Origin of the sequence: Micromonospora sp. A200 (assembly GCF_029893845.1) — a bacterium.
GTDB classification, from domain to species: Bacteria; Actinomycetota; Actinomycetes; order Mycobacteriales; family Micromonosporaceae; genus Micromonospora; species Micromonospora purpureochromogenes.
The window spans coordinates 56,087-168,375 of record NZ_JARXXY010000003.1 but is presented as its reverse complement, the minus strand read 5'-3'; the positions used below and the strand labels follow the sequence as shown (position 1 = coordinate 168,375).

At 73.5% G+C, this 112,289-nt stretch carries 108 protein-coding genes, 2 pseudogenes and 1 riboswitch (2 of these 111 running past the window's edge); of the genes and pseudogenes, 38 read left to right on the top strand and 72 right to left on the bottom strand.

The window, feature by feature from the left end:
- The 3 genes from M2302_RS04430 to M2302_RS04420 form a co-directional block, all read right to left on the bottom strand.
- On the bottom strand, positions 1–832 hold the 5' portion of the coding sequence (locus M2302_RS04430) for a beta-ketoacyl-[acyl-carrier-protein] synthase family protein (RefSeq protein ID WP_280836697.1). Its footprint begins 434 nt before the window's first position; the window shows 832 of its 1,266 coding nt (coding positions 1–832); the start codon lies at positions 830–832; the stop codon falls past the left edge of the window.
- A gap of 193 nt (positions 833–1,025) precedes the next feature.
- A complete protein-coding gene (locus tag M2302_RS04425; RefSeq protein WP_280836696.1) occupies positions 1,026–1,676 on the bottom strand; it encodes a disulfide bond formation protein DsbA in 651 nt (216 codons plus the stop codon).
- A 354-nt stretch (positions 1,677–2,030) separates the two neighbouring features.
- Complete coding sequence (locus M2302_RS04420; protein WP_280836695.1) at positions 2,031–2,558, bottom strand: 2'-5' RNA ligase family protein; 528 nt, start codon at positions 2,556–2,558, stop codon at positions 2,031–2,033.
- Positions 2,559–2,617: 59 nt separating this feature from the next.
- Between M2302_RS04420 and M2302_RS04415 the strand changes: the two genes are divergently transcribed.
- Positions 2,618–3,040, top strand: a complete 423-nt coding sequence (locus tag M2302_RS04415) for a nucleoside deaminase (protein ID WP_280836694.1) — start codon at positions 2,618–2,620, stop codon at positions 3,038–3,040.
- On the opposite strand, the gene M2302_RS04410 is transcribed toward M2302_RS04415, so the two are convergent.
- Complete coding sequence (locus M2302_RS04410; protein WP_280836693.1) at positions 3,037–3,642, bottom strand: response regulator transcription factor; 606 nt, start codon at positions 3,640–3,642, stop codon at positions 3,037–3,039. The two genes, M2302_RS04415 and M2302_RS04410, sit on opposite strands and share 4 nt — an antisense overlap.
- On the bottom strand, positions 3,639–4,790 hold the full coding sequence (locus M2302_RS04405; RefSeq protein WP_280836692.1) for a histidine kinase: 1,152 nt from the start codon (positions 4,788–4,790) through the stop codon (positions 3,639–3,641). Before M2302_RS04405 ends, M2302_RS04410 begins: the two co-directional genes overlap by 4 nt.
- Positions 4,791–4,922: 132 nt before the next feature.
- Between M2302_RS04405 and M2302_RS04400 the strand changes: the two genes are divergently transcribed.
- Both M2302_RS04400 and M2302_RS04395 read left to right on the top strand, forming a co-directional pair.
- The gene (locus tag M2302_RS04400) at positions 4,923–5,759 is read left to right on the top strand and encodes a hypothetical protein (protein ID WP_280836691.1); all 837 of its coding nucleotides are present in this window, start codon (positions 4,923–4,925) and stop codon (positions 5,757–5,759) included.
- Between the two features lie 66 nt (positions 5,760–5,825).
- A pseudogene (locus tag M2302_RS04395) lies at positions 5,826–7,526 on the top strand (DEAD/DEAH box helicase); the annotation flags it as partial.
- A 188-nt stretch (positions 7,527–7,714) separates the two neighbouring features.
- Here M2302_RS04395 and lon read toward each other — a convergent pair.
- The 5 genes from lon to M2302_RS04370 form a co-directional block, all read right to left on the bottom strand.
- A complete protein-coding gene (gene lon, locus M2302_RS04390) occupies positions 7,715–10,045 on the bottom strand; it encodes an endopeptidase La (protein ID WP_280836690.1) in 2,331 nt (776 codons plus the stop codon).
- A gap of 38 nt (positions 10,046–10,083) precedes the next feature.
- Positions 10,084–10,326 (bottom strand): hypothetical protein, encoded by a 243-nt coding sequence (locus M2302_RS04385; protein ID WP_280836689.1) that lies wholly within the window; start codon positions 10,324–10,326, stop codon positions 10,084–10,086.
- A gap of 54 nt (positions 10,327–10,380) precedes the next feature.
- Positions 10,381–11,634 carry a putative manganese transporter gene (locus tag M2302_RS04380; protein WP_280836688.1) on the bottom strand — a complete coding sequence of 418 codons (1,254 nt, stop codon included), beginning with the start codon at positions 11,632–11,634 and terminating at the stop codon, positions 10,381–10,383.
- Between the two features lie 66 nt (positions 11,635–11,700).
- Positions 11,701–12,570, bottom strand: a complete 870-nt coding sequence (locus M2302_RS04375; RefSeq protein ID WP_280836687.1) for a manganese catalase family protein — start codon at positions 12,568–12,570, stop codon at positions 11,701–11,703.
- An 87-nt stretch (positions 12,571–12,657) separates the two neighbouring features.
- Positions 12,658–13,392 carry a HAMP domain-containing sensor histidine kinase gene (locus tag M2302_RS04370; RefSeq protein ID WP_280836686.1) on the bottom strand — a complete coding sequence of 245 codons (735 nt, stop codon included), beginning with the start codon at positions 13,390–13,392 and terminating at the stop codon, positions 12,658–12,660.
- A gap of 65 nt (positions 13,393–13,457) precedes the next feature.
- Here M2302_RS04370 and M2302_RS04365 point away from each other — a divergent pair, with 65 nt between their 5' ends.
- Both M2302_RS04365 and M2302_RS04360 read left to right on the top strand, forming a co-directional pair.
- Positions 13,458–14,096, top strand: coding sequence for a response regulator transcription factor (locus M2302_RS04365; protein WP_280836685.1), 639 nt, complete (start codon positions 13,458–13,460; stop codon positions 14,094–14,096).
- Between the two features lie 138 nt (positions 14,097–14,234).
- The gene (locus tag M2302_RS04360) at positions 14,235–14,582 is read left to right on the top strand and encodes an Lsr2 family protein (protein WP_280836684.1); all 348 of its coding nucleotides are present in this window, start codon (positions 14,235–14,237) and stop codon (positions 14,580–14,582) included.
- 129 nt (positions 14,583–14,711) lie between these two features.
- Here the strand turns inward: M2302_RS04360 and M2302_RS04355 are convergent, their stop codons facing one another.
- From M2302_RS04355 to M2302_RS04340, 4 genes are all read right to left on the bottom strand, one after another.
- Complete coding sequence (locus M2302_RS04355) at positions 14,712–15,236, bottom strand: DinB family protein (RefSeq protein WP_280836683.1); 525 nt, start codon at positions 15,234–15,236, stop codon at positions 14,712–14,714.
- A 201-nt stretch (positions 15,237–15,437) separates the two neighbouring features.
- Positions 15,438–16,739: a hypothetical protein gene (locus M2302_RS04350; protein ID WP_280836682.1), complete on the bottom strand. Its 1,302-nt coding sequence runs from the start codon at positions 16,737–16,739 to the stop codon at positions 15,438–15,440.
- Positions 16,740–17,069: 330 nt separating this feature from the next.
- Positions 17,070–17,948 carry a hypothetical protein gene (locus tag M2302_RS04345; protein ID WP_280836681.1) on the bottom strand — a complete coding sequence of 293 codons (879 nt, stop codon included), beginning with the start codon at positions 17,946–17,948 and terminating at the stop codon, positions 17,070–17,072.
- 220 nt (positions 17,949–18,168) lie between these two features.
- Positions 18,169–19,008 (bottom strand): phytanoyl-CoA dioxygenase family protein, encoded by an 840-nt coding sequence (locus M2302_RS04340; protein WP_280836680.1) that lies wholly within the window; start codon positions 19,006–19,008, stop codon positions 18,169–18,171.
- A 139-nt stretch (positions 19,009–19,147) separates the two neighbouring features.
- Between M2302_RS04340 and M2302_RS04335 the strand changes: the two genes are divergently transcribed.
- Positions 19,148–19,879: a helical backbone metal receptor gene (locus M2302_RS04335; protein ID WP_280836679.1), complete on the top strand. Its 732-nt coding sequence runs from the start codon at positions 19,148–19,150 to the stop codon at positions 19,877–19,879.
- Between the two features lie 29 nt (positions 19,880–19,908).
- Here the strand turns inward: M2302_RS04335 and M2302_RS04330 are convergent, their stop codons facing one another.
- The gene (locus M2302_RS04330; protein WP_280836678.1) at positions 19,909–20,607 is read right to left on the bottom strand and encodes a CBS domain-containing protein; all 699 of its coding nucleotides are present in this window, start codon (positions 20,605–20,607) and stop codon (positions 19,909–19,911) included.
- Positions 20,608–20,841: 234 nt separating this feature from the next.
- Between M2302_RS04330 and M2302_RS04325 the strand changes: the two genes are divergently transcribed.
- Together M2302_RS04325 and M2302_RS04320 are read left to right on the top strand one after the other, a co-directional pair.
- Entirely contained in the window at positions 20,842–21,393 is a 552-nt protein-coding gene (locus tag M2302_RS04325; RefSeq protein WP_280836676.1) for a DoxX family membrane protein, read from the top strand.
- Positions 21,394–21,569: 176 nt separating this feature from the next.
- Complete coding sequence (locus M2302_RS04320) at positions 21,570–21,947, top strand: FKBP-type peptidyl-prolyl cis-trans isomerase (RefSeq protein ID WP_280836822.1); 378 nt, start codon at positions 21,570–21,572, stop codon at positions 21,945–21,947.
- Between the two features lie 163 nt (positions 21,948–22,110).
- On the opposite strand, the gene M2302_RS04315 is transcribed toward M2302_RS04320, so the two are convergent.
- Positions 22,111–22,479, bottom strand: coding sequence for an STAS domain-containing protein (locus M2302_RS04315; RefSeq protein ID WP_280836675.1), 369 nt, complete (start codon positions 22,477–22,479; stop codon positions 22,111–22,113).
- 172 nt (positions 22,480–22,651) lie between these two features.
- On the opposite strand from M2302_RS04315, the gene M2302_RS04310 reads away from it, so the two are divergent.
- Positions 22,652–23,677 carry an SMP-30/gluconolactonase/LRE family protein gene (locus tag M2302_RS04310; RefSeq protein WP_280836674.1) on the top strand — a complete coding sequence of 342 codons (1,026 nt, stop codon included), beginning with the start codon at positions 22,652–22,654 and terminating at the stop codon, positions 23,675–23,677.
- Between the two features lie 276 nt (positions 23,678–23,953).
- Here M2302_RS04310 and M2302_RS04305 read toward each other — a convergent pair whose 3' ends face one another.
- The 5 genes from M2302_RS04305 to pdhA all read right to left on the bottom strand — a co-directional run bounded on the left by M2302_RS04305 (position 23,954) and on the right by pdhA (position 30,875).
- A complete protein-coding gene (locus tag M2302_RS04305) occupies positions 23,954–25,225 on the bottom strand; it encodes an Ig-like domain-containing protein (RefSeq protein WP_280836673.1) in 1,272 nt (423 codons plus the stop codon).
- Between the two features lie 196 nt (positions 25,226–25,421).
- Positions 25,422–27,101, bottom strand: coding sequence for a right-handed parallel beta-helix repeat-containing protein (locus M2302_RS04300; RefSeq protein WP_280836672.1), 1,680 nt, complete (start codon positions 27,099–27,101; stop codon positions 25,422–25,424).
- Between the two features lie 170 nt (positions 27,102–27,271).
- Positions 27,272–28,657: a dihydrolipoamide acetyltransferase family protein gene (locus M2302_RS04295; RefSeq protein ID WP_280836671.1), complete on the bottom strand. Its 1,386-nt coding sequence runs from the start codon at positions 28,655–28,657 to the stop codon at positions 27,272–27,274.
- Positions 28,654–29,670 (bottom strand): alpha-ketoacid dehydrogenase subunit beta, encoded by a 1,017-nt coding sequence (locus M2302_RS04290; RefSeq protein ID WP_280836670.1) that lies wholly within the window; start codon positions 29,668–29,670, stop codon positions 28,654–28,656. The genes M2302_RS04295 and M2302_RS04290 overlap by 4 nt, the downstream gene beginning before the upstream one ends.
- Complete coding sequence (pdhA, locus tag M2302_RS04285) at positions 29,670–30,875, bottom strand: pyruvate dehydrogenase (acetyl-transferring) E1 component subunit alpha (RefSeq protein WP_154938711.1); 1,206 nt, start codon at positions 30,873–30,875, stop codon at positions 29,670–29,672. The genes M2302_RS04290 and pdhA overlap by 1 nt, the downstream gene beginning before the upstream one ends.
- A 72-nt stretch (positions 30,876–30,947) precedes the next feature.
- On the opposite strand from pdhA, the gene M2302_RS04280 reads away from it, so the two are divergent.
- The gene (locus tag M2302_RS04280; RefSeq protein ID WP_280836669.1) at positions 30,948–31,454 is read left to right on the top strand and encodes an Lrp/AsnC family transcriptional regulator; all 507 of its coding nucleotides are present in this window, start codon (positions 30,948–30,950) and stop codon (positions 31,452–31,454) included.
- Positions 31,455–31,503: 49 nt separating this feature from the next.
- Here the strand turns inward: M2302_RS04280 and M2302_RS04275 are convergent, their stop codons facing one another.
- Positions 31,504–32,475, bottom strand: coding sequence for a DNA primase small subunit domain-containing protein (locus M2302_RS04275; protein ID WP_210775311.1), 972 nt, complete (start codon positions 32,473–32,475; stop codon positions 31,504–31,506).
- 124 nt (positions 32,476–32,599) lie between these two features.
- Here M2302_RS04275 and M2302_RS04270 point away from each other — a divergent pair, with 124 nt between their 5' ends.
- Complete coding sequence (locus M2302_RS04270) at positions 32,600–33,220, top strand: L-threonylcarbamoyladenylate synthase (protein ID WP_280836668.1); 621 nt, start codon at positions 32,600–32,602, stop codon at positions 33,218–33,220.
- A 118-nt stretch (positions 33,221–33,338) separates the two neighbouring features.
- Here M2302_RS04270 and M2302_RS04265 read toward each other — a convergent pair whose 3' ends face one another.
- Positions 33,339–33,884: a hypothetical protein gene (locus M2302_RS04265; protein ID WP_280836667.1), complete on the bottom strand. Its 546-nt coding sequence runs from the start codon at positions 33,882–33,884 to the stop codon at positions 33,339–33,341.
- Between the two features lie 583 nt (positions 33,885–34,467).
- Positions 34,468–34,707, bottom strand: coding sequence for a hypothetical protein (locus M2302_RS04260; RefSeq protein WP_280836666.1), 240 nt, complete (start codon positions 34,705–34,707; stop codon positions 34,468–34,470).
- Positions 34,708–34,843: 136 nt separating this feature from the next.
- On the opposite strand from M2302_RS04260, the gene M2302_RS04255 reads away from it, so the two are divergent.
- The 4 genes from M2302_RS04255 to M2302_RS04240 all read left to right on the top strand — a co-directional run bounded on the left by M2302_RS04255 (position 34,844) and on the right by M2302_RS04240 (position 38,676).
- The gene (locus M2302_RS04255) at positions 34,844–35,575 is read left to right on the top strand and encodes a histidine phosphatase family protein (RefSeq protein WP_280836665.1); all 732 of its coding nucleotides are present in this window, start codon (positions 34,844–34,846) and stop codon (positions 35,573–35,575) included.
- Positions 35,559–36,428 carry an NAD(P)H-hydrate dehydratase gene (locus tag M2302_RS04250; protein WP_280836664.1) on the top strand — a complete coding sequence of 290 codons (870 nt, stop codon included), beginning with the start codon at positions 35,559–35,561 and terminating at the stop codon, positions 36,426–36,428. The genes M2302_RS04255 and M2302_RS04250 overlap by 17 nt, the downstream gene beginning before the upstream one ends.
- A 145-nt stretch (positions 36,429–36,573) precedes the next feature.
- Positions 36,574–38,058: a S8 family serine peptidase gene (locus M2302_RS04245; protein WP_280836663.1), complete on the top strand. Its 1,485-nt coding sequence runs from the start codon at positions 36,574–36,576 to the stop codon at positions 38,056–38,058.
- A 117-nt stretch (positions 38,059–38,175) separates the two neighbouring features.
- Complete coding sequence (locus M2302_RS04240; RefSeq protein ID WP_179805259.1) at positions 38,176–38,676, top strand: hemerythrin domain-containing protein; 501 nt, start codon at positions 38,176–38,178, stop codon at positions 38,674–38,676.
- 48 nt (positions 38,677–38,724) lie between these two features.
- Here the strand turns inward: M2302_RS04240 and M2302_RS04235 are convergent, their stop codons facing one another.
- The gene (locus M2302_RS04235) at positions 38,725–39,594 is read right to left on the bottom strand and encodes a metallophosphoesterase (RefSeq protein WP_280836662.1); all 870 of its coding nucleotides are present in this window, start codon (positions 39,592–39,594) and stop codon (positions 38,725–38,727) included.
- Between the two features lie 54 nt (positions 39,595–39,648).
- Complete coding sequence (locus M2302_RS04230; RefSeq protein ID WP_280836661.1) at positions 39,649–39,798, bottom strand: hypothetical protein; 150 nt, start codon at positions 39,796–39,798, stop codon at positions 39,649–39,651.
- A gap of 95 nt (positions 39,799–39,893) precedes the next feature.
- A riboswitch (ZMP/ZTP riboswitch) is annotated at positions 39,894–39,983 on the top strand.
- A gap of 18 nt (positions 39,984–40,001) precedes the next feature.
- On the opposite strand from M2302_RS04230, the gene M2302_RS04225 reads away from it, so the two are divergent.
- Positions 40,002–41,438 (top strand): glycine hydroxymethyltransferase, encoded by a 1,437-nt coding sequence (locus M2302_RS04225; protein WP_280836660.1) that lies wholly within the window; start codon positions 40,002–40,004, stop codon positions 41,436–41,438.
- A 135-nt stretch (positions 41,439–41,573) separates the two neighbouring features.
- Here the strand turns inward: M2302_RS04225 and araB are convergent, their stop codons facing one another.
- The 7 genes from araB to M2302_RS04190 all read right to left on the bottom strand — a co-directional run bounded on the left by araB (position 41,574) and on the right by M2302_RS04190 (position 49,611).
- A complete protein-coding gene (gene araB / locus M2302_RS04220; protein ID WP_280836659.1) occupies positions 41,574–43,238 on the bottom strand; it encodes a ribulokinase in 1,665 nt (554 codons plus the stop codon).
- Between the two features lie 67 nt (positions 43,239–43,305).
- Positions 43,306–43,566: a hypothetical protein gene (locus M2302_RS04215; protein WP_210775324.1), complete on the bottom strand. Its 261-nt coding sequence runs from the start codon at positions 43,564–43,566 to the stop codon at positions 43,306–43,308.
- Between the two features lie 61 nt (positions 43,567–43,627).
- On the bottom strand, positions 43,628–44,947 hold the full coding sequence (locus M2302_RS04210) for a PLP-dependent aminotransferase family protein (protein ID WP_280836658.1): 1,320 nt from the start codon (positions 44,945–44,947) through the stop codon (positions 43,628–43,630).
- A gap of 3 nt (positions 44,948–44,950) precedes the next feature.
- On the bottom strand, positions 44,951–46,099 hold the full coding sequence (locus tag M2302_RS04205; RefSeq protein WP_280836656.1) for an alpha-hydroxy acid oxidase: 1,149 nt from the start codon (positions 46,097–46,099) through the stop codon (positions 44,951–44,953).
- Positions 46,092–47,039, bottom strand: coding sequence for an alpha/beta hydrolase (locus M2302_RS04200; protein ID WP_280836655.1), 948 nt, complete (start codon positions 47,037–47,039; stop codon positions 46,092–46,094). Before M2302_RS04200 ends, M2302_RS04205 begins: the two co-directional genes overlap by 8 nt.
- 8 nt (positions 47,040–47,047) lie before the next feature.
- The gene (locus tag M2302_RS04195) at positions 47,048–48,265 is read right to left on the bottom strand and encodes a cytochrome P450 (protein WP_280836654.1); all 1,218 of its coding nucleotides are present in this window, start codon (positions 48,263–48,265) and stop codon (positions 47,048–47,050) included.
- 62 nt (positions 48,266–48,327) lie between these two features.
- A complete protein-coding gene (locus tag M2302_RS04190; protein WP_280836820.1) occupies positions 48,328–49,611 on the bottom strand; it encodes an SGNH/GDSL hydrolase family protein in 1,284 nt (427 codons plus the stop codon).
- Between the two features lie 359 nt (positions 49,612–49,970).
- Between M2302_RS04190 and M2302_RS04185 the strand changes: the two genes are divergently transcribed.
- The 5 genes from M2302_RS04185 (at position 49,971) to M2302_RS04165 (ending at position 63,448) form a co-directional block, all read left to right on the top strand.
- Entirely contained in the window at positions 49,971–51,530 is a 1,560-nt protein-coding gene (locus M2302_RS04185) for an AMP-binding protein (RefSeq protein ID WP_280836653.1), read from the top strand.
- Positions 51,527–52,801 (top strand): MFS transporter, encoded by a 1,275-nt coding sequence (locus M2302_RS04180; protein WP_280836652.1) that lies wholly within the window; start codon positions 51,527–51,529, stop codon positions 52,799–52,801. The genes M2302_RS04185 and M2302_RS04180 overlap by 4 nt, the downstream gene beginning before the upstream one ends.
- Positions 52,802–52,919: 118 nt before the next feature.
- On the top strand, positions 52,920–62,282 hold the full coding sequence (locus M2302_RS04175) for a SpvB/TcaC N-terminal domain-containing protein (RefSeq protein ID WP_280836651.1): 9,363 nt from the start codon (positions 52,920–52,922) through the stop codon (positions 62,280–62,282).
- Between the two features lie 57 nt (positions 62,283–62,339).
- A complete protein-coding gene (locus M2302_RS04170) occupies positions 62,340–62,804 on the top strand; it encodes a hypothetical protein (protein ID WP_280836650.1) in 465 nt (154 codons plus the stop codon).
- Between the two features lie 170 nt (positions 62,805–62,974).
- Complete coding sequence (locus M2302_RS04165) at positions 62,975–63,448, top strand: hypothetical protein (protein ID WP_280836649.1); 474 nt, start codon at positions 62,975–62,977, stop codon at positions 63,446–63,448.
- A 1-nt stretch (position 63,449) separates the two neighbouring features.
- On the opposite strand, the gene M2302_RS04160 is transcribed toward M2302_RS04165, so the two are convergent.
- Positions 63,450–63,779, bottom strand: a complete 330-nt coding sequence (locus tag M2302_RS04160) for a hypothetical protein (RefSeq protein WP_280836648.1) — start codon at positions 63,777–63,779, stop codon at positions 63,450–63,452.
- Positions 63,780–63,822: 43 nt separating this feature from the next.
- On the bottom strand, positions 63,823–64,173 hold the full coding sequence (locus M2302_RS04155) for a hypothetical protein (protein WP_280836646.1): 351 nt from the start codon (positions 64,171–64,173) through the stop codon (positions 63,823–63,825).
- Between the two features lie 333 nt (positions 64,174–64,506).
- Here M2302_RS04155 and M2302_RS04150 point away from each other — a divergent pair, with 333 nt between their 5' ends.
- On the top strand, positions 64,507–65,127 hold the full coding sequence (locus tag M2302_RS04150; protein WP_280836645.1) for a YdeI/OmpD-associated family protein: 621 nt from the start codon (positions 64,507–64,509) through the stop codon (positions 65,125–65,127).
- Here M2302_RS04150 and M2302_RS04145 read toward each other — a convergent pair whose 3' ends face one another.
- The 5 genes from M2302_RS04145 to M2302_RS04125 form a co-directional block, all read right to left on the bottom strand.
- The gene (locus M2302_RS04145) at positions 65,128–65,628 is read right to left on the bottom strand and encodes a nitroreductase/quinone reductase family protein (RefSeq protein ID WP_280836644.1); all 501 of its coding nucleotides are present in this window, start codon (positions 65,626–65,628) and stop codon (positions 65,128–65,130) included.
- Positions 65,629–65,686: 58 nt separating this feature from the next.
- Positions 65,687–67,045: a transposase gene (locus tag M2302_RS04140; RefSeq protein ID WP_280836643.1), complete on the bottom strand. Its 1,359-nt coding sequence runs from the start codon at positions 67,043–67,045 to the stop codon at positions 65,687–65,689.
- Positions 67,046–67,414: 369 nt separating this feature from the next.
- Positions 67,415–68,173 (bottom strand): orotidine-5'-phosphate decarboxylase, encoded by a 759-nt coding sequence (gene pyrF, locus M2302_RS04135; RefSeq protein ID WP_280836642.1) that lies wholly within the window; start codon positions 68,171–68,173, stop codon positions 67,415–67,417.
- Positions 68,170–68,694: an orotate phosphoribosyltransferase gene (gene pyrE, locus M2302_RS04130; protein WP_280836641.1), complete on the bottom strand. Its 525-nt coding sequence runs from the start codon at positions 68,692–68,694 to the stop codon at positions 68,170–68,172. The genes pyrF and pyrE overlap by 4 nt, the downstream gene beginning before the upstream one ends.
- A gap of 82 nt (positions 68,695–68,776) precedes the next feature.
- Positions 68,777–69,367 carry a DinB family protein gene (locus M2302_RS04125; RefSeq protein ID WP_280836640.1) on the bottom strand — a complete coding sequence of 197 codons (591 nt, stop codon included), beginning with the start codon at positions 69,365–69,367 and terminating at the stop codon, positions 68,777–68,779.
- A gap of 183 nt (positions 69,368–69,550) precedes the next feature.
- Here M2302_RS04125 and M2302_RS04120 point away from each other — a divergent pair, with 183 nt between their 5' ends.
- Positions 69,551–69,985, top strand: a complete 435-nt coding sequence (locus M2302_RS04120; protein ID WP_280836639.1) for a VOC family protein — start codon at positions 69,551–69,553, stop codon at positions 69,983–69,985.
- Positions 69,986–70,105: 120 nt separating this feature from the next.
- On the opposite strand, the gene M2302_RS04115 is transcribed toward M2302_RS04120, so the two are convergent.
- The 4 genes from M2302_RS04115 to M2302_RS04100 all read right to left on the bottom strand — a co-directional run bounded on the left by M2302_RS04115 (position 70,106) and on the right by M2302_RS04100 (position 72,366).
- Complete coding sequence (locus M2302_RS04115) at positions 70,106–70,621, bottom strand: GNAT family N-acetyltransferase (protein ID WP_280836638.1); 516 nt, start codon at positions 70,619–70,621, stop codon at positions 70,106–70,108.
- 106 nt (positions 70,622–70,727) lie between these two features.
- Positions 70,728–71,195, bottom strand: coding sequence for an SAM-dependent methyltransferase (locus M2302_RS04110; RefSeq protein ID WP_280836637.1), 468 nt, complete (start codon positions 71,193–71,195; stop codon positions 70,728–70,730).
- Positions 71,196–71,281: 86 nt separating this feature from the next.
- Complete coding sequence (locus M2302_RS04105; RefSeq protein WP_280836636.1) at positions 71,282–71,809, bottom strand: hypothetical protein; 528 nt, start codon at positions 71,807–71,809, stop codon at positions 71,282–71,284.
- A 47-nt stretch (positions 71,810–71,856) separates the two neighbouring features.
- A complete protein-coding gene (locus M2302_RS04100) occupies positions 71,857–72,366 on the bottom strand; it encodes a dethiobiotin synthetase (RefSeq protein WP_280836635.1) in 510 nt (169 codons plus the stop codon).
- 101 nt (positions 72,367–72,467) lie between these two features.
- Here M2302_RS04100 and M2302_RS04095 point away from each other — a divergent pair, with 101 nt between their 5' ends.
- Positions 72,468–73,046 carry a hypothetical protein gene (locus M2302_RS04095; RefSeq protein WP_280836634.1) on the top strand — a complete coding sequence of 193 codons (579 nt, stop codon included), beginning with the start codon at positions 72,468–72,470 and terminating at the stop codon, positions 73,044–73,046.
- Between the two features lie 44 nt (positions 73,047–73,090).
- Here M2302_RS04095 and M2302_RS04090 read toward each other — a convergent pair whose 3' ends face one another.
- Positions 73,091–74,086, bottom strand: a complete 996-nt coding sequence (locus M2302_RS04090; protein ID WP_280836633.1) for a S1 family peptidase — start codon at positions 74,084–74,086, stop codon at positions 73,091–73,093.
- A 265-nt stretch (positions 74,087–74,351) separates the two neighbouring features.
- Here M2302_RS04090 and M2302_RS04085 point away from each other — a divergent pair, with 265 nt between their 5' ends.
- Positions 74,352–75,047 carry an SGNH/GDSL hydrolase family protein gene (locus M2302_RS04085; RefSeq protein ID WP_280836632.1) on the top strand — a complete coding sequence of 232 codons (696 nt, stop codon included), beginning with the start codon at positions 74,352–74,354 and terminating at the stop codon, positions 75,045–75,047.
- A 66-nt stretch (positions 75,048–75,113) separates the two neighbouring features.
- Here M2302_RS04085 and M2302_RS04080 read toward each other — a convergent pair whose 3' ends face one another.
- From M2302_RS04080 to M2302_RS04025, 12 genes are read right to left on the bottom strand one after another with little or no spacing between them, the layout of a single operon-like run.
- On the bottom strand, positions 75,114–76,472 hold the full coding sequence (locus tag M2302_RS04080) for a hypothetical protein (RefSeq protein ID WP_280836631.1): 1,359 nt from the start codon (positions 76,470–76,472) through the stop codon (positions 75,114–75,116).
- Positions 76,469–77,443 (bottom strand): transketolase C-terminal domain-containing protein, encoded by a 975-nt coding sequence (locus M2302_RS04075; RefSeq protein WP_280836630.1) that lies wholly within the window; start codon positions 77,441–77,443, stop codon positions 76,469–76,471. Before M2302_RS04075 ends, M2302_RS04080 begins: the two co-directional genes overlap by 4 nt.
- Positions 77,443–78,414 (bottom strand): thiamine pyrophosphate-dependent dehydrogenase E1 component subunit alpha, encoded by a 972-nt coding sequence (locus M2302_RS04070; protein ID WP_280836628.1) that lies wholly within the window; start codon positions 78,412–78,414, stop codon positions 77,443–77,445. Before M2302_RS04070 ends, M2302_RS04075 begins: the two co-directional genes overlap by 1 nt.
- Positions 78,411–79,208, bottom strand: a complete 798-nt coding sequence (locus tag M2302_RS04065; protein WP_280836627.1) for a DUF3050 domain-containing protein — start codon at positions 79,206–79,208, stop codon at positions 78,411–78,413. Before M2302_RS04065 ends, M2302_RS04070 begins: the two co-directional genes overlap by 4 nt.
- 1 nt (position 79,209) lies before the next feature.
- Positions 79,210–80,139, bottom strand: a complete 930-nt coding sequence (locus M2302_RS04060) for a phytanoyl-CoA dioxygenase family protein (protein WP_280836626.1) — start codon at positions 80,137–80,139, stop codon at positions 79,210–79,212.
- Positions 80,136–81,245 (bottom strand): 4-hydroxyphenylpyruvate dioxygenase, encoded by a 1,110-nt coding sequence (gene hppD, locus M2302_RS04055; protein WP_280836625.1) that lies wholly within the window; start codon positions 81,243–81,245, stop codon positions 80,136–80,138. Before hppD ends, M2302_RS04060 begins: the two co-directional genes overlap by 4 nt.
- Before the next feature lie 59 nt (positions 81,246–81,304).
- Complete coding sequence (locus M2302_RS04050; protein WP_280836624.1) at positions 81,305–82,558, bottom strand: beta-ketoacyl-[acyl-carrier-protein] synthase family protein; 1,254 nt, start codon at positions 82,556–82,558, stop codon at positions 81,305–81,307.
- Positions 82,555–84,174: a class I adenylate-forming enzyme family protein gene (locus M2302_RS04045; RefSeq protein ID WP_280836623.1), complete on the bottom strand. Its 1,620-nt coding sequence runs from the start codon at positions 84,172–84,174 to the stop codon at positions 82,555–82,557. The genes M2302_RS04050 and M2302_RS04045 overlap by 4 nt, the downstream gene beginning before the upstream one ends.
- Positions 84,171–84,671: a beta-ketoacyl synthase chain length factor gene (locus M2302_RS04040; protein WP_280836622.1), complete on the bottom strand. Its 501-nt coding sequence runs from the start codon at positions 84,669–84,671 to the stop codon at positions 84,171–84,173. The genes M2302_RS04045 and M2302_RS04040 overlap by 4 nt, the downstream gene beginning before the upstream one ends.
- On the bottom strand, positions 84,668–85,840 hold the full coding sequence (locus tag M2302_RS04035; RefSeq protein ID WP_280836621.1) for a beta-ketoacyl synthase N-terminal-like domain-containing protein: 1,173 nt from the start codon (positions 85,838–85,840) through the stop codon (positions 84,668–84,670). Before M2302_RS04035 ends, M2302_RS04040 begins: the two co-directional genes overlap by 4 nt.
- Entirely contained in the window at positions 85,833–86,078 is a 246-nt protein-coding gene (locus M2302_RS04030; protein WP_088961673.1) for a hypothetical protein, read from the bottom strand. Before M2302_RS04030 ends, M2302_RS04035 begins: the two co-directional genes overlap by 8 nt.
- The gene (locus M2302_RS04025) at positions 86,078–86,344 is read right to left on the bottom strand and encodes an acyl carrier protein (protein ID WP_154936435.1); all 267 of its coding nucleotides are present in this window, start codon (positions 86,342–86,344) and stop codon (positions 86,078–86,080) included. The genes M2302_RS04030 and M2302_RS04025 overlap by 1 nt, the downstream gene beginning before the upstream one ends.
- A 17-nt stretch (positions 86,345–86,361) precedes the next feature.
- On the opposite strand from M2302_RS04025, the gene M2302_RS04020 reads away from it, so the two are divergent.
- Positions 86,362–87,000 carry a 4'-phosphopantetheinyl transferase superfamily protein gene (locus M2302_RS04020; protein WP_280836620.1) on the top strand — a complete coding sequence of 213 codons (639 nt, stop codon included), beginning with the start codon at positions 86,362–86,364 and terminating at the stop codon, positions 86,998–87,000.
- A gap of 35 nt (positions 87,001–87,035) precedes the next feature.
- Here M2302_RS04020 and M2302_RS04015 read toward each other — a convergent pair whose 3' ends face one another.
- Positions 87,036–88,427, bottom strand: coding sequence for a class I adenylate-forming enzyme family protein (locus M2302_RS04015; RefSeq protein WP_280836619.1), 1,392 nt, complete (start codon positions 88,425–88,427; stop codon positions 87,036–87,038).
- A gap of 716 nt (positions 88,428–89,143) precedes the next feature.
- Here M2302_RS04015 and M2302_RS04010 point away from each other — a divergent pair.
- The 6 genes from M2302_RS04010 to M2302_RS03985 all read left to right on the top strand — a co-directional run bounded on the left by M2302_RS04010 (position 89,144) and on the right by M2302_RS03985 (position 92,734).
- Positions 89,144–89,851 carry a hypothetical protein gene (locus M2302_RS04010; protein ID WP_280836618.1) on the top strand — a complete coding sequence of 236 codons (708 nt, stop codon included), beginning with the start codon at positions 89,144–89,146 and terminating at the stop codon, positions 89,849–89,851.
- A 6-nt stretch (positions 89,852–89,857) separates the two neighbouring features.
- Entirely contained in the window at positions 89,858–90,427 is a 570-nt protein-coding gene (locus M2302_RS04005; RefSeq protein WP_280836617.1) for a MauE/DoxX family redox-associated membrane protein, read from the top strand.
- A complete protein-coding gene (locus M2302_RS04000) occupies positions 90,424–90,963 on the top strand; it encodes a hypothetical protein (protein WP_280836616.1) in 540 nt (179 codons plus the stop codon). Before M2302_RS04005 ends, M2302_RS04000 begins: the two co-directional genes overlap by 4 nt.
- Entirely contained in the window at positions 90,960–91,973 is a 1,014-nt protein-coding gene (locus M2302_RS03995; protein ID WP_280836615.1) for a peptidoglycan-binding protein, read from the top strand. Before M2302_RS04000 ends, M2302_RS03995 begins: the two co-directional genes overlap by 4 nt.
- Positions 91,970–92,149 (top strand): hypothetical protein, encoded by a 180-nt coding sequence (locus tag M2302_RS03990; RefSeq protein WP_280836614.1) that lies wholly within the window; start codon positions 91,970–91,972, stop codon positions 92,147–92,149. Before M2302_RS03995 ends, M2302_RS03990 begins: the two co-directional genes overlap by 4 nt.
- A gap of 114 nt (positions 92,150–92,263) precedes the next feature.
- Positions 92,264–92,734, top strand: coding sequence for a hypothetical protein (locus tag M2302_RS03985; protein ID WP_280836613.1), 471 nt, complete (start codon positions 92,264–92,266; stop codon positions 92,732–92,734).
- Between the two features lie 19 nt (positions 92,735–92,753).
- On the opposite strand, the gene M2302_RS03980 is transcribed toward M2302_RS03985, so the two are convergent.
- From M2302_RS03980 to M2302_RS03925, 12 genes and pseudogenes are all read right to left on the bottom strand, one after another.
- Complete coding sequence (locus tag M2302_RS03980; RefSeq protein WP_280836612.1) at positions 92,754–93,314, bottom strand: hypothetical protein; 561 nt, start codon at positions 93,312–93,314, stop codon at positions 92,754–92,756.
- A gap of 180 nt (positions 93,315–93,494) precedes the next feature.
- Entirely contained in the window at positions 93,495–94,559 is a 1,065-nt protein-coding gene (locus M2302_RS03975; protein WP_280836611.1) for a hypothetical protein, read from the bottom strand.
- Between the two features lie 133 nt (positions 94,560–94,692).
- Positions 94,693–95,319: a TetR/AcrR family transcriptional regulator gene (locus M2302_RS03970; protein ID WP_280836610.1), complete on the bottom strand. Its 627-nt coding sequence runs from the start codon at positions 95,317–95,319 to the stop codon at positions 94,693–94,695.
- Positions 95,320–95,404: 85 nt separating this feature from the next.
- Positions 95,405–95,725, bottom strand: coding sequence for a multidrug efflux SMR transporter (locus tag M2302_RS03965; RefSeq protein WP_154936427.1), 321 nt, complete (start codon positions 95,723–95,725; stop codon positions 95,405–95,407).
- A 98-nt stretch (positions 95,726–95,823) separates the two neighbouring features.
- Positions 95,824–97,074, bottom strand: coding sequence for a beta-ketoacyl synthase N-terminal-like domain-containing protein (locus tag M2302_RS03960; RefSeq protein WP_280836818.1), 1,251 nt, complete (start codon positions 97,072–97,074; stop codon positions 95,824–95,826).
- Between the two features lie 14 nt (positions 97,075–97,088).
- Positions 97,089–98,357 (bottom strand): beta-ketoacyl-[acyl-carrier-protein] synthase family protein, encoded by a 1,269-nt coding sequence (locus M2302_RS03955; RefSeq protein WP_280836609.1) that lies wholly within the window; start codon positions 98,355–98,357, stop codon positions 97,089–97,091.
- Positions 98,354–98,758, bottom strand: a complete 405-nt coding sequence (locus M2302_RS03950) for a cupin domain-containing protein (protein WP_280836608.1) — start codon at positions 98,756–98,758, stop codon at positions 98,354–98,356. The genes M2302_RS03955 and M2302_RS03950 overlap by 4 nt, the downstream gene beginning before the upstream one ends.
- Positions 98,751–99,461, bottom strand: a complete 711-nt coding sequence (locus tag M2302_RS03945) for an SRPBCC family protein (protein ID WP_280836607.1) — start codon at positions 99,459–99,461, stop codon at positions 98,751–98,753. The genes M2302_RS03950 and M2302_RS03945 overlap by 8 nt, the downstream gene beginning before the upstream one ends.
- A gap of 306 nt (positions 99,462–99,767) precedes the next feature.
- Positions 99,768–101,114: pseudogene (locus tag M2302_RS03940) on the bottom strand (acetyl-CoA carboxylase biotin carboxylase subunit); the annotation flags it as partial.
- Positions 101,115–101,124: 10 nt separating this feature from the next.
- On the bottom strand, positions 101,125–101,664 hold the full coding sequence (gene accB, locus M2302_RS03935; protein ID WP_280836606.1) for an acetyl-CoA carboxylase biotin carboxyl carrier protein: 540 nt from the start codon (positions 101,662–101,664) through the stop codon (positions 101,125–101,127).
- Positions 101,661–103,379 (bottom strand): acetyl-CoA carboxylase carboxyltransferase subunit alpha, encoded by a 1,719-nt coding sequence (locus M2302_RS03930; RefSeq protein ID WP_280836605.1) that lies wholly within the window; start codon positions 103,377–103,379, stop codon positions 101,661–101,663. Before M2302_RS03930 ends, accB begins: the two co-directional genes overlap by 4 nt.
- Entirely contained in the window at positions 103,376–103,717 is a 342-nt protein-coding gene (locus M2302_RS03925; RefSeq protein WP_280836604.1) for a TcmI family type II polyketide cyclase, read from the bottom strand. Before M2302_RS03925 ends, M2302_RS03930 begins: the two co-directional genes overlap by 4 nt.
- 424 nt (positions 103,718–104,141) lie before the next feature.
- On the opposite strand from M2302_RS03925, the gene M2302_RS03920 reads away from it, so the two are divergent.
- From M2302_RS03920 to M2302_RS33060, 3 genes are all read left to right on the top strand, one after another.
- Entirely contained in the window at positions 104,142–104,927 is a 786-nt protein-coding gene (locus M2302_RS03920; RefSeq protein WP_280836817.1) for a BTAD domain-containing putative transcriptional regulator, read from the top strand.
- 120 nt (positions 104,928–105,047) lie between these two features.
- The gene (locus M2302_RS03915; protein ID WP_154936420.1) at positions 105,048–105,395 is read left to right on the top strand and encodes a TcmI family type II polyketide cyclase; all 348 of its coding nucleotides are present in this window, start codon (positions 105,048–105,050) and stop codon (positions 105,393–105,395) included.
- A gap of 242 nt (positions 105,396–105,637) precedes the next feature.
- Positions 105,638–106,606 carry a hypothetical protein gene (locus M2302_RS33060; RefSeq protein ID WP_348529400.1) on the top strand — a complete coding sequence of 323 codons (969 nt, stop codon included), beginning with the start codon at positions 105,638–105,640 and terminating at the stop codon, positions 106,604–106,606.
- Positions 106,607–106,671: 65 nt separating this feature from the next.
- On the opposite strand, the gene M2302_RS03905 is transcribed toward M2302_RS33060, so the two are convergent.
- Positions 106,672–107,589 carry an aminoglycoside phosphotransferase family protein gene (locus tag M2302_RS03905; protein WP_280836603.1) on the bottom strand — a complete coding sequence of 306 codons (918 nt, stop codon included), beginning with the start codon at positions 107,587–107,589 and terminating at the stop codon, positions 106,672–106,674.
- A 151-nt stretch (positions 107,590–107,740) separates the two neighbouring features.
- Here M2302_RS03905 and M2302_RS03900 point away from each other — a divergent pair, with 151 nt between their 5' ends.
- The 3 genes from M2302_RS03900 (at position 107,741) to M2302_RS03890 (ending at position 110,396) form a co-directional block, all read left to right on the top strand.
- Positions 107,741–108,946, top strand: a complete 1,206-nt coding sequence (locus M2302_RS03900; RefSeq protein ID WP_280836602.1) for a low temperature requirement protein A — start codon at positions 107,741–107,743, stop codon at positions 108,944–108,946.
- A gap of 103 nt (positions 108,947–109,049) precedes the next feature.
- The gene (locus M2302_RS03895; protein WP_210777819.1) at positions 109,050–109,256 is read left to right on the top strand and encodes a hypothetical protein; all 207 of its coding nucleotides are present in this window, start codon (positions 109,050–109,052) and stop codon (positions 109,254–109,256) included.
- A gap of 180 nt (positions 109,257–109,436) precedes the next feature.
- Positions 109,437–110,396: a TIGR03557 family F420-dependent LLM class oxidoreductase gene (locus tag M2302_RS03890; RefSeq protein ID WP_280836601.1), complete on the top strand. Its 960-nt coding sequence runs from the start codon at positions 109,437–109,439 to the stop codon at positions 110,394–110,396.
- 24 nt (positions 110,397–110,420) lie between these two features.
- Here the strand turns inward: M2302_RS03890 and M2302_RS03885 are convergent, their stop codons facing one another.
- On the bottom strand, positions 110,421–112,289 hold the 3' portion of the coding sequence (locus M2302_RS03885; RefSeq protein ID WP_280836600.1) for an amino acid transporter. The gene runs 231 nt beyond the window's last position; the window shows 1,869 of its 2,100 coding nt (coding positions 232–2,100); its start codon lies off the right edge, out of view; its stop codon occupies positions 110,421–110,423.

Here is a 112,289-nt window from a genome sequence, read left to right as displayed (position 1 = left end):
GCCCCGTCATGTGGTACGCGTTGCACCGGGTGGCGTACCCGGAGACCTCGGCGTAGACGTGCGCGCCGCGGCGGCGGGCGCTCGTGTACTCCTCGAGCACGAACATCGCCGACCCCTCAGCGAGGACGAACCCGTTGCGAGAGCCGTCGAAGGGCCGGGACGCGTGCTCCGGGTCGTCGTTGCGGGAGGTGGTGGCCTTGATGGCGTCGAAGCAGGCCGCCACGATCGGCGTGACCGGCGCGTCCGAGGCGCCGGCCAGCATCACGTCGGCGCTGCCCTCCCGGATCAACTGGACGGCGTGGCCCACCGAGTCCAGGCCGGAGGTGCAGCCGTTGGAGATCATCGCCACCGGCCCCTCGGCCGCCACCGTCCAGGCCACCTCCGCCGGCATGACGCTGGGAATCAGGTAGTCGAACATGTGCGGCGAGACGTAGTCGGCGTCGACCTCCCACCGCCGTCCGCTGTCGGAGAGCACCAGGTACTCCCGCTCCAGGCTGGTGGCCGCGGCGACCGCGCTGCCCAGGCTCACGCCGACCCGGTGCGGGTCCAGCGCGCCGAAGTCCAGGCCGCTGTCGGCGACCGCCTCCCGGGCGCAGACCACGGCGAACTGCGACGCCCGGTCCATCCGCCGGACCTCACGGGGCGTCAGCCCCTCCCGGGCCGGGTCGAAGTCGGCCTCCCCGGCGACCTGGGACCGGTACGGCGACGGGTCGAAGAAGGAGATCCGCCGGGTCGCCGTCCGGCCCGCGGTCAACAGGTCCCAGAATTCCTTGGTGCCGTTGCCACCGGGGGCGCGTACGCCTATCCCGGTGATGACGACGCGCCGCGTCACCGGACACCGTCCGGGCACGTGCAGGCCCTCGAACTCAACATCGCAGTACGTCCCTCACTGCCGGTCGACTACTACCGCGTCCGTGTTCAGCCGCGATGACGAGGGACAGCGTGCGTGGGCGTACTTGAGGCCGGCTTGAAGATCGATGGGGGTCGGGGCGCCGGGCGGCGATGGCCCGGCGCCCCACCCGGGGTCAGTCGAAGGACGGGCCGAGGTCGCGGCTGCGCTTGAGCTCGTAGAAGCCGGACGTGCCGGCGACGAGGAGCACCCCGTCCCAGAGGCGACCGGCCGCCTCGCCGCGCGGCGCCGGCGTGACCACCGGGCCGAAGAACGCCACGGTCTCCCCGGCCACCGGGCCCGGGGCGTGGATGACCGGGGTGCCGACGTCCGTGCCGACCGGCTTCATCCCGGCGTCGTGGCTGGCGCGGACCGCGTCGTCGTGCGTGGTGCTCTCCGCCGCGGCGGCGAGGGCCGGGTCGAGGCCGGCGTCGGCCAGCGCCGCCCGGTTGAGCGCGTCGCCGAGCGGCTGCCCGCCCGGGTGGATCCGGGTGCCGAAGGCGGTGTAGAGGTCGCGGAGCACGCCCTGTCCGTGGGCCTGGGCGGCGCCGACGCAGATCCGCACCGGCCCCCAGGAGCGGCGGCGCAGTTCGAAGTACTCGTCGGGTCGGTCCCGGTACGGCTCGGGCACGTCGTCGTTGCCCTCGTTGAGCACCGCGAGGCTCATCACGTTGAACCGGACGTCGACCGGGCGGACCCGCTCCACCTCCAGCAGCCAGCGGGAGGTCACCCACGCCCAGGGGCAGACCGGGTCGAACCACATGTCCACGGTTCCGCGGTCGTTCATGCTGATCCTTCCTGCACCGTCGCGGGCCCTTCGGCCCGTCCCTGTGGTGATCCTCCCCCGCCGGGTCGATCGGGCCGGACCCTCGCGGACCGCACGGTGGGTGACGTGGATCACCACGGTCGGTCATCGGCGACCGCGGGCCCGGCCCGCCGTCCGCCCTGTCGCCGAGGGGTACGCGCACTGGCCGAGGGGCCTCCCGTCGGTCGGCGGTCGGTCGCCCGATGTCGGCTCAGCGCACCGTGCGGGCCGTCCGTCCACGGCGAAGCCGGCCGGGTCGGTGGGGTTGTCGAACGGGTGGCAGCGGCCGCCGCCGACGGGTCCAGGCCAGTGGGAGCGCCGGGGGCAACCACGGCGTCAGTTTGCCGGAGAGACCCTTCCCAGCGGGCTGACCGTCCGGGTGTCGCCGTCGTAGCTGCGGGCGGCCACGAACTCCCCCGCCGGCCGGTCGACGCAGGCCAGGGCCCGGGCCAGCCGCCGGTCGTTGTCGCGGAAGCGCAGCGCGAGACTCAGGTGGGGGATCCACCGCCCCGGGGCGTGCCACGGGTTCTGCCCGTCGGCGCCGGCGAGCACGTCCCAGACGGCGGCGTGCAGGGCGGTCAGCTCGGAGGTGGGGCGGACCAGCCAGACCAGCGGGGCGCTGCCGTCGAGCACCTCGACCCGGTCGAGGCGGACCGGCAGGGGCAGCGCGGCGTCGAAGAGGTCGGCGAGGCGTTCGGCGGCGCCGGGCGGGAACGCGTCCACCGAGGCGATGGTCAGGTGCGGCCGGTTGCTGGGGTGGGTGTTGCGGGCCAGGCTGGGCAGTCCGGCGGCGGCGAGCCGGTCCCAGGCGGCACGCACCGTAGCCTCCAGCGGTGGGGAGCAGAGCAGTTCGACCGTACGCACGCCCGCCAGGCTAGTGGGCGTGTGATCACCCGTCGCCGGGGAAACGGGGTGGGGTGGGCGTGCTGACGGAGACCGACGAACGACACCTGCGCCGCGCGATCGAGCTGGCCGGGACGGCCCGGGCGGCCGGGGACGGCCCGTTCGGGTCGCTAGTGGTTGCCGCCGACGGGCGGGTGCTGGCCGAGGAGGTCAACACCGAGCGGACCGACGACGACATCACCGCGCACCCGGAGCTGAAGCTGGCCCGCTGGGCGGCCCGGCGGCTGGCCGCCGACGAGGCGGGCCGCGCCACCATGTACACCAGCTGCCAGCCGTGCGGGATGTGCGCCACCGCCATCGACCGCTCCGGCCTGGGCCGGGTGGTCTACGCGCTCAGCGCCGAGCAGCTGGCCGGGCTGCGACCGGCGGACGCGGCGCCGCCGGTGGCGTACGCCGGGCCGGCGCTGTTCGACGAGGCGCGGGCGGCGGTCGAGGCGGCCTAGAGCCAGCCGGCCTCGCGGGCGATCCGCACCGCCTCGGCCCGGTCCGCCGCGCCGAGCTTCTGCACGCTCGCGGACAGGTGGTTGCGGACCGTCCCGGCGGCCAGCCCGGTACGCCGGGCGATCACCGCGACCGGGGCGCCGTACTCGGCCAGCCGCAGCGTCTCCAGCTCCCGTGGGGTCAGCGGGCAGGGCGGCAGGGTGAGCGCGTCGGCGGCCAGCGTTGGGTCGACGTACCGGGAGCCGGCGTGGACCCGGCGGATCACGTCGGCGAGCGCGCCGCCCGGGGCACCCTTGGGCAGGAAGCCGCGGGCCCCGGCGGTGAGCGCCTGCCGCAGGTGGCCGGGGCGGCCGTGGCCGGTGAGGATCACCACCGCGCACGAGGGCAGGGCGCGGCCCAGTTCCGCCGCGAGCTCGATCCCGCCCGGCGCCGGCATCTCCAGGTCGACCACGGCGACGTCCGGCCGGTGCGCCCGCGCCGCGTCGAGCGCGCCACGCCCGTCGGCGGCCTGCGCCACCACCTCGAGGTCGTCCTCCAGGCCGAGCAGGGCGGCGAGGGCCTGCCGGATCAGCTCCTCGTCGTCGGCGAGCAGGACCCGGATCACGCGGTCACCGGCACGGTCACCCGGAGGGTGAAGACGCCGCCCGCCCGGTCGGTACGCAGCCCGCCGCCGACCGCCGCCAGCCGCTCGGTCAGGCCGCGCAGCCCGTGGCTGTGCCGGTCCGGCCCGGCGTCCGCGCCGATTCCGTCGTTGCGCACCGTCATTGTGGCCACGTCGCCCTCCCGGGTGATCTCGATCCGGCACCAACCGGCCCGGCTGTGCCGCAGCACGTTGGTGCCCGCCTCGCGCAGCACCGCGGCCAGCTCGGCGGCGGCGCCCGCCGGCAGGTCGGCCGGCGGCGGCACGACGTCGCACCGCACCCCGCAGGAGCGCAGCACCTCGGCCACCGCGGCGAGCTGTTCGGCGAGGTCGACCGTCCGGTAGCCGCGCACCGCCGCGCGGACCCGGTGCAGCGCCGTGCCGGCGAGCCGCTGTACCTCGGCGGCCTCCCGGCCGGCGCGGCCGGCGTCGACCGGGGCGAGTCGGGCGGCCAGTTCGGCCTTGAGCGCGATGACCGTCAGGTCGTGCCCGAGCAGGTCGTGCACGTCCCGGGCGAAACGCAGCCGCTCCTCGGCGGCGGCGAGCCGGGCCCGGGCCGCCTGCCCCTGCCGGGCCTCGACGAGCAGGTCCCAGAACCAGACCTGCACCCGGTTGACGGCGGCGGTCCCGCCGCCGACCAGGCCGGTGACGAGCAGCGTGGTGCCGAGCGCGCCGCCGGTCCAGGCGGCCACGCCGATCGCGACCGCCACGGTGGACGCGGCGGCGGCCAGCGCGGCGGCCGGCCGCAGCAGCAGCGGCGTCATGCCGATCAGCGAGGCGCCGAGCCAGGCCCAGGTCGGCCAGGCGCCGGCCGCCACCGGGCCGACCAGCGGCACGCTGAGCGCCGCGACGACGGCGAACGCGACCTCGGACCGGCGGCGCCGCCGCTGGTGCAGCCAGGGGGTGACCGCCGCGTGCAGCACCGCGCCCTGCGCGAGGGCGAACGCGACCACGCCCACCGCGCCGCACGCCAGGCGGACCGGGTCGGGCTCGCGGGCCAGGCCGATCCCGGGTAGCAGCAGGCTGGTCCAGAGGCTGGTGGCCAGCGACCCGAGGGTCACGACGCGGGCCCGGCGCAGCCGCCGGTCCGTCACCGCCGCGCCGACTGTCATGTCCGCCGATCCTAGGGCCGGCAGGTCCCGACGACCCCCCTGCGACGTCACGGTTCGGCCGTGCACTCCACACGGTTCTCCCGTGAAGGTCACGCCTGTCGCCCGAGCGCCGGTCGGCGGCAGGGTCGAGGCATGTCCGAGACACTCGCCGTACCCTCGTCCCCGCCGACCCCCACGGACCGCTCCGGCCGCCGCCTGCTGCGGCACCTGGTCGAGATGACCGTCGCCATGGTGGTCGGGATGCTCCTGCTCGGTCCGCTCTGGCGGACGGCCGGCGCGGCGCTGGGCCTCGCCGGCACGCTGGCCCGGCCCGAGGTCGCCGCCCTGGTGATGGCCACCGACATGTCGATCGGGATGGCCGCGTGGATGTGGCACCGGGGCCACCCGGCGCGCGCCACCGCCGAGATGGTCGCCGCCATGTACCTGCCGTTCCTGCTGCTGCTGGTGCCCTTCGCCGCCGGGCTGGTCGGCGCGGACGCGCTGATGCTCGGCGGGCACCTGCTCATGGTCCCGGCGATGCTGCTGGTGGCGGTGCGGCACCGCCACGAGCACCCGGCGCCGGGGCCCCGGCACCCGGTGGTCGCCGCGCTGGTGCGCCGCTGGCCGACCTGGCTGGCGCTGCTGATGACGGTCGACAACTGGGTCTCCCCCACGGTGCCGCCGCCGGTGCTGCTGCTCGTGCTGCCGGCCGGCTACCTGCTGATCGGCACCGCCCGCCGGCAGTGGCGCATCCGCGGCACGCTGCCGGTGCAGCTCGCCGGCCTGGCCGGCTGGACCGCGCTGGCCGGGCTCGCGGCGGTCGCGGACGACGGCCCGGCGCGCTGGCTGGTGGCCGCCGGCTGGCTCGGGCACGCCGCCTGGGACGTCGCGCACCACCGGGCCGGGCGGGTGGTGCCGCGCGGGTACGCCGAGTGGTGCGCCGTCCTCGACACCGTCGTCGGGGTCACCGTGGTGCTGACCATCCTCTGAGTGGCTTGCACGACGGTTGTGCCGGTCGCCGGAGCGGACCGGGGCCGGTGATGAAAAGCTTTGCCCATGAGTTCCGCACCCGCACCGACCGACCCGACCAACCCGGACAGCACCGACGAGGCGACCGCCTTCGCGGATCTCGGGCTGCGCGCCGAACTGCTCGGCGCGCTCTCGGCCCTCGGCTACGAGGAGCCGACCCCGATCCAGCGGGAGGCGATCCCGCCGCTGCTGGCCGGTCAGGACCTGCTCGGTCAGGCGGCGACCGGCACCGGCAAGACGGCCGCGTTCGCGCTGCCGCTGCTGCAGCGGATGCCGGACGGGCGCGGCGGCGGCGACCCGGTGTCGCTGGTGCTGGTGCCCACCCGGGAGCTGGCGGTGCAGGTGTCGGAGGCGTTCCACCGCTACGGCAAGGACCTGGGCACCCGGGTGCTGCCGATCTACGGCGGCCAGCCGATCGGCCGGCAGCTGCGGGCGCTGGACGCCGGCGTGGACGTGGTGGTGGCCACCCCGGGCCGGGCCCTGGACCACATCGCCCGGGGCACCCTGCGCCTGGGTGAGCTGGCCACGGTGGTGCTGGACGAGGCGGACGAGATGCTCGACATGGGCTTCGCCGAGGACATCGAGGCGATCCTGGAGCACGCCCCGGCGCAGCGGCAGACGGTGCTCTTCTCGGCCACCATGCCGTCCCGGATCGACGGGATGGCCCGCCAGCACCTGACCGACCCGGTACGCATCCAGATCGGCCGGGAGACGCCGGTCGCCGGCGAGGCGCCCCGGGTGCGGCAGAGCGCGTACATCGTCGCCCGGGGGCACAAGCCGGCCGCGCTGGGCCGGGTGCTCGACGTGGAGTCCCCCACCGCGGCGATCGTCTTCTGCCGCAGTCGCGAGGAGGTGGACCGGCTCACCGAGACGATGAACGGCCGGGGCTACCGGGCCGAGGCGCTGCACGGCGGGATGAGCCAGGAGCAGCGCGACCGGGTGATGGGTCGACTGCGGTCGAGCACCGCCGACCTGCTGGTCGCCACGGACGTGGCCGCCCGGGGCCTGGACGTGGAGCAGCTCACCCACGTGGTCAACTACGACGTGCCGTCGGCGCCGGAGTCGTACGTGCACCGGATCGGCCGGGTGGGCCGGGCCGGGCGGGAGGGCGTGGCGATCACCCTCGCCGAGCCGCGCGAGCACCGGATGCTCAAGACCATCGAGCGGGTCACCGGGCAGCGGATCACCATCGACAAGATCCCGACGGTGGCCGACCTGCGCACCCGCCGCCTGGAGCTGACCCAGGCCGCGCTGCGCGAGTCGCTGCTCGAGGACGACCTGGACCCGTTCCGGGTGATCGTCGAGACGCTCAGCGACGAGTTCGACCTGATGGAGGTCGCGCTGGCGGCGGTGAAGCTGGCGCACGAGGCGGCCGGGCCGACCAGCGAGGACGAGGAGGAGATCCCGCAGGTCGCGGTCCGGGCCCCGCGCGAGGGCCGGCCGGAGACCGGGGGCCGGGGTGAGCGGCGCGGCGGCGCCCGGCCGCGCACCGGCGGCACCACGCAGGTCTTCATCGGGCTGGGCCGGCGCGCCGGCGTCCGGCCGCAGGACCTGGTGGGGGCGATCACCGGGGAGACCGGGCTGAACGGTCGGGACATCGGTTCGATCGAGATCGCGGACCGGTTCTCGCTGGTGGAGATCCCGGTCGGCGTCGCCGACGACGTGATCGCGGGCCTGCGCGGCAGCACCATCAAGGGCCGCAAGGCCACCGTACGGCGGGATCGGGACGGCGGCGAGGGCGGCGGCGAGGGCCGCTTCGACGGCGGTGACCGGCGCGAGCGCCGCGACTTCGGCGGCGAGCGCCGCGAGCGGGACTTCGGCGGCGAGCGCCGCCGCGACCGGCACTGAGGTACGCCGAGGCCCCCGGTCGGTCGGACCGGGGGCCTCGTCGTGTCCCGCCGCCTCGGCGGCGCCGGTCAGGCGGCCGCGAGCGCCGGACCGGTGAGGGTGTCGGCGTCGGCCGGGCGCAGCGCCAGGGCGAGCACGTCGGCGACGTCGGCGAGGGTGTGCACGGTCAGCGCCTCGCGGACCTCGGCGGGCAGGTCGTCCAGGTCCGGCTCGTTGCGGGCCGGGATGATCACCTCGGTCAGGCCGGCCCGGTGGGCGGCGAGCAGCTTCTGCTTCACGCCGCCGATGGGCAGCACCCGGCCGGAGAGGGTCACCTCGCCGGTCATCCCGAACTCGGGCCGCACCGGCCGGCCGGTCACCAGGGACGCCAGCGCGGTGACCATGGTGATGCCGGCGCTGGGGCCGTCCTTGGGCACCGCGCCCGCCGGCACGTGCAGGTGGATCCGTCGCCCGGCGAGGGCGTTCGGGTCCAGCCCGTACCGGCGGCCGTTGGAGCGCAGGTACGACCAGGCGATGTGCGCGGACTCCTTCATCACGTCGCCGAGCTGGCCGGTGAGGGTCAGCCCCGGCTCGCCCTCCATGCTGGTCGCCTCGATGAAGAGCACGTCACCGCCGGCGCCGGTGACCGCCAGGCCGGTGGCCACGCCGGGCACCGCCGTGCGCTCGGCCGACTCCGGGGTGAACTTCGGCCGGCCCAGGTAGCGGGCCAGGTTGCCGGTGTCCACCCGGACCGGGGCCGGGTCGCCTGCCAGCTCGACGGCGACCTTGCGCAGGATCTTCGCCAGGGCGCGTTCGAGCTGCCGTACGCCGGCCTCGCGGGTGTGCTCCCCGGCGATCCGGGCGACCGCCTCGTCGGCCACGGTGACCTCGTCGGCGGTCAGGCCGGCCCGCTCCCGCTGCCGGGGCAGCAGGTGGTCCCGGGCGATGGCCACCTTCTCGTCCTCGGTGTAGCCGTCCAGGGTGACCAGCTCCATCCGGTCCAGCAGCGGGCCGGGGATGGTCTCCACCACGTTGGCGGTGGCCAGGAAGAGCACGTCGGACAGATCGAGGTCGACCTCCAGGTAGTGGTCCCGGAAGGTGTGGTTCTGCGCCGGGTCGAGCACCTCCAGCAGCGCGGCGGCGGGGTCGCCCGCGTAGCCGGCGGCCAGCTTGTCGACCTCGTCGAGGAGCACGACCGGGTTCATCGAGCCGGCCTCCCGCAGCGCGCGGACGATCCGGCCGGGCAGCGCGCCGACGTAGGTGCGCCGGTGACCGCGGATCTCGGCCTCGTCGCGGACGCCGCCGAGCGACACCCGGACGAAGTTGCGCCCGAGCGCCCGGGCGATCGACTCGCCGAGGCTGGTCTTGCCGACGCCGGGCGGGCCGGCGAGGGCGAGGACCGCGCCGGAGCCGCGACCGCCGACCACGCCGAGGTTGCGCTCGGCCCGCCGGTTGCGCACCGCCAGGTATTCCAGGATGCGGTCCTTCACGTCGGCCAGGCCGGCGTGGTCGGCGTCGAGCACGGCGCGGGCCGCGGCCAGGTCGGTGTTGTCCTGGGTACGCGTGGTCCACGGCATCTCCAGCACCGTGTCCAGCCAGGTACGGATCCAGCCCGCCTCCGGAGAGGCGTCACTGGCCCGCTCCAGCTTGCCGACCTCGCGCAGCGCCGCCTCGCGTACCTTCTCGGGCAGCTCGGCGGTCTCGACCCGGGCCCGGTAGTCGGCGGAGCCGTCGGGCTCGTCCTCGCCCAGCTCCTTGCGAATGGCGGCGAGCTGCTGGCGGAGCAGGAACTCCCGCTGGGACTTCTCCAGCCCCTCGCGGACGTCGCTGTTGATCCGCTCGGTGACCTCCTGCTCGGCGAGGTGGTCCTTCACCCAGCCGACGAGCAGTTCCAGCCGGGCGACGACGTCCGGGGCGGCGAGCAGTTCGGTCTTCTGCGCCAGGGTGAGCCAGGGCGCGTAGCCGGCCGCGTCGGCCAGCTCGGAGACGTCGGTCATCCGCTCCATGGCGTCGATGACCTGCCAGGCGCCGCGCTGCTGGAGGACCGAGGTCATCAGCGCGCGGTACTCGCGGGCGAGTTCCCGGGCCCGGCCGGCCGGGGCGGGTTCGTCGAGTGTGGTCGCCTCGACCCAGAGGGCGGCGCCGGGTCCGGGCACGCCGGATCCGATCCGGGCCCGGGCGAGGCCGCGGATCACGGCGGCGGGCTCGCCGTCGGGCAGCCGGCCCACCTTCTCGATGGTGGCGATCGTGCCGACGGAGCCGTACTCGCCGTCGATGCGGGGCACGGCGAGGAGCTGCTTGTCGCCGGTGGCGCGGGCCGCGTCGACCGCGGCCTGGGTGGTCGGGTCGAGGGTCACCGGGATGACCATGCCGGGCAGCAGGACGGCGTCGGTCAGCGGAAGTACCGGAAGAGTTGCCATCGAACACCTGCTATCGCGTTGAGTTGAGCGTGTCAGGCTCAAGTCACAAAGCGTTCCCCTTGTTCCTGGGTGTGACCCAGGCCACCCCGCCGGGCGGGGCGGGACGGGAGCAGGTCGCGGGGCCGCCCACCGGCGACGGCGACGGCCACCGGCACGGCGAGGCCGGTCAGCGCCAGCGCGGCGACAGTCGGGGTGGGCAGGCCGGACAGCAGCGCGACGACGGTCAGGCCGAGGAGGACGGCGAGCTTGCGCCGGGCCGCGCGGACGGAGCGGGGTGACACGGTTGCCTCCTTCGTACGGCTGGTCGGGGCGGGTCGGCGCCCGCCCCGACCGGGTCAGAGCAGGACGAGCAGGGCGGCACCGACCGCCGCCGCGGGGATGGTGGTGATCACGGTGGCCAACGCCGCCGAGTGCCGGCGCAGCGCGGCCAGCGGGATCAGCGCGTCCCCGTCCTGGCTGATCGCGTTCGCCACCAGGGTCGGCAGCGGCAGCCCGCCGCTGACGTAGAGCCCGGTGAAGACGATCTGGACGGCACATCCGGGGATCAGCCCGATGGCCGCGCCGACGAGCACGCCGAGCAGGCCGGTCAGCGCCAGTTGCGAACCGTCGAACCCGGTGACGGTGGTGACCACCTGCCAGCCGAGGTAAGCCACGGCAACCCAGACGGTGACGAAGGACGCCTCGTGCGCGCTGTGCCGCAACGTCTCGCGCAGCGACTGCGGGTACGCCGTCTCCAGGCTGTCGTCGGCCAGCCGCCCCCGGCCGGCGGCGAAGATCAGCACCGCGACCAGCGTGCCGAGCACCCCCAGCGCCAGGTACGGGTCGACCCCGCCGAGCGCACTGGTCAGCACGGTGGGGTCGACCATCTGGAACACCACCGGCACCGACACCGCGAACGCCGGTGTGGTCAGCCCCCAGAACGCGGTGGCCGCGTCGGGCCGGCGCCGCCCGTCGAGCAGCCCGGCCCGCCCGGCGACCGTGCCGCGGGATCGCGGACCGGCGGAGCCGCCCGGGCCCACCGGCTGAGCCGGAACCGCGTCGACCGGCTCGACCAGGGCCGAACCGACCGAACCGACCGGGGCGGCCCTGGTGGCCGCGGCCACCACGGCCCGGCCGACCACGGCGGGGACGGCGCCGGTGGTCGGCGTCCCGACGGCCGCGACCACGGCCGGGATGCCGGGGCGGGCGCGCCGCCGGGCCGGGTCGATGCCGAGCGCGTCGACGACGTACCCGGTGACCAGCCCCACCGCGAAGAGCAACATGTGGATCTTGGAGGCGAAGAGCGGATTCCAGGCCAGCACCACCCAGGACGAGTCCCCCATGGTGGCGGCCAGCGCGGCCACCACCGTGCCGAAGGAGACCTTGCCCCGGGCGTAGAGCGGCATCAGCACGATCGCGCCGCCGCAGCCGGGGCTGACCCCGAGCAGCGCGCCGACCAGCGGGCCGAGCCGGGGGCGGTGGGTCAGCCCGTCGGTGATCCGGTCCCCGTACCGCCAGCGCAGCCAGCCGAAGAGCGCCACCATGACGGCGACGTACACACCCACCTGCATGAAGGCGTCCGCCAACGGACGCACGACGAGTTCGGTCACAGCGCACCTCCTGTGCGTACGGGTGCCGCCGGGCCGTCCACGCGGGGACGGCCCGGAGCGGCGACCTCAGGTGAGCTTGCTCTTGACCTTGGTGGCAATGCCGCCGGCGACGCCCGGGTTGGTGCCGTACAGGCGCGGGTCGCCCGGCGCCAGCACCGGCTCGGGGGCGTGGGCCCGCGGGCTGTGGTCGTAGCGGAACTCGCCCTTGCCGTCGGGCGTCGGCCCGGAGGCCCACCGCCCCTCGGCGGCGTCGTTGCCCGGCGAGAAGTCCAGGTAGGCGTAGCTGAACTGTTCGGTGAACTCCTTGGAGTCGGGGAAGGCGTCCGGGACCGGCATCTCCTCCAGCCCGTCCTCCTTGAGCTGCTCGATCGCCGCCATCCACATGTTCTGGTGCATGGTGTCCCGGGCCAGCAGGAAGCGCAGCATCTGCTTGACGCCCGGGTCGTCGGTCATGTGGAACAGCCGGGAGACCTGGAGCCGGCCCTGCGCCTCGGCGGTGACGTTGAGCTGGAAGTCCGCCATCAGGTTGCCGCTGGCGGTGATGAAGGCCGCGTTCCACGGCACGCCGTTGCTGTCCGTCGGCAGGGCGCCACCGCCGCCGTGGATGAAGTGCGCCGGGTTCGACCCGCCGTAGATCGCCCCGACCATCGGGTTGTCGGCGGCCGCCTCCTGCAACGACAGGGGTGCGTTCTCCAGCAGCCGGGTGATCATCGTGGCGATCATCTCGACGTGGCCCATCTCCTCGGTGCCCACGTCCAACAGCAGGTCCTTGTACTTGCCGGGCAGCCGGCAGTTCCAGCCCTGGTAGAGGTACTGGTTGGCGACCGTCATCTCGCCCCACTTGCCGCCCAGGATCTCCTGGAGCCGGCGGGCGAACGCGGCGTCGGGGCCGTCCGGCTTGGCCTCGAACTGCAGGTCCTTGATGTGGCTGAACATTATTTTCCTCCTCGGTGCGGTCGGGGTGACACCGAGCGGGGTTCCCGCCGCGCCGACCCGTCGGGGCCATCCGGCGGCCCCGGGGGGTCAACCCGGTCGGCGGCCGTCCCGGGGCAGCAGCACCTCCACCGCCACCCCGCGCGGACGCCGCCGGTGCGCCCGCACCGACCCGCCGTCGGCGGCGACCAGCTGGCGCGTGATCCACAGGCCGAGTCCGTGCATCCCGCCGCCGGGGGTGGGCCGGCGCAGCGCGTCGGCGAGACCGTCGGTCGACCGGCCCTGGTCGGTGACGAGGATGCTCAGCCCGGCCGGGCGCACCGCGGCGTAGAGCCCGACCTCCCCGTCGGCCGGTCCGTGCCGCAGCGCGTTCTGCACCAGGTTCACCAGCACCTGGCGGGTCCGTCGCGCCGGCACCGGACATCCGCCGGCCCGGCGGGTGACCCGGGTACGCAGCCGGTGCGGCGGGACGAGCGCGGCCACCACGGGCAGGAGATCGGCCAGCGGCGCGTCCGGCTCCCGGCGAACGGCCGGGGCCAACGCGCCTCCGCCGGCGGTGACCGCGCGCAGCAATCCGTCGAGGTGGGCGGCCTGTTGGCGGGCCAACTCGCTGATCGCCCGGCGTTCCTCGGCGGCCAGCCGCCCGGTGTCCTCGGCGAGCGCCCGGGTGAGCGAGGCCAGCGAGCTGACCGGGGTGCGCAGCTCGTGACAGAGCACCCGCAGCACCAGCCCCGGGTCGGCGGGTTCGCCGAACGATTCCCCCTGGTCGGGGTCGGCGGGCCGGCCCCGCCGCACCAGCGTCCTGTTCCCGTGTCGCGCACGCATCCGCCCAACTCCCTCTTATCCCCACAAATCCGCATGATCCGTACCCGTTCGGGAAGGAAACACGCATGCTCGACGCCCCCATCCGGCTGGTCGTCGTGGACGACCATCCGCTCTTCGTCCGCGGCCTGGAGCTGCTGCTGCCCGCCAGCACCGACGGACGCGCCCGGGTCGTCGACTCCACCGGCGACGCCTCCGCCGCCGCCTCGCTGGTCGGTCGCACCCTGCCCGACCTCGCCCTGGTCGACCTGCACATGCCGCCACCCGGCGGGATCCGCGCGATCGCCGCCATCCGCCGCACCACCCCACGGGTACGGGTGGTAGCGATGTCCGGCGGGGACGACCCGGCGCCCGCGCTGGAGGCGCTGCGCGCCGGGGCGGAGGGGTTCCTGCCCAAGAGCAGCGAGCCGGAGGAACTGCTCCCTCCGATCCTGGCCGTCCTCGACGGCTGGGCGGTGCTGCCCGGTCCCCTGCTGCGTGGCCTGCTCCGGCCGGCCCGCAGCAGCTCGGTCGACTTGGACTCCGAGGAGCGGCGGCTGCTGCGGTCCATCGCGGCCGGTCGCAGCACCGTGGAGATCGCCGAGCAGTTGCACGTCTCGGAGCGGACGGTGAAACGGATGACCGCCGCGCTGCTGCGCAAGCTGCGGGTGTCCAACCGCGCGGAGGCCGCCGCGCTGGCCGGACACGCCGGACTGCTCACCGACTGACGCCGCCCGCCATTGGCCGCGCGGATTTTCCACGATTGGCGCGACTCGTCAAATGAAAGCGACGCATATTGTTGCGGATTAGCCGGCCGATACGTCAAACTCTTGACCACACCCCGCCCGACACAGGGAGCAATGGCGATGGCAAGGAAAGTAATCACTGTTCTGAGCGACGACCTGGACGGCGGAAAGGCCGACCGGACCGTCGAGTTCAGCCTGGATGGGGTGGCGTACACCATCGACCTCTCCGACGAGAACGCGGGGGTGCTGCGCAAGGCGCTCGACCCGTACATCAGCGCTGGCAGGCGAATGGGGCGGGGCAACGTGGAGGCCGGCCGCCCGGTCCGCCGCCCGGCTCGCGCCGCGGTCTCGGGAATGGACCGCGAGCAGAACCGTGCCATCCGGGAATGGGCCGCCAAGAACGGCTACGAGATTTCCGAGCGCGGCCGCATCCCGGTCAACGTCGTGGAGGCGTGGAAGAACCGCTGACCCGCATCGCCGGGGCATCACGATCCGCCGCGTAGGGGTCACGTTGAGAAATCAGCGTGACCCCTACGCTTTTCGCCGCGTTCACAATTTCCACCCGGTGGCGCTCCCCCGTCGGTGCGCGACGCCCGGTCACTCGCCGGTGACCCCGTCGAGCAACTGTCGGGCCACGTCGAGCTGACCCAGGTGCCGGGCGTACTCCTGGAGCAGGTGGAACAGGATCCGGCCCAGCGACGGCGCGTCCGCGGCGGCGTGGAACCGGCCGCCGAGCGCGGCCCGCCGCGACAGCGGCACCCTGGCGACGATCCGGCGGGTGTGCGCCACCTCCGCCCGGTACGCCCGCCACACCTGCTCCGTCGACAGGGCGTCCACCCGCCACTCGGCGTCGTCCTCGCCCGGCGGGCACGGGGCGACCTGCTCCGCGGCGAAGCCCCACCGGATCCAGCGCCGCTCCACCCAGCCCAGGTGCCGCACCAGCCCGAGCGGCGCCCAGCCGAGCCCGTCGACGGGACCGCGCAGCTGCTCCTCCGAGAGGCCGGCGGTCTTGCGGGCCAGCGCCTCCCGGTACCAGTCGAGATAGCCGACCAGCAGCTCCCGAGGGTCGTCGACGTGGTTGCCCGGGCCGTCGAGCAGGACCGGGAAACGGGTGTCCGGCATCCACCGACCCTACGGCCGGGCCGCGCCCCTCGCCACGGTCACTGTCGGCCGGTGGACGGGGCCGCCGGCAACATGGCCGCCGGCCCGGCCCGGCGACGCCGATACACCGCGCTACGCGCTTCGGCTGCGGCGCTGGTCCGGGGATACGACGCGGGCCGCCCGGATCTCTCCGGACGGCCCGCGACGGTGTCGTAGGACGGGTCAGTCGACCTCGATCCGCACCACGTCGAAGGCGGGGGTCTGGTTGGCCCGCTCCATCATCGGCACCCGGTGCGAGCCGTCACCGGCCCAGACCGCGCACTGCGCCGTGCCCGACTGCGGCAGGCCCGGGATCTGGATGGTCACCTCGTCGGCCTGGCCACCGCCGCGACCGTCCTCGGTGGCGACGAAGAACGCCGGCACGTCCTGCGGGTTCGACGGCGCCTCATTGGTGCTCTGCAGCATCCGGCAGGCGGTGTGGAAGTGACCGCGAGTCAGCCCCTGGTCGTTGAGGACGGAGCTCTCCAGGTAGTAGCCGCCCTGGCCGGCGGCGAGGAACCGGTCGCGGATCAAGTTCCGGGTGGAGACCTGCAGCGCGAACGGCTGGTTGCGCTGCACCTGCTCCGGGAACTCGGTGATCAGCAGGGACGGGTTGTTGGCGGCGGCGCCGACCTCACCGAAGGCCGTGCTGACGCATCGGTTGCCGTTCTGGAAACCGTCGTGCGGCTGGAGGTCGCTGTTGGTGCAGTCCTTGGCCAGCACGCCGAGATTGTTTCCGCCGTTGTTGTTTCCGCCGCCGTTCTGTCCGCCGTTCTGGCCGCCGTTCTGACCACCATTGGTCGGGGCGGCGGTCGGGGCGCCGGTCTGACCGCCGTTCTGGCCGCCATTGGCGCCGCCATTGTTGTTGTTCGCGGCGACGGTGCATTTCGCGAGCTGGTCCAGGCCCTGCGGGCGCGGACCCACCCGGTCGATGGCGGTGGTGATCCGGTTCAACGTCGCGCGCCGCTTGTCCTCCAGCGGACGCAGGATGGCGTTGTTGATGAAGGTCTGCCCGTTGCGGCCCTCGGCGGCCAGCCGCCGGTCGGCCTCGGCGATCTGGGTCTGCAACAGCGCGAGGTTCCGGTCGACCTCGGCCCGGGCGCGGTCCGGGACCCGGGGAAGCTTGCCGGCGACGTCCGGGCAGACCACACCGGAGGCGACGGTGTTCACCGGCGCGTTGCCGTCCTTGACGGCCTGGCACTCGGCGACGGACATCTGGCCGTCACCCCAGTGGTTGCGCACCCAGCGCCCGTTCTGCCACGTCTGTGTGGTGCTGCCGCGACCGCTCGGCGAGGTGGCGCCGGGACTCGGCGCCACGCAGGCGGACGAGACGTTGCGGGTCGTCGTCCGACGGTTCTCGTTGGCCGACGAGATCTGGGTCACCGCGGCGATACCGCCGAAGACCGCGAGCGCGCCGACCGCCGCCAGCAGCCGCTTGCTCCGCGCGTTACCGGATGACCGGCGCGCCCCTGTGGACCTGCGCATCGAATTGCTCTCCTTCTCGATCCGGTACCTGACTCGTGACCCCGTCGGGCGAAGGGAATTCGGGGTGGGACGCCCGTCGGGATCACTGCGACGTTCCGGTCGCGCGTCGATGGCCGACGATGCCCTTTCCGCACCGTCCGCCGCGTCGGGTGGCGCGGCTGGGAAGAACTGTGTCCATTCCCGCTTAGGTACGGAGCGCCGCGGGCGATGGTTCAACGCGGATCGAGGAATTCGGCACGGGACGGTGACGACGGCCCGATCGGGGTTTTGCGAAAGACGCGGAGTCACCGCGCGGCGACGCTGCGGTCGGATGGACGCTGCGGTCGGATGTCAGTCGACGCAGAGGTGGTCGAAGGCGAAGCCGCCGACCAGTTCGTCCCGGCGGGCGCGCAGCCCCCGGATCTCCCGCCGCAGCTCGGTTCGGTCCACCAGCGGCGGTTCGTCGGTCTCCAGCGCCCGCAGCCGCTCTCCGACCGCGACGGTGGCCAGATCCTCGGCCAGCCGGGCGGCGTCCACCCCGCACCAGAAGCGGTGCGCGCGGAGGGTCACCCGCTCGACCAGGCAGCGACCGGGCCGCACCTCGACCCAGCTCCAGCCCTCGGCCGCCCCGTCCCGCCACCGCACGTGCAGCCCGCGCACGATGGGGTCGGCCAGCCGCCGGGACACGTACGCGTCGACGGCGGCGGCACGGGTCAGCGCCCCGAGGTCGTTGACCGGGCCGGTGCGGCCGTCGGGCAGCCGACCGACGATGTCGCGGAAGGCCACCACGCTGTCGTACCCGTCGCCGTCCTGGCCGGCGGACGGGCCGGCGTACGCGCGGGCGTCGATGACGTACCCGACGATCCGCGGGCCGTGGGCGGCGGACCGCAACGTCGGCGACTCGATCCGCAGCACGGGCAGGTCGACCGCGGCGCAGACGGCGTCGCGCATCCGCTCGGCGCGCTGCCGGGCCGAGCCGGGCGGCGCCGGCGCGCCGAGCACGACGGCCAAGAGCGGCCGACCGGTGTCGGCGGCGCAGACCACGTGGTCGAACTCCTCGCGGGTCGCCGAACTCCACTGGTGCCCGGTGATGCCCTCCGGGCGCCGGGTCACCAGGTCACCGAGCCGGCGACCGGCGTGCACCACCTGACCGGCCCGGGCCGGCAGCGCGGCATCGTCGAGCGGCAGCGGCCGCAGCCGGGAACCGTCGTCGGTGGCGGTACGCGTCATGGTGGTGCCGGATCCTCACGTGGTCGGTCGACCGGCCGAGTCTAGGGCGTCGATCCTGCTCGTCGCCTCGCCGGTGCGGTCGGATCCGGGTCCCCGCCCCGTCGGGTGCGCGGACCGACCGGCTTCTCCAGGCGGGTGGGCCGCCCGGGAGGGTGTCCCGGTGGCCGGGCGGCGGCGCCGGTCGGCCGGGCCGGTCGCCGCCCCGGTCGGCGCCGGCGGCTCAGGCGGCCCCCATCACCAGGCCCTCGATGGTGTGCTTCTGCCGGATCGGGGTGAGCCGCTCCACCACCGGGCACGGCAGGTGGGCGCGGGCCAGCTCGGGCAGCCCGTCCCGGTACTCCCGGGTGACCGCCATGTCGTGCCGCTCGGCGTTGCCGGCGCCGGGGGCGTCCACGCCGAGCACCAGCACCGGCCGGGCCAGCGTCGAGACGTTCGGGGTGCCCCGGTGCACGGTCAGCGCCGAGCGGGCCGAGATGTCGCCGCGCCGCGGGTACTTGCGCACCGCGCGCTGCGCGTAGCGGGGGTACCGCTCCTTCGGCGGGAACATCCCGTGGTCGAAGTCGGCGCCGTCGTCCCACTGGGTGCCGGGGGCGATCTCGAACGGGCCCATCTCCTCGACCGTGTCCACGGTGGTCAGGTTGAACGCGAGCGAGGTGAGTCGCCGTTGGCGTCGGGTCTCCTCGGGCATCGGGAAGTCCCGGTGCCAGGGCTGCATGACGGCCCCCGGGAACGGGATGTCGAAGCCGAGCTCGACGATCTCGTAGTCGGGGCCGAGCACCGCGCGGCAGACCGCCACCACCCAGGGGTGGGTGACCAGGTCGGCGAAGCCGCGCAGCTGTTCGGGGTGGATCTCGACGTACCAGCGGTCCGGGCCGCGGCCCACCGCGCCGTCCGGACGGGAGCGGGCCTCCCGGAAGGCCGCGTCGATGTCCTCGCCGACCTGGTCGACCCAGTCGACGGCGAACGCGCCCCGGCAGGCGGTGATGCCGTCGCGGTAGAGGTCGCCGAGCGCCTCCACCGGGATCTCGTCCTGGACGGTCGGGGTGGGGTGGGCGGTCATCGATCCTCCTCGGGGTGCCGGACGACCCGAGTATTACAACGTTGTAGAAGAGCGGCAAGGGGGCCGGGCGGACGGGACCGACGACCGCGGGGACGATGGGTCGGACCGGCGCGGCCCGTGCCGGGGAGGGAGGTACGCCGTGCGGGTGGTCTCGCTGGTGCCGTCGCTGACCGAGGCGGTGGCGGTGACCGTGCCGGAGGTGCTGGTCGGCGCGACCGACTGGTGCACGCACCCCGCCGGGCTCGACGTGGCGCGGGTGGGCGGCAGCAAGTACCCGGACCTGGACCGGGTGCTCGCCCTGCGCCCGGACCTGGTGCTGCTCAACGTGGAGGAGAACCGGCGCGCCGACGCCGACGCGCTGGTCGCGGCCGGGGTGCCGGTCCGGGTCACCTACCCGCGTACCGTGCCGCAGGCGCTGACCGAGCTGGCCGACCTGCTCGCCGCGCTCGACGTGACCGCCGAACCGGACTGGCTCGCCGCCGCCCGCCGCGCCTGGGCCGCCCCGGCCACGCCGCCGCTGGTGCCGCGCCGGGCCGTCGTACCGGTGTGGCGCCGGCCCTGGGTGGTGCTCGGCGGCGACACCTTCGCCGGGGACGTGCTGCGCCGGCTCGGGGTGGCGAACCTGTACGCCGACGACGCCGAGCGGTACCCGCGCCCGGACCTCGACGCGCTGCGCGCCCGGGAAGCCGACCTGGTCGTGCTCCCCGACGAGCCGTACGCGTTCACCGCCGCCGACGGCCCGGAGGCGTTCCCCGGCACGCCCTGCGCGCTGGTCTCCGGCCGCCACCTCACCTGGTACGGCCCGTCGCTGGCGGAGGCGCCCGGGCTGCTGGCCGCCCAGCTCGCCGACCCGGTGACCCACCCGGCCTAGACCCGGGCGGAGCCCCCGGGGGCGGCGGTTCAGGCGACCGGGGTGACCCGGCCCGGGGGCAGCTCGACCAGGACGGTGTCGTCCACGTCGTACCCGATCGTGTCGACCACCCGGACCACGCCGCTGACCTGCCCGGCGAGCCGGACCGCGAGGTCGGCGGCGCTGCGCCGGTCGAGCCGGCCGTCCAGGGTCACCTCACCGTCGCGGACCCGCACGGTGACCAGCCCGTCCCGCACGGCGAGCACCCGCCGCAGCACCTCCTGCACCACGTCCGCGCGGATCTCCGCGTCGCTGCGCAGGTGCACCCGGAGCAGGTCGCCGCGGGTCACGATGCCGACCAGGCGGCCGAGGTCGTCGAGCACGGGCAGCCGCTTGACGACCTCCCGGTCCATCAGCCGGGCCGCGGCCGGCAACGGCGACTCCGGGTACGTGGTGACCGCCGGCGCGGTCATCAACTCCTTCGCCACCAGCGCGCCGGCCTTCTCCCGCGCCACCCGCCGGCGCCGGCCCTCGAAGACCCGGCGCTCGTCCGGGTTGCCCGCCCGCTCCACCTTGTGCAGCAGGTCGGCCTCGGACACCACGCCCAGCACCCGCCGGAACCCGTCCACCACCGGCACCGCGCTGATCCCCCGCCGGATCAGCACGTCCACGATGTCGCGGTACGGGGTCTCCTCCCCCACCGTCGCGACGTCCCGGGTCATCACGTCGCCCACCTGCCACGTCCTCATCACGACCTCCTCGGCTGGCCTGCATCCGCACGGTATGGCGGCGCCGACCAGCGGAGGCAGAGGCGGTGGACCGGGTCGGACGGGGGCCGAAGGTCCCGCCGGCGGGGCCGCGTTCGGGGTCCAAGGTCCCGGTCCGGGACGGCCCGACCGGCCCTGCCGGCGACCGCCGCGCGGCGGTGCAATGAATGTGCCACCGGAAAGCGCGGTGCCAGGCAGAGAAGGGACGTGGACACCATGACCGCGACGATCGAGCGGAACACCACCGCCACCACCATCGCTCCGGCGGCCGAGACCCCCCGTGAGCGCGCCGCCCGGTTCGTCTGGGCCGGCACCCGGATCGCGCTCGGCTGGATCTTCCTCTGGGCGTTCCTGGACAAGGCCTTCGGCCTCGGCCACGAGACCGAGGCGAAGAACGCCTGGATCAACGGCGGCAGCCCGACCAAGGGGTTCCTCACCTTCGGCGCGGCCGGCCCGTTCCAGGGCATCTACCAGGACATCGCCGGCGCGACCTGGGCCGACTGGCTGTTCATGGCCGGTCTCGCCGGGATCGGCGTGGCGCTGCTGCTCGGCATCGGGATGCGACTGGCCGCCACGACCGGCGCGCTGCTGATGGTGCTCATGTGGACCGCCGTCCTGCCTCCCGAGAACAACCTCTTCATGGACGACCACCTGATCTACGCCGCGGTGCTCGCCGGTCTGGCCCTCGTCGGCGCGGGCAACACCCTCGGCCTCGGTCGGGTCTGGGCGAACCTCCCCGTCGTCCGGAAGTACGGCTGGCTGAAGTGACCGCACCGACCCGCAGGGGGCGCCACCGACCGGTGGCGCCCCCTCCGGCGTTTCCGGGCCGCCGCCGCACACGGCGCGCCGTCGGCGGGACTGCCGGGAATCGGTGGGTCGCGATCCGGCAGGATCGGAACTGACCGGACGATCGAGCCAGAACGGCAGGAGATCAGCAGATGAACATGCCCCAGGCAGCAAAGCCCGAGATCGGCCCGATCGAGGGCGCGCCCCCGGCCGACCTCGTCATCGAGGACATCACCGTGGGCGACGGCCCGGAGGCCCAGCCCGGCCAGCTCGCCAACGTCCACTACGTCGGCGTGTCCCACTCCACCGGGCGCGAGTTCGACGCGTCCTGGAACCGGGGCGAGGCGTTCGAGTTCCCGCTCGGCGGCGGCCAGGTCATCGCCGGCTGGGACCAGGGCGTGGTGGGCATGAAGGTCGGCGGCCGTCGCCGGCTGACCATCCCGCCGCACCTGGGCTACGGCAGCCGTGGCGCCGGCGGCGTCATCAAGCCGAACGAGACGCTGGTCTTCGTCGTCGACCTGCTCGGCGTCCGCTGACCGGAGGCGGGGTCGTCGGCGCCGCGCCGGCGGCCCCGCGCCAACGGCTGCGGGTCGGTGCCGTGTTGGCGGCCCCGCGCCATCAGGGTGCACGGTCGGTGCCGCGCCGGCGGCCCCGCGCCATCGGGGTGCACGGTCGGTGCCGCGCCGGCGACGGCGCGTCTCAGGCGCAGGCGACCAGCTCGCCGCGGGGACAGGGCGGAGTGGGCAGGGTCTGCACGACGGGGACGACCCGGTGCAGGCCGGTGGCCCGCAGCACCCGGGCGACCACCGGATCCGGGTCGGCCAGCACGAGTTCTCCGCCCCGGGCCCGCACCCGCAGGTGCGCGGCGACCAGCGCGCGGACCCCGGCGGCGGAGAGCAGCCGGACACCGGAGAGGTCGACCCGCAGCACCGGCCGCGCCGGCGCGGCCCACAGCGCGGCACGCAGCACACCGACCGAGGCGACGTCGACCTCGCCGACCACTCGCACCCCGACCACGTCGTCACCCACGCTGAGCTGCACGTGGAGCCGGTCACCCCGCTGTCCCATACGGACGAATCTAGCCCCGACCACCGACATTTCCGCCGTCCGACGGACCGAATCCGGGTACGCCCAGGGTCGCCCCCGGGGGAGTCCCCGATCCGTCTCAGGGACGATGCGCCGCCGGCGCGACACGCCCGGCGGGGGGACGGGACCGGGATCGGCGGGTGACAATGACCCGATGGTCGTCCCGCGCCAGCGCCCCCGCCCGCCCCGCCTGATCCGACCCGTCCGCGAGCCGGCCACCGTCCCGCCCCCGCTGACCGGGGTGTGGGCGGCCACCGACCGGCGGCTCGACGCGGTCGAGCTGCTGTCCCTGCCGCCGGGCGCGCACGGGCCGGAGGACGTGCTGGTGGACCCGGACGGGCGGGTGGTCAGCGGCGACGAGGACGGCCGGCTCTGGTGGTGGCCCGCCGACGCGCCCGCCGGCACCGCGCCCCGGCTGCTCGCCGAGACCGGCGGGCGACCGCTCGGCATCGAGCTGGACCCGCGCGACGGCAGCCTGGTGGTCTGCGACGCGTACCGGGGGTTGCTGCGGGTCACCGCCGACGGCGCGGTGCGCGAGCTGACCGGCACCGCGTCGCCGGTGCACCTGGCCGACAACGCCACGGTGGCCCGCGACGGCACGGTCTACTTCACCGACTCCTCCGACCGCTACCCGCTCTCGCACTGGAAGCACGACCTGCTGGAACACCGCCCCAATGGGCGGGTGCTGGCGTACGACCCGCGCTCGGGGCGCACCGAGGTGGTGACCGACGGGCTCTACTTCCCCAACGGGATCGCGCTGACCCCCGACGAGTCGGCGCTGATGCTGGTGGAGACCAGCACCCACCGGCTGGTGCGGGTGGCCCTGCCCGACGGGGCGGTCACCGTCCTCACCGACCTGCCGGCATACCCGGACAATCTCACGGCGGTCGGCGACGGGACGTACTGGATCGCGTTGCCCAGCCCCCGGCTGCCGGTCGTCGAGCGGCTGCTGCCGCACCCCCGGCTGCGCCAGCTGGTGGCGCTGCTGCCCGACGCGGTACGACCGCAGCCGCAGAAGTACGGGCTGGTCGCCCTCGTCGACGGCGAGGGGACGGTGCTGCGCACGCTGCACGGCCCCGCCGGCGCCTACTGGATGATCACCGGGGTCCGGCAGCACGGCGACCGGCTCTGGCTGGGCAGCCTGATCGGCACCGCCATCGCCCGCGTCGACCTCACCTGACGTCGCCTCACCCGGCCCGATCGTCGCCGGCCGTGCCGCCGCACACGGGAGCTCGGAAACGCTACGGATCTGATGACCTCGACGACTCACGGGCGCATCGGTGAGTCGATGACGACATCAGATCCGTAGCGTCTCTCGGGAGCCCTTCGGGGAGGCCGTCCGAGCTGCCGGGTGCCCACCTCGATCGGGCACCGGCCCCGAGCCTGCCCGGGCCGACGCACGACCGGCCCGCCGCGGAGCGGGCCGGTCGTACCCCGGTCGTTCCTCCCGCTGGTCTCAGCCGCCGCTGGCGGACGGCGCGGGTGCGGGCGACGATCCCCCCGCCACCGCCCCCGGGTGCCCCGGGCTCAGGGTGGGCGCTGGCTTCAGGCCGGGCGGCACGGGCAGCGCGCTGCCCTTGGCGAACTCGTCCCAGCTGACGTTCCAGGCGGTGAAGCCGTTGCCCTGGTCCAACTGCACCTCGGTGCCCTTGATGGTCACCAGGTCGCCGACCTTGGTGATGCCCATCAGCCAGTCCGCCGCCGTCACCGACACGTTGGTGCAGCCGTGCGAGACGTTGATGTTGCCCTGATCCCCCTCCGACCACGGCGCGGCGTGGATGAACTCGCCGCCCCAGGTGAGCCGCTGGGCGTCCTCCACGTCGACCACATAAGGGTCGGCCGAACCCCGGGTGTCGAACGTGGTGAAGTCGTGCTTCTCCATGATCACCATCTTGCCGCTCGAGGTCGGGGTGCTCGGTTTGCCCATACTCACCGGGATCTTGCGGACCAGCTTGCCGTCCTGGAGGACCGACATCTGCTTGGTGGCGTTGTCGATCTCGAGGGCCACCTGCCGGCCGATCTTCGAGGTGGACCGGCGGTCGTCGTCACCGATGAACTCCTTGCCGATCGGGAGTCCCGCCAGTCCCGACCGCACGCTGATCTTCGTGCCGGGCTTCCAGAAATCCGGCGCCCGGTATTCGACCTGCTTGCCGTCCCCCATCCATGACCAGGTACCCGGCTGCGGCGGGTCGGTCTTCACGAACAATCGCCGTTGCACGGCCGCCCGGGCCTCTTTGGGAATTGGCGGATCAAATGCGACGGTCACCGGCATCGCGGTGCCGTACGTCTGATTTCCGGCGAAATACAACGTGCTCCTTATCGCCTGTCTGGTCGATTTGGGCGACGTGGTGAAGGTCGTCCGCCCGACGGCGATCTTCCCCTTCTTCCCGGTGGCGGTCACCTCCGCGGTGTAGGTCCGGCCGTTCTCCAGCGGGGTGCTCGGCACCCAGCTCGACCCGTCCTCGCGCGGCTCCCCCGCGACCTGCTTCCCCTTGTCGTCGGTGAGCTTGACGCCGGTGACCTTCCCGTGGCTCACGCTCGTCCCGACCTCCGCGCTGACCGGGACGTCCTTCGCCCGGTCGGCGGGGGTCACCGTGACCGCGGGGTCCGCGGCCCTGCCCGGCGCCGAGCCGGTGGCGTCCTTCCGGTCCGCCGTGCATCCGCCGAGGATCAACGGTGTGGCTGCGATGGTCACCGCCAATAGCGTCAGTCGCCGCCTCACATCCATATTCAGCCCCCCGTTTCCATTTCCCTTGGCCACATTCTGTACGGCGCTTCTCGGGCCGCGGCGCACTTTCGCGGGAAATGCTCGGAAACGGCTGGGCTTTTGGACGCCGATGTGCTCGGCCGCGAATTCGCGGCCCGGCCGTCCCGGAACAGGAAGCCTGGGTGGTCCGTGTCCCCGGCGTACCGACTCGGGTCGTTCAGTCCCAGTCCTGGTCGCCGTGGTTGCGGTCCCACCGACCGCCGACCGGCGGGGTGTCCAACCGGGTGGCGCTCCCGGCGTTGCCGGCGAGGTCGTTGTCCTCGACCCGGCAGGCCACGCAACTGCCCCGCTCGGTGATCCACAGCCCGTGGGTCTGGGTGCTCGGGTCGTGGTTGTCCCAGACGCGGTTGCCCCGGATCGTCGCCGAGTCGAAGGCCGCGTTGATGGTGATCCCGGCCCGGGTACCCGGCGCCGCGGGCAGCTCGTACGCCGCACCGGGCAGCGGGGTGTCACCACTCCAGGCGCTGTAGGCGTCCGGACGTACCGGGGCGAGGGTGAGTTCGGAGGCGGTGTTGGCGGCCACCACGGCCACCCGCTCGCCCACCCGCAGCACCTTGCCCCGGTGCCCGTCCGACGGCCAGTTCGCCGAGCGGTCCACCAGCGCCTTGTCGCTGTACCGGACCGTCTCGCCGCCCCCGGCGCAGGCGCCGCCGCACTGCCGCCCGTTGTTGCGGATCCGGTTGTTGAGCAGCACCGAGTCGGTCATCGGGCGGTCGACCCGGATCCCGTCCAGGCCGTTGCCCCAGAACTCGTTGCTCTCGATGACCACGTCCATCGCCGGGTCCTGGTAGCCCCGGCCCAGGTTGTGCTCGTGGTAGCCGTACGCGCCGTTGCCGCTGATCCGGTTGCCCCGCACGGTGTACGGGCCGGGGGTGTTGCCCATGCTGATTCCGTCGCGGACGTTGCCGTCGATCACGCAGTCGGTCAGCAGCCCACCCCGGCCGGCCACCCCCGAGGTGCCGTTGGCCGAGACGTCGAAGCCCGCCTCCAGGTTGCCGGTCATCGTGCAGCCGGTGACGATCAGCCCGTCGGCGCCCCAGTCGGAGATGCCGAACCGGTTGCCCTGGCTGTGGCAGCCGACGATCCGGTAGCCGCGCGGCGGCGGCCAGTAGTCCTTCTGCAACTCCAGGAAGATGCCGTTGGTGCCGTTGCCCAGCGCGGTGCAGTTGGCGATGGTGAGCCGCTCGACGGTGCCCCAACCGCCGATGCCGATGCCGATGCCGGCCCCGCCCATCTCCTCGCCGTTGTCCAGCCGGCCGCAGCCGACCACCACCACGCCGTCGATGATGCCGTCCTGGAGGAAGTCGCAGCCGAGCCCGCTCGCCGCGGTGTGGTGGATGTAGAGGTTGCGGAACACCCCGCGCACCACGTACTGCAGGCCCAGCCCCTTGGCCAGATAGTTGTACTCGGCCATGGCCACGCCGGAGCCGTCGATCTCGAAGTCGGCGAAGGTGCAGTCGGCGATGTGCCGGTCCCGGTCCGCGCCGTGCTGCAGGCTGGTCCAGAAGGCCAGCGGCGTCGGGTCCGCCCGGTTGCCCTCGTTGCTGAGCAGGAACCGGGTCGCCGCCGACCCGGCCCCGATCAGCGAGACCCCGCTGCGCCACACCGTGCCGGCGTCGCGGATCGAGTAGATCCCCGGCGGGCAGTAGATCACCCGGGCCCGCCCGTCAGCGGCGTACCCGTCGCCGAGCCGGTCCACCAGGGCGGCGAGCGCCGGCTGGTCGTTGGTCACCCCGTCGCCGGTCAGCCCGTACTCGTGCGCGTCGCACCACAACGGCGCACCGGCGACGGACGGGCGCCGGTCCCGCACGGTGGCGGGCAGACCCTGGTACGGCACGGGTGCTCCTCTCGGCGGTCCGGTCGTTCCCCGGCCGCCGATTTCCCGACCCACCGACCGGAAAACGCCGTGCCCACGCCCCCCGCCGCCCGTACAGATGGGCGGACGAAGCGGACACCACGCCGTCCGGCGGCGGAGCCGGCCAGCGCGGCCGGCTCCGCCCGTACCGCTCAGACGTTGGCGACCAGCAGCGCCGGCTGCTCGACGCAGTCGGCGACGTGCCGCAGGAAGCCGCCCGCCACGCCACCGTCACAGACCCGGTGGTCGAAGGTGAGGCTGAGCTGGGTCACCTTGCGCACCGCGAGCTGTCCGTCGACCACCCAGGGCTTGTCCACGATCCGGCCCACCCCGAGCAGCGCCGCCTCCGGGTGGTTGATGATCGGCGTCGAGCCGTCCACGCCGAACACCCCGTAGTTGTTGAGGGTGAAGGTGCCGCCGGTCAGCCGGGCCGGCGGCAGCGTGCCGGCCCGGGCCGCGGCGGTGGTCTCCGCCAGCGCGGCGGCCAGCTCCCGGGTGGTGAGCCGCTGGGCGTCGCGCAGCACCGGGACGACCAGGCCCCGGTCGGTCTGCGCGGCGATGCCCAGGTGCACCCCGGCCGACTGGACGATCCGCTGCCCCTCGGTGTCGACGTGCGCGTTGAGCTGCGGGAACCGCCGCAGCCCGCTGAGGCAGATCCGGGCCAGCAGGGCCAGGATGCTCACCGGCGCGTCCGGGGTGGCGGCGTTGATGGCCGCCCGGGTCTCCAGCAGCCCGGTGGCGTCCACGTCCACCCAGATGGTCACCTCGGGGATCTCCCGCCGGCTGCGGGAGAGCTTGTCGGCGATCACCTTGCGGATGCCGGTGAGCGGGATGACCACGTCCTGCCCCTCGGCCGGGGCGAGCCCGACGTGCGCGGCGGGCTGCTCCGGCACCGCCGCGAGCCGGCTGGCCGGCGCGGCGGCGGCCGCCTCCACGTCGGCGCGGCGGATCACGCCGCCGGTGCCGGTGCCGCGCACCGCGGCCAGGTCCACCCCGCGTTCCCTGGCCAGCCGCCGCACGATCGGCGAGATGACCAGCGCCGCCGTCGGCGTCCGCCCGGCCGCGAGGTCGGTCGGTGCCGTGGCCGGCTCCGGCGTGTCCTTCCCCTCGGGGGCGTCGGTCGCGCCGGCGGTGGGCTCGGGGGCCAGCGCCAACCGGGGACGGCGCCGACGCCGGCCGGCGCCGGCGTGCCCGGTGCCGTACCCGATCAGCACGTTGCCGGAGCCGGCCCGCTCCTCCTCGCGGTAGGTGGCGTGCCCGGCGGGCTCGCCGCCGCCGTCGCCGTCGAGCGGCGCGATGGTGATCAGGGGTTGGCCGACCGGACGCACCTCACCCGCCGCGCCGTGCAGGGCGACCACCCGGCCGGCGTACGGGCAGGGCACGTCGACGACCGCCTTGGCGGTCTCCACCTCGACCACGCTCTGGTCCACCGTGACCACGTCGCCCACGGCGACCCGCCACTCCACGATCTCGGCCTCGCTCAGCCCCTCGCCCAGGTCGGGCAGGAGGAAGACCTGCGTCCGCTCCACCGTGGTCACGCCGCACTCCCCTGGGGCAGCCAGCGCGGGTCGGGCTGGTCGTCCCACTGGAGGCGGGCCACCGTGTCCAGCACCCGGTCCACCGAGGGCAGGTGGGTGTGCTCCAGCATCGGCGCCGGGTACGGGATGTCCAGCCCGGACACCCGCAGCACCGGGGCGTGCAGGGCGTGGAAACAGCGCTCCTGCACCCGGGCGGCGATCTCCGCGCCGATCCCGGCGAAGCCCTGCGCCTCCTGGATCACCACGCAGCGGCCGGTCCGGCGGACCGAGGCGGCGATCGTCTCGTCGTCGAACGGCACGATGGTGCGCACGTCGACGACCTCCAGGTCCCAGCCCTCCTCGCGGGCGGCCTCGGCGGCCTCCAGCGCGACCGGCACCGCCGGGCCGTACGCGACCAGGGTGGCGTCGGTGCCGGGCCGGCGCACGACCGCCCGGCCGAACGGCGCGGTGGTCGCGGGCAGTTCCGCCTCGGCGCTGGAGAAGTAGAGCTTCTTGGGCTCCATGAACACGACCGGGTCGGGGTCGTCGATCGCCTGGCGCAGCAGCGAGTACGCGTCCTCGACGGTGGCCGGGGTGACCACCTTCAGACCCGGGGTGTGCGCGTAGTACGCCTCGGACGAGTCGCAGTGGTGCTCCACCCCGCCGATGCCGCCGGCGTAGGGCACCCGGATCACGATCGGCACGCTCAGCGCGCCACGGGTGCGGTTGCGCAGCTTCGCCACGTGCGAGGCGATCTGCTCGAAGGCCGGGTACGCGAACGCGTCGAACTGCATCTCCACCACCGGGCGCAGCCCGGACATGGCCAGCCCGACGGCGAAGCCGACGATGCCGGCCTCGGCCAGCGGGGTGTCGAAGCAGCGCTTGTCGCCGAAGCGGGCCTGGAGCCCGTCGGTGATCCGGAAGACGCCGCCGAGCTGCCCGACGTCCTCGCCGAAGACGACCACCCGGTCGTCGTCGAGCATCGCGTCGGCGAGCGCGGCGTTGAGCGCCTTCGCCATGGTCATGGTGGCCATCAGGCGTCCCCCTCCTCGTCGCGGGCGGCGGCCAGCTCGGCGCGGACCTGCTCGCGCTGCTCGACCAGCTGCGGGGTCGGCTCGGCGTAGACGTGGTCGAAGAGGCTGAGCGGGTCGACCGTGGGCTGGGCGTTCATCCGGTCGCGCAGGTCGGCGGCGTACGCCTCGGCCTCCTCGGCGATCGCGGCCACCGCCGCGTCGTCGAGCGCGCCCCGGTTGCGCAGGTACGTCTCCAGCCGGGCCACCGGGTCGCGGTCGCGCCAGGCCTCGACCTCGTCGGCGTCGCGGTAGCGGGTGGCGTCGTCGGCGTTGGTGTGCGGCTCCATCCGGTAGGTGTGCGCCTCGACCAGGAACGGCCCGTGACCGGCCCGGGCGTGCGCCACCGCGCGGGTGAGCACCGCCAGCACCGCCACCGGGTCGTTGCCGTCGACCTGCTCGCTGGGCACGCCGTAGCCGACACCCTTGTACGCCAGGCTCGGCGCGGCGGTCTGCCGGGACAGCGGCACGCTGATCGCGTACTTGTTGTTCTGCACGAAGTAGACGACCGGGGCCTTGAACACGGCGGCGAAGTTGACCCCCTCGTGGAAGTCGCCCTCGCTGGTCGCGCCGTCGCCGATGAAGGCCAGCGCCACGGTGTCCCGGCCCTGGTACGACTCGCCGTAGGCCAGCCCGGCCGCGTGCACGCACTGGGTCGCCAGCGGGGTGCACTGCGGCGCGGTGTGCACCCGCGTCGGGTCGTACCCGCAGTGCCAGTCGCCGCGCAGCAGGGTGAGCACCTCGACCGGGTCGATGCCCCGGCTGACCAGCGCCATCGACTCGCGGTAGGTGGGGAAGACCCAGTCGGTGTCACGCACGGCGAGGGTCGCCCCGACCTGGCAGGCCTCCTGGCCGCGCGAGGACGGGTAGACGGCGAGCCGGCCCTGCTTCGTCAGGGCGGTGGCCTGGGTGTCGAAGCGGCGACCGACCACCATCCGGCGGTACATCTCGCGCAGCGCCTCGACGGGCGGCTCGGGGTAGTCGGCGCGGGACGGCAGCGGCGTGCCGTCCGGGTCGAGCAGTCGGACCGGCTCGGCCTGCGGGAGCAGGCCGGCGGACGGGTCGGGCGCGGCCGGGGTGGCCGGCCGGCGGGTGCGCGGGGATGCCCTGCGGACCGCCTGGGGTGTGGTCGTCACGGCGGGGACCTCCTGGACGTGTGGTGGCCTTATGCTCCTGCTGTCGGATGATTGACTCAAGATGCGCGGTGAACGTGGGATGAATGGCGTGCCGAGGGGGCTGATGTGAGCCAGGAGACCAGTCCGGAGGCGGGCCTGCCCGGTGGAACGGGACGTTCGGCCGGTCCGCTGGACGAGGTGGACCGGCGCATCCTCGACGAGCTGGTCCGCGACGGCCGGCTCTCCGTCCGTACGCTGGCCGAACGCGTGCACGTCTCCCGCACCAACGCGTACGCCCGGGTGGAGCGGTTGCTGCGCGACGGGGTGATCACCGGGTTCCGGGCGCAGGTGGCGCCCGAGCCGGCCGGGCTGGGCACCTCGGCGTACATCGCCCTGACGATCGAGCAGAACACCTGGCGGGAGGTGTCGGCGGAGCTGGCCCGGGTGCGCTACGTCGAGCACGTGGCGCTGCTCAGCGGCGAACACGACGTGCTCGCGCTGGTCCGCGCGCCGGACAACGCCACCCTGCGCGACGTGGTGCTGGAGCGGGTGCAGGGCATCGCCGGGGTGCTGTCCACCCGCAGCTGGCTGGTCTTCGAGGAGTTCACCGGCGCCCAGAGCCCCTGGCAGTGACCCCTCAGCGCCCCGGGCAGTGCCCCTCAGCGCCCCGGGCATTGACCCGTCAGCGCTCCGGCGGGGCCGCCAGCCCCTCCCGGTCGGCCAGCTCCAGCAGCGGCTCCAGCGAGAAGCGCCGCTCGTCCAGGCCGGCGTGCGGGTCGCCGCGCCCGGCGAACCGGGCAGGCATGCTCACCACGTCGAAGTCCTCGGGCCGGGCGTCGTCCAGCTCCGACCAGTCCAGCGGCGCGGAGACCAGCGCCGCCGGCGTCGGCCGGATCGAGTACGCCGAGGTCATGGTGTGGTCGCGGGCCATCTGGTTGTAGTCGACGAAGACCGGCCGGTCCCGCTGCTCGCGCCACCAGGTGGTGGTGACCAGGTCGGGGCGGCGGCGTTGCATCTCCTGGCCCAGCGCCAGCACCGCGCGCCGGCACTCGCCGAAGCTCCACCTCGGCTCGATCGACAGGTAGACGTGCAGGCCCCGACCGCCGGTGGTCTTCGGGTAACCCACCAGACCCAGCTCGTCGAGGAAGGCACGGACCTCGTGCGCCACCGGCACCACCTGGTCGAAGCCGACGCCGGGCATCGGGTCGAGGTCGATGCGGAGCTGGTCGGGGCGTTCCACGTCCGCCGCCGAGACCGGCCAGGGGTGAAACCGCAGCGTCCCCAGGTTGGCCGCCCAGATGACCACGGCCAGCTCGCTCGGCGCGACCTCGTCGGCCGTCCGCCCACTGGGGAAGGTGATGTGCGCGGTGCGGACCCAGTCGGGCGCGCCGGCCGGCAGCCGCTTCTGGTAAAAGGCGTCGCCGCGGTTGTCCTGCCGGGTGGCGATCTTCGCGCCCTCGAAGACACCGCGCGGCCAGCGTTCCAGCATGGTCGGCCGGTCCCGCAGCGCGCGCAGGATGCCGTCGCCGACGGCGAGGAAGTAGCGCACCACGTCCAGCTTGGTCAGCCCTCGCTCCGGGAAGTAGGGCTTGTCCGGGCTGGAGACCCGGACCACCCGCTCCCCGACCCGGATCTCCTCCGCCGCCGTCGCCACGCTCACACCGTAACGGCAGCGGCCGACTCCCGCGCCCGGCTCACCGGCACCGCCGGCCGAGCCGGACGGCATGCGATGGCGGCCGGCCGTTCCGGGGGTCGCAGCCCCCGCCTAGGCTGCCGCCATGGCGACGTACCTCGACGTGCACCCGGACAACCCGCAACCACGGACGATCAGCCGGGTGGTGGACATCGTCCGCGGCAACGGACTGATCGCCTACCCGACGGACTCGTGCTTCGCGCTCGGCTGCCAGCTGGGCAACCGGGAGGGCATCGACCGCATCCGGGACATCCGCCAGCTCGACAGCCGGCACCACTTCACCCTGGTGTGCCGGGACTTCGCGCAGCTCGGCCAGTTCGTCCAGATCAACAACGCCCTGTTCCGGTCGCTGAAGGCGGCGACCCCGGGCAGCTACACCTTCATCCTGCCGGCGACGAAGGAGGTGCCGCGCCGGTTGCTGCACCCGAAGAAGAAGACCGTCGGGGTCCGCATCCCCGATCACGTCGTGGCGCAGGCGTTGCTGGCCGAGCTGGGCGAGCCGCTGGTGTCGAGCACCCTGCTGATGCCCGGCGACACCGAACCGATGACGCAGGGCTGGGAGATCAAGGAGCGGCTCGACCACGTGGTCGACGCGGTGATCGACTCCGGCGAGTGCGGCACCCTGCCCACGACGGTGATCGACTTCTCGGAGGGCGAAGCGGAGATCCTCCGCCGGGGCGCCGGCGACCCGTCCCGCTTCGAGTAGCCCGTCGCGCGCCACTCGGTTTGCGGCGTGTGGCGGTGTCCGGGACTCGGAATACCGCGACTCGCCGCAAACGGTGCCAGGCGCGCCCGGTATCCGCGGTGCGGCGTCCGGCGGGGGCTCAGGGCGTCTCGTCGTCCAACGACGGCAGCGGCAGCAGCTCGGCGGTGCTGCCGGCGCCCCGCTCGGAGTGCGCGGGTGGAGGCAGGTCGGCGCCCGGTGCCCGGCTGTGCAGCCGGCCCGCCCCGGCCGGCCCGGCGCGGCGGGAGACCTCGCAGGTCACCTGATGAATCGGCGCGGGCGCGGTGCCGAACCGCCCCGGTCCCCAGCGCACCCAGATCGCGACGCGGCCGGCCGCCGCCTCCGCCGCCAGCTTGTCCCAGGTACGACGCCGGTCCGTGTGGTCGACCTCGATGACCACGGGCGGCCCGTCCGGCCGGGCACACGCGACGTCGAGTACCGACTGCTGACGGGACAGTGGCGGCGGTAGGGGCAGCACGCTCGGCGCCCGACGGTAGACCCGCCAGCCCTGGTCACCCGCCCAGGCGACCACGGATTCGATGATCCGCGCGGTCACCGCGTCCGTGGTCAGGTCGACGAAGGTGAGCCGGGCGAGCTCGCGCCCGAGCGACGCCGCCAGCCGTTCGCCGTCCGTCACGCCGTCCATGGGCGCAGGGTAGCGGCTCGCCGGGCCTCCGCCGTGACCGGCGGCGCGGCCGGTCGTCCCGCCGGCCGCGGACCGCCGCGTCGGACGAAGAAGCGGGGCAGCGCGAATCGCAAGAAGGCCGTCATCAAGGTCGCCCGCGCGCATCAAAGGGTGGCCGACACGCGGCGGGACTGGCAGCACAAGCTCTCGACACGGATCATCCGCGACGACCAAGCGGTATTCGTGGAGGACCTGTGCGTCGCCGGTCTCGGCCGGACCCGACTGGCAAAATCCGTGCACGACGCCAGCTGGGCGTCAATTCACGGCGATGTTGAAGTACAAGGCCACCCGGTACGGGCGCACCTTCGCAAGAATCGACCGGTTCGCCCTCACGTCGCGGACATGTGCGACGTGCGGCCGAATCGATGGTCCGAAACCGCTGTCTGTCCGCTCGTGGGTCTGCCCCTGTGGCGCCGTCCACGACCGGGACGTCAACGCGGCAGTCAACATCCTCGCCCTGGACGATGGGCACAACTAGTTCGCCCGGTGGCTGCCGGGACCGGACGCGACGAGAATGCCGCGTCCGGCCCCGGCAGCGCGGGTGTCAGCGCCCTTCCTGCTGCAAGCGCTGCATGAGCATCTGCTTGGCCTGGTCACCCGCCTTGCGGTTGTTCTCCTGAATCTTGGTGAACCAGGTGACCAGTTCCGAATCGCCCCGCTGCTGCGCGTCCGCGATGTAGGTGTCCATCCGGTAGATGTTGTCCAGCGACATCTGCAGGACGTGGATCAGGTCGTAGTTCTTGTCCCGTACCGGGCTCTTCTGCTCCTTGACCGCGGTCGCCATGGCGTACCTCCCCTGTCTCGACTTCCGAACGCGCCAGCGCTTACCCGGCCTCGGTCCGTTCACGCCGCAGGCCCGCCGGGAGCTGCGCGCCGGCCGGAACGGTTACCGGGCGGCCCGCTCGGGTACGGGGGGCCGCATGGCGGAACTGGCAGCCCTCTGGATCGTCCGGCACGGCGAGAGCACGGCGAACGTCGCCGCGGCGGCCGCGGAGACGTCCGGCGCCGAGCTGATCGACCTGACCCACCGGGACGCCGACGTGCCGCTGTCGGACACCGGCGAGGAGCAGGCCCGGGCCACCGCCCGCTGGCTCGCCGGCCTGCCGGCCGAACGCCGGCCCGACGTGGCGGTGGTCTCGCCGTACCTGCGGGCGGTGCGCACGGCCGAGCTGGCGCTGGCCGGCACGGGCATCCCGGCCAGCCTGGACGAGCGGCTGCGCGACCGGGAACTGGGCATCCTCGACGGCCTGACCGGGCACGGCGTGCAGCGCCGCTTCCCCGAGGAGGCCGCCCGCCGCCGCCGGCTCGGCAAGTTCTACTACCGCCCGCCGGGCGGCGAGTCCTGGACCGACCTGGCACTGCGGCTGCGGGCGCTCCTGGCCGACCTGCGCCGCGACCACGAGGGACAGCGGGTGCTGCTGTTCGGCCACGACGCGCTGGTTTTCATGCTCCGCTACCTGGTGGACGGACTGACCGAGGCGGAGCTGATGGCGCTCACCCGGGAACACGTGATCGCCAACTGCTCGGTGACCGGCTGGTCGGCCGACCCCGAGGGCCGCCTCGTCCTGGACGCCTTCAACGACGTGACGCACCTGCGCCGGCAGGGCGCCCGACCGACCAGGGAGGACGAGGTCCATGCCGAACCGGTCTGAGACGCGGGTGATCACCCCGGCGCTGCTGCGCGACTGGGCGCTGCCGGTGCCCACCGGCGGCAAGGAGCACCGGGGCACCGTGCTGGTGGTCGGGGGTTCCCGCTTCACCCCCGGCGCGGTGCTGCTGGCCGGCGTGGCCGCGCTGCGCGCCGGCGCCGGGGTGCTCCAGCTGGCCGCCGCCGAGTCGACCGCCGCCGCGCTGAGCATCCAGGTGCCGGAGGCGCTGGTGATCGGCCTGCCGGAGACCGGGGATGGGGCGGTCGCCGGCGATCCGGGCGACCGGCTCGGCGAGCTGGTCGGGCAGGCGGACGTGGTGGCGGTCGGTCCCGGCCTCAACGACATCGACGAGACCCGGGCGTTGCTGCGCCTGGTCCTGGACGCCGCCGCGCCGGAGACGCCGCTGGTGCTGGACGCGTACGCGCTCGGCGCGCTCAGCCACCAGCCGGACCTGCTGGTCGGCGCGGGCCGGCCGGTGGTGCTCACCCCCAACGTGACCGAGGCGCGGCACCTGCTGGGCCGCGAGCCCGGCCACGACCTGGACGCCGAAGCGCGCGAGCTGGCCCGCCGGTACGACGCGGTGGTCTCGCTCTACGGCCACATCGCCACCCCGGCCGGCGAGTGCTGGCGGGAGGAGAGCGGCGACGCGGGCCTGGGCACCTCGGGCAGCGGCGACGTCCGCTCCGGGCTGCTGGCCGGGCTGCTGTCCCGGGGGGCGACGCCGGCGCAGGGCGCCTGCTGGGCCGCCTGGGCGCACGCGGTCAGCGGCCAGCGGCTGGTCCCCCGGTTCGGGCGGATCGGTTTCCTCGCCCGGGAGCTGCTGGACGAGATTCCGCACACCCTGGCCACCGTATGACGGTCAGCGACCGACCGAACGGATGTGTGTAACGATACACCCCGCTCCTACGCTGTTGGTTCGGAAGCGGGCACCCCGCCCCCTTCCCGCCGGCCGCTCCCCACCAGGGAGCGCACCCGGCTGGAGACAGCCCCTGGGAGTCTGTGTGAAGAACCTTCGTCGCAAGACACTGGCTGCCGCGTCCGCCGTGACCCTCGGTGTCGGCCTCGCCGTCACCGGCGGGCTGGCCCCGGCGACGGCCGCCGGCCCGGACACCACGTTCCTGGTCCTGGCCCCGCAGGGCGCCACCACCGGGAAGGCGGCGGCCCGGGTGGCCGCGGCCAAGGGCACCGTGGTGGCCACGTACGACCAGATCGGCGTGCTCGTCGTCCGCTCGACCAACCCCGACTTCGCCACCGACGTGGCGGGTGCGGGCGTCGAGTCGGTCGCGTCCACCGCCGGCCTGGGCACCGCGCTCGAAGAGAGCGAGACCGTCGAGGTCTCCGCGGCGGAGGCGGCGAACATCACCGCCGACCCGACCAAGGAGCCCCTCTACGGTCAGCAGTGGGACATGCCGATGATCGACCTCCCGCAGGCCCACGCCGTCAACGCCGGCAACTCCGGCGTGGTGGTGGGCGTGCTGGACAGCGGCATCTCCAGCAGCCACCCCGACCTGGCCACCCAGATCGCCAAGGACAAGAGCACGTCCTGCCTCGGCGGCACGGTGGACACGGCCGAGGCGGCCTGGAACCCGACGACCTCCGACCACGGCACCCACGTGGCCGGCACCATCGGCGCCGCCGTCAACGGCGTCGGCGTGGCCGGCATCGCGCCGGGCGTGAAGCTCGCCGCGGTGAAGGTGGTCAACGACGACGGCTACATCTTCCCGGAGGCCGCGGTCTGCGGGTTCATGTGGGCCGCCGAGCACGGCATGGAGCTGACCAACAACAGCTACTACATCGACCCGTGGGAGCTGAACTGCCGCAACGACGCACGCCAGCGTCCGGTGTGGCAGGCGGTCCAGCGGGCCATCCGTTACTCGCAGAGCAAGGGCGTGCTGAACGTGGCGTCCGCGGGTAACTCCAACTACGACCTCGCGCACAAGCTCGACGACTTCGGCAGCCCGAACAACGGGACGCCGGAGGAGCGCGAGAACCTCACCAACGCCTGCCTCGACCTGCCGGCCGAGGTGCCGGGCGTGGTGACCGTCTCGGCGGTCGGCCCGACCGGGGCGAAGAGCTACTACTCCTCGTACGGCCAGGGTGTCATCGACGTGACGGCGCCGGGTGGCGACACCCGCTTCCGCACGCAGGGCGTCCGCTCCACGCTGACCGACGGAATTCTGTCGACCACCTTCAACACGGCGACGAAGACCAACGGCTATGGCTACAAGCAGGGCACCTCGATGTCCGGCCCGCACGCCGCCGGCGTCGCGGCGCTGGCGGCGTCGGCGCACCCGGGCATGAGCCCGGGCCAGCTGGCCTCGCTCCTGGAGCGTACGGCCGTGGCGCAGTCCTGCCCGGACGGCGTCTACAACCCGGTTCCGCTGATCCCGACCGGCCCGCACGCCTACGACGCGAGCTGCTCCGGCGGCGAGCGCAACGGCTTCTACGGCGCCGGCATGGTCAACGCGTACAACGCGGTGAAGTAGCAGCAGCACGGCACGACCAGTGATGGGGCCCGGCGCAACACGCCGGGCCCCATCCGTTTTCGCAGCTCACCCTCGGGGTACCGGGGCAGACGTCAGTCGAGACAAGGAGGTCTGCCGGTGTCCACCGATGCCATCGTCCTGCTCAAAGAGGACCACAAGGAGATGCGCCGACTCTTCAAGGAGTTCCAGAAGGCCGAGGAGGGCCCGGCCAGCAAGCGCCAGCAGCTGGTGAACCAGATCCTCGAAGCCCTGACGGTGCACACCTACCTGGAGAACGAGGTGATGTACCCGGAGGTCCGCAAGCTCCTGCCCGACCTCGAGGACGACATCCTCGAGTCGTACGAGGAGCACCACGTCGCCGACCTGCTCTGCGCGGAGCTGGCCGCGATGGACGCCTCCGACGAGCGCTTCGTCGCCAAGACCACGGTGCTGATCGAGAACGTCGAGCACCACGTCGAGGAGGAGGAGCAGGAGTGGTTCCCGAAGGTGCGCGAGGCCCTCGGCCGCAACCAGCTCCAGGAGATCGGTGAGCGGATGATCGCGATGCGCAAGGACGCGCCGCGTACCCCCACCGCCCCCAAGGCGATCAAGAAGGCCGTCGACGCGGTGACCGCCTGAGCGCTACCCCCGCACGGGGCCCGGCCGTCGGCCGGGCCCCGGCGCGCGTCACCAGGCGGTCGGCGGCACGCCGTCCGGCGCCGGCAGGATCTGCCGCACCCGCCCCGGGGGTACGCCCCGGCGCCGCCACTCCCGGGGGTAGCCCACCGAGACCTCCTCGAAGCGGACCCCGTCGTGCCACGTGGTCCGGGGAATGTGCAGGTGCCCGTAGACCACGGCGGCGGCGTCGAAGCGGCGGTGCCAGTCGGCGGTGGCCTCGGTGCCGCACCACTGGGCGAAGATCGGGTAGCGCAGCACCCGGGTCGGTTCCCGCACCAGCGGCCAGTGGTTGACCAGCACGGTCGGCAGGGCCGGATCGCGGTCGGCGAGGCGGCGGGCGGTCTCGGCCACCCGGGCCGCGCACCACTCGTGGCGACTCGGGTACGGGTCGGGGTGCAGCAGGAACTCGTCGGTGCAGACGATCCCCGTCCGGTACGCCTCGGCCAGGGCCGCCTCCCGGGTGTCGAAACCCTCCGGCCGCCAGCTGTAGTCGTAGAGCAGGAACAGCGGCGCCACCAGCACCGGCCCGCCCGGCCCCCGCCATACCGGGTACGGGTCCTCCGGCGTGAGCACGCCCAGCTCCCGGCACCGTCGCACCAGGTGCTGGTAGCGGGCCACGCCCCGCAGGGTGACCGGGTCGCCCCGCGGGGTCCAGAGCTCGTGGTTGCCGGGCGCCCACACCACCGTGTCGAACCGCTCGGCCAGCAGGCCCAGCGCCCACTCGACGTCGGCGGCGGTGTCGCCCACGTCCCCGGCGACGATCAGCCAGTCGTGGGGCGAGGACGGGCGCAACGCCTCGACCAGCGCCCGGTTCTCCGCGTACCCGACGTGCAGGTCGCTGATGGCGACCAGGCTGCCGCCGGCGTCCTCGGATGGCATCCGCCGATCGTACGCAGAGCACGCCGCGGCCGTGGGGGCCGCGCGACGGCGGGCTCAGTCGGCCGAGCCCGGCTCGGCCATCTTCCGGTGCTGCTCGGACTTGAGCCGGTCCGGGGTGAACCGGGCCGCGGCCGCCTGCACCTTGTTCTTCAGCGAGCCGGCGACGACCTTCTCCTCTCGTCCGCGGACCGCGCGTGCCGGCACGGCCCCACCGGAGTGCTGTGCCCACCACCGGGCCGCCCAACCACCGGCGTCCCGGCGAGGTCGGGCGGGCCCCGCCCCGGCGACCCGGTAGGATCGGCGCGGGCCGTGACTGGCGCGTGGGGATGGAGCACCATCGGGAAGCGGTCCCGTCATGAGGACGCACGCCGAGCGCCTGGGCCTTCCGCACGTCTGTAGGAGGTCGCATGTCGCTGAACGCCGAATCCACCGCATTCCGCAGCGCGCTCGAGGTGATCCGCGCCGTCGAGCCCCGGGTGGCCGACGCCATCGGCGCCGAGCTGGCCGACCAGCGCGAGTCGCTCAAGCTCATCGCCAGCGAGAACTACGCCTCCCCGGCCACCCTGCTGGCCATGGGCAACTGGTTCAGCGACAAGTACGCCGAGGGCACCGTCGGCCGCCGCTTCTACGCCGGCTGCCAGAACGTGGACACCGTCGAGGCGCTCGCCGCCGAGCACGCCCGGGAGCTGTTCGGCGCCGCGCACGCGTACGTGCAGCCGCACTCCGGCATCGACGCCAACCTGGTGGCGTTCTGGGCGATCCTGGCCGACCGGGTGGAGTCCCCGGCGCTGAAGAAGGCCCAGGTACGCCAGGTCAACGACCTCACCGAGGCGGACTGGTTCGCGCTGCGCCGGGAGCTGGGCAACCAGCGGATGCTCGGCATGTCGCTGGACGCCGGCGGCCACCTCACCCACGGCTTCCGGCCGAACATCTCCGGCAAGATGTTCGACCAGCGCAGCTACGGCACCGACCCGGCCACCGGCCTGATCGACTACGACCGGGTGGCCGAGGCGGCCCGGGAGTTCAAGCCGCTGATCCTGGTCGCCGGCTACTCGGCGTACCCGCGGAAGGTGAACTTCCGGATCATGCGGGAGATCGCCGACTCGGTCGGCGCCACCTTCATGGTCGACATGGCGCACTTCGCCGGCCTGGTCGCGGGCAAGGTCTTCACCGGCGACTTCGACCCGGTGCCGCACGCGCACATCGTCACCACCACCACCCACAAGTCGCTGCGCGGCCCGCGCGGCGGCATGGTGCTCTGCGGTCCGGAGCTGGCCGACCAGGTGGACCGGGGCTGCCCGATGGTGCTCGGCGGTCCGCTGCCGCACGTGATGGGGGCCAAGGCCGTCGCCCTGGCCGAGGCCCGCCGCCCCGACTTCGCCGACTACGCCCAGCGCATCGTCGACAACGCCCAGGCGCTCGCCGAGGGCCTGGTGCGCCGGGGTACGAAGCTGGTCACCGGCGGCACCGACAACCACCTGGTGCTGCTCGACGTCTCCGGCTACGGCCTGACCGGCCGGCAGGCCGAGCAGGCGCTGCTGGACTCGGGCATCGTCACCAACCGCAACGCGGTCCCGCAGGACCCGAACGGCGCCTGGTACACCTCGGGCATCCGGATCGGCACCCCGGCGCTGACCACCCGGGGCCTCGGCGTCGCCGAGATGGACGCCACCGCCGAGCTGATCCACACCGTGCTCAGCCAGACGCAGGCCGGCAGCAACCCCGACGGCACCCCGTCGAAGGCCAAGTACGTCCTCGACCCGGCGCTGGCCGACAAGATCAGCAAGCAGGCCACCGAGCTGCTGACCGGCTTCCCCCTCTACCCCGCCGTCGACCTGGGCTGACCCCACCCGCACCCCCGACGCCCCGCCCGGCCCCGCCCGGCGGGGCGTCGCCGTCCCTCCCCCTCCCCTCCCCGCCCCCGATGATCAAGAAGTTTCGGTCACGGGAATGCGCTCTCCCCGACGCAAACCTCTTGATCACCAAGGCCGTCCGGTGGGGTGGGCGCGGTTGCGGAGGGCGCGGAGGCGGTGCAGGACGTCGGTGCCGCCCCGGCCGAAGTGGTCGTGCAGGGCCCGGTACTCGGCGTACAGCTCGTCGTAGGCGGCGGCGCGGGCCGGGTCCGGGTGGAACGTCTCGCGGTGCGGCGCACCCATCGCCTCCGACGCGGTCGACACGTCCGGGTACGCCCCGCCGGCCACCGCCGCGTGGATGGCCGCGCCCAGCGCCGCCGGCTGCGCGGCGTCCAGCACGTGCAGCGGCCGGCCGAGCACGTCGGCGTAGATCCGCAGCAGCAGTCGGTTGGCGGTGAGGCCACCGGCGGCGGTCAGCTCGCGCACCGGCACCCCGGCGGCGGTGAACGCCTCGACCACGGTCCGCGCCCCGAAGGCGGTCGCCTCCAGCAGCGCCCGCCAGATCTCCTCCGGCCGGGTGGCCAGGGTCAGCCCGACCAGCACGCCGCTCAGCTCGTGGTCCATCAGCACCGAGCGGTTGCCGCTGTGCCAGTCCAGCGCGAGCAGCCCGTGCCCGCCGACCGGCTGCTCGGCGGCGAGCGAGTCCAGCAGCTCGTACGGGCTGACGCCGCGCCGCCGCGCCTGTTCGGCGTACGACGCGGGCAGCGCCCGGTCGACGTACCAGGCGAAGATGTCGCCCACCCCGCTCTGCCCGGCCTCGTACCCCCAACTGCCGGCGCTCACCCCGCCGTCGACCACCCCGCACACGCCGGGCACCTCGTGGCAGTCGTCCGCGTTCATGATCAGGCAGGTGGAGGTGCCCAGCACCGCGAGCATCCGCCCGGGCGCGACGCAGCGGGCGGCCGCCGCGGTGACGTGCGCGTCGATGGCGCCGACCGCCACCGGCGTTCCCTCCGGCAGGCCGGTCCAGCCGGCCGCCTCGGCGGTGATCGTCCCCGCCCGGGCGCCCAGCGCGGCCAGCGGCCCGTCGACCTTGGCCAGCAGCCCGGGCAGCGCCGGGTGCAGCGCGGCGAGGAACTCCGGGGCCGGCTCGCGGCCGTCCTGGCGCAGCCCCTTGAAGCCGGCGGCGGAGACGTTGCGGGTTTCCCGCCCGCAGAGCCGCCACACGATCCAGTCGGCGGCCTCGATCCAGCGTTCCGCGGCGTCGAAGACCTCCGGGTCGGCCTCCAGCAGCTCCAGCGCCTTGGCCAGCTGCCACTCGGCCGAGACCCGGCCGCCGTAGCGGCCCAGCCAGGTCTCGCCGCGTTCGCGGGCGACGGCGTTGATCCGGTCGGCCTGGGACTGGGCGGCGTGGTGCTTCCACAACTTGGGCCAGGCGTGCGGCCGGTCCCGCAGTCCGGGCAGCGTGCAGAGCGGGGTGCCGTCGGCGAGCGTCGGCAGCACGGTGCAGGAGGTGGCGTCCACGCCGACGCCGACCACGTCGCGCGGGTCGACCCCGGCGGCGGCCAGCGCGGCGGGCACCGCGATCCGCAGCACCGCCAGGTGATCGGTCGGGTCCTGCAGGGCCCAGTCCGGGGGCAGCGGCGGGCCGTCGGGCAGCCGGTCGGTGAGCACGCCGTGCCGGTACGGGTGCACCGCGCTGCCCAGCTCGGCGCCGTCGTCGACGGCGACCACCACCGCCCGGCCGGACAGCGTGCCGAAGTCCACGCCGACGGCGTACCGCTGCCTCACCCTCGCCCTCCCGTCCCCACCGGCGGATCCTCCCGCGCCGGAAGGCCACGCTAGCAACCGGACGGGATCAGGCGATCGGACGCTTCAGGTGGTAGCGGTGCACCTCGGTGCTGCCCTGCACGTTGTTCACGTCCTCGACGGCGGAGACCAGCTCCCAGCCGTCCCGGCCGGCGCGGTTGAGGTGCGCGATCGCGGTGTCGCCGTACGCCGTGATGTCGGTGCGCGACCCGTCCGGGCCGTACCAGACGAACGAGACGTGGAAATTGCGTCCCTGCCCCTGGTAGCGGCGGACCAGCAGGGCATACTCCCAAGCGACCATGGCGTCCATTATGGCCGTTCGATGGGTAGCCGACGGCCACCGGGGGTGGCGGATCGGCGACGGTGCGATGTCATCCGGTGGGCAGCGGCGCGCGGTCGAGTTCGTCGGCGACCAGCGCGGCGAGCCGGTCCAGGCCGAGATCGATCTGGTCCGGGGTGACCGCGCTGACCGACAGGCGCAGCGCGTTGACCGGCGCGGCGCCGTCGTAGAAGTGCGCCATCGGGGTCCACAGCACCCCGTAGCGCTCCGCCGAGCGGCGCAGCAGCGCGTCGTCGACCGGGAACGGCACGGTGACCACCGCGAAGAACCCGCCGGCCGGCGCGTTCCAGCGCACCGGCGAGGGGGCCGGGAACCGTCGGGCCAGGCCGGCGAGCAGGTGGCGCAGGTTGCGGGCGTACGCCGCCCGTTGGCGCAGGTTGGCGGTGACCAGCGAGCAGTCGTGTTCCAGCAGCGCCCCACCGATGATCGCCTGGGCCAGCGGCGAGGTGTTCACGGTGACCATGCTCTTGATCTTGGCGAGCTGGTCGGCGAGGAGCCCGACGGCGCCGTCGCGGCCGGCGACCCGCTGGTCGGCGACCACGTACCCGACCCGCGCGCCGGGCAGCACCGTCTTGGCGAACGAGCCGAGGTAGACCACCCGACGCCGGGTGTCCAGTGCCTTGAGGGTGGGCAGCCGGCCCTGCTCGCCGGCCGGGAAGAGGCCGTACGGGTTGTCCTCGATCAGCAGCAGCTCCTCCTCGGCGGCCAGGTCGAGCAGGCGCCGCCGATCCTCCAGGCTGACGCTGGCGCCGGAGGGGTTGGCGAAGTCCGGCATCACGTAGCAGGCCCGGGGCCGCAGTCCCTCGGCGCGGGCCCGGCGCACCTGGTCGCGCAGGTCGGCCAGGTCCACGCCGGCCGGGCCGCCGGCCACCGGCCGCACCGGCAGGTCCAGCAGGCGGGCCGCGCCGGTCAGCCCGACGTACGTCGGGGCCACCGCGAGGAGCACGTCCCGGGGTCCGGCGCGCAGCGCGCGCAGCACCAGGAACATCGCCTCCTGGCAGCCCACGGTGACGACGACCGCCTCGGGGTCGACGTGGATGCCCTCGTCGACGGCGAGGTTGCGGGTGACCAACTGGTGGACGACGCCCTTGGTCCGGCCGTACTGGAACAAGGTGCGCCGCGCCTGCTCGGGGCGTTGCCCGAGGTCCTCGACGAGGTGCCGGCGGAACCGGTCCAGCCAGCGGCGCGGCGCGTCGTCGTCGAAGAACTCCTCGCACGGGCGGCCGGCGGCCAGCGACACCGCGTCCGGCCAGTGCTGGGCCACCTCGTTGAGGAAGTTCATCGAGTTCAACGCCGGGTCGTCGACGGCCGGGTGCAACGAGGCGAGGTCCAGGTCCACTGGTTCGTCCACGGCTCAACCTCCGGTCAGGGTACGCAGCTCGCGGGCCGCCGCCGGGTCGGCGCAGCCGGCGAGGGTGAGCGCGTCGCGCAGTTCGGTGGCGAGCAGCGCCAGCGCCGTCTCCGCGCCGGCCCGCCCGCCGGCCGCGAGGGCCCAGAGCATCGGCCGGCCCAGCAGCACCCCGGTCGCGCCGAGGGCGAGCGCGCGCAGCACGTCGGTGCCGCTGCGGATGCCGCTGTCCAGCAGCACCTCGGCGCGACCGTCGACGGCGGCGACCACCTCGGGCAACACGGTGGCGGTGGCGGGGGCGCCGTCGAGCTGCCGGCCGCCGTGGTTGGAGACCACCACGGCGTCCGCGCCGACCTGCACCGCCCGCACCGCGTCGCGCGGGTCGAGGACGCCCTTGACCAGCAGGGGCAGCGGGGTACGGTCCCGCAGCCAGTCGAGGTCGGCCCAGGTCAGCGCGGGGGCGAAGACCGCGCCGGTGTGCGCGGCGATCGCCGACACCCCGGGCGTGCCGGTGTGGGCGAGGTCGTCCCGGCCGCCGGGCAGGTTCGCCGCGGTGACGTCCGGCGGCAGCGCGAAGCCGTTGCGCACGTCGCGCCGCCGGCGGCCGAGCACCGGCACGTCGACGGTCACCATCAGCGCGGCGCAGCCGGCGGCGTGGGCGCGGTCCAGCAGGTCGGCGACCAGCCCCCGGTCGCGCAGCCAGTACAGCTGGAACCAGACCGGCCCGTCGCCGGCAGCGGTCACCTCCTCGATCGTGGTGCTGCTCAACGTGCTGAGCACGTAGGGCACCCCGGCCGCGCCGGCCGCCGCCGCCAGCGCCGACTCGCCGTCGGGGTGCAGCAGCCGCTGGTACGCCATCGGCGCGACCGCCACCGGCATCGCCTGCTCCCGGCCCAGCAGCATCGCCGCCGTGCGGGGATCGTCCACCCCGGTGAGCATCCGGGGCAGCACGGCGACCCGGTCGAGGGCGGCCCGGTTGGCAGCGAGGGTGGTTTCGGCGCCGCTGCCGCCGTCGACGTAGTCCCAGACACCCGGCGGCACCGCCGCCCGGGCCAGCTCGGCGAAGTCCCCCAGGCAGACCGGCGGCCGGTCGTCGGTGGGGCCGGTCGGGGCGGGCCGGGGCGCCGGCAGGTCGGAGCGCACCGGGTCAGCCATCGGCTGGCCCGGCCAGGGCGAAGCGGTCCCGCAGGAACGCGGCGGCCTCGTCCTGCGCCCGCCGGCCGGCGTCGAAGACGCCGGGCATCGCGAAGAACCCGTGGATCATCCCGGGATACCGGCTGAGCGTGACCGGCACGCCCGCCGCGCGCAGCCGCTCGGCGTACCGCTCCCCCTCCTCGCGCAGCGGGTCGTACTCGGCGGTGACGACCAGAGCCGGCGGAAGGCCGGCGAGGTCGGCAGCGAGCAGCGGGGAGGCGAGCGGGTCCGCCGCGTCGGCCGGGTCGGGCAGGTAGTGCCGCCGGTACCAGTCGACGGAGTGCCGGTTGAACAGCAGCGGGTCCTCGTCGCCCGCCGGGGCGCGGTCGGCCCGCTGGTCGGTGTTCGGATAGACCAGCAGCTGCCCGGCGAGCCGGGGGCCGGTGGCGCGGGCCAGCAGGGTCACCGCCGCCGCCAGGTTCCCGCCGGCGCTGTCGCCGCCGACCACGAGGCGTTCCGGGTCCGCCCCGAACTCCTCGGCGTGGACGGCGATCCACGCGGTCGCGGCGTGGCAGTCGTGCACCGCGGCGGGGAACGGATGCTCGGGGGCGAGCCGGTAGCCGACCGTGACGACCTGGCCGCCGGAGGCGTTGGCCAGCCGGCGGCAGATGCCGTCGGCGGTGTCCACGCTGCCCAGCGTCCAGCCGCCGCCGAAGAAGTACAGCAGGGTGGGCAGCGGGCCGGCGCCGGCCGGCCGGTACAGCCGTACCGGAAGGTCGCCGGCCGGGCCGGGAACGTGGGTGTCGCGTACCTCGTGGACCGGCTCGACGTCGCCGCCGCCGGCGCGGATCGCGGCGAGGTCGGCGGCGCGGGCCTCGGCGAGGGTCTGGGTGTAGAGCGGCGGCGTGCCGGCCGCGGCCCGCGCGGCCCGGTACGCCACCACCTGGGGGTCGAGGGGCATGTCGTCTCCTATCCGCCGGTCGAGACGAAGAGCTTGTCGATGCCGCGCAGGAAGAGGCTCCCGCTGTAGGTCGGGGTCCGGGTGACCGTCAGCCGCGGGAAGCGGGCCAGCAGCCGGGGCAGGGCGAGCCGCCCCTCCAGCCGGGACACCGCGGCGCCGAGGCAGAAGTGCGGGCCGACGCCGAAGGCGAGCGAGGGCGGCCCGTCCCGGCGCGGGTCGAACCGGTCGGGGTCGGGGAAGCGGGCCGGGTCGCGGTTGGCGCCGGCGATCATCAGCAGGACGTTCTCGTCCCGCGCGACGGGCACGCCGCCGAGTTCGGTGTCGTGGGGCGCGGCCCGGGCCAGGAAGTGCACCGGGCACTCCAGCCGCAGCACCTCGTCCACGCAGCCCCGGGCGAGCGCGTCGTCACCGGGCAGCGCCGCGACGACGTCCGGGTTGGCCAGCAGCAACGGCAGGCCGTTGCTGAACAGGTAGACGGTGGTGACGAAGCTGGCGTTGAAGAGCACGATCAGGTTGCCGATCAGCTCCTCCTCGCTGAGCGCGACGTCGCCGGAGTCCACCGCCTCGACCAGTCCGCTGATCAGGTCGTCGCCGGGCCGCGCGCGGCGGTGCGCGATCAGCTCCCGGTAGTAGTCGCGCAGTTCCTCGGCGGCCTGGTTGGCCAGGGCGAGGCGCTGCGGGGTCTTGCCGGCCACGTCCAGGAACTCGTCGATCCGGTCGACCCGCTGCCGGTACCAGGACAGGTCGGACTCGGGCAGGCCGATGAACTCGGCCATCACCAGCGCCGGCGCGGGGTACGCGAAGTCGGCCACGAAGTCCGTCTCGGTGCCGTCGGCGCCCGCCTCGGCCATCCGGTCCAGCAGCGTGTCGACGACCCGGACGATCACCGGTTCCAGGGCGCCCAGCCGGCGCGGGGTGAAGGTCTTGGCGAAGACCGCGCGCATCCGGGTGTGGTCCGGCGGGTTGACGAACATCATCGAGGACTGGAGGGTGCGCAGGATCTCCTGCTCCTGCCAGCCGGGCGGGGCCTGCTTGTACCACTGCGGGTCGCGCAGCACCTGGGAGACCAGGTCGTAGCCGACGGCGACGGTGGTGATCGTGCTGTGTTCGGCGCGGGTCGGCACGGTGCTGACCGGTCCGTGCCCGTGCAGCGCCGCGTACCACGGATAGGGGTTCTGCCGGCCCTGCTCGCTGTAGAGGCCGGTCAGGATCTCGTCGACGTCCACGGTGGTGCTTCCTCCCCAGGATGGACGGTGGGGCGGCGGGTCACCCCGCCGCCCCACCGGTGTCACAGTCCGAGCAGTCGTAGTGGTACGGCGTCCGCCATCGCCTGGTTGCCGGCGTCGTTCGGGTGGATGTGGTCACCCGAGTCGTACGCGGGCAGCAGTCGGCTCGGCTGCGCCGGGTCGCGGAGCACCGCGTCGAAGTCGAGCACCCCGTCGAACTCGTGGGCGCCCGCGCCGCGCAGCCAACTGTTGACCGCCTGCCGGGTGGCGTCCTTCTCGGGCGTCCACACCCCCGGGTTTCCGTGCCCCTCGTACGGGGTGAGGGTGGCCGCCAGACTGCGCAGGCCGCGCGCCCTGACCTGCTGGTTGACCTGACGCAACGCGGCGATGATCTGCTCCGCGGAGTCGCCGGACATCCAGATGTCGTTGATGCCCAGGTGGGTGACGACGGTCTTCACCCCGGTCTGCGGAAAGACGTCCTCGTTGAGCCGGGCCAGGGCGTTCGGGCCCAGCTCGTTATAGCCGGGGAAGCCACCGGCGCCCGGCTCCGGGCCCTCGTGGTTGAGCCGGTTGCCGGCGAGGCTGAGATTGAGCACGCCGGGGGTGCGCACCTCGGGCCGGGCGTCGACGAGCCGGTCGGCGAGCAGGTCGGGCCAGCGCTTGTTGGCGTTGACCGTGCTGCCGTTGCCGTCGCCGATGGAGTCGCCGAGGACGACGATCGAGCCCGGGGTGTGCCGGCGCTCGACGTCCAGCCCGGAGAGGAACATCCAGCAGCAGTTCGGCCGGATGGTGAAGCCGGCGCCGTCGGCCGCGGTGGTCAGGTCGGTGGCGCCGATGAAGTTGGTGACCTTGGACTGGCCGTGGAAGGTGACCGGCCCGGTGAGCACCGGGAAGTGCAGGGTGACGACGAGGTCCTCCTGCTCCCGCACGGCGAAGTCGAGCGGGTCGCTGAGCAGCTCGGCGCCCTTGTTGATGGTGGCCGAGGTGGCTCCGCCGAAGGTCAGCTCGCGCAGGGTGGCCGCGTCGATGTCGGACCGGTCGTCGGGGGTGCCGGTGTTCGGCCGGGCGACGGTCGCGTGGCCGACCTTGACGGCCTGGTCGCCGTAGAGGTTGGTCAGTCGCACGCGCAGCCGGTCGCCGCCGACGCTGGTGTGCACGATCATCCGGATGCTCTGGTTGTTGAGGCCGGTGTTGGTCAGGCCGACGGTGTTGCCGCGGGTGACCGCCGCGGCCCAGCTGCCCGCCCACTCGACCCGCCCGTGCCGGGCGGTGTCGGTGTCGGACGGGCCGGCGCTGGCCACCACCGCCGGGGTGGCCACGACCAGCAGGGTGGCCGCGGACGCTATGACGTGCCATCTCTTCGGGGTCGACATGGAACCTCCATCGTTGGCAGCCCGGAGTCGGCGTCCATGATCGGCACCGCCCGGACGATGGTCCAGAAACCTAGCCGCTGGCGCTGACGGGCGTCAATCAACCCGATCGACGTGATCAAATGTCCGGCGGGAGGCGCCGGACACCGTTCGGCTCTGTCCGGTCAGGACGTCCCGCCCCTAGGCTCGTAACCCGGCGGCGGTGCGGTCGCCATGCCGCGCACCCGTCGCGTCCCGGGCTCTGACCTGCCCGGATGCCATTGTCTGCCGGTCGCCGCGACGCGTCCCACCGGGCAGGTCGCGCCGGCCGCCACGCATCGACTGGGGGCTGTGCGATGACCGATCGACCGACCAGCTACGTGCACCATGCGTTGGAGTTGTTCGCCGGTTTCGGCGACCGCGAGGCGCTGGTCGGCGACGGCCGGCGGCTCAGCTACACCGAGGTCGCCGACGAGGTACGCGGGCTGGCCGGCGCGCTCGCCGCGCACGGCGTACGGCCCGGCGCGGCGGTGCTGGTGATGCTCGGCAACGCGGTCGAGGGGCCGCTGCTCCAGCTCGCGCTGCACCTGCTGGGCTGCCGGACGTTGTGGATCGCCCCGGTCACCTCGCGCCGGGAGATCGACGAGTTCGTCCGGCTGGCCCGTCCCGACGTCTTCGTGCACGACGCCCGGGCCACCGACGTCCTCGGCGCGGAGATCGCCGCCTCGCTGCCCCGGGTGTCGGTGCTGCGCCTCGGCGCCGAGCTCACCCCCGACGCCCCGGTCGAGCTGCCCGACGCCCCACCCGCCCCGGAGTCGTTCCTGCAGACCAGCGGCACCACCGGCACGCCCAAGCTGGTGCACCACCGGGAGAGCTTCTATCGGCAGATCCTCGCCCTGGCCGCCGACTTCCGGGCCGCCGGGTTCCCGCTGCTGCGGCACCTGTCGCACTCGCCGATGTGGCTGGCCAGCGGGCAGATCACCACGCTGTTCAACCTCTTCACCGGCGGCGTGCTCTTCCTGCGCCAGCAGTGGGACCCGGTGGCGTTCATCGGCACCGTGGAGCAGGAGGGGATCAACTCCACCTTCGTCACCCCGCCGATGCTCTACCAGGTGCTCGACCACCCGGCCCTGGACGGCGCCGACTTCTCCGCCATGTTCATGTTCAACGTGGGCGCCGGGCCCGCCGCGCCGGCCCGGCTGCGGCAGGCGATCGCGCGCTTCGGCCCGGTCCTGCGCATCGTGTACGGCCTCAGCGAGGCCGTCGTGATCACCGCGCTGCCCGGCCTGACCGAGGACCCGGCCCACCCGGAGCGGCTGCGCTCCTGCGGGAAGCCGTACGGGGACGTGGCGATCGAGATCCGCGACGCCGACGGGCGGGTGCTGCCCCCGGGCGCCGACGGCGAGGTGTGGGTGCGCACCAACCTCAGCTTCGCCGGCTACCACGGCCAGCCGGAGCTGACCGCCGAGACGCTGGTCGACGGCTGGGTTCGGACCCGCGACATCGGCCACCTCGACGACGAGGGTTACCTCTACCTGGTCGACCGGCTGCAGGACCGGATCCTCACCCGGCAGCGCAGCTGGCCGATCTACTCCCGCCCGATCGAGGACGTCCTCGCCGGGCACCCCGAGGTACGCGCCGCCGCGGTGATCGGCGTACCCGACCCGGTCGCCGGCGAGCTGCCCCACGCGTACGTGGTGCGCGCGCCGCGGGCCACGGTGACCGGCGACGAGCTGATCGCGCTGGTGACCGCCGAGCTGAGCGAGACCTGGGCGCCCGGCGGGGTGGAGTTCCTCGACGCGCTGCCGCTCAACCGCTCGGCCAAGGTGGACAAGTTGGCCCTGCGGGCCCGGCACGCCGCCGCGCACCCACCGGCGCCGGAGGCCACCGGAGCGGGGATCGGCAGCCCGGCGTGAAGCCGCGGCGGGAGCTGACCGTCCTGGTCGCCGCCGACCTGATCTCCAACCTGGGCAGCCGGATCTCGGTGGTGGCGATCCCCTGGCTGGTGCTGGAGACCACCGGCAGCCCGACGAAGATGGGCCTCGTCGCGGCGGCGGAGACCTTGCCGTACATGCTCTCCAGCGCGCTGGCCACGCCCTGGGCCGACCGGTTCGGGGTGCGCCGTACCTCGATCGTCGCGGACGCCGCGAGCGCGGTGGCGATGGCCGTGGTGGCGCTGGCGCCCTGGCTGGGGTTCGGCACGCTGGTCGCGCTGGTCGCGGTCGCCGGCGGGCTACGCGGCATCGGCGACCGGGTCAAGCACGTGATGTTCCGTCCGGCGGCGCAGCGCGCCGGGGTGCCGCTCATCCGGCTCACCTCGGCCTATGACGGCCTGGTGCGCGGGGTGACGCTCTTCGGCGCGGTGCTCGGCGGGCTGCTCATCGCCTGGGTCGGGGTGACGTGGGCGATCTGGATCGACGCGGCGACCTTCGCGGTCTGCGCGCTGCTGATCGGCGTCCTGGTGCACCCGCCGGCACCCACCGAGCCGGCGCCGCGGGAGCGCTACCTGCGGGCGCTGCGCGGCGGCTTCCGCTACCTGCGCACCGACCGGATGCTGCTGACGATGCTGGTGGTGGTCTCCGCGCTGAACATGTTCGCCAACGCCAGCGTGGCGGTCTACATCCCGCTCTGGGTGGCCGAGGTGTTCGGCGACCCGGCCGGCTTCGGCCTGGTGCTGGGGGTCTTCGCCGGCGGCGCGCTGCTGGGCAACGTGCTCTTCACCGCCGCCGGGCCGCGGCTGCCCCGGCAGCTGACGTTCGCGGTGGGCGCGGCGGCCAGCGGTACGCCCCGGCTGCTGGCGCTGGCGGTCAGCGACGAGCTGGCGGTGGTCCTCGCCGTGACGTTCCTGTCCGGGATGGCGATCGCGACGGTGAACCCGCTGCTCGGCGCGGCGCTCTACGAGCGGGTGCCGGAGGGGTTGCAGACCCGGGTGATCGGCATCGCCGGCTCGCTGGCCTTCCTGGGCCTGCCGGTCGGCGCGCTGCTGGGCGGCTGGACGGCGGCGGCGCTGGGGCTGATCCCGGCGCTGTGGGTGATGTCGGCGGCCTGCCTGGTGCTGACGGTGGCCCCGCTGCTGGTCGGCGGGCTGCGGCCGGGGGCCCGGGAACCTCGGCCGGCGGTGCCGCGCGGAGCCGGATCCGGGGCGGGCGTGCCGGCGAGGGAAGCCGCAGCGCCTCACGCTGAGTAGACGTTACATCTACTATCCGACAGTTTAAATACTGCGATGGCCAATGTCGCCCGGCGCTGAGACCTGTCGATACTGCGTGAGCCCTCGTCCCACGTGTGCCGCCGAAGGGGTCTCGACCATGTGGCATCCTCCCCTCCCCGGGTTCCGCCTCCACGCTCTGACGAGCCGATGGACCAGGCTGCTGGCCGTCCTCGCGGTGCTCGCCCTCGTCACCTCCGGACTGTCCGCCTCGGTGGCGCGCCCCAGACCGGACCGCACCAGCACCCAGTCGGCGACCACGCCCGGCCCGGCCTGCGGCGAGAGCGCCGGCACCGCGGCGGTGACCAACGTGGCGGCGACCCTGCCGGACTACCAGCAGGTGGTCGCGCCCGGGATCGCCGCCACCGTCTCGTACGGCGGGGCGAAGCTGGCCATCGGGCCGAAGGCGGTCCGGATGCCGACCGGGATCGGCGTCACCGTCCTGCCGAAGGGGCTGACCCCGAAGCTGGACAGCGGCATGACCAACGTGACGGGCAAGACGAAGGGGGGTGGCTACCGCTTCACCCCGCACCCGCAGCAGTTCGCCGCCTCGATCCAGGTCACGCTGCCGTACGACCCGGCGCTGCTCACCGAGGAGTTCACCGCGCAGGACATCTACACGTACTTCTTCGACGACGTGCAGACCTGCTGGCAGGTCCTGGAGCGGGTGTCGGTGGACGAGGTCAACCACACCGTCACCTCGCTGACCGACCACTTCACCGACATGATCAACGCGACGGTGACGGTGCCGGAGCACCCGGAGGGCGTGCAGTTCAACCCCAACCAGATCAAGGGCATCCAGGCCGCCGACCCCGGCTCCGGGATCAACCTGATCGCCCCGCCGTCGGCGAACAACCAGGGCGAGAACCGCCTGGCGTACCCGATCCAGGTGCCGCCGGGCCGGCAGGGCCTGACCCCGCAGCTCGGGCTCTCCTACAGCTCCTCCTCCGGCAACGGCTGGACCGGCGTGGGCTGGGACCTCTCGGTGCCCAGCATCTCGGTGGACACCCGGTGGGGCGTGCCCCGGTACGCCGGCGCGACCGAGACCGAGACGTACCTGCTCAACGGCGAACAGCTGACCCCGGTGGCGCACCGGGGCGCGCCGGTGGCCCGCAGCGCCGAGAAGGTCTTCCACACCCGGATCGAGGGCAGCTTCGCGCGGATCGTCCGGCACGGCACGAGCCCGAAGAACTACACCTGGGAGGTCACCGACAAGAACGGCATCCACTGGCACTACGGCGCGGTGGCGGGTGCCGACGGGCCGGCCACCGACGCCAGCCTGGCCGACGACGCGGGCAACGTCTTCCTCTGGTCGGTCCGCGAGGTGCGCGACCCGCGCGGCAACTTCATGCGCTACCACTACGCCAAGGTGGACGACACCGGCCTGGCCGGCGGCAGCGTGCCCGGCCGCAACCTCTACGTCGACAAGATCACCTACACCGGCCAGGGCACCAGCGAGGGCCGGTACGCGGTCAGCTTCGACCGGGACCGCGAGCGGGGCGAGGCGCTGCGCGTCGACACCTCCATCGACGCCCGGGGCGGCTTCAAGCGGGTCACCGCGGACCTGCTCCGCGAGGTGAAGGTCACCCTCGACGACAGCCTGATCCGCCGCTACGAGTTCACCTACAAGCGGGGCGCGTTCGCCAAGACGCTGCTCGACGCGGTGATCCAGTACGACGCCGACGGCCACGAGTTCAACCGGCACCGGTTCAGCTACCACGACGACATCCGCGACTCCGCCGGGCAGTACCAGGCGTTCCGGGCGCAGCCGTGGACCTCGCCGGGTGACGGGCTCAGCAGCGCGGCGCTGAACCTCACCCCGGAGCAGGCCGGCAACGCCAGCGCGCTGAACGCCAACACCAACACCAGCGGTGGCGGCCACCTGTACGTCGGCGTGGGCAGCTCGCCGAGCAAGTCCGGCTCGGTCGGGGTGAAGGTCGGCTTCAGCCACGGCAGCGACAAGGGGCTGCTGGCGCTGGTGGACGTCGACGGCGACTCGCTGCCCGACAAGGTCTTCCGCGACGGCGGGTCGGTGAAGTACCGCAAGAACCTCTCCGGCCCGACCGGTGAGGCGACGTTCGCCGCCCAGGCGCAGCCGCTGAACCTGCCGGGGATCATGGGCGAGTCCAGCAACACCCTGACCCTGGGCGTCGAGGGCTACCTCGGCGCGGCGGCCGCCCAGCTCGACTACGTCAACTCGTTCGCCACCACCGAGCAGTACTTCAGTGACGTCAACGGCGACGGCATCCAGGACCTGGTCAACGGCGCCAGCGTGCTGTTCGGCCGGGTGGGCGCCAACGGCGTCCCGGTCTACGGGGTCAGCGGCGACACCCCCGTCCCGATCGGCCAGGGCGAGGTCGACGCGACCGGCCTGTTCGACTCTTTCAACGCCGACCGGGATCGGCTGACCGACTCGTTCCCGCTGCTGGACAGCGTCCGCCGCTGGGTGGCGCCGTACGACGGCACGGTGAAGGTCGAGGGCGCGGTGCAGCTGTCCCCCGGCACCGCCGCCGCCCGCGCCGAGTCGCGTACCGCCGACGGGGTCCGGGTCGCCGTGCAGAAGGAGGGCACCGAACTCTGGTCGGCCCGGATCGAGGCCGACGACGATGGCGCGAAGACGCCGACCGGCGTGGACGCGGTCACCGTGTCACGCGGCGACCGGCTCTACTTCCGGGTCGGCTCGGCCGCCGACGGCGGACTGGACGAGGTGACCTGGGACCCGAAGGTCAGCTATGTCGGCGTGGGCGACCCGCTGGACGTCAACGGCCTGCCGTCGTACCGCTTCCAGGCCTCGCGCGACTTCACCCTGGGCGGCCGGGCCGCCACGGTGAAGGTGCCGCTGACCGGCACCATGCACCTCTCCGGCGACCTGGTGAAGGCCGGCGCCACCTCCGACGACGTGACCGTGCTGATCACCCGCAACGGCACGCCGGTGCTGGAGCAGACGCTGGCCGCCGGCACCACCGGCAGCGTGCCGGTGAACCTGGACCTGGACGTCCAGCAGGGACAGACGCTGCAGTGGCGGATCCGGGTCGACTCCCCGGTCGACGTGGACGAGCTGACCTGGACGCCGCGGGCCTACTACACCGCCGCGCCGGGGGTCGACCGGCTCACCGACGCCAACGGCAAGCCGTTCATCGACGTGCACCCGCCGTACACCCTCGACCTGTACCCGGTCGACGGGCTGACCGCGCCGCAGTCGGCGTACACCGTCACCAGCGGCGGGACGCTGAGCGTGGAGCCGACGTTGAGCTTCGCCTTCGGCGCCGAGCACCCCACCGCCCGGGTGGCGTTCACCGTCAAGCGCCGCGGCGAGCTGGTGGCCAAGCGGTACTTCCAGGTCACCAACGGGGTGCTGACCTCGCCGGGGGCCTTCGACATCACCGCCGACACCGGCGACGAGCTGTGGTTCGACTTCAGCACCACCGACCCGAAGCTGCGCGCGTTCCTCACCGGCCAGGCGGTCACCGTGGGCGGGTCGAGCGCGCCGAGCGCCTTCCACAGCGCCGCCGAGGAGGGCGCGTTCGCGCAGCCGTACCGGGGTTGGGGCGCGGTCGGCTACAACGGCAACAAGGACCGGGCGACCCAGCCGATCGCCCAGGACGACCTGGTGGTCGACGAGCACTACGGCGACCAGCTGCCGGACAGCGTCGACCCGCAGGCGCAGAAGGACGACTTCGCCGCCGACCCCCGGGTCGACCCGCCGAAGGTCACCCCGTTCACCCCGTCGCCCCAGGACGGTCGGTGGGGCGCCGGTGAGCACTCCTGGATCGCCCGGAGCAGCGTCAGCAGCTCCCGGCTGGGCGTGGACTCGATCAACCTGCCCCGGCCGCAGGACTTCGCCGGGGCGACCGCGGTGCCCCGGCTGTCCCGGTCACAGCAGGTGTCGCTGACCGGCAGCGTCGGCGGCGGCATAGGGTCGATCGGTGGCAGCCTGGCCACCGGCGACAGCACCGGGCAGGTCGACTTCCTCGACCTCAACGGCGACCAGTTCCCCGACGTGGTCGGGGCCGGCGCGGTGCAGTACACCGACCCGGACGGCGCGCTCGGCGACACCCGGGGCACGCTGCCCGACGGGGCGGTGCGGCGCAGCACCAACGTCTCCGGCAACGCCAGCGCCGGCAGCGCGGCCCGGACCATCTCCACCGGCCGCGGGTACGACAGCCCGCCCGGCACCTCCGCGGCCACCAGCGCCCAGTCCGGCAACGACATGCCGCCGCTGGGCGTGGGCGGCAGCTTCGGCGGCACCCGCTCCGACGGCGCGTTCGACCTGCTCGACGTCAACGGCGACAGCCTGCCCGACCGGGTGTACGAGAACGGCAAGGTCGCGCTCAACCTCGGGTACGCCTTCGCCGCCGCCGAGCAGTGGCGCAACCCCGCCGGCCTGAACAAGGGCAGCGGCACCAACGCCGGGCTGAACATCGGCTTCAACACCGACTTCTACGGCTTCGCCGGTGGCGCCTCGTTCAGCCAGGGCCGGTCCTCCTCGGCCGGCACGCTCGCCGACATGAACGGCGACGGCCTGCTGGACCAGGTCCTCTCCGGCAGCCCGATCCGGGTCGGCTTCAACACCGGCAACGGGTTCGAGCCGCCGGTGCCGTTCCACGGCAGCCTGACCGACGTCAACGGCGACCGCAACGCCAAGCTGGGCGGCGGCGTCTACTTCACCTTCGGCATCTGCTTCACCGTGGTCTGCGTCGTGATCAACCCGGGCGCGGACATCGCCACCGGCGCCAGCCGTACCGAGCAGGCGCTGCGGGACATCAACGGTGACGGGTACGCCGACCACCTCTCCTCCACCCGGGACAACCAGCTCGTGGTGGCCGAGAACCGGACCGGCCGGACCAACCTGCTCGCCTCCGTCGACCGTCCGTTGGGCGGCCGGATGGAGTTCGACTACACCCGCGACGGCAACACCTACGGCCAGCCGCAGTCGCGCTGGGTGCTGGCGAAGGTCTCGGTGAACGACGGCCGGCCCGGTGACGGCCAGGACGTGCAGCTGGTCACCTACGACTACGACGGCGGCGTCTACGACCGGCGGGAGCGGGAGTTCCGCGGCTACGGCACGGTGGTGGAGAAGCACCGCGACCACGCCAACGGCGACGCCGTGGGCCGCAGCGTCACCCGCACCTTCCGCACCGACAGCTTCTACACCAAGGGGCTGCTGGAGCAGGAGCTCACCGCCGACGGCGCCGGCAGGCCGTACCAGGAGACGGTGCAGACCTACACCGCCCGCAACGTCTCGTCGCCGGGCTCCCCGGCCGACCTGACCAGCACCACCGCGACGCTGTTCCCGCAGAACTCCCGCACCGACGTGAAGTACCACGAGGGGGCGGCCAGCCCGGGCAAGACCACCTACGTCACCCGGGAGTACGACGACGTCGGCAACCTGACCCGGCAGTTCGACGCCGCCGACGCGGGCGCCGCCGACGACCTCGACGCGCGAATCGTCTACACCTCGCAGGACCCGGCCTGCCAGGCGGCGTACCTGATCGGCATGCCGAAGCAGATCGACGTACGCGGCGACGGCACGCTGATGCGGCACCGCGAGTCGACGATCAACTGCACCACCGGCGATCTCACCCAGGTGCGGGTCGCCCTCGCCGACGGCACCACGGCCACCACCGACCTGGAGTACTTCGGCGACGGCAACCTGAAGTCGGTGACCGGCCCGGCCAACCAGGCCGGCCAGCGGTACCGGCTGGACTACACCTACGACGACGTGGTCGACACCCACGTCGAGTCGATCAGCGACAGCTTCGGCTACCGGTCGACGGCCACCCACAACCTGAAGTTCGGCCTGGTGGAGACCACCACCGACTTCAACAACCAGCAGATCCGCAACACCTACGACGCGGTCGGGCGGCTCGACCAGGTCTCCGGGCCGTACGAGATCCCGGAGAACCGGTTCACCATCGACTTCGAGTACCACCCGGAGGCGGCGTACCCGTACGCGGTCACCCGGCACGTGGACCGCGAGGCCGACGGCGGCGTCCGCGACGACACCATCGACACGATCACCTTCGTCGACGGCCTGAACCGCACCACTCAGACCAAGAAGGACGCCGCGGTGCCGGCCACCCCGGACGGCGCGCCTGAGGACGTGATGGTGGTCTCCGGGCGGGTGACGTACGACTTCCTGGGCCGGGCGGTGAAGAGCTGGTACCCGGTGACCGAGCCCAAGGGCGCCGGCAACCTCACCTTCAACCCGGCGTACGACCCGGTCACCCCGACCGAGGTGCGCTACGACGTGCTGGACCGGACCACCCGCACCACCTTCCCGGACGGCACCGCCACCACGATGGAGTACGGCTTCGGCCCGGACCGGGACGGGGTGACCCAGTTCGAGACGGTGGTCACCGACGCCAACGGCAAGTCCAAGCGCACCTACACCGACGCCCGGCAGATCACCACGGCGGTCAAGGAGTTCAACCCGGCCGGCGGCCAGCCGGTCATCTGGACCAGCTACCGCTACAACCCGATCGGTGAGCTGGTCGCCGCGACCGACGACAAGGGCAACGTCACCCGCTCGACGTACGACAACTTCGGCCGGCGTACGTCGCTGACCAGCCCGGACTCGGGCACCGTCACCTCCACCTTCGACCTGGCCAACAACCTGGTCCGCAAGGTCACCAGCAAGCTGGCGGCGGTGTCGAAGGCGATCGAGTACGACTACGACTTCACCCGGCTCAAGGCGATCCGGTACCCGGTCTTCCCGGCGAACAACGTCAGCTACACCTACGGGGCTCCGGGCGCGCCGGAGAACGCGGCCAACCGGATCACCGACGTGGTCGACGGCGCCGGCAAGGTCAACCGCCGGTACGGACCGCTCGGCGAGCTGATCAAGGAGACCCGCACCACCCCGGCCCAGGGCAGCCACATCCAGACCTTCACCACCGAGTACCGGTACGACTCGTTCAACCGGATGCTCTCGATGACCTGGCCGGACGGGGAGAAGCTCTCCTACCACTACAACAGCGGCGGCCAGGTCGACTCGGCCCGGGGCGTCAAGGGCGAGTTCAGCTACGACTACCTGAAGCGGCTGGACTACGACAAGTTCGAGCAGCGGATCCTGCTGGACACCGGCAACGGCACCCGCACCCGCTACTCGTACAACACCGAGGACCGGCGGCTGAGCAACATCCAGGCCAAGCTCTCCAACGGCTACGTGTTCCACAACCTGGACTACAGCTACGACAACGTCGGCAACATCATGTCCATCGCCAACGACACGGTGGCCCCCAGCGGCCCCGAGGTCGGCATGCAGGTCGGCGGCCCGAGCAAGCAGAGCTACACCTACGACGACCTCTACCAGCTCACCCACGCGGAGGGCACCTACCAGCCGCGTACCCCGCAGACCGACCGCTACCGGGTCGACCTGAAGTACGACAGCCTGCACAACATCACCAGCAAGAGCCAGACCCACGAGCTGGTCAGCAACGGCAACACGATCGTCGACGGCAAGCTCAGCTACAACCACGGGTACGCCTACGGCAGCGCGAAGCCGCACGCGCCGACCAGCATCGGCATCTACACCTTCCAGTACGACGAGAACGGCAACCAGATCAGCCGGGAGCAGCAGCCCCGGCCGCGCCGGCAGATGATCTGGGACGAGGAGAACCGCCTCGCCTGCAGCCACGAGAACGTGCAGAGCAAGACGCTGCCGCAGACCCCGGCGTCCTGCGACAACGCCGGCGGCACCCCGAACAGCGCCCGCTACCACTACGACGACCAGGGCAGCCGGGTGGTCAAGGACGGGGCGCAGTTCCACATCTACCCGAACCAGAACTACTCCACCCGGGGCAACCAGGAGTTCAAGCACGTCTACATCGGCCAGGACAAGCTGATCACCAAGCTGGTCGAGCCGGACTTCCGCCGCGAGGACCGGCAGTACTACTCGCACAGCGACCACCTCGGGTCGACCGGGTTCGTCACCGACGACCAGGGCGGCATGAGCGAGCACCTGCAGTACTTCCCCGGTGGCGAGACCTGGGTCAGCGAGCACTCCTCGCAGCCGGTGCCGCACCGGTACACCGGCAAGGAGTACGACCAGGAGACCAACCTCTACTACTACGGCGCCCGCTACTACGACCCGCGCACCCAGGTCTGGCAGACGCCCGACCCGGTGCTGGAGAACTATCTGGAGGGCACCCCGAACGGCGGCGTGTACGCGTCGATGAACCTGGCGCTCTACACGTACGCCTACAACAACCCGATACGCCTGGGTGATCCCGACGGCAGATTCCCCTGGAACAGGGTGCTCGGCGGGGTGAAACTCGTCGGCGGTGTCGCCGAGGCCGCCGCGGGCGTGGCGCTCGGGGCCGCGACGAGCTGGACGGGTGTGGGCGCGGTCGCCGGTGGCGCGGTGGCGGTGCACGGTGTCGACGTCGCCATCAGCGGCGCCCGGCAGTTGTTCAGCGGCGAGGAGACCAGTTCCTTCACCAGTTCGGGTCTCCAGGCGGCCGGGGTCAGCAAGTCCAACGCGGAATTGATCGACGCGGGCATCTCGATCGTCGGCAGCGCCGGCGCGAGCATGGCCACCTCGGCGATCAAGGGAGCGGCCACCGCGGCGCCGAAGGTGGCGGCGGCCGCCGCGGACGATGTCGCGGCCCGTGCGGTGCCCAGCACCGCGGAGAAGGTGGTCGAGACGGCCGCCAAGATCCCCTGTGTCGGCAACAGCTTCGCCGCCGGCACCCGGGTGGTGATGGCCGACGGCAGCACCAAGCCGATCGAGGACGTCCGCACCGGCGACCTGGTCCTCGCCGAGGACCCGGAGACCGGTGAGCGCGGACCCCGCGAGGTGACCCACCTGATCATCGGTCAGGGCGTGAAGCACCTGGTCGACGTCGAGGTCAACGGCGAGGTCATCACCGCCACCGACAAGCACCCGTTCTGGGTGGTGGGGGCCGGGGCCTGGGTCGACGCCGGTGATCTCGCGCTCGGGGACGTCGTCCGGCTGGCCGACGGCCGCACCGCCATGGTGGACGGGGTCGCGCCGTACTCCCGGGTCGACCGGGTGCACAACCTGACCGTCGCGGGCATCCACACCTTCTACGTGGTGACCGGCGACGGCCGGGCGGCCGACGCGGTGCTCGTCCACAACTCGGGTCCGTGTTCGGTGAACGCGAAGGCCCTGGCGGGAAGCCTCACCGCGGCGAACGTGGTCCGCCCGGCGGAGACCGCCGCGCACCACATCGTGGCCAGCGGCGCCAAGGCGGCGGCACCGGCCCGGGCGCACCTGACCAGCCTCGGGGTGGGCATCAACGAGGCGGCGAACGGCGTCTACCTGCCCCGGTTCGTCAGCTCGGCCAACCCGCTCGGCGCGGCCGTGCACTCCACCACCCACAGTCCGGCCTACTACGCCGAGGTCAACCGGTTGATCCTGCAGACGAAGACCGCGGCCGAGGCACGCAACGTGCTGGCGTACATCGGTAAGCAGTTGGCGGCGGGGCCGTGGCCGTAGGCCGACCCGCCGACGCCCGGGCCCGCGCCGCCGGGTCCGGGCGGGCAGGATGACGGCATGACCCGACGACTGCCGATCGAAGCCGCCGAGGCCGCCTTCCGCGACCTCGGCGGCTTCGCCGCGCCAGACTCCACCGTCCCGCCGCCGGCCCGGCTGCTGGACGCCGTGCGACGCTTCGCCGCCGTCGAGTTCGAGGTGTCGACCGAGCTCCCAGACCAGGACGGCCTGCTGTTCCAGTACGCGACGGTCGGCGCGACCGGCGACGCCGCGTTCGTCCTGAGCGTCGTGCGCCAGTTCGAGGTGGTCGACGCCGACGGCGACCACGAGGGGTACGTGCAACTGCACGCCGAATACCGGTTCGGGCCGGACCCGGAGTGGACCGGGCACCACGAGGACTGGTGGTTCCGGGGCGGGCCGGAGCCGTTCGACGACTGGTTCGCCCGGATCTCGGCGCACCCGGTCTGGGGCCGCTTCACCCACTCGCCGCCGACCGGGTTCGAGATCGCGCAGGAGAGCGTCTGAACCATTGCCCGAACGCCCCCGGGCCACCCTGGCCACCACCCCTCCCCCGCTCTGCCGATCATGAAGTTGTCGCCCCGCTGCCTGGCGTGTCGTGGCAACAGCTTCATGATCAACGGGCGGGCGGGGGCACCCTGCCAGGGCGCGTCGGCACCGTCTGACAGGGTGGCCGGGTGGACGCAGACGAGGTGACCGAGTTGCTGACGGAGTTCGCCGGGCACGGGCTACGGGCCTGGGTGGCCGGCGGCTGGGCGGTCGACGCGGTGGTCGGTCGACAGACCCGACCGCACGGCGATCTCGACCTCGCCGTCGACGCCGCCCAGCAGGCGGCGGTCCTCGCTTTGCTGCACCGGCTCGACTTCGCCGTGACCGTCGACTGGCTGCCGGTCCGCGCCGAGCTGACCGCGCCGGACGGCCGGCGGGTCGACCTGCACCCGGTGGCGTTCCGGCCGGACGGCAGCGGGGTCCAGGAGGGGCTGGACGGCGCCAGCTTCGGCTACGCCGCGGACGGCTTCGCCGAGGGCACCATCAGCGGGCGGCCGGTGCCCTGCCTGTCGGTGGCCCAGCAGCTGCGCTTCCGGAAGGGCTACCCGCCGCGCGCCGTCGACCAGCACGACATCGCCCTGCTCCGGGCGGCCGTGGGCTGAGTCAGCCCACCGCCCCCTGGCGCTCGTCGCCGGTGTCGAAGAACCGGGTCAGGTACTCGCCGGGCGGCAGGTCGCTGTCCCGCATCAGCGAGTAGACCTCCGCGCCGTGGCCCGGCTCGTCGAACAGGTGGAACGCCTGAGCGAGCCCGGAGTAGGTGCAGGAGATGCCGTCGGTGTACTCGACGGCCTCCGCCTCGGCCAGCGCGATCGCCTCGTCGAAGCTGCCCGCCCGCCAGATCGTGATGCGTTCCTCGTAGCGGACGGGCTCGCCTGCGTCGTCGTGGAACACGCAGCGGACCGCGTACCACTGCCCGTCGGCATCCTCGTGCACCGGGCCAGTCTGCCACCGCGCCGCGACGCCCCCTGGTGGGGAGTCAGAGGTACGCCCCGCCCTCCCCGGTGACGCGGGCGACCAGCAGACCGGTCCGGGCGGGGCCGGGCAGCCAGGGGTCGATGCCGCCCACCTCGGCACGCAGGTGCGCGCCCTCGACCCGCGCGCCGCCGCTCCAGGGTGCCGGCCAGGTGGTGAACCGCCGCACCTCCACCAGACCGTCGGCGGTCAGGCTCATCAGCGCCCCGGCGAGCGCCGGCACGGCCTCCTCGACCGTCGGGGACCTCGCCCCGTTGTCGAGCCAGGCGTCAAAGATCTCGGGCAGGGGCGCGTCGCCGTCGGACTCGTGCAGTACGAAGTACTCCACCTGGGTCAGGCCGGTCCGCTCCCTCATTCGTCCATTTTCTCCTGTTCGCCGCAGCACCCGCATTCGGCCCCACCCGGGCGGATCGCGAGGTTCCTGCACCTTGCGATGCGGCTGGGACAGCGCTGCCCAGCGCTTCACCGAACTCCTCGTTCCAACCGGATGATCAGAAATGCGCTCATGCCGAGACGAATGCGGCCGCCGACGAACGGCCCTACTTGGTGCCTGGTCCATGCACTGCCACCCCGCGTGGTCAGACCGCAGCCAAGACGAGGTCGGACATGCCCAGCAGCTCCTAGTAGGCGCGGCTCAGCAGGTTGCGGCCCATGAACCCGATGAACTGCGCAGCGATAGCCTGCCGTCATGGCGAGCGCTGAACTGGATGAGTTGATCGTCGCGGACGCCGACGCGCTGCGCGCGTGGTTGTCGGCCAAGCACGCCACGTCGCCCGGTGTCTGGCTCGCCCTGACCAAGAAGGGCGGCACAGTCACGACGCTGACCTGGCAGCAGGCGGTCGACGAGGCCCTGTGTTTCGGCTGGATCGACGGGCAGGCCCGGAAACGGGACCAGGAAACCTCCTGGATCCGGTTCACCCCTCGCAGGCCCCGCAGTTCCTGGTCACAACGCAACGTCGCCCACGTGGCCCGGCTGGAGGCGCAGGGGCGAATGCTGCCCCCAGGCCGCGCCGCGGTAGAAGCCGCGAAGGCCGACGGGCGGTGGGCGGCCGCCTACGCCCCGCCGTCAGAAGCCGAGGTGCCGGCCGACCTCCTCGCCGCCATCGCCGCCGACCCCGCCGCCCAGGCCATGTTCGACGTACTCACCAAAACCAACCGGTTCGCTCTCATCCACCGCGTCAATGCCGTCAAACGGGCGCAGACCCGCGAGCGGAAGATCAGCGAGTTCGTTGCCATGCTGGCCCGTCACGAGACGATTTACCCGCAGAAGGCCAAGCCTCCGAACTCGCCGCAATCGGCATCTTCATGATCATGTGCACTCACCCGGTACCGGGTCCGTCGCGTCGGGTCTGGGCTCGAGGACCACCACCGCGGTCTCGGATGTCCGCCGCGCCGCGAAGGCGTCCAGGTTCGTGTCGATCTCGCGCCAGCGGGCCCACAGCCGCAACCGCTCGTCGCCTGTCGCGGCGTGAGCGCGCACCAGCCGCCGCCCGTCGACCAGATCGACGGTCGCGTCGGGATGCGTCTGCAGGTTGAGCCACCAGGCGGGCTCACCCTCACCCCACCCGTTCATCGCCAGCGAGACCAGGTTCGGTCCATCCTCGAAGTACCCGATGATGACGCTGCGCTGCCGGCCGGTGTGGCGCCCGGTCGTAGTCAGCCGCAACGCGCCCCAACCGTTGGTGCGCGGTCGCCACAGTCCGATCCGGCCACGAAAGATCCGGTACAGGCCTCGGTGCACCGACCAGGCGAGACGGATAAACCAGCGCGGCGGAAGCCGCGGTGCTCTCGGCCGGTGCTCGACCGACATGGCGACCTCCCACGTCTAGCTGGCTGTGGTCACGAACAGGACGCTAGTGCGGTGTCCACTAACGTTCACCGGATTTGCGGTGGGTGTTGTGGATCCTCGCCGTGGCGGCGAGCGACTCCCCTCCGGGTGGTGGGGCGGGCCTCCGCGGGCCAACTTGACCCTTACGCCGCTGGTGGTGCGTGGGGCGGCGGGGGTCACGTCGGGACTGGCCGGCGCCGGGTAGGTGGCGGCCTGCTCGACGGTGCGTGACCACCTGGGGCAGCACGGCGGCTGTCTTGGTGGTGGGTCCGCCGCCCGGGGTGCGGGTGGCGATGGTGGCGGCCGCGACGAGGTCGCGGTGGCCGGAGAATCTGCAGTGTGGGCAGGACAGGGTCCGCCCTCGGGGTTTCGGTACCCGCCGTCGGCAGGTGGGGCAGGTGGAGGAGGTGCCGCGTTCGTCGACGAGCCGGACGGTGATGCCGGCCAGGGTGGCCTTTTCGGTGAGGACCTGGATGAGCCGGCCGATCTGCCACTGCCGCAGCCGCAGGTTGTGCCGCCGCCCGGTAGGCAGGTCGAGCACCCCGCGGGGGTCGCCGACGTGCAGCACACCGACGCGTTGGCGCACCGACCAGGACACGACGGTGCGGGCGGCTTCGTGCTGGGCCTGGCGGACCCGCCGCCGATGCCGACCCTCCACGAGGCGTGCCCGGCGGCGGTGCTGCCGCCACCGCCGGGATCCCCGCTCACCTGGCTTGGGTGCCCGGCGGGCGACGGCGCGGCGGCGGGCTTTGGTGTCGGCGAGGTGCATGCGGTGTTCGGCGCGGATCGCCCGCCCGGACACCAACAGCCCCTCCCCGTCGGGGCCGGCTACTGCGTAGGGGTGGATGATCCCCAGATCCACCCCGGCCACCCGGGCCGGATCCGGCTCCTCACCGGGCGGGTAGGTCGTGACGGCGACTTCGGCGGTGACGTCGAGGAACAGCCGGCCGCCCTCGCACAGCAGGGTGATCGACCGGATCTGTTCCACCGGATAGGGCAGGTCTCGCCCCAGTCGGACCCATAGCGGCGGGGTGCCTTTGGCGGTGGGGATGCGCACCCTCCGGCCGTCGAGGGTGAACGTGCCGTGATACCAGCGCACAGGCACCAACCCACGTCGGCGACGCGGGAACCGCGCCGACAGGTCACCGCCGTTGCGGCGCTTCGCCGCCGCGAACCACGCATCCGAAAACCGGCGCAACACCGACCGGGCACCCGTGGAGTCAAGCTCGGCGAACGTGCCCGGCCCGGACGCCGCCAACTCCCGGCACAACTGCTGATAACCGACCAACGGCGCGTCCCTACGGCGGCGCCGCCAGGCGTTGACCTCCAGCACGCACGCCCACACGTCACCAGCGGAGCGGAGCAGCCGGAAGCACCGCCGCCGCTGCCCCGATGTCACCCGCACCGCGACGCGCGCGGTGCGATGCACGACCGGCGGCGCGGACGGATCCCGACGACGAGGCACGAACTGAACCCAACACCACCCCTACGACATTTCCCTAAGGGGCGGCGAACCCGGCGAACGTTAGTGGACACCGCACTAGCCGCAGCCGGGAGCGGGCGGAAGAGCCGAACGGCCCGCCGCTGCCGCGGCTGAAACACCTCCTCGCTGGCCCCGCATCGGTGCAGCCGGTCGAGCAGTACGCCCTTGGCCCAGGAGCCGGTGAAGGGTCCGCTCATGGCCGCGAAGAGGGAAGACGCGAAACTGCCGAGATGAGTGCCGTCGCCTGTCGCGGGAGCTGTAGCGGCCCCTTGACTTTGGCCGCTGTCAGCTGGGTGCGCGGAGCACACCCAGCTCGTCTTCGAGGTGCGCGAGGACGGCTGCGGGGTCTGCTGCCCGGGTCAGGGACCGACCGATGACGACATGCGTTGCGCCCGCGCGGATCGCGGCCGCGGGATGCGCCGGTCGGGCGTGCTCGGGTGTGGTCCCGATATTCATCTCGGCCTGCAACATCACTCCCGGAGTGACGATCAGCATGTCCGGGCCGAGTTCCGCGCGCAGCAACGCCGCGTCCTGCGGTGAGGCGACCACTCCGTGACAACCGGCGCGCTGGGCCAGTCGGGCCAGACGGATGACCTGCTCCTCGATCGTGGCGCTCAGCCCGATGGCGGCGAGGTCAGTGTCGGTGAGGCTGGTGACGACCGTCAGCGCGATGACGTGCAGTTGCGGGAAGTCGGCCGCTGCGCGTACCGCGGCCTCCATGATTCTGGAGCCTCCTATGGCGTGCACGGTCACCATGGTCGCGCCGAGCCGGCCGGCTGCGCGAACGGCACCCGCGACAGACGTCGGGATCTCGAACAGCTTGAGGTCCAGGAAGACATCCTTGCCCTCGCCGACCAGCCTGGTTGCCAGCGTCGGGCCAGCGACGGTCAGCAGCTCCAGGCCCACCTTGTATGACTGGCCGGCGGCACCCAGTCGGTCGACGATCGCCTCGGCGTCGTCAACGGTGTCGAAGTCGAGCGCGACGATGATACGGCGTGCCATGTTCACCCGCCGATCCTGCAGGTCCGGCAGTGCAGCTGTCACGCCGGTAGGGAGGACTCCAGGTCGCGGCGGGTGAGGGCGGCGCGTAACCGCAGCGCTTCGGCCGCCAGATTCTCCCGTCCACCCTGCTCGCGATCGATGGCGCAGACCACCGAGTCAACCTTGGCGCCATTGGCCCGCAACTGCCGGCACGACGCCAGTAACGCCCCGCCGGTGGTCACCACGTCCTCGATCACCACGACGCGCCGGCCGTCCACGGGGCCGCCCTCGGCCGCCTTGCCGGTGCCGTACTCCTTGGCCTGCTTACGGACGAAGACGGTCGGCAGCCCGGTCAGCTGGGACATCATGGTAGCGATAGGTATGCCGCCCATCTCCATCCCCGCCAGCACGTCGCACTCCGGCAGCAAGGCGACCATCGCCTCGGCCACCTCGCGCAACAGACCGGGCTGCGCCTCGAACAGGTACTTGTCGAAGTATTCGTCGCTCACCTGACCGGAGCGCAGGCGGAACGACCCGGTCAAATGGCAGGTTTCGTAGACGCGACGTGCGAGCGGGGAAGTCACCCGCCCAGCCTCGCACCCGACTGGCGGAGCAACCAGCCGCCCATGCCCTGCCCAGTGCAGCCACCCGAACGGGACCGGGCGGCTATCCGAACCGGTCAGCCAGCTTCGTCAGCTTGGTGACGTACGCCGGCCAGTCATAGTCGTGGGGGACGTTGGTGTTCTCCCGCCGCAAGCCGATCGCGCTGTCGTGCTGCTCGCGCATGATGTCAGCGTGACCTGCGTGACGGGCGAGGTCGCAGGTCACGTGGACGATGATCCTGTGCAGCGTCACGTCCTGTGCACCTGGCCGCCACCACGGCACCTGCCCCGGCGCGTCGAGCGGTAGCTGTTCGATCGTCTGGTCCGCGAACACCCCGACACGGCGATACAGGTCGATCAGCCCGTCCTTCGTCTCGTCCTCCCGCGCGTACCAGTCCGCCTGCGGGTCCTCCTCGAACGCCTGCAGGGGGACCAGCTCCTCAGGCGTCGGGAACTCACGCCCGAAGGCGAGCCCGAAGTAGCCGGCTTCGACGTTGAGGCAGTGCTTGAGCACTCCCAGCAGGTTGTTGCCGGTTGCGGTGCGGGGCAGTCTGGCCTCGCGTTCGCTCAGCCCGTCGAGCTTCCAGATCAGGTCGTCGCGAGTCGCCCGGAGGTAGTGGTGCAGCGCAGCCTTCGGGTCGTCCAGATCAGCCATGCCTGCCAGTCTTCCTCATGCGCCGAGCCGGCGTGCAAGGTGTCGGCCTGCAAGATCAGCGCCCGCCTGGATGGGTCGGCATCCTCACTTGCCGCCGATCGTGTGCGTCGGCCAGCGATCAGCCGTCACGGTGGATGGTCGGCCCGTGGAGACGACGAAAGACCCGGCCTCTATGGTGGGCCGATGGCATCGGTCAAGCAGATCCAAGTCACGTTCGACTGCGCAGAGCCTGAGCGCGTCGCTCGGTTCTGGTGCGAGGTGTTGGGGTACGTCGTACCGCCGCCACCGGAGGGGTTTGCTACCTGGGAGGATTTCGGTCGCGCGCTGCCGCCTGAGCATCAGGGTTCAGCGTTCGCATGCCTTGATCCCTCAGGTGTGGGCCCGCGACTGTTCTTCCAGCGCGTTCCCGAAGGCAAGGTCGTCAAGAATCGGGTGCATCTTGACGTGCGGGTCGGCACCGGGCTCGTGGGCGAAGAGCGCGTGGCCGCACTTGAGGCCGAATGCGCACGACTGGTCGCGCTCGGCGCGGTACGCGTGCGACTACTGCCTGCCGATGGCGACAACGAGTCGTGCCTCGGGATGCAGGACATCGAGGGCAACGAGTTCTGTCTCGACTGAGTGGCCGCGAAGGTGGCACCTTCGCGAGTAGCCAGCCGCTCGTGGCTTTGCCGATGAGCGATAGACGGTTCCGAGGGACCACCGATCACGCGGGAACTACGGGCCCAACGGGCGATCGGGCTACTGCGTCTGAGCCGGTCGCGAAGGGGCGTCGAGGAGTACCTCGTACAGGTAGAGGTCACCGTTGGTGCCTATGTGGCGGAACCCGGCACGTTCGAGGGTCCGCTGGGAGGCGACGTTGTCCCCGGTGGTGTCGGCGACAACTCGGGACAATCCGTGATCGGCCGCGACGTTCAGCAGGGCGACGAGTGCCTCCGCTGCGTAGCCGTGGCCCCGGGCTGATGGGGCGAGGCCGTAACCGACATCGACACATCCGTCGTCCGGCTGACCCTTGAAACCGATTCCACCGATGGCCTTCCCGTCGGCGGTCCGGGTGATCCGGTAGTGCCCGAAGGGGCGCTGGTCCCCGTGGGCGGCCGTGGCTGTGAGAAAGGCCGTGACGCCGATGACGTCGCCGTCGAAAGGAAAATCCTCCGCCCAGGCATCCCCGGCTCCGGCGCGCCGCCCGACGATGCGTTCACCCTCTGCTGTTTCGATGGCGTGCAAGCACAGTCGCGGCGTTTGAAGTTCGGTCACGGGCAACAGCGAAGCAACCCTCGGCACTCCGCACAAGCCGATTACGACACCTCGGAAGATGTCAGGCGGTCGTGCGGGTGCGGCAGACCGTGGCACCGGAACCACGCTACGGCTGGAAGTACTCCGACATCACGCGGCTGACCCATTCCGGCTGCTTGATGTCGACCGGGAGGAACTCCGCCATCGTCGGCTTCAGGTCGATGACCGGGGTGCCCGAGACCGCATCGAGGCCCAGCACCGTCAATTCGCGGCCATGGACGGATTCGATGGCGCAGCACGTTACCCCGATGCGGTTCGGTCTGCGGGGGGCGCGGCCAGCGAATACGCCAACGGGCGGGAGGTCGGAGCGGCCGCGGTAGGGGCGGGGTTCGCGGTAATCGCCGTGCTCCGGGAACTGGTCGAAGATGAAGAGGACCTCCACGTGGGAGAAGCCCTCCAGACCCTGGAGGCACGCCTCGCCGAAGCGCTCGTCGATGGTGATCGTGCTGCGGACGGCACCCCAGTTGTCCGTGTGCTGGATGTCCGTCCGGTCGTTCCGGACCGTACCTATTGGAGTGATCTCGAAACTCAGCATGGCTGGAGGCTATCCGCACCGCGCTCAAACCAGCGTCGAGGCCATCGGCGGCCGGGGCGGTGCCGACGACGACAGGACCATCGACGTCAGGCGCCGGGCTCGTAGTCCACGTCGGAGCGGAAGTAGACGACACCGCTGGCCCGATCCAGCCAGTACCAGGCCGACGCGTGGTCCGCCCCCGCGTCGAAGCGCGCGTCCAGTGCCGGCCCCGACCACCAGTCGGGGCGGGACGGCAGCCACGGCGACAGTCGCGCGTCGGGCGCAACGGAGTCGACGGGGTCCCCGGCGTCCGGTGCCGTCAGCCGCGTCAATTCGGCCACGTCGGCGACCCGGGCGACACCCTCGCGGGCCAGCCGCAGGGCACCGGGGCTGAGGTCGCAGAGTCCAGCGTCGACCCGCTGCACCCAGTGCACCTTCAGGATCGTGCCGGGCGGTGCCAACTCCCGGGCGACCGGCGCCACGTCGGTGTGCAGCGGCGCGGCGACCGCCGCCGCCCGCTCGGCGCAGCTCGTCCTCGAAAACGACGGGCCGAGTCCGACCGCGCAGAGCCCGACCAGGACGACCGTCCAGAGCGCGACCGGCCACGCGCCACGGGCCCACCGCCTCACCGACACGGCCGCCGGGGAATTCGCCGACCGACAACACTGATCATGGGAGGACGCTACGCCCGACGCGCCGGAGCGGACTCGCCGTCGCCCGGCCGGTCCGGCAGCGCCACAGCGACCGCCTCCTCCGGCGTGTCGACGTGGCGCGGGCCGGACACCGGCACCCCGGTGGCGTCCACCACCCGCCAGCCGCCGAGCACCACCACCGGCACCCCGCCCCGGCGCATCGCCAGCGCCACCTCGCTGAGGGTGCCCCAGGAGCCGCCCACCGCGATCACCGCGTCGGCGCTCCACACCAGGACGGCGTTGCGGGCCTGTCCCAGGTTGGTCAGCAGCGTCGCCGAGGCGTCGGCGACCGGGCCGGGGGCGGTGCCGTCGTCGGGGCGTACCGCGATGACCAGGCCGTGGTGGGCCCGGGCGCCGGCGGCGACCGCGGCCATCACCCCGCCGCCACCTCCGCAGAGGACGGTCGCGCCACGCGCGGCGAGCAGCTCCCCCACCCGGCGGGCGTGGGCCAGCTCGGCCGGCGTCGCCGCCGCCGGGCCGCAGACCGCCACCTGCACCACCCGGCCTCACCCCCACGGCGAGGGTAGCGCCGGGCCCGGCCACCCCGCCGGTACGTCACGAGAACACCGACCGTGGACCGGCACTCGTACCATCCCCGGGCATGGGACGTGACCTGGCGGAACCACCGGCACGATGGCGGCTCGGTGGCCTCGACTGGCAGCTGCTCCTCATCGTCGGCGTGTTCGCCGGGTTGCCCGGGGTGCTCGGCCTGCTGCTGCTCGTGCAGGGGGTGGGCGCCACTCTCGCCGAGTACGCCGGGTCGCCCGGCCAGGTGAGGGTCACCCGGTGTGTCCCGTTCGAAGGAAAGAACGAGGGGTGGACCTGCACCGGGGAGTTCGTCGCCGACGGCGGAGAGTTCCGCATAGCCGAGGTGACGATTGAGCCGTACCTGGAGGAACGCCCGGTCGGCCCGGTCCCGGCGCGAGTCGTCGACCGGGACTCCGAGGATGCCTGGATCCCGAGCCTGGTGCCGCTCACCGCCGGCGGCGGCGGCCTCGCGTTCCTGGGTATGGCCGGGTGGGTCGTCTGGGGGGTGTTCCGTCCCGGCGACCCGGAGGAAAACCTGTCGAAGCGGGCCCGCCGACGTTTGGAACGGCAGCGGCGCGGCCCGGCCGGCCCGCCGCAGCTGGGCAACCGGGCCCGCAGCCGACGCCGCAGGCGACGCCGATCCGCCACGTGAGGTGGCTCCCCGGTGACTGCACCGGGGAGCCACCTCGGCAGGAATCAGAAGACGGCGACGCCGTACTTGCTCAGGGCCTCCTTGACCGGCTGGAAGAAGGTCTGGCCGCCGGTGCGGCAGTTGCCACTTCCGCCGGAGGTCAGGCCGAGCGCGGTGCTGCCGGCGTAGAGCGGGCCGCCGCTGTCGCCGCCCTCGGCGCAGACGTTGGTGGCGATCATGCCGCGCACGGTGCCCTCGGCGTACCGGACGGTGGCGTTGAGGCCGGTGACCGTGCCGGTGCGGGTGCCGGTGGTGCTGCCGCGGCGGGTCACCGTCTGGCCGACGACGGCGTCACCGGCGGCGGTGATGTCCTGCGAGCCGACCGAGCCGTCGATGGCGACCGAGGTGGTGGTGTAGCGGACGATGCCGTAGTCGTTGCCGGGGAAGCTGGTGCCGGTCCGGTCGCCGAGCTTGGTGCTCAGCGCGGAGTTGGCGTACCAGGTGGCCGACAGGTCGGTGCAGTGCCCGGCGGTGAGGAAGTAGTAGGTGCTGCCGCTGCGCACGTTGAAGCCGAGCGAGCAGCGGTAGCCGCCGCCGTAGATGGCGTCGCCGCCGGAGATCCGCATGCTCAGCGTCCCGGCCAGATCGGTCGTGCGCGCGCTGCCGCCGGAGGCGGCCACGGCGGCCCCGATGCGGGCCCGGTCGGCGGCGCTGACCGTGCTGTCCACGCCGACCACGACCTGGTTGGTCACCGGGTCGACGTACGTCGCGGTGCCGGTGACGCCGAGGTCCACCCGGGACTGCGCGCGCTCCAGCGCGGCGGTGCTGCGGGTGACCAGGCGGGCCTGGCCGCCGGCGGCCCGGACCGTGGCGGCGGCCCGCGCGTCGGTCACGGCGACGACGGTACGCCCGGAGGCGTCGACGTAGGAGCCGGCGGTGCGGTCGGCGCCGAGCGCGGCCGTGAGGGTGGCGGCCCGTTCGGCGGACAGGGGTGCGGGGGCGGCGTGCGCCGGTGCCGCGGCGACGGCGCCGCTGACCAGGGCGGCGGTGACGGCGGACATCACACCACGTCGAGTGAGTCTCACGCGTTCCTCCCGGGGAGGGCTGGACGGCCCAATCGGCCGATCGATGAGTGCATATGTTTCTCGCGGTGCCGGGCCGGATCCAGGCCCCCGGCGCGGTTGTTCACCCCGGGTCGGACCGGACGTGGCCGCGTAACGCACCGACATCGATCGGCGCTGATGGGATGTGGGGGCGCTGTCAGCTCACGGTCGTGCTCCCGACGCGGTGTCGACGCCCGCCCCCGGGTCGGCTAGCCTGCCGGCCATGCCATCGACGCTGACCGAAGCGACCGATCCGTACTGCCTGCGCGAGGGCGAGAGCGCCGCGCTGCTCGCCGGGCATCCGTGGCGCCGGTTCGTGGTGCTGGGCGACAGCGTCGCCGAGGGGATGTGCGAGCCGGTCGACGGGTATCCGCCGGTGCAGTGGGCGGACCGGATCGCCGCCGAGCTGCGCGCGGCCCGCCCCGGGCTGGCGTACCTCAACCTGGGCCGGCGGGGGTTGCGGGCGCACGAGGTGCGCGCGGCGCAGCTGGACGCGGCGCTGGCCTTCGACCCCGACCTGGCGCTGGTGGTCTGCGGCGGCAACGACGCGTTCCGCAGGGCCTTCGACCCGGACGCGGTCGACGCCGAGCTGGCCGCGATGATCGGTGCGCTGCGGGAGGCCGGGGCGGACGTGGTCACCGTCGGCATGTTCGACGTCTCGCACAGCCCGGCCGTCCCGGCTCCCCTGCGGTCCGGACTCGGCCAGCGGATGCGCCTGCTCTCCGCGCACACGGGGCGGCTGGCCGAGCAACTGGGCACGGTGCACGTGCACCTCACCGACCACCCGGCCGGCGCGGACGCGTCGCTGTACAGCAGCGACGGCCGGCACGGCAGCGCCCGCAGCGACGCCATCGCGGCGGCGGAGACGGTACGCCGGCTCGGCGCCCACCTCGCCGCCCGACGCGCGCCCCGGCCGTGACCCGGGATCGTCTGTCGTCTCCCGACGCCGGCCGCGACGGGCAACGACAGACGATCCTCGGCCGGGTCAGTCGGTGAGCAGGATGCCGGTCAGCAGGACGCCCCGGGCGAGGTTGAGCACGCCCTCACAGCCGGGGTAGCCGACCCGGGCCAACGCACCGGAGCCGGTGCGGCCGAACAGGTACGGGGCGATGCTGTACGGCACCTCGGCGGTGACCACCTCCCCGGTCTCGATCTGCACGAAGTCCATCGCCACCCGGTCGGCGGGCATGTACCGCTGGAGGATGTTGCCGCCCCGCGCCACGGCCGCGCGCACCCCGTCGGCCCAGGCCGCCGCGCTCAGCTCCGGGCCGATCAGCACGTCGTGGCCCGCGGAGCCGTCGGCCGGCTTGGCCACCAGCTCCGCCTGCTCGGCCAGCGCCCGGTCCAGCTCGGCCTCGGTCAGCACCACCGTGTGCGGCACGTACCGGCGGATCAGGGCCTGGTCGTCGGCGGGAAGCTGGTCCAGGTCCTCGTAGAGCCAGGCAAAGTTGACCTTGTTGCCGAGCAGCCAGGCGGCGGCACTGACGAACATCGGCAGGGTGCCGGCGGCGAGCGCCCCCGCCACCGCCTCCAGGCCGGGGCTCGGCGTGACCCGGTTGGGCACGAAGAGCCGGAACAGCGCGTCCACCGGCGCCCCGCCCACCACCAGCCGCCGGTCGGCGTCCAGGGTGGCGGTGGCGACCGGGGCGATGACCAGGTCGATGCCGAAGCGCCGGGCCTGGTCCACCAGGGGCGAGAGGATCCGGATGAACGTCTCCGGGTCGTCCAGCCCCGGGTACTCGGCGTCGAAGTCCATCAGCAGCGCCACCCGGGCCCCCTCGGCCAGGCCCAGTTCGTCGCGGATCGCCACGAACCGCTGGTCCAGCAGGGACGGTGCCGGCCGCGCCGGCACGCCGTCGAGGAGGCCGCGCTCCCGGTAGAGCTGGGCGAACCGCTGGATCACCGTGTCCGCGTCGAAGCCGCCGCCGAGGCTGCTGTCGATGTTGTACTCGACGATCCGCGGCTCCCCGCCGGAGAGCAGCACGTCCGGCCGGTACGCGGCCAGCAACGCCTCGGTCAGCGGCTCGTCCTCGTCGAGCAGCCGGGTCTCCCCCGCCGGCACGCCGAGCAGCCGCCGCAGTTCCCCCGCCGTGCGGGCGCGCCGCCGGCAGGCGTCCAGAACGAGCTGGGCGATCCGGTCGCAGACCGCGTTCAGCTCGCGGAAGGAGTCGGCCGTCAGCACCGTCGGCCGGGCCAGCCGCCACTGCTTGTTGTACGTCGCCCGGCCGTGGAAGATCCGCTCCCACTCCTGCGCCCCGGCGGCGACCATCGCCCGACGGGCGGCCTCCGGCAGGTCGGTCCACGCCCGCCCGGCCGCCGGCCACGGGTAGTTCACATCGATCATGATCCGTCCTTGGTCACGTGGTGGATGGCGGCGGTGAGGGCCGCCCGGCCGGGCTGCACGGCCCGGTCCAGCGCGGGCGCGAAGGGCAGCACCGCGCCGTCCGGGCGGGTGACCCGCCGGGGCGGGGCGGCCAGCGGGACCCGTTCCACGACACTGGCGATGATCTCGCCGGCGATGCCGCAGGACCGGTTGGAGTCGTCGAGCACCACCAGCCGCCCGGTCCGGGCCACCGAGTCGACCAGCCCGTCGAGGTCGAACGGGTAGAGCGTGCGCGGGTCGAAGACCTCGACCGACACCTGGTCGGCCAGCTCCCCGGCGACCGCGAGCGCGTCGTGCACCAAATGCCCGACGGCGACCACGGTCACGTCGTCGCCGGCCCGGCGCACCACGCCCCGGCCCAACGGCACCGGGGCGAGGGCGGCGAAGTCGACGTCCTCGCGGACGTCCAGCGCGCCGGCCGGGGCGAAGACCACCACCGGGTCGTCGTGCCGGATCGCCGAGACCAGCAGCCCGTACGCGTCGGTCGGGGTGGCCGGCACCGCGGTGACGATCCCGACGTGGGCGAAGAGTGAGTACGGGTGATCCGAGTGCTGCCCCGCCCAGCCCGTCCGGGAGCCGGAGCCGGGCACCAGGTAGGTGACCGGGGCGGCGCACTGCCCGCCGGTCATCAGCGGGAACTTGTGCGCGTGGTTGACGATCTGCTCGAAGACCAGGAAGAGCAGCGACGGGATCTGGAACTCCACCACCGGGCGCATCCCGGCCAGCGCCGCGCCGGTGGCGAAGCTGGTGAACGCCTGCTCGGACAGGGGCGTGTCCAGGACCCGCTCCGGCCCGAACCGCTTGAGCAGTCCGGCGGTGACGTTCGACGCGGCCACCCGGATGTCCTCGCCGAGCAGGAACACCGCCTCGTCGCGGGCCAGTTCGTCGGCGAGCGCCCTGGTCAGCGCCTTGCGGTAGGACAGCCGTGGCATCAGCCACCTCCCGTCCGGGCGGTCAGCCCGCTGGCGTACAGGTGGTCCAGCGCGCCGGCCGGGTCGGGCTCGGGGCTGGCCAGGGCGAACGCGACGGCCGCGTCGAGCGTCGACTCGACCTCCGCGTCGACGGCCGCCCGGGCCGCCGGGACGAGCCGAGCGCCCTGGATGTGCACTGGATCCCGGGAGCGGCCCTCGGCGACCTCCTCCGGCGGGCGGTAGTCGAGGCGTACCGCGTGTTCGAAGGTGTGGTGGGCGTCGAAGCGGTAGGTGCGGGCCTCGACCAGCTCCGGGCCGCCGCCGGCGCGCATCCGCGCGACGGCGGCGGCCGCGGCGTCGCGTACCGTCTCCGGGTCCTGGCCGTCGACGACGGCGGCCGGCATGCCGAACGCCTCGGCCCGGCCGACGATGGTGCCGGCCACCGCGCCGGCGACCGGCATGGTGGTGGCGTAGCCGTTGTTCTCGCAGACGAAGAGGACCGGCACCCGCCAGAGCGCGGCCAGGTTGAACGCCTCCAGCAGCATCCCCTCGTTGACCGCTCCGTCGCCGAAGAAGGTCGCCCCCACCACGTCGTCGCCGCGCCGCCGGCGGGCCCAGACCGCGCCGGTGAGGATCGCCCCGGAGGCGCCGACGATGGCGTTCGCGCCGAGCACCCCGAGGGAGAAGTCGGCGGCGTGCATCGAGCCGCCCCGGCCCCGGTTCAGCCCGGTCTCCCTGCCCAGCAGCTCGGCCATCATCCGGGCCGGGTCGGCACCCTTCGCCAGCACGTGCCCGTGCCCGCGATGGGTGCCGGTGACCAGGTCCTCATCGCGCAGCGCGGCGCACACCCCGGCGGCGATCCCCTCCTGACCGAGATACGGGTGGATGCCGCCGACGATCGCCCCGGAGTGGACCAGCTCGACGGCCCGCTCCTCGAAGCGGCGGATCAGTCGTACCGTGCGGTAGAGCCGGACCGGGTCGGCGTCGGTCACCGGTCGCGCCCCTCCTTCACGGCGACGAGGATGTCGTCCCACAGCGCGGCCCGGGCGGTGAGCGCCAGGTTGACCGTGTCGGCGCACTCCTGCCACCTGGCGTCGTCGTCGCCGCAGAGGTCGGCGAGCATCTGCATCGCCATCGGGGTGTGCTGCTCCCCGTCGACCTCGATGTGCCGCTCCAGGTAGTCGACGAACGTGTGCAGCCGGTTGCTGCGCTCGTTGACGGCGACGACCTGGGTGAACATGTCGGGGATCAGGTCCTCACGGCCGAAGGCGAACGCGGCGGCCTGGCAGTGCACCGGGGTCGACTCGATGATCTTCCAGGTGGTGGCGGCGAACCGCGCCGACGGCGCCGGGACGCCCGCCTCGGTCAGCGCCTCGGTCACCGGGCGGCCGGCCCGCAGCAGCTCGACCAGCGCGTCCACGGCGGTGGTGTCCGCGCCGGCCTCGCGCATGCCCCGCACGTAGAGCTCGAAGTGGCTGATGTAGCCCTCGCCGAACTCGTCGCTCTCCTCGACCATCACGATGTCGTTGATCAGGCGGCGGCTGCCGGTCGGGCCGGTGGGGATCCACGGCACGGTGACGCAGGTGAGCCGCCGCTGCAACGACGTCAGCAGGGACATGAAGTCCCAGACCGCGAAGACGTGGTGCTCCATGAAGGTGACCAGCGCCTCGTGGGTGTCCAGGTTGGCGTAGAGCGGGTGCTTGACCACGGCGTCGCGGCGGTCGGTCACCGCCTGCTCCAGCCGCTCGATGCCCGGGTGCGTCTTCCCCCAGTCGTACCGTGACATGTCAGCCTCCCTGCTGGGCGCGGTCGCGCCAGATGACCGGGCAGTATTCGGGGTCCGCGTAGTCGGGCCGCCCCTCGTGGGTGCGGCGGACCAGCACGTCGTGGTTGTACGCGGCGAGCGTGCCGTCGGAGAGCGGATACTCCCGCCAGGCGTTGTCGCCGTCCTGCAGGTGCAGCGAGATCGCCTGGCGCGGGCGGCCGCTGACGTTGGCGCCGCTGCCGTGGTAGGTGCGGCAGTGGTGGAAGCTCATGTGTCCCTTGGGGATGATCATCGGGATCTTGCGGATCTCCGCGCCGTTGTACGCGGCGTTCTCGGCCAGCATCTCCTCGAGCTGGTCGCGGTCCCGGTCGGCGAAGTGCCGTACGACGGTGTCGTCGGCGCCGATCTCCTGCCACCGGTGCGAGCCGTCGACCATGGTGATGGTGCCCATCTCCTCGCCGCAGTCGTGGAACGGGATGAAGGCGGTGAGCATCTTCTCCGACGACGAGGACGCCCAGTAGTGCTTGTCGAAGTGCCAGGGCACGATGTTGGACGGCTCGCCGGAGATCGGCGGCTTGTAGATCAGCGTGGACTGGAAGACGCGGATCTCGTCGGCCTGCGCCAGCCGGGCGGCGACCGCCCCGATCAGCGGCTTGCGCAGGATCGCCGCCAGCCCGTCGTGCTCGTGGTGGACGTAGTCGTTGTGCCGCTGCACCGGGCCCTTGGCCGGTTCCCAGTAGGCGAGCTTCGGCGGGCGTACCGGCAGGCGGCGGTCCCGCTCGCCGCCGTAGTAGCGGTCGGCGGCGGCGGTGAGCGCGTCCACCTCCTCGTCGGTGAGCAGCTTCTTCGACAGGTACCAGCCGTGTTCGGCGTAGCGGCGCACGTCCTCGTCGGACGGGAGCAGCGCCTCCTCCTCGGCGGTCAGCGTCGGATGGAACTCCGTGGTGGTCATGCCCCAACCCCTCGTGCCGTGCCGGCCACGACGGCGGGGGTTGCCCCCGCCGCGGCCAGCTCCCGTTCCTTGGCCTCGTAGAGCGCCTTGATGTTGCCGCTGCCGAAGGTGCGCGCCCCGCGCCGCTCGATCAGTTCGAGGAAGAGGGTGCGGCGCACGTGCATCGACTCGGTGAAGATCTGCAACAGCTGCCCGCCGTGGTCGGAGTCGACCAGGATGCTCAGGTCGCGCAGCCGGTCCAGCGGCGCGTCGACCGGGCCGACCCGCCGCTCCAGGTCGTCGTAGTAGGCGGCGGGGGTGCCGGCGAAGCACACCCCCCGCTCGGTCAGCGCCCCGACGGCGGTGACGATGTCGTCGGTGCGCAGCCCGAGGTGCTGCACCCCGGCGCCGTGGTGCGCGGTGAGGAACGCGTCGATCTGGCCGGGGCGGTGGCCCGCGTCCGGTTCCAGCAGCACCAGGGTGATCCGCCCGGACCGGCTCTGCACCACCTTGGAGTTCATCGCCTGGCCGGCGACCTCGATGTGCTCCTCGAAGATCTGCGCGAAGCCGAAGACCCGCTGGTAGTGCGCGACGGTCTCGTCGAGCTGCCCCGGCGGCACGCAGACCGCCAGGTGGTCGATCTCGGCGAGCAGCTTGTCGTCGTCGGTGACCGGCGGCGTCGTCTCCACCGCCCCGGGCAGGAACTCCGCCCGGTCGCCGCGCCGCTCCACCAGCCGGTGCAGCACGTCACCGAAGCCGCCGACCTCGGCGGTCACCACCTCGGCGTCCGCGCCGGTCCACGTCCGCGGCGCGCTCACCCCGGTCGCACCCCGGGCCACCAGCTCCGCGTACGCCCCGGCGGCGTCGCCGACCTCCAGCGCCACCACCGCGATCCCGTCGCCGTGCCGCTGCACGTACGTCGCGGCGGGATGCCCGGCGGTCAGCCCGGAGGTGAGCAGCATCCGGATGTCGCCCTGGCCGAGCAGCAGCGAGCGCTGCCCGGCCAGCCCGGTCTCCGGTCCCCCCTGGCCCCGCAGGTGGAAGCCGATCGCGGTGCCGAAGTAGAAGGCGGCCTGCCGCGCGTCCCCCACGTACAGTTCGATGTGGTCTATTCCACGGATGTCCATCTCCAGCCCTTCCCCATGTCCCCCCGTGAGTGCGGTCCGGGCGCGTACGGCCCGGGTTGTCACCTGTGCGGCCCGGCGGCCCGCGCCCCGGCGGTGCGCCGCAGCAGCAGGCTGACGTTCTGGCCGCCGAAGCCGAACGAGTTCGTCAGCGCGAACTCCGTCCCCGTCGCCCGGGGCTCCACCCGGATGTGGTCCGCCGGGCAGTCCGGGTCGGGGTCGTCGAGGTGGTACGTCGGCGGCAGCAGCCCCGCCCCGAGGGCCAGCGCGCAGGCGGCGGCCTCGACCACCCCGGACGCGCCGAGCAGGTGTCCGGTGAGCGCCTTGGTGGAGCTGACCGGCACCCCGCCGGCGCCGAAGACCGTCGCCAGCGCGGTGGTCTCGGCGATGTCGCCGAGCTTGGTGCCGGTGCCGTGCGCGTTGACGTAGCCGACGTCCCCCGCCGACACTCCCCCGCCGGCCAGCGCTCGCCGCATGCACTCGGCCGCGCCCGCGCCGTCCGGTCGGGGCGCGGTCGGGTGGTACGCGTCGGTCGTCGCGCCGTACCCGGCCACCTCGGCGTAGGCGGTGGCGCCGCGCGCCGCGGCGTGCTCGGCGCGTTCCAGCACCAGCAGCGCCGCCCCCTCGGCGAGGACGAACCCGTTGCGCCGGCTGTCGAACGGCCGGCTGGCCCGGGTCGGGTCGTCCCAGCCGCGGGCCAGCGCCCGGGCGTTGCCGAAGGTGTCGGCGAAGGTCGGGAAGAGCGGCGCCTCGCTGGCCCCGCAGAGCACCACGTCGGCCTCCCCGCACCGGATCAGCCGGACCGCGTCGGCGACCGACTGGGCGCCGGAGGCGCACGCCGTACCGACCGCCGAGCTGTAGCCGCGGATGCCGTGCGCGATGGCGATCCGCGCCGACGGCATGTTCGGCAGGATCCCGGTCAGCAGGTACGGGCTGACCGCCGCCCGCCCCCGGGCGGCACGCGCCACCACCTGGGTCTCCAGGGTGGACATCCCGCCCACCCCGCCGACGATCACGCCGATCCGCGCCGGGTCGACGTCCCGGCCCACCTCGATGCCGGCGTCGGCGAGCGCGTCGGCGGCGGTGAGCAGCGCCAGCACCACGATCCGGTCGAGCACCTTGGTCTCCGGGCCGGCGGCGACCGTACGCGGGTCGATCGGCGGCAGCAGCCCGGCGACCTCCAGCGACTCCCGGGCCGGGTGCCCCTCGGGCGGCCGGGCCAGCCCGGACTTCCCGCTGGTCAGCGCGTCGAAGGTGGCCGCCACGCCCCGCCCGACGGGGCTGAACAGCCCCATCCCGGTGATGACGGCGGTCATGACGGCGACTCGGTCAGGTAGCGCTCGCGCAGCGCCACCTTGCGTACCTTGCCGGTGACGGTCACCGGGATGTCGGCGGAGGCGACCGGCACCACCCGGCGCAGGGTCGCGCCGACGTCCGGGCCGAGCGCCGCCCGGACCGCCTCGGTGCGGTCGGCGTCCGGGTCGGCGCCGGCGGCCAGTTCCAGCAGCACGTCGGTGACGACGGTGCCGTCGTCCTGCTTGACGATCACCACGGTGCAGTCGGTGACCTCGGGGCAGGCGGCGAGGATGCGCTCCTCCGACAGCGCGGTGAAGAAGCGCCGCCCGTCGGCCAGCTCGACGGAGTCGACGGCCCGGTCCAGGTGGTAGTAGCGGCCCTCGGCGTCGGCGTACACCAGGTCGCCGGTCAGGTACCAGCCGCGCAGCCGGGACCGGTAGGTGGTCACCGAGTCGTTCCAGTAGCCGCGGAACAGCGACGGCGACTCGATGCCCAGCCAGCCCACCTCGCCGGGGGGCAGTTCGTTGCCGTCGAGGTCGAGCACCGCCACGTTGGTGAACCGGTAGGGGCGGCCGACGCAGCGGCCGTACCGGTCGGTGTCGGCGGTGTGGGTGATGTGGAACATCGAGTGGCCCATCTCGCTGGAGCCGAGCCCGTCGATGAAGACCGAGCCGGGCACCCGCACCACGCCGTCGCGGGTGACGGTGTCCCGGGAGCCGACCGCGACGAGGCGCCGCACGTGCGGCTCGTGCGAGCAGTCGCCGGTGTTGAACCACAGCCGCACCGAGTCCAGGTCGTACCCGGACAGGTCGAAGCGGGCCAGCTCCGCCCAGGTGACGGAGAAGCCGAACACCCCGTCCGGGCGCCAGCGCTGGATCGCGTCGAGTACCCGCTCGCCGCCCTGCTCGGACAGGAGCAGCATCTCCGCCCGGTTGCCCAGGGCCTGATTGACCATCAGCACGGTGGCGGTGTGCGGGGCGGGCAGCGCGTTGAGGATCCGGTTGGTGCCCTGCGCCTGCGGCATGGACAGCAGGTGCCGGGTGGCGGCGAAGAGGCTGGCGTGCGAGTGCAGCACCGCCTTCGGTACCCCGGTGGTGCCGGAGGTGTGGGTGATGACGATCGGGTCGGAGTCGTGGTGGCGGTAGTGCGGCGGCGCGTCGGCCGGGTCACCCGCGCCCGCCTCGGCGGGCTGCCCGAGCAGCGGCGCGCCCAGGTCGTGTCCCGCGAGGGCCTCGGTGTGCGCGGCGTCGGCGAGCACCCCGGCGGCGCGCAGCCGGCGGATGTACTCGGCGGCGACCTCCGGGCGGAGCTTGCCGTTCATCAGCGCGGGGATCGCGCCGAGCCGGGTCAGCGCCAGGAAGCTGAGCACCATGTCGGCGGCGCCGGTGGCCCACACCGCGATCGGGTCGCGCGGCCGCACGCCGCGCCGGTGCAGCCAGGCCGCCCGGGCGGCGACCCGCTCGTCGAGCTGACCCAGGGTCAGCGGCCGCTCGGCGGGGTGCCCGTCGACCGGGGTGTCGAAGGTCAACCCCGGTCCCGTCGGGTCGGCCCCGTACGCCAGCACCCGGGCGAGCACGTTGCCGGCACCCAGCGCGGTGTCGGCGGCGAGCGCCCCGCGCAGTCCCTTCGTCCTCATTGCCTCGTTCCTCCCCCCAGCAGCACCGCGACCGCCCCGGTGGGCGTGCCGTCGGGTGCCTCCTCCATCAGGACCAGCAACGCCTCGTCGGCGTCGCCGTCGTACAGCAGCAGGTCCGCCTGGGCCAGGCCGTCCGGGCGCGGGTCACCGGTGGGGCTCAGGCACACCACCGGGCCGTCCAGTCCCCAGCGCGCCGCGACGTGCCCGGCCACGCTGTTCGGCACCGACTGGAAGAAGAACAGCGGCCCGACCCGGCCACCGGCGGCGACCGTGGCGCGGACGTGCGCGGCGCTCGGCCGGTCACCGGCGGCGCTGACCAGCACCACCGCGCGGGTGGTGCCCGCCGGCGCCGGGCGCGTCCCGTACCGGCGGGTCAGGCAGCGGTCGGCCACCGCCGCCACCAGCGGCGCGAACGGCGAGTGCACGAACCCGGGCAGCGCCGGCGGCGGCCCGTCGCCGGGCTCCGGCCAGCGCGCCTCGGCCAGCACCGCGCTCACGGCGCGGCCACCAGCAGCGCGGTGTCGGCCCCGCCGAAGGCGGCGTTGAGGCTGAGCGCGTACGGGGTGCCGACCGGCCGGGGCGCGTCGGTGACCACGTCCAGCGGGCACGCCTCGTCGGGGCCGAGCCAGCCGGCGTTGACCGGCAGCTTCCCGTGCCGCAGCGCCTGCACGGTGACGACCAGTTCGAGCAGGCCGGAGGCCTCCAGCGCGTGTCCGTGCACCGACTTGGTGGAGCTGACCGGCACCCGGCCGGCGTGCTCGCCGAGCGCCAGCCGCAACGCGGCCGCCTCGGAGGCGTCGCTGAACCCGGTGCCGGTGGCGTTGGCGTTGACGTAGCCGACCGCCGCCGCGTCCAGCCCGGCCCGGCGCAGGGCCGCCCGTACCGCCCGGGCCAGTCCCCGCCCCTGCGGGTCCGGCTGGCACGGGTGGTACGCGTCGCCGGTCCGGCCCCACCCGCGCAGGGTGGCGACCGGCGGGACGCCCCGGCGACGGGCCGCCCCGGCGGACTCCAGCACCACCGCGGCCACCCCGTCGCCGAGCAGCAGCCCCTGCCGGCCGGCGCTGAACGGGCGGACCGCCCCGTCGGCGGCGAGCGCCCGGCCGGCGTCGAAGAGCGCGAACTGGTCCGGTTCGACCAGATAGCCCGCGGCGACCACCACCCGTGCGACGTCGCCGCGGCCGATCATCGTGGCCGCGTCCGCGACCGCCGTGCTCGCCGAGACGCAGGCGCTGGTGTAGGTCCGGGTCGGCCCGCCGAGGCCGCACCGGCGGGCCAGGTGTCCGGCGAGCGCCGGCACCTCGACCTCGGCGCCGCTTGCGGCCCCGCCGTCGGGTCCGGTGAGCGGACGGTCGGCGGCGAAGGCGACGGGCTGGGTCAGCGGCCCGCCGTGGGTGGCCAGCAGCAGGGCGGACTCCGCCCGGGCCGTCGCGTCCAGGCCGGCGGCCCGGCACGCCGCGTCGATCGCGTCGGCCAGCTCGTCCGGCAGGGTCCCGACGTCGGGCCGGGTGGCCGCGACGGTCACCCGGCGGCCGGTGGTGTCGAAGCGACGTACCGGCCGGAACGCCGGCGTGCCGGCGAGCACTCCGGCGAGCTGGGCGTCGGCGCCCCTGCCCAGGGCGCTGACGGCGTAGCTGCCGACGATCGGTACGGGCTCCCGCTCAACCATCTGCGGGGCTGGTCAGGGAGGTGCGGAACACCGCCAGGGCGTCGTCGACGGTGCGGATCCCGGCGAGCTGGTCGTCGGTGAGGTCCAGCCGCCGGTCGTAGCGCTGCTCGACGAGGTGCACGAGCCAGGCGAGTTCCATCGAGCCGACCCGGTGCGGCACCTGGTCGACGGGTTTCGCGGTCAGTTCGGCGAGCATGCTCACCAGGTCAGCTCGCCCCAGGTCGGGCTGACCGGACATCAGCGGTTGTCGCTGGTCGACCCGGCGACCCGGTCGGCGACCATGCGGGTGAACTCGCCGACCGTCATCAGGGCCAGCTTCTCCGACTCGTCGTCGGCGAACTTCAGGCCGTACCGGTCCTCGACGCGGACGGACAGGTCGGCCAGGGCCAGGGACTCCAGGTCGACCCCGGACGGGCCGAGGGTGGTCTCGTCGTCGATCCCCTCCACGTCGTAGTTCATGTCCTCGAGCTGCTCGATGACGAAGGTGCGGACCTCGTCGCGCATGGCTTTAACCTCTCTTCGTGGGCGAGCTACCGGTGTCCGGTCGGGACACCGTGCACGTGTGGGTCAGCGCTGCCCCCGGCGGTCGGCCGGAGGTGGCGCGCCGGCTGCTGCGGCGGGCGGGGTGCACGCTGCTCGGCCGGGCGGAACGGGAGGTCGGGGTGGGCCGCCGGCCCGACGGGCGGCCCTGGGTGCGGGCCGGTGCCGTGTCGCTGCCGGTCAGCGTCAGCCACGCCGAGGGCGTGGTGGTGGTCGCCGCCCGGCGGGCCGGTCCGGTCGGGGTGGACGTCGAGCGGCGCCGCCCGCTGCCCGCCCTGGCGCTGGCCCACCGCTGGTACGCCCCGCCGGAGGCGGCCTGGCTGGGCGACCTGCCGGACGCCGCCCGGGTCGAGGCGTTCCTGCTGCTCTGGACGGCCAAGGAGGCGGTCGGCAAGGCGCTGGGCCGGGGGCTGCGCGCCGGTGGCCTGCGCCGGCTGATGCCGGTGCCCGAGCATCCGCGCGAGCTGCTGCGCCCGCTGCCCGACCGGGCCGGCGTCCAGGTCGGTCATCCGGGGTGCGGCGCCGGGCTGGTGCTGGCGGTTGCGGTCGACGGGTGTCCGGGCGCCGGCCCGGATCCGGCCGCCCACGGCGAGGTCGAGGTGTCGGTGCGGTTGGCGTAGCGGGCCGGTGCCCGGGTGTTCGCCGAGCGGCCCGGTCACGGGGCCGCCGCCCGCAGCGCGGTGACCGAGCGGACCAGCTTGCCGGTGGTGGTCCGGGGCAACTGGTCGACCAGGTGCAGGGTGCGGGGGCGCTTGTAGCCGGCGAGCCGCTCGGCGAGCAGCTTGTCCAGCACCTCCTCCGACAGCGGGCCGTCGGGTTGCACGTATGCGGTGATGCCGTCGTCGTACACGACCACGGCGGCGGCCACCCCGGGCAGCCCGGTGAGGGTGGCCTCGACCTCGGTGAGGTCCACCTTCATCCCGCCGACGGAGACCTGCGAGTCGAGCCGGCCCTTGACGGTGACCAGGCCGGTCGCCGGGTCGACGGTGCCGGCGTCGCGGGTGTGCAGCCAGCCGTCGGCCCAGCGGGTGGGGTCGCTGAGGCCCACGTACGGCGACGCCGGGCAGCTCACCCAGAGCTCGCCGCCGGACTCCCGGACCTCGATGCCGGGGGCGGGCGCGATCGCGGGGCGGTGCCGTCCGTACAGGTCGGTGCCGATCACCCCGACCTCGGTCATCCCGTACATGTTGCCCAGCGGGACGCCGAAGCGGTCGGCGAACGCCTGCGCGGTGGCGGCCGGGACCAGTTCCCCGCCGGTGGTCATCCGCTTGAACTGCGGCAGCGGGCCGTCCGGTCGGGTGGAGGCAAGCAGTCCGATGTGGAAGGGCACGCCGAGCACGGTGGCCGGGGTGTCCTGGGCGGCGACGGCGGCCAGGATCGCGTCGCCGCCGAGCCGCTCCGGCGGGACCAGCTCCACGCCGGCGTGCAGGCCGTAGAGCAGGCCGCCGACCAGGCCGAGCACGTGCACCATGGACGGCAGCAGGATGATCCGCTCGCCGGGCAGCGCCACCCCGTCGATCCGGGTGTAGCGGCGCACCTCGGCGACCAGGTCCGCCGCGGTGCGGCCGATCACCTTGGACGGTCCGGTGGAGCCGGAGCTGAGCTGGATCACCGCGTGGCCGCTGGTGGCCGGGGCGTCCGAGTGGGCCGTGACGCCCTCGGTGACGTCGACGAAGATCCGCAGCGCGCCGCCGCCGGTGCGCACCGGCGCGACGACCACCTGCGGGGTGAGCCGCTCCAGCGCCCGGTCCACCTCGTGGTCGGTGAGCCGGTGGTCGAGCAGCACCGCCTGGGCGCCGGTGCGCCAGGTCGCCAGCAGGTTCACCACGTACGCCAGCGACGGCGGCAGCCGCAGCGCGGCGGCGCCGCCGGGGCGCAGTCCGGCCGCGGCGAGACGGGCCTGCGCCTCACCCACCAGGCGACGCAGGGTGCCCCGGTCGACCGGCTCCGGCAGACGAAGACAGACGTCAGTCGAACGGCCTGTTAACAATATTTCGTCGACCCAACCCGGGTCTGTCGCCGTAGAATCTTCCGTCGGACGATCCATGGTCACTACCGCCCACCGCCCAGCGTCGAATAGGGCGGAATCCGCCCATCAGGTGCGTCTTTCGGGGTGCTGTCGGAACACTACGACAGGCCGGAAACCCATTGCTAGATGCAAATGGCTAGATCAGAAAGAGCGGCCGGCCGGATTGCCGACACTCGATCGGACAGGCAGGATCAGGCGCGTCCGCCGGGTCGGGACTCCGCCGGCCGAACCGTCGTGCGCGCGGCGTCGACGACGAGGCGCCGCCGCGGCCGGTGACCGCCTCGGGCTCGGCCTTTCGGCCTGGTCACACACCACTCAGCGACGGAGCAGGGCTCGGTTCCCCGAGATGTGCGCGCCCCGGCCGATCCGCCGGAACGGCGGCGGCGCACCGAGCCCGACGCCGCCCACACCGCCGGTCGCGACAGGACAGCCGTCGCTACGGCGCGGCATGCGGCACGGCACGATCTGGACAGTTGTCGCTCGAAGCGGACGTGTCGGTCCTCTGCTGGAAATATCCGTACGCTCATCGGCTTTTCCCGCTCCGGCCTAAGCGGAATCCGGGTGGAAATTGATGACGGAATGACGACAGCCGGGAGAGCGAGCAGAACCGCCGGCATGAGTGATCCCCGGAGGGTGCGGCGACGCCAGCAGGCACATTGGGCTTGTCAGAGATAGTTGTAGCGCGGATGATGTGAGGCCACCACATGCCGCACCCACGGGGGGAGGTGGTGGGGATGGCAGCCGCGGAGGCATCTGTCGCACACCGCGCCATGGACGGCCGGCGGTTCCGGCTCAGCGGCCCACTCGACTTCAGCGCGCCGTTCACCTCGGTGGTCGAGCTGACCATCGCCGGCCGGCGGCACGAGTTCACGGGCGGCTCGGTCGGCCTGGCCGACGAAGTGGCACAGGCGCTCGGCGTCGACGACTTCGACGAGAAGCTGACCTATCAGGGCGGCACCCTGCTGACGGCACGCGCACGGTCGTACGACGCGCAGATCCGGCTGACCGAGGACCGGCTGGTGGCGGCGTGGCGAGGGCGCCGGTACTGCTTCCTCACCCAGTTGTACGGCGCCTCGACCGCGCAGCTGCTCGCGATGCTGCGGACACTGCGGATCACGGAGCACGACGACGGCGTCACCGTGCGCCCCGACACCAGGGTCGGCAGCCGGTTCGCGGCGCCGGCAATCGTGATCAAGCAGGTGCCCGGGCTCGGCCTGCTGGACATGACGCCGCTCACCGCGGAGCGCACGCGACAGTTGCCGTCGTGGCGAGGGTTGCGGACCCGGGCGGGAGAACTCTTCCGGGACACGCTCTCGGACGGCAGGCCCTACTTCGTACTCGCCGCCGCGGACACCTGGGTGACCGTGCTGCCACTGGCCGACACGGTGCTCGACCGGGTACCGGACCTGGTGGACGGGCTACGCGTCCAGTCGGCCGAGTAGGTCGTCGTGTCCGCTCTGGTGGCCAGCGTCGCGGCGTACACCGTGCTGCTCACCCTGCTCCTCGCCTGCGGTGAGCACCTCTCGAAGCCGGCGGCGCTGTCGACGGCGCTGGCCGCCCACCGGGTGGTTCCCGCGCCGTCCACCGTCGCGGCGGTGGTCATCGCGGCCGAGGGCCTGCTCGGCGTGGCCGGAGTCGTCGCCCTGCTCCGCGACGACGGTGGCCGGCTGCTGGGCGTGGTCCTGGCCGGCAGCGTCGCGCTGCTCGCCACGTACGTGGGTTACGGCCGGTACGTCCGGTCGACCGGGCGGGCCGTCCCCTGCGGGTGCTCGCGGGTCGAAGTGCCGATGACCGGCTGGGTGGTGGCGCGCGCGGCCACGCTCGCCGGCCTGGCTCTGCTCGGATCACTTCTGTCCGGCGCGGTCGTGCCGGTGGGGCGAGCCGGCGCCTCACTCACCATCGTCCTGCTCGCCGCGGCGACGTTCACCGCGCTCCTGGCGCACCTGCCCGCCGCCATGCACGACCCGACCCCGGACCGGCCGGCGGCCCGGGCGACCCGAGGAGGCGTACCCGGATGAGTTTCCAGACGAGCGCGCTGATCCTGAGCTGGATCGCGATCCTGCTGCTGGCCCTCGTGGTGTCCGGCCTGGTACGTCAGGTGCACGCCCTGTCCACCGGCACCGTCGGCCGGCCCGGGTCCGTCGGCCTGCGGCCGGGCTCGCCGGCGCCCCGGTTCCGCGACCTGGCACCGCCGTCCCCGGCCACCCTGGTCCTGCTCTTTCTGGATCCCGGCTGCGCGACCTGCGACCACCTGCTCGACGCGGCCGCCGAACAGATCCGCCGGACCGACGTCGTGCTTCGGGTCCTCTACCGCGACACCGTCCCGTCACGGGCGGCGGACCTGCCGATGACCGTTCTCGGCGAGCAGGCGGACCTGTTCGACCGGTACGACGCGATCGCCACCCCGTTCGCGGTCGTGATCGACGCGACCGGCCGGATCCGACGGTCCGAGCCGGTCGGCTCCGCGGTGGCGCTGCGCCACCTGCTCGACGAGGTCGACAACCTGTCCGGCGACGACACCGTCCACTCGATTCGACGGGGAGGCACGCGATGATCACCCTCGACGCGGTGCCCGCGCTGCGGGGAACGGACCCGGGTACCGGCACCGCGTCCCGGCGGCGGCCGGCGGCGAGCCGGGCCAGAAGTGGCCTGACCATGTCCTGGGCGCTGTCCCGCCGCACAGTGCTGCAGGCCGGCACCGCGCTGGGCATGGCCGCGCTGAGCATCTTCCCGGCGGCCCGCCGCGCCTACGCCGACGGATACGACATCTACGGCAGCTGCCCCAGTTACGCCAGCGACCAGAACTGTTCCCCCGGCTGCGGTCCGAGCCCGATCTTCGCCGCCGCCTGCAACACCAGCGGGACGAACACCGGCTTCCACAAGAACGACGGCACGACCTGGATCCTGCGGCCGAACCAGTGCTACGCCGGCACGTACGACGGCTGGCTCTGGCGCTACCAGGGCGCGTGCGGCGCGTGCGCCTGCTCGGTGGAGCGCCGCTGCCACGACGGGTACCGGCAGACCAGCTCGGGCTGGGTGCGGTCGATCTGCCGCTGGAACACCCACTGCGGCTGCCTCACCTCGGTCGGCTGGCCCAGCACCAGGCGTGGCCAGTCCGGCCCGAACGTCTACACGGTGCAGCACCTGCTGACCGCGTGGCACTATGCCGCCACTGTGGACGGCGTCTTCGGCAGCGGCACCGAGACCAGGGTGAAGCAGTTCCAGTCGGCCCGGGGAATCCCGGCGACCGGCGTCGTCGACGCCCAGACCTGGCCCGTCCTCGTGGCCACCGTGTCGACCGGCGGAATCACGCTGAGCCGGGAGGTCGACCCCCGGCCGCGGCTGCCCATCGTCGGGGCCACCGTGCACCGTCCGTACGCCGGACACGTCGTGCGTGGCGTGCAGCGGCAACTCAACAAGCACGCGTACGGGTTGACTGTCGACGGGGTCTTCGGTTCGGGGACGGACTCCGCGGTACGGGACTTCCAGCGGCAGAACGGGCTCGCCGTCAACGGCGTCGTCGGGCAGAGCACCTGGCGTACGCTCACCGGCGGCGCCGTATGACGGGTCAGTCGCCACCCGTACGACCCGTTCGGCGGCTGCGCCGCTGGGCCACCGACCCACTCGTACCCGTCCTGCTGCTCACCGCCGGCGCGTTGCTCGCCGCCACCGCCGGGCACGTGCTCACCTGGGCGGTGGTCGGCGGGCTGGCCGGCTACACGCTCTCCGGCTCGGTTTGAACCCGCAACAGCGCGTACGCGCTAGCCTCGCCCGGGCGGCGAGATCGGCATCCGCAGGGAAGGCTCCTCACCCTGTTCGTCCTGGGGCTGCTCGCCGGTGGCCTGCTCAGCGGCGTGGTACTCGGGACGCTCTCCGGGCTGTCGGCGCCGCTGCCGGTGTCCTGGCGGTACGCGGCCGCCGTGGCGGTGGCGCTGCTCGGAGTGCTCCGGGACGCCAAGGTGGTGCGCATCCCCCTGCCGCAGAATGCCCGTCAGGTGCCGCAGGACGTGCTGCGGCCCAGCCCGCGGCGCGGAGCGCTGCGATTCGGATTCGAACTCGGCACCGGCGTACGGACGTACCTGTCGGCCACCGCCCCGTACGTGCTCGCGGTCGCGGTCCTGCTCGCCGGTCAGCGCCTGCAGCTCGCCGCACTCGCCGGTGTCGGCTTCGGCGTGGGGCGCGCCGCCACCCCGCTCATCCGCCGCGCCTCCGGGGCGGTCGAAGGCTGGGACGCCGACCTGCCCGCACGACTTCGCACCATCACCGTCACCGGATGCGCCGCGCTCGCCGCCACCTTCGGCCTGCTCTTCCTGCACCAGTTGTAGTGGCCATGGCAACTCACCTTCACTGCTGAGCGTTGAGAAATCCGACGGCGGTGGCGGTCCACCAGCCGGCCTGGGAGGTCACCATGACCAGGGTCGCCGCCAGCAGGACCCCGCGCGGTGGGGCGTTTCCGTCCAGTTCCGCCAGCCGCTCCTGCACCTGCCGCGCGCAGAGACCGTTGATCGCCACGGCCAGCACCGCGACCAGCTTGACGACGGTCCACGGTGCGGACGTGTCGGGGGCGAGAACCACACCGCTGGCCGTCAGGCCACCCAGGCCGAGCCAGACCGGCGTGTGGACGCCGTACGCGACCTGCACGACGGTCGCCAGCTCCCGGCGTCGGAGCAGCCACATCAGCGCGAACCAGTCCAGCGTCAACACCGCGCCGAAGCCCAGCACCATCGCGGCGAGGTGGGCGAAGAGCGCGACCTGCCGAACGCTCGCACTGGTGCGCAGGTGCGGGGCGACAAGGAAGACCGCCGTCCAGACAACCAACAGGGCCAGGAGGTAGCACGTGGTCCGACGCCAGGGCCGGGAGCGGCGCAACCGGGTGACGGGGGCGCTCCCATCCAGAGCTGACATGGCACTCTCCGCAGGTCGGAACCGTGGTACATCGGGGTGTCCCGAGGTGGTTGCGCGCTTTCCGGGTACGCCCCGTCCGACCCACCGGCCGGGGGGCGAGGTCGGTGGATGACGCCGGAGGGGTGTGGGCGGGCCGTGCACCGCGCCGGCCCGCCCACCCGACGTCCGTCGACCGCGCCGTCAGCCCTTGGCGATCCAGCCGGTCATGATGCCCATGACGTTCTCGTGGGGATGGTCGGCGACGTAGTGGGCCGCGACCTCCAGGACATCACCCCGGCGGATGGTCGTGATCGGAGAGCCGGTGCAGGGTGGGGCGCTGGAGATCTCGGGGTTGCCGTGGGGGTCGATGAACTCCGGTGAGCCACCTGATACCACGGTGACCGCGCATATTCGTTGACCCGTGGTGACGTTGGTGGTCGTGATGGTCCTGCCGCCGTGGTGCAGGTGACCCTTCAGGTAGACGATCCGACCGCTCACCGTCGACGTCCACCGTGCGGTTCGGGTGGTACTTCCGGCGGGGACGTCGAAGGTGGGGTTGAGGCAGCTGACCACGTCCAACCACATCGGGGTGACCGGCGTCAGTCGCCGCGCGGCCTCGCCGGTGACATAGGTGTACTCGAGGGAGATGTAGACGCTCTTCTCCTGGTGGGCATGGTTCATCAGGTCGTACACCATGCTCCAGCGGTCGCCCGAGTCGATCCGCATGCCGTAGCCGGCGGGCAACGTCACCGGGGTCCGTTCGTTGCCCGTCGAGAACACGCGTTTCGGACCCAGCCCGCCGAGACGGCACACCAGGTCCGGCTCGCCGAACTGGCCGATGACCGCGTGGTGCAGCATCGGACCGGTGTTGACGTTCGCGTTCCGGCCGTCCTCGTACACCAGGTTCGGCTTGATCGCCGTCAGCATGCACTGCACGCACGGCTTGGCGATGTTGAGGTCCAGGCGGTTCCCGGTGGTGCCCATCTCGTCGTGGGTGTGGCCGGTGGCGGCGGGAAGAGTCCACGGACCGTACCGGATGGTCCTCGTCTCGGTCGCGTCGACCTGCTGCTCGCGACTGTCCCCGGCGCTCGCCACCGGGATGTCGACGACCGCGGTAGCGGCGACGGCGACCGCGAGAGCCACTGTCAATGTCAGCCTACGGACAGACATCATGTCCTCCTTCGGTTGGCTGCCCCCAAACGGCGCCACATCCGGACATATATGGCTACTGACCGTTCGGTAACTGCCTGCTGACAGGATGGCCACCGCAGCGATTGATGTCAATGGATGGCGGGCCGGCTTCCGGGTTGCACCTGGTGCGGGGCAGGGTGCTACGACACCGCCGCTGACGGCACGCACCGGGTGCCCGGCTCGCACCCGAGCCGGAAGTCGTGCCTGCCTACGCCCGATCCTCGTCCACCGGCAGCCCATGATGGCGGGCGAGCGCCAGCAGGGCGACGCACAGCTGCTGTACCGGCAGCGGCGTCACCGGACCGTCGAACCAGCGCGCCATCGAGGTCCCGCCGACCACGCTCAGCATGAAACGGGCGAGTTCGTCGGCGACGGCCGGGCGGTCGGCGAGGCCGAAGACGTGGCCGAGCGAATCAGTGGCCCACTGCCGCAGGGCCAACCGGTACTGCCGCAGCTCCGCGATGGCCGCGGCACCCATGCCCTCCTCGAGCATGCCGAGACCGAGCACCAGCCGTAGGTCGTGTGGATGATGCTCGAACGCGGCGCCGGCACCGTCGAGGAACGCGGTGAGCCGCTCCCGCACCGTGTCGCCGGCCGGCCGGGTCCCCGGGAGCGAGCCGACGAGGTCCTGGCGGGCCCGGCGGAGCACGGCGAGGTAGATCCCGTCCTTGCTGCCGAAGTGCCAGTAGATCGAGCTGACCGGTGACCCGGAGGCGGCGGAGATCTTCGAGATCGAGGTGCCGGCGTAGCCGAGCCGCGCCATCAGTGCCGTGGCGGCGTCGAGAATCGCGTCGCGGGAGGGCACCTGGGCGCCGTGGAGGGCGGCGTCCTGCATGGCCCCGAGCCTAGTGCCGCGGCCCTGCACCGGCCCGCTCCGCCGGAGGGCCACCTGATCCGGATCCGCGACCGCGGCACCGTCCTCAGTGCGCGCCGCCGAGGTTGAGCACCACGACGCCGGCGATGACCAGGCCGACGCCGACCACCTTGGTCACGCTCAGCGGCTCGCCGAGGAAGACCGCGCCGATGGCCACGATCGCCGCGGTGCCGAGCCCCGACCACACGGCGTACGCCACCCCGACCGGGATGTCCCGCACCGCCAGGGCGAGCAGCAGGAACGCCGCCAGGTACGACCCGGCGAGGCCGAGCGTCGGCCAGAGCCGGGTGAACCCGTCGGTGGCCTTGAGCAGGCTGGTGCCGAACACCTCGGCGGAGATCGCGAGCAGCAGGAACAGGTACGCCATGCCCGCGATCCTCCGCCATCCCGGCCGGCAGCGGGTCACCTCGGGGGCGGGCGGGCACGACCACCGCGCGGCGACCGGCGTCGGCGCGGCCGTGGTCCCTACTCCCCCGCCGCTCTCGGCGCCGGTGGCGCCCCGCGCAGCACCAGCGCGCTGTTGAACCCGTCGAAGCCGCGCGCGCCCACCAGGGCGACCCGGTTGCGCGGCTGCCGGGGCGTACGCAGGAAGTCCAGCTCGCAGCCGGGCGCCGGCTCACGAGGGCCGGCCGACGCGGGCAGCTCGTCGTGCCGGAAGGCGAGCAGCGCGGTGGCCACGTCCAGCGCCGACCCGCCCTGGTGGGCCCGGCCGGTCAGCGGCTTCTGGGTGGTCACCGGCGGCGGCCGGTCACCGAAGACGGCCCGCAGCGCCTCGGCCTCACCGCGGTCGTAGCGGGGCACGCCCAGCGCGTCGGGCAGCACCACGTCCACCTCGTCGGCGGTGACGCCGGCCCGGCCCAGGGCCAGCCGCATCGCCCGGGCGTACTGGTCCGGGTCGCCGGCGCTGTCGGGGCCGGTGTGCGCGGCGTCGTGGGTGGCCCCCCACCCGCTGACCTCGCCGTAGATCCGGGCACCTCGGGCCAGCGCGTGACCCAGCTCCTCCACCACGAAGACCGCCCCGCCCTCGGCGGGCACGTACCCGCCGGCCGAGCGGTCGAACGGCCGGTACGCCGCCTCCGGGTCGGCGACGTCGCTGAGCAGCCCGGAGCGCAGCTGGCAGGCCAGCGCGTACGGGCTCAGCGGGCACTCGGTCGCCCCGGCGATCACCACCGGGGTGCCCCGGCGCACGGTGCGCACCGCGTGGGCGAGGCTGTCCAGGCCGCCGGCGGTCTCGGCGACCAGCACCCCGCACGGTCCCTTGAACTGGTGGTGGATGGAGAGCTGTCCGACGCTGGCGGCGTAGAACCAGGCGATCGACTGGTACGCCCCGACGGTGCGGGACGGCCCGCCCCAGAGCCGTTGCAGCTCCCGCTGCCCGAACAGGTTGCCCCCCGACGAGCTGGCCAGCGTGACCGCCCACCCGTACGGATCGGGGGCCCGCTCGGGCAGGCCGGCGTCGGCCAGCGCCAGCCGGGTGGCGGCGAAGCCCAGGTGGGTCCACCGGTCGGTCTGCACCAGCTGCCGGTTGTCGGCGTACACCGCCGCGTCGAAGTCGGCCACCTCCCCGGCGACCCGGGTCGGGTAGCTCGCCGGGTCGAACAGGGTGATCGGGCCGGTGCGCCGGATGCCGTCGCGCACCGTGCGCCAGTGCGCGTCGACGCCGATGCCGCTGGGCGCCACCACCCCGATGCCGGTGACCACCGCCCGGGCGCTCACCCCGCCCGGGCCGGTCACGCCGCCACCGCCAGCCGGCGGAAGAGCATCGCGGACTGGAAGCCGCCGAAGCCGCTGCCCACCGAGAGCGCCACGTCCACCGGCGTCTCCCGGGCCACGTTGGGCACGTAGTCCAGGTCGCACTCCGGGTCCCGGGTGGCCCAGTTGGCGGTGGGCGGCACCACGCCGTACTCGATCGCCAGGGCGCAGGCGGCCATCTCGATCGAGCCGATCGCGCCGAGCGAGTGCCCGACCATGCTCTTGATCGAGCTGACCGGCACCCGGTACGCGGCCTCGCCGAGCGCCCGCTTGAACGCCGCCGTCTCGTGCCGGTCGTTCTGCCGGGTGCCGGAGCCGTGCGCGCTGATGTAGGAGACGTCCGACGGGGACAGCCGCGCCTGCCGCAGCGTGTCGCTGACGGCCAGCGCCATCTCCACCCCGTCGGGCCGCAGCCCGGTCATGTGGAAGCCGTTGCTGCGGCTGGCGTACCCGGCCAGTTCGCAGTAGACGTGCGCGCCGCGCCGACGGGCGTGTTCCCACTCCTCCAGCACCAGCACCGCGGCGCCCTCGGCGAGGACGAAGCCGTGCCGGTCGGCGTCGAACGGCCGGGAGGCGTGCGCCGGGTCGTCGTTGTCCGGGCTGGTCGCCTTGATCGCGTCGAACGAGGCGACGGTGACCGGGGAGATGGGCGAGTCGGCGGCACCGGCGAGCACCACGTCGGCCTCGCCGTCGACGATCAGCTGGTGGGCGTAGCCGATGGCGTCGATGCCGGAGGTGCAGCCGGTGGAGACCACCTGGGCGGGGCCGTGCAGCCCGTGCCGGCAGGCCACGTCGGCGGCCAGGCTGCTCGGCACCAGCGCCGCATAGAGGTACGGCCCGCCGAGGGAGTGGTCGACCAGCCAGTGCCGGCCGGCGTCGCTGACCCGGACGTACTCCTGTTCCAGGGCCATGGTGCCGCCGACGGCGGTGCCCAGCACCACCCCGGTCACCTGCCGGTCGGCGTCGGTGAGGTCCAGGCCGCTGTCGGCCAGCGCCTCGGCGGAGCAGGCCAGGGCGAACTGCACGTACCGGTCGGCGCGCTGCCGCTCGGCGAGGGTGAGCCCGGCGGCGTCGGCGTCGAAGTCGCACTCGGCGGCGATCTGGGAGCGGAACGGCGACGGGTCGAAGAAACTGATCCGCCGGGTCGCCGTCCGCCCCTCGGTGATGGTCTTCCAGAACCTGTCCCGGGTGGCGCCGCCCGGCGCGACCACCCCGACGCCGGTGACGACCGTGCGGCGCCCGGTCACGACGCGCCCCGCTGCTCGACCAGTTCGGTGTCGACGTGGCCGAGTTCCGGGCGGGGTGCGAGGGGGCCGAGGTGGAAGACCACCTCGGCGGGCTCGTCTCCGGTGTTGCGCAGCCGGTGCCGGACGTTGCGGGGCACGAACAGCGCCTCGCCGGCCGCCAGCTCCACCGGCTCGTCGTCCAGGTCGACGGTGATGGCACCCCGCGCGACGTACAGGAACTCCTCGCTGTAGGGGTGGTAGTGCTCGGCGATCCGCTCCCCGGACGCCAGCGCCGCCACCCCCATGAAGCCCGAGGTGCTGCCCACGGTCTTCGGGCCCAGCAGCACCCGCAGTTCCCCGCCGCGCCGCCGGTCGGCGGTCACGTCGCGGGCGGCGACCAGCCCGGTGGTGATGTCACTCATCGTCGCCTCCCGCGTACGCCCGCTCGATCCGCTCCTTGATGAGGGCCAGCTGCACCCGGCTGTTGGCGTTGATCCGGGCGGTCATGCCGGCGTTGTCCACCGGCGCGGTCGGCTTCATCGCGAAGTCCTGCACCCAGGTCATCCGGACGCCCTCGGGTTCCTCGGTGTAGCGCCAGTGGATGCGCATGTACTCGAACGGCCCGGTCTCCACCCGGTGCGCCCGCACCTGGCGGCTGGCCGGGTCGGCGGTGCGTTCGCTGACCCAGCTCCAGGCGATCCCGTTCTCGTCGGGGTGCATGGTGAGCCGGAAGCGGACGGTGTCGCCCTCGCGGTGCAGGATCTCCACCGCGGCGTACTCGGTGAACAGGTCGGTCCAGTGCGCCACGTCGTTGGTGATCTCCCAGACCAGCGGCAGGGGCGCGGCGATGACGATGCTGTTCTCGGTGTGGCCGGGTGGCTGGGCGCGGCGGGCGACCAGGTCGGCGACGGCGGGGATGCTGAGCTGCCCGGCCTGCTCGGGGATCTGCACCCGCCACCGGTCGGCCACCACGGCGGAGAGTTCCAGCAGGGCCAGCGAGTCCATGCCCAGCTCCTCCAGCGAGGCGGCGGGGGCGCGGGCGGCCGCGTCGGCGTCCAGGCCGCAGTGCGCCACCAGGATGTCGGTGATCTCGGTGGTGAGCGGCTGGCCGTGGGTGACGGTCATCGGGGTCCTCCTCGGAAGCGGTCAGGACTGGTCGGTGGCCGGTGCCGCGGTGGCGGCGACCGGACGGGCGGTGGGGCGGGGGCCGGGTACGGTCCCGCCGGGTCGTGCCGGGAGCGCGGCCCCGACGACGGCGGGACGCGCGGCGGGCAGCGCCGGGGGTGGCGCTGCGGCCGGCGCACCGGCCTCGGACCGGGGCGCGCCGGCTCCGGGCGACGATGCCGGTGGTGCGCCCGACCCGGCCGGCGGGCAGGCATCGGGCGGAACGGTGACCGTGGGCGGCGGCGGGGTGGTCCGGGCCGGCTGCCCTTCGGCGAGCAGGCGGTCGACCAGGGCGGTGGTGTAGCGGCCCTTGCGGAAGGCGGGGTCGTCGAGCACCCGCCGGACGAACGGGATGGTGGTGCGCACCCCCGGCCCGGCGATGTCGAACTCCTCCAGGGCGCGTTCCAGCCGGTTCAACGCCAGCTCCCGGTCCGGCGCCCAAACTGCCACCTTGGCCAGCAACGAGTCGTAGTACGGCCCGACGACGTAGCCGGGGTGCCCGTGGGTGTCGACCCGGGTGAACGGGCCGCCGGGCGGCAGGAAGCGCTCCAGCCGGCCCGGTGTCGGCGCGAAGTCGCGGTCGGGGTCCTCGACGTTGACCCGGCACTCCACCGCCACCCCGTGCGGCCGGACGTCCTCCTGCCGCAGCCGCAACGGCAGCCCGGCGGCGATGTGCAGCTGCTCGTGGACCAGGTCGATCCCGGTGATCATCTCGGTGACCGGGTGTTCGACCTGGATCCGGCAGTTGATCTCCAGGAAGTGGAACGCCTCCTCGGCGTCCACCAGGAACTCCATCGTGCCGGCGCCGGTGAAACCGACCTCGAGCGCGCCGCGCAGGGCGGTCTCGGCGATCGTCTCCAGCGCCCGGGCGGACAGCGCCGGCGCGGGGGCCTCCTCCACCAGCTTCTGGTGCCGCCGCTGCACCGAGCAGTCCCGGGTGCCCAGGTGCACGCCGTTGCCGTGCCCGTCGCAGAGCAACTGCACCTCGACGTGCCGGGCCTCGGTCAGGTAGCGCTCGACGTACACCCGGTCGTCGCCGAAGGCGGCCTGCGCGGCCGCGCGGGTCCGCGCGTACGCCCGGGGCAGCTCGGCCGGGCAGCGGACCACGGTCATCCCCCGGCCGCCACCGCCGGCCGCCGCCTTCACGATCACCGGATAGCCCACCTCGGCGGCGACCTCGGCGGCCCGTTCGGCGGTCGGCACCGGGCTGACGCTGCCCGGCGGCAACGGCAGCCCCGCCCGGCTCATCAGCGCCCGGGCCGAGGACTTGTCCCCGAGCGCGGCCATCACCTGCGGCGGCGGGCCGATGAAGACCAGGCCGTTGTCGGCGCAGATCTCGGCGAAGTCGGCGTCCTCGGAGAGGAACCCGTAGCCGGGGTGCACGGCCTGCGCCCCGACCAGGCGGGCGGCCTCCACGATGGCGGCGGCGTTGAGGTAGCTGCGCCGGCTCGACGCCGGTCCGATCAGGACCGCCTCGTCGGCCAGCCGGACCGGGGTCGAGTCGGCGTCCGCGGTGGAGTAGACCACCGCCGTCCGCACGCCCAGTTCGCGGCAGGCGCGCAGCACCCGCAGCGCGATCTCACCCCGGTTGGCGATGAGCACCTTCTCGAACATCCCCACCACCTCAGGCCGGGTCCAGCGCGACCAGCGGCTGGTCGTACTCCACCGGTCGACCGTCGTCGACCAGGACCTCGGCCACCCGGCCGGCCCGCTCGGCGGTCACCTCGTTCATCAGCTTCATCGCCTCGACGATGCCGACCACCTGCCCGGGCCGGACCAGGTCACCGACGGTGACGAAGGGCGCGGCGCCCGGCTCGGGCGCCCGGTAGAAGGTGCCGACCATCGGCGAGCGCACCTCGATCCGGCCGGCCGGCGGGGCGGGCCGGGGGGCCGGCGGCGGGGCCACGGGGGCCATCGCCGGGGCGTCGGGAGCGCGGCCGGTCTCCATCGCGGCGACCCCCTGCCCGGCGGCGGCTTCGTGCCACTCCACCTCCAGCACCGTGTCGCCGCTGCGCAGCCGCACCCGGCGTACCGGGCCGGCGACCTCGGCGACGAGCTGCCGGGCGTGCCGGCGCAGGCCGGCCAGCACGGCGTCCACCTCGTGCGCCGCCTCCGCGCCGTCGGCGGCCGACGGCGCGCCGGCCGGGACCGTCCCGGCGCTCACCGGGCACCCGCCCGGGCGCCGGCGCGGGCCGCGCCGAAGCGCCGGAAGCGCTGGCGACGGCGGCGCACCAGGGTGGCCGGCGGCACGTCGAGCAGCGGCAGCAGGTGCGCCAGCACCGCCTCCCGCAGCGCGCGGGCGGCCGCCTCCGGGTCGTGGTGCGCCGCCGGGACCGGCTCGGGGACGAGGTCGTCGACGACGCCGAGCCGGCACAGGTCGGGGGCGGTCAGCCGCAGCGCGCGGGCGGCCTGCGGAGCGGCCCCGCGGTCCGGCCAGAGGATGGCCGCGCAGCCCTCCGGGCTGATCACCGAGTAGACGGCGTGCTGGAGCATCAGCACCCGGTCGGCGACGGCCAGCGCGAGGGCCCCGCCGCTGCCGCCCTCACCGGTGATCACCGCGACCACCGGGGTGGGCAGCATGCTGAGGGAGAGGATGTTCTCCGCGATCGCCGCCGCCTGCCCCTGCTCCTCCGCGGCCACGCCCGGGTCGGCCCCCGGGGTGTCCACCAGGGTGACCACCGGCAGGCCGAGGCGGGCGGCGAGCCGCATCAGCCGCAGCGCCTTGCGGTGCCCGGCCGGGCTGGCCATGCCGAAGTTGCGGGCCACCAGCTCGCCGGTGGTGTGGCCCTTCTGGTGGCCGATCACCATCAGGTTCCGGCCGTCGAGGCGGGCCACGCCGCCGACCACCGCCGGGCAGTCCCCGCCCAGCCGGTCGCCGTGCAGCTCGACGAACCCCTCGAACGCGGTGTCCAGGTAGTCCAGTGTGGTCGGTCGACCAGGGTGCCGGGCCAGCCGTACCGTCTCCCAGGCGTCGGCCGGCGCGGCGTCGACCACCGGCGGATCCGCGACGGCGGCCGGGCGCGCGGCGGGTGCCGGCTCCTGCCGGGGTACGGCGGGACGCGGCCCCGGGCGGCGGCCGGCCCGGGCGGCGGCGAGCAGCGCCACCAGCCGCCCGCGCAGGGCGTGCCGGGGCACCACCATGTCCACCTGCCCGTGCCGCAGCAGGAAGGCCGCGGTCTGGAAGCCCTCCGGCAGCTCCCGGCCGGTGACCTGGCGGATGACCCGGGGACCGGCGAAGCCCATCCGGGCGCCGCTCTCGGCGAGCACCAGGTCGGTGTTGGTGGCGAACGACGCCGCCACTCCCCCGTACGTCGGATCGGTGAGCACGCTGACGGTGAGCAGCCCGGCCTCGCGCAGCGCGGCGATCGCCTGGCTGACCGTCGCCATCTGCATCAGCGACAGCGCGCCCTCCTGCATCCGCGCCCCGCCGGAGGCGGTCACCAGGACCAGTGGGACCGCGTCCTCCAGCGCCCGCTCCGCCGCCCGCGTGATCAGCTCACCGACGGCGGCGCCGAGGCTGCCGCCGAGGAACCGGAAGTCCATCACGGCCAGCGCGCACGGGTGCCGGCCGATGGTCGCGGTGCCGCAGACCACCGCCTCGGCCAGCCCGGTGCCGGCCCGGGCCGCGCTGAGCCGGTGCGGGTACGACAGCACGTCGACGAAGTCGATCGGGTCCACCTCGGCCGCCCGGTCCGGCAGCGGGGTGAACGAGTCCGGGTCCACCAGCTGGCGCAGCCGCTCGGGGGCGGCGAGCCGGGCGTGCTCCCCGCACTCCGGACAGACGTCCAGGTTGCGGCGCAGCCGCTTGCGGTACAGCAGCGAGGCGCAGCCGGCGCAGCGGGACCACAGCTCCCCCTCCCGGGGGGCGGTGGCGGTCACGGCCGCCGCCCGACGGGGGCGTCCGCGTCGAAGCGGTAGAAGCAGTGGGCCATCGCGTCGCGCGGCTCCCGCCAGGTCGGCAGGTACGGCGAGATGTACGGGCGCAGCCGCACGCTGACCCGCTGGAACTCCGGATGCCCCCGGGCCGCCTCGACCGCGCCCGGCGTCGGTGCCTCCGTCTCCAACAGGTGCACGTAGAGGTCGTGCAGCCGGTAGAGCGAACGGTGCCGGACACCGACCAGGCGCGGCAGCTCCGTCGCGTCGGACTCGGCGAAGATCTCGGCGACCTGCGCCTCGGCGCTGGGTACCACCTTCGCGACGATCAGCGAACGGTCCATGGATGGGCCTCCCCCCACGGCCGCCGGCGCGGTGTGGACCGCGCCGCGAGCCGGACGACTGCCGACACGATGCGCGCGGCGGCGTCACGCCGGCGTCACCGGCGGGCACCGACCGACGCTGTCGCATCGTGACGGTGCGTTGACGCAAGCTGTGTATCCGCTGTGCGGTGCACGGGCCGCGACCACGGCGTGCGCACAGTTCAGAAGGGGTTTCATGGTTGAGCGTGGCGAGCGCCGGTCGGAACCTCGACATTGACCGAGAGTGACCACAATTGATAATCTTCGTCACGGTCAGCCCGGTGGCTGTGGCGACACCGCCACGGCGCAGCGACCCGACAGTGCGGTCACGGGTGCCGCACCGGGACACACGAGGAGTCGGGACGCGCGTTCCGCAGGGGGTGCCGCCGTGGCCGCTGATTCGTCCATGCCGACGACCGGGCGCCCACCCGGCACGGACATCTCGCTGCACCTGCTCGGCGGTTTCCGGCTGCTGCACGGCGACACCCCGATCGTGGTCCCCCGCGGGCTGCAACGGGTCATCGCGCTGATCGCGCTGCGCCCGGGCGCCACCCGCAGCCACCTCGCGGGCCTGCTCTGGCCGGACGCGCCGGAGGACAAGGCGTTGTCCTCCCTGCGCACCGCCCTCTGGCGACTGCGCCAGGACCCGTGCTGCCCCTTCACCACCGCCGGCGACACGGTCCGACTGGACCCGGTCGTCCGGGTCGACGTCGACGCGCTGGTCGGCACGGCCGCCCGGGTCCGCCACGGTGAGGACCCGTCCGCCGCGCTCGCCGCCGGCCGGCACGACCTGCTCCCCGGCTGGTACGACGACTGGGTCCTCGGCGACCGGGAGCGGCTGCGCCAGCTGCGCCTGCACATGCTGGAGGACCTGGCCGGCCACCACCTGGCGGCCGGGCGGCACGGGGAGGCGCTGCAGGCCGCGCTGGAGGCGATGGCCGCCGAACCGCTGCGGGAGACGCCACACCGGCTGGTGGTGCGCATCCACCTCGCCGAGGGCAACGCCTTCGAGGCGGTGCACGCCTTCTACGTCTACCGCGACCTGCTGCTGCGGGAGTTGCGGCTGGAGCCCTCCGCGGCGATGACCGCGCTGCTCGACGACACCCTCGCGCCGATCCGCGACGCCACCCGGGAGCGGCCCCACCCCCCTGGTCGACCGCCGGCCGCCCGGGTCGCGCCCCAGGGCGGCTGACCGCCGTCACCGCCGGCGCGGCACGCGTGACGGCCAGGTGACAGTCGTGCCGGCAGGGTGGGCCGCACAGCAGTCCGTGGGCTCCGACCTCGACGGAGCGCCACCGGCGAGAGGGGTCCCATGAGCCGTCTACTGATCGTCAGCAGGATCCTCCCGGGCTCGGAGGGCCGGGTGGCGCAGATCTTCGCCGAATCCGACGCCACCGAACTGCCCGCCCTGACCGGCGTCCGACACCGGTCCCTGTACTGCCTGCACGACCTGTGCGTCCACCTGATGGAGACCGAGGACGTGGACCCGGACGCGCTGGCCGGCGCCCGCAACCACCCGCTGTACCTCCAGGTCAACGAGCGACTCTCCGCGCACACCTCCCCGTACCTGCCGACCTGGCATTCCCCCCGGGACGCCATCGCCGGCTGTTTCTACCGCTGGGACGCCGCCGACGTCCCGGCGCCGCGCCCGGCCGGGTGAGCGGGCGGACGCCGAAGAGGACTGAGCCGCCCGGCCGGGTCGGACGACGGCACCTCGTCGCGGCCCGGCCGGGTCCACCCGCTTTCCGTACCGTCGGTCATCCCGCCGCCACCCGCCGACACCGTGCATCCCACCTGCGTCGCGATGACCCATCCTCCCTGTCGTCCGCCATACGCGTGTGCGAAGCTGCCGGCGAGTTTTCTTCGTGACTTTCACCGACATATGCAAGAGGGAGGTTTGCCGTGCCGTCGACTTTCGGGCAGTGGCTGATCGTGATCCTGGCCCTGGTGCTGGGCGGAGCCGGGGGCTGGGTGGCCCGCGGCCGGCAGGCCACGGCGACCGCCGAGCGGCCGGAGCCCATGGTGGAGGGTGACCCGGTCGTCGGGCTCTCCGAGGAGGAGAAGGCCGCCACCACGGTGACCGCCACCGTCGACACCCCCCAGCCGGCGGCCACCGTCGACGTCGCGCCGGCGCCCGCCGCCGTGATCGACGCGCCCGCCCCGCACGACCTCGACGCAACGCCGGCCGCCGCGTCCCTGGCCGCCAGCCACACCCCGCTGACCGCCGACGACGACACCGCCGCGTCGGACACCGTCGCCGGCCCGGTCGACGTGGCCGCCTCCGGGGCAGACGTGGCGGCCGATCGCACCGACGCGGACGACGAGCGGGCCGACGTCGCCGTCGAGGCCGACGAGGAGCGGACGGTGGAGCCGGTCGGCGTCGCGCAGAGCGAACCCGACACCACCGCCACCGCCCACGAGGTGGACGCCGAGCCCGTCGCCCCCGCCGCGCCGGTCGAGGCCGTCGCCCCCGCCGAGGTCGAGGCTCCCGCCCCGGCCGAGGTCGAGGCAGCGGAACCGGTGATCCCCGCTCCCCGCCGTGCGCTGGATGACGAGGCGCCGGTCGCGTCCGACGAGCCGGCGACCGCCGACGCGGACATCGTGGCCACGCCGGACGCCGAAACGGCGGACGACTTCCGCCGGATCCAGGGCGTGGGGCCGAAGATGGCCGCCGCGTTGCAGGCCGCGGGGATCCGCACCTACCGCCAGCTGGCCGAGCTGGACGAGCCGGCGCTGCGCGAGACCATCCGGGCCGCCGGGCTGCGTGCCGCGCCGAGCCTGGCGACCTGGCCACAGCAGGCGAAGCTGCTGGCCGGTGCCGGCGCCGAGGCTGGTGCGGTGCTGCCCGAGCCGGCCGCCGACCAGGCCTGAGCACCACGTGGGCCGGTGGCCGCGCCTCGGCGCGGACGCCGGCCCACACCGTCCGCCCCGGACCGTCACCGACCCGGGGCGGCGTACTCCTCAACGATGGCCGCGAGCGTGTGCCGCGCCTCCGCAGCGCGAGCCGGATCGGTGTCGTCGAGCGTGATCAGCGCCTTCCACAGCGCCCAGCCTCGGCCCCGGTTCCAGGTCGCCTCGTCCACGGCGAGCGCGTCGCGGAACGCGGTCCGGCTCCCGGCGGTGAGCAACGTCCAGGCGACCGTCAGGTCACAGGCCGGATCCCCCACCCCACAACAGCCGAAGTCGATCACCGCGGCCAGCCGGCCGTCGCGGACCAGCAGGTTGCCGAAGGCGACGTCGCCGTGGAACCAGACCGGTGGGCCGGACCAGGTGGAGCGCAGCGCCAGCTCCCAGATTCCGGTGACCAGCTCCCCCGGAACCCGGTCACCCGATCCGGCGATCGCGGCCCGGGTCTCCGCGTCGTACGTCCGAAGTGGTCCCCCGCGCCAGGCGCTGTGCTCCCCGGCGACCGGACCGGACGTGACGTCGATCCGGTGCAGGGCCGCGAGGAAGCCGGCGAGCCCGGTGGCGAACGCGGTCAGGTCGGCGATCCGCTCCACCCGGGCCTGTCCTCCCTCGATCCACCGGTACACCGACCACGCGAACGGGTAGCCCTCGGCGGGCTCCCCCTGCGCGAGCGGGATCGGCACGGGCAGCGGCAGGTGGGGGGCGAGCACCGGCAGCCAGCGCTGCTCCTTGGCCACCTGTGCGGCGTAGCCGGGCGCGCTGGGCAGCCGTACCGTCATCTCGTCGCCGAGGTGGAAGGTCCGGTTGTCCCAGCCGCCCGCCGCCACCGGGCGGACCGGCAGGTCGGCCCAGCGCGGGAACTGCCCGGCGACCAGGCGCCGCACCAGCGCGACGTCGATGCGCGGCAGCGGCGCCGGTCGCCCGGCGGGGGCGGGGTGCGGGTCCATCCGGTCCAGGCTGCGTGGCCGGCACCGGACGGGCAACCGGAATTCGCCGGGAAGCGTCGAACCGGACACGCCGGCTGGCGGCCGTCGCTACGGTCGGTGAGCGGGCCGACGCGGCCCGCCGCGCCGACAACCGGTACGCAGGAGCAGCAACGTGCAGCCACTCATGCCGGAGCCGCCCGCCCGGCAGACCGGCGTGCCGGTGCGCGACCCCGAGGGTCCCCGCCGGGTGACCCTGCTGGAGCTCTTCTTCGACCTGGTCTACGTCGTCGCGCTCGCCCTCATCTCCAATAACCTGGTCACCGACCTCACCTGGCAGCACGCCGGCCAGTCTCTGATCATCCTGATGGCGGTCTGGTGGACCTGGGCGATCACCACGCTGGTCACCGACATGTACGACCCGCAGCGCACCGAGATCAAACTGTTGGTCACGGCGGTGATGTTCGGCGCGCTGCTGATGACCACGGCCATCCCGCACGCCTTCACCGACCGGGGCATGGTCTTCGCCGGCACCTACGTGGCGATCCACCTCGGCCGGGGCCTGTTCCTCATGCCCACGGTACGCGGACACCGGGCGACCCAGCGCCGGGCGGCGCGGATCTTCATCTGGTTCGCCGTCTCCGCAGTCCCCTGGATCATCGGCGCCACGGTGAGCGGGCACGCCCGGGAGGCGTTCTGGGCGCTGGCACTCGCCATCGACTACGGCGGCTTCCGGCTGGCGTACCCGGTGCCCGGGCTGGGGATGGTCCCCGAGCGGCAGCGCAACGTCACCGCCGAGCACCTGTCGGAGCGCTTCCAGCAGTTCTTCATCATCGCGCTCGGCGACGCCGTCCTGGTCATTGGCACCATGTTCAGCCGCGTGCACTCCGAGGCGGAGAACATCAGCGCGTTCGCCATCGCCTTCCTCACCACCCTGCTGCTCTGGCGGATCTACGTGCACCGCTCGGGTGAACTGCTGCCGCACGCGATCCAGGCGGCGAAGGCGCCGAGCCGGTTCCTGCTGAGCGCGCCGTACACCCACCTGACGCTGGTGGCCGGGGTGGTGACCACGGCGGCCGGCTTCGACCTGGTGCTGCACGAGCCGCTGGGGCGCACCCCGCCGTCGTGGGCGGCGGTCATCCTCGGCGGGCCGGCGCTCTTCCTGGTCGGCCGGTCCGCCTTCGAGTACGAGGTGTTCAGCCGGGTCTCGGTGTCGCGCCCCGGCGGGCTGCTGGCGCTGCTGACCCTCGCCCCGGCGGTGCTCTTCCTGCCGCCGCTCTTCGCCGCCGCGGGCGCGATGGTGGTACTCGCCGGCGTGGCGGTCGCGGACACCCTGCGCAGCCGGGGCAAGCCGCCGGAGACCCCTTCCCCGCCGCACTGATCCGGCCGGTGCGCCGGTGTCCGTTCCGGATGTCGTTTATCCGCTCGTCGCGTCTGGGTACAAGTGGGTCACCTCGACCCCACCACGACTCTGGAGGCACCCCATGCGCGGCACGTCGATTCTCGGAGTTATCGTCGTCATCTGGTTGCTCATCGGCGCGATCGCCGCCGGCCAGCGCGGCTACTACAGCAACGACGACACCAACTGCGCCGAGGCGGGCACGATCCTGGTGACCATCGTGGCCGGGCCGCTGAACTACGTCGGCGCCAACCCGAAGGTCGACTGCAAGCTGCCCGAGCCGTCCAAGTAGGTCCGTCGACGAACGGCCCGCGCCCGCACCCCCCGGGGCGCGGGCCGTTTCGTGTCCGCTCCCGATCACGTCCGTCACCACCTCTATGGCGTCCTAGGAGGCTGGGTCGAGGGGGTGTGTTTGCCTGCGGGCGGGCCGGGAAGGGCAGCGGCCCAGCGCCGGACGGGACGGAGACGCGGCATGCAGATCGGCTACAAGCTGGCCTCGGAGGGCTACGGCCCGCAGGAGATCATCCGCCAGGCGGTCCGCGCCGAACAGGCCGGCTTCGACTTCGTGGAGATGAGCGACCACTTCCACCCCTGGCTCGACGTGCAGGGCCACTCGTCCTTCACCTGGAGTGTGCTGGGCGCGATCGCCGCGAAGACGAGCAGCCTGGGCCTGGCGACCGGGGTCACCTGCCCCACCGTGCGGTACCACCCGGCGATCATCGCGCAGGCCGCGGCGACCATGGCGTTGATCTCCGACGGCCGGTTCACCCTCGGCGTCGGCGCCGGGGAACGCCTCAACGAACACGTAGTCGGGCAGGGCTTCCCGAGCGTACGGGGGCGACACGAGCGGCTGCGCGAGGCGCTGGAGATCATCCGCCTGCTCTGGCAGGGCGGCTACCAGTCGTACGAGGGCAAGCACCTCCAGCTGGAGGACGCCCGGGTCTTCGACCTGCCGGACACCCCGCCGGTGATCGCCGTCGCGGCCAGCGGCAGGTCCTCGGCCACCATGGCGGCCGAGCTGGGCGACGGCCTGTTCGTCACCGAGCCGACGTCGTCCATCGTCGAGCACTACCGGGCGGCCGGCGGCTCCGGACCCCGCTACGCCGAGGTGCCGCTCGCCTGGGCCGGCGACGAGGAACAGGCGGTGCGGGCGGCGTGGGAGACCAGCCGGTGGTCGATCACCGGCTGGAAGGTGATGAGCGAGCTGCCCAACCCGGCGAACTTCGACGCGGCGACCTCCTGGGTGGAGGACCACCACATCCGGCGACAGTTCGCCGTCGGCCCGGATCCGCAGGTGCACGTGGCGGCGGTCAGGGCGTTCGTCGACGCCGGCTACGACCACATCGTCCTGCAGAACGCCGGCCCCGACCCGGACGGCTTCCTGGACTTCTTCGCCGGCGACCTGGCCGGGCGGCTGCGGTCACTGGACTGACCGGCGGCCCGGGCTCACCAGCGCTCAGCCGACGTGGATGCCCGGTCGGCGGGACCGGTCCGGCTCACTCTTGCGGATGATCTCCCGGACCACCGGCGGCGTGTCGCCCCGGCCGAGGATGAGGTAGCGCAGCAGGTGGGCGAGCGGGTTGCCCTCGGACCACTCGAAGTGCGCGTGCGGGCGTACGCCGGTGCCGTCGCGCAGGGCGAGCAGGATGGCGGCGATGGCGTTCGGGACGGCCGGGCTGCTCGCCCGCAGCACCCGGTAGCCGCCGACCTCGACGCCGTGCACCCGCAGCACCTGGCTGAACTGGGACGGGTCCACCACGTCGATCTCCAGGAAGAGCACGTCGGCCGCGCCGGGCACCGGGTTCATGCCGCGCTGCGCCCGCTCCTTGACCCGGTACTCCTTGAGCGCCCCGCTGTCGCGCTTGTTGGCGATCAGGTGCAGCCGGCCGTCGTGGGTCAGTGAGTCGGCGATGAACCGCCGGGCGGCCGGGTCGAACTCGATCCGCTCGGCCCGCAGCTCGGTGGTGCGGGACACCCGGGAGATCAGCGAGACGGCGATGATCCCGGCGATGAACAGGGCCGAGATGGCGATGCCGTCCGGCTTCTCGATCACGTTCTCGGCGAGGGCGTAGAGCAGGACGGCGGTGAGCAGGCCGAAGCCGGCTCCGGCGAACCGGTGGTGGGCCCGCACGGCCGCGATGGTCACCGCCACCGCGCCGGAGACCATCATCGCCAGGATCCCGGTGGCGTACGCGCCGGCCTGGGCGTTGACGTCCGCCCGGAAGGCGACCGTGATGGCGATGCTGATCAGCGTGTAGACGATGACCACCGGCCGGACCGCCCGGCCCCACTCCGGCGCCATCCCGTACGACGGCAGGTAGCGCGGCACGATGTTGATCAGGCCGGCCATCGCCGAGGCACCGGCGAACCAGAGGATCAGCACGCTGCTGATGTCGTAGACGGTGCCGAACGCCTCGCCGAGGTGTTCGTGGGCCAGCCAGGCCAGGGCCCGTCCGTTGGCGGCGCCGCCCGGCCGGAACTCCTCCGCCGGGATCAGCACCGTGGTGACGAACGTGGTGGCGATCAGGTACACCGACATGATCAGCGAGGCGGCGGTGAGCAGCTTGCGGGTGTTGCGGATCCGCGCCTCCAGGCGCTGTCGGGAGTCCGCCCCCGCCCCCTTCACCAGCGGCATCATGCTGACCCCGGTCTCGAAACCGGACAGGCCCAGCACCAGCAGCGGGAAGGCCAGCACCGCGGGCCCGAGCAGGTCGCCGAGACCGGTGCCGCCGGCGGTCAGCGCCTGCGTCCAGTCGCCCACCAGGGACGGGCTCGCGGCCACCTCGGCCAGCCCGACCACGACGATCACCGCGTTCAGCCCGAGGAAGACCGCGACCAGCGGGATGGCCACGGTGACCGCCTCGCTGAACCCCAGCAGGAACACCCCGCCGAGGACCAGCAGCAGCACCACCGTCACCACCACGGCGGCGGCCGTGCCGTGCGGGACGGACGCCGGCAGGTACGGGTTCTCCAGCAGGTGGACCGTCGCGTCGGCGGCGGAGAGGGTGATCGTGATGATCCACGAGGTGGCGACGAAGCCGAGCAGCACCAGGACGAAGATCTTGCCGCGCCAGAACGGCAGCAGCCGTTCCAGCATCGCCACCGAGCCCTGCCCGTGCGGGCTCTCCCGGGCCACCCGCCGGTACATCGGCAGCATCCCGAACAGGGTCAGCGCCACGATGAGCAGGGTGGCCAGCGGGGAGAGCGCCCCGGCCGCCAGCGCCGCGATGCCGGGCAGGTACGACAGGGTGGAGAAGTAGTCGACGCCGGTCAGGCACATCACCCGCCACCAGGGGTGGCGCTTCTGCGTACCCTCCTCCGCCTC

What these genes read in the sequence shown, in the direction of transcription:
- M2302_RS03905 (WP_280836603.1), bottom strand. Translation starts at nt 107,589, where the DNA reads ATGGACCCGCACCCCGCCCCCGCCGGGCGACCGGCGCCGCTGCCGCGC.
- M2302_RS04030 (WP_088961673.1), bottom strand. Translation starts at nt 86,078, where the DNA reads ATGTCCGGTCAGCCCGACCTGGGGCGAGCTGACCTGGTGAGCATGCTC.
- M2302_RS04110 (WP_280836637.1), bottom strand. Translation starts at nt 71,195, where the DNA reads ATGCTGAGTTTCGAGATCACTCCAATAGGTACGGTCCGGAACGACCGG.
- M2302_RS04330 (WP_280836678.1), bottom strand. Translation starts at nt 20,607, where the DNA reads ATGAGGACGTGGCAGGTGGGCGACGTGATGACCCGGGACGTCGCGACG.
- M2302_RS03990 (WP_280836614.1), top strand. Translation starts at nt 91,970, where the DNA reads ATGACGGGTCAGTCGCCACCCGTACGACCCGTTCGGCGGCTGCGCCGC.
- M2302_RS04125 (WP_280836640.1), bottom strand. Translation starts at nt 69,367, where the DNA reads ATGGCTGATCTGGACGACCCGAAGGCTGCGCTGCACCACTACCTCCGG.
- M2302_RS04120 (WP_280836639.1), top strand. Translation starts at nt 69,551, where the DNA reads ATGGCATCGGTCAAGCAGATCCAAGTCACGTTCGACTGCGCAGAGCCT.
- M2302_RS04065 (WP_280836627.1), bottom strand. Translation starts at nt 79,208, where the DNA reads ATGTCACGGTACGACTGGGGGAAGACGCACCCGGGCATCGAGCGGCTG.
- M2302_RS04050 (WP_280836624.1), bottom strand. Translation starts at nt 82,558, where the DNA reads ATGACCGCCGTCATCACCGGGATGGGGCTGTTCAGCCCCGTCGGGCGG.
- M2302_RS03970 (WP_280836610.1), bottom strand. Translation starts at nt 95,319, where the DNA reads ATGCAGGACGCCGCCCTCCACGGCGCCCAGGTGCCCTCCCGCGACGCG.
- M2302_RS04350 (WP_280836682.1), bottom strand. Translation starts at nt 16,739, where the DNA reads ATGCGCAGGTCCACAGGGGCGCGCCGGTCATCCGGTAACGCGCGGAGC.
- M2302_RS03980 (WP_280836612.1), bottom strand. Translation starts at nt 93,314, where the DNA reads ATGTCAGCTCTGGATGGGAGCGCCCCCGTCACCCGGTTGCGCCGCTCC.
- M2302_RS04375 (WP_280836687.1), bottom strand. Translation starts at nt 12,570, where the DNA reads ATGTTCAGCCACATCAAGGACCTGCAGTTCGAGGCCAAGCCGGACGGC.
- M2302_RS04080 (WP_280836631.1), bottom strand. Translation starts at nt 76,472, where the DNA reads ATGATCGATGTGAACTACCCGTGGCCGGCGGCCGGGCGGGCGTGGACC.
- M2302_RS04155 (WP_280836646.1), bottom strand. Translation starts at nt 64,173, where the DNA reads ATGAGGGAGCGGACCGGCCTGACCCAGGTGGAGTACTTCGTACTGCAC.
- M2302_RS04145 (WP_280836644.1), bottom strand. Translation starts at nt 65,628, where the DNA reads ATGTCGGTCGAGCACCGGCCGAGAGCACCGCGGCTTCCGCCGCGCTGG.
- M2302_RS04150 (WP_280836645.1), top strand. Translation starts at nt 64,507, where the DNA reads ATGGCGAGCGCTGAACTGGATGAGTTGATCGTCGCGGACGCCGACGCG.
- M2302_RS04090 (WP_280836633.1), bottom strand. Translation starts at nt 74,086, where the DNA reads ATGTCCGCCGTCACCGCCGCCCTGGTCAGCGGCGCCGTCGCCGCGGCA.
- M2302_RS03895 (WP_210777819.1), top strand. Translation starts at nt 109,050, where the DNA reads ATGCGCGGCACGTCGATTCTCGGAGTTATCGTCGTCATCTGGTTGCTC.
- M2302_RS03890 (WP_280836601.1), top strand. Translation starts at nt 109,437, where the DNA reads ATGCAGATCGGCTACAAGCTGGCCTCGGAGGGCTACGGCCCGCAGGAG.
- M2302_RS04260 (WP_280836666.1), bottom strand. Translation starts at nt 34,707, where the DNA reads ATGGCGACCGCGGTCAAGGAGCAGAAGAGCCCGGTACGGGACAAGAAC.
- M2302_RS04225 (WP_280836660.1), top strand. Translation starts at nt 40,002, where the DNA reads ATGTCGCTGAACGCCGAATCCACCGCATTCCGCAGCGCGCTCGAGGTG.
- M2302_RS04175 (WP_280836651.1), top strand. Translation starts at nt 52,920, where the DNA reads ATGTGGCATCCTCCCCTCCCCGGGTTCCGCCTCCACGCTCTGACGAGC.
- M2302_RS04035 (WP_280836621.1), bottom strand. Translation starts at nt 85,840, where the DNA reads ATGGTTGAGCGGGAGCCCGTACCGATCGTCGGCAGCTACGCCGTCAGC.
- M2302_RS04250 (WP_280836664.1), top strand. Translation starts at nt 35,559, where the DNA reads ATGCCGAACCGGTCTGAGACGCGGGTGATCACCCCGGCGCTGCTGCGC.
- lon (WP_280836690.1), bottom strand. Translation starts at nt 10,045, where the DNA reads ATGGCAACTCTTCCGGTACTTCCGCTGACCGACGCCGTCCTGCTGCCC.
- M2302_RS04345 (WP_280836681.1), bottom strand. Translation starts at nt 17,948, where the DNA reads ATGACGCGTACCGCCACCGACGACGGTTCCCGGCTGCGGCCGCTGCCG.
- M2302_RS04010 (WP_280836618.1), top strand. Translation starts at nt 89,144, where the DNA reads ATGGCAGCCGCGGAGGCATCTGTCGCACACCGCGCCATGGACGGCCGG.
- M2302_RS03925 (WP_280836604.1), bottom strand. Translation starts at nt 103,717, where the DNA reads ATGGACCGTTCGCTGATCGTCGCGAAGGTGGTACCCAGCGCCGAGGCG.
- M2302_RS04265 (WP_280836667.1), bottom strand. Translation starts at nt 33,884, where the DNA reads ATGGACGGCGTGACGGACGGCGAACGGCTGGCGGCGTCGCTCGGGCGC.
- M2302_RS04405 (WP_280836692.1), bottom strand. Translation starts at nt 4,790, where the DNA reads ATGACAGTCGGCGCGGCGGTGACGGACCGGCGGCTGCGCCGGGCCCGC.
- M2302_RS04205 (WP_280836656.1), bottom strand. Translation starts at nt 46,099, where the DNA reads ATGGCTGACCCGGTGCGCTCCGACCTGCCGGCGCCCCGGCCCGCCCCG.
- M2302_RS04270 (WP_280836668.1), top strand. Translation starts at nt 32,600, where the DNA reads ATGGCGACGTACCTCGACGTGCACCCGGACAACCCGCAACCACGGACG.
- M2302_RS04365 (WP_280836685.1), top strand. Translation starts at nt 13,458, where the DNA reads ATGCTCGACGCCCCCATCCGGCTGGTCGTCGTGGACGACCATCCGCTC.
- M2302_RS04015 (WP_280836619.1), bottom strand. Translation starts at nt 88,427, where the DNA reads ATGGATCGTCCGACGGAAGATTCTACGGCGACAGACCCGGGTTGGGTC.
- M2302_RS03915 (WP_154936420.1), top strand. Translation starts at nt 105,048, where the DNA reads ATGAGCCGTCTACTGATCGTCAGCAGGATCCTCCCGGGCTCGGAGGGC.
- M2302_RS04320 (WP_280836822.1), top strand. Translation starts at nt 21,570, where the DNA reads ATGCCCCAGGCAGCAAAGCCCGAGATCGGCCCGATCGAGGGCGCGCCC.
- M2302_RS04235 (WP_280836662.1), bottom strand. Translation starts at nt 39,594, where the DNA reads ATGCCATCCGAGGACGCCGGCGGCAGCCTGGTCGCCATCAGCGACCTG.
- M2302_RS03950 (WP_280836608.1), bottom strand. Translation starts at nt 98,758, where the DNA reads ATGAGTGACATCACCACCGGGCTGGTCGCCGCCCGCGACGTGACCGCC.
- M2302_RS04095 (WP_280836634.1), top strand. Translation starts at nt 72,468, where the DNA reads ATGGGACGTGACCTGGCGGAACCACCGGCACGATGGCGGCTCGGTGGC.
- M2302_RS04215 (WP_210775324.1), bottom strand. Translation starts at nt 43,566, where the DNA reads ATGGACGCCATGGTCGCTTGGGAGTATGCCCTGCTGGTCCGCCGCTAC.
- M2302_RS04025 (WP_154936435.1), bottom strand. Translation starts at nt 86,344, where the DNA reads ATGCGCGACGAGGTCCGCACCTTCGTCATCGAGCAGCTCGAGGACATG.
- M2302_RS04315 (WP_280836675.1), bottom strand. Translation starts at nt 22,479, where the DNA reads ATGGGACAGCGGGGTGACCGGCTCCACGTGCAGCTCAGCGTGGGTGAC.
- M2302_RS04170 (WP_280836650.1), top strand. Translation starts at nt 62,340, where the DNA reads ATGACCCGACGACTGCCGATCGAAGCCGCCGAGGCCGCCTTCCGCGAC.
- M2302_RS04310 (WP_280836674.1), top strand. Translation starts at nt 22,652, where the DNA reads ATGGTCGTCCCGCGCCAGCGCCCCCGCCCGCCCCGCCTGATCCGACCC.
- M2302_RS04000 (WP_280836616.1), top strand. Translation starts at nt 90,424, where the DNA reads ATGAGTTTCCAGACGAGCGCGCTGATCCTGAGCTGGATCGCGATCCTG.
- M2302_RS04060 (WP_280836626.1), bottom strand. Translation starts at nt 80,139, where the DNA reads ATGACCACCACGGAGTTCCATCCGACGCTGACCGCCGAGGAGGAGGCG.
- M2302_RS04185 (WP_280836653.1), top strand. Translation starts at nt 49,971, where the DNA reads ATGACCGATCGACCGACCAGCTACGTGCACCATGCGTTGGAGTTGTTC.
- M2302_RS04200 (WP_280836655.1), bottom strand. Translation starts at nt 47,039, where the DNA reads ATGCCCCTCGACCCCCAGGTGGTGGCGTACCGGGCCGCGCGGGCCGCG.
- M2302_RS04340 (WP_280836680.1), bottom strand. Translation starts at nt 19,008, where the DNA reads ATGACCGCCCACCCCACCCCGACCGTCCAGGACGAGATCCCGGTGGAG.
- M2302_RS03920 (WP_280836817.1), top strand. Translation starts at nt 104,142, where the DNA reads ATGCCGACGACCGGGCGCCCACCCGGCACGGACATCTCGCTGCACCTG.
- M2302_RS04355 (WP_280836683.1), bottom strand. Translation starts at nt 15,236, where the DNA reads ATGCCGGACACCCGTTTCCCGGTCCTGCTCGACGGCCCGGGCAACCAC.
- M2302_RS04370 (WP_280836686.1), bottom strand. Translation starts at nt 13,392, where the DNA reads ATGCGTGCGCGACACGGGAACAGGACGCTGGTGCGGCGGGGCCGGCCC.
- M2302_RS03995 (WP_280836615.1), top strand. Translation starts at nt 90,960, where the DNA reads ATGATCACCCTCGACGCGGTGCCCGCGCTGCGGGGAACGGACCCGGGT.
- M2302_RS03945 (WP_280836607.1), bottom strand. Translation starts at nt 99,461, where the DNA reads ATGACCGTCACCCACGGCCAGCCGCTCACCACCGAGATCACCGACATC.
- M2302_RS04255 (WP_280836665.1), top strand. Translation starts at nt 34,844, where the DNA reads ATGGCGGAACTGGCAGCCCTCTGGATCGTCCGGCACGGCGAGAGCACG.
- M2302_RS03965 (WP_154936427.1), bottom strand. Translation starts at nt 95,725, where the DNA reads ATGGCGTACCTGTTCCTGCTGCTCGCGATCTCCGCCGAGGTGTTCGGC.
- M2302_RS04045 (WP_280836623.1), bottom strand. Translation starts at nt 84,174, where the DNA reads ATGAGGACGAAGGGACTGCGCGGGGCGCTCGCCGCCGACACCGCGCTG.
- M2302_RS04325 (WP_280836676.1), top strand. Translation starts at nt 20,842, where the DNA reads ATGACCGCGACGATCGAGCGGAACACCACCGCCACCACCATCGCTCCG.
- M2302_RS04425 (WP_280836696.1), bottom strand. Translation starts at nt 1,676, where the DNA reads ATGAACGACCGCGGAACCGTGGACATGTGGTTCGACCCGGTCTGCCCC.
- M2302_RS04085 (WP_280836632.1), top strand. Translation starts at nt 74,352, where the DNA reads ATGCCATCGACGCTGACCGAAGCGACCGATCCGTACTGCCTGCGCGAG.
- M2302_RS04075 (WP_280836630.1), bottom strand. Translation starts at nt 77,443, where the DNA reads ATGCCACGGCTGTCCTACCGCAAGGCGCTGACCAGGGCGCTCGCCGAC.
- M2302_RS04400 (WP_280836691.1), top strand. Translation starts at nt 4,923, where the DNA reads ATGTCCGAGACACTCGCCGTACCCTCGTCCCCGCCGACCCCCACGGAC.
- M2302_RS04305 (WP_280836673.1), bottom strand. Translation starts at nt 25,225, where the DNA reads ATGGATGTGAGGCGGCGACTGACGCTATTGGCGGTGACCATCGCAGCC.
- M2302_RS04290 (WP_280836670.1), bottom strand. Translation starts at nt 29,670, where the DNA reads ATGGCCACCATGACCATGGCGAAGGCGCTCAACGCCGCGCTCGCCGAC.
- M2302_RS04360 (WP_280836684.1), top strand. Translation starts at nt 14,235, where the DNA reads ATGGCAAGGAAAGTAATCACTGTTCTGAGCGACGACCTGGACGGCGGA.
- hppD (WP_280836625.1), bottom strand. Translation starts at nt 81,245, where the DNA reads ATGGACATCCGTGGAATAGACCACATCGAACTGTACGTGGGGGACGCG.